The organism is Candidatus Chloroploca mongolica (genome assembly GCF_004762035.2).
GTDB classification, from domain to species: domain Bacteria; phylum Chloroflexota; class Chloroflexia; order Chloroflexales; family Chloroflexaceae; genus Chloroploca; species Chloroploca mongolica.
The window spans coordinates 1-84,147 of the sequence record NZ_SIJK02000011.1; the positions used below are offsets into that span (position 1 = coordinate 1).

An 84,147-nucleotide genomic window follows, 5' to 3' on the forward strand; every position below is an offset into this window, starting at 1 on the left:
CGATGATATCGGCGACGTGGGTGCCGTGGCCTTCAAAGTCAATCGGGTTGCTATCGGTGATAATGGTCGTATTGGTCGAACCATCAGGATTGAGAGAACCCCACTGCTCACCGAGCCAGTCAAAGCCACCCTTGATGCGCGGGGCCGCCGGGCCAAAGAGCGCCGGATCGGCGGGTTGCGCATAGGCACAATCAGGATCGTGGGCAGCTGCGCGATCACAATCAGGGCTATCGCCATAGTAGGCGGCTTCCCAGCCAGCCTCGGTTCCTGGGCCACCAAAAGCCAGGTGGCTAAAGTCAATCCCCGAGTCAATGACGGCAACTTTGACCCCAGCACCGGTGACATCCAGGCTTTGCAGCGTGCTGGCTCCGATGAAGGGCACCGTCTCGGTCAGGTCACGCGTGTAATTGCGCACATGCGAAAGCCGCTCGACGCCAGCAATCCGGCTCACGCGGCCAGCAAGGTTGGCCGGCATCTGCACGGCAAGGCCACTGCTGAGCGTGGTGAAACGATAGATCACCGTCCCGCCGAGGGCCTCGATCTCACTGCCGACCCGCGTCTGCACCTGGGCAATGCGGTTGGCATACGCAGCGCGCTGGGCACCGCTAATGCTCACCTGCTCGACCAAGGCGGGCATATCCAGATAGACCACGACATCGATCACCTCGTCGCCCATGGCTTCGAGGGTGGGAATGGTGGTGTCCTCGCCACGTTGGGCAGCCGGAATCACGGCACCACGAGGGGCGATCCGATCACGGGCAACCAGGCCAGCGATCAGCGCCGCGTCTTCAGGGGAGACGCGCTCATACAGGAATGCGTCGAGATCTGCCTCTGAGACGGGGACAATCCGTTCTGGCGCGGCGGTGAACGACCCGCTGCCCAGATTGCTTTGCGCAAACGTGAACGCAAAGCCCGACACTAGCATTGCCAAGGCCAGTGTGACCAACAACCAACGACCACGACCCAACATTCGTGCCTCCTTCAATATACCCAACGAGCCAGCATTGGCCGATGAGATCAGGGGATGGACCCTGTCAGGTGGTACAACTCTGCTGTTGCGACACTTGACCGGTCTGCGCGTTCACAATCCAGATGAATTCAGGCTGCAAGGAAAGGCTGATGAGCAGTACAATTCTACAACGTACTGACATCTGAAAATGTGGAGTATAGAAATGATTATGAGTGAGGAGGGTCGAAACCATATGTTTGATGCTTATGGGAAGCCGGTTGTCTATTGTACCATTACTTGGTTCATTTTGGAAGAGCTTTGTTTTTTCTGGGGGCCTGTGGCCCCCAGGTATTCTGCTTGTGTGTGCCAAAACAGCCAGCTTCGCTGGCTGTTTTGGCACACACAAGCAGTCTATATGTTCTGAGTGTCTGCTTCTGAACCCGCCGAGGCAAGCATGGCGCGTGCGAGTTCAAGTGCCTGGTCGCGGGTCGTGATTTCGCCCGCCGCTTGCGCTTCGGCGATAGCTTGGAGCAGTGTCCCGAGTTGTGGTCCCTGTTTTAGATTGCATGCAGCCATCAATTCATGGCCGTTGAGCAAAGGTTGGCGTTTTGTCATCGGGGGGGCATAGTAGTGTTGCAACAGCAGTTCAACCCAGGCCAGATGGGCCTGCCATCCTGCGGGATCGAGGTTTGGCCCTCGCGTTGCCAGGTGATCGGCGAGTTCATGGAGCAAGAGGTCAGGCCCGGCGTCGCCGAGGTCACGGAAGAGGCGGGCAACCGCACGCATGGTAAGAACCTCACTGGTGCGGAGTTGGCCGGGGCGCATGTGTTCGCGGATGATCAGCGTGACGTAGCGGCCATCCCGCCGACTCAGGCGCAAACGCCGCACGGCCAGTGCGGCGCGCTCGGCACCAAGACTCTGGTGTCCATAGAAGGTAACGGTGCCGTCGGGATGGGCGACACGGGTTAGTGGTTTGGCATTGTCGTGCAAGAGCGCGGCCAACTTGAGCAGCGCTGCACGGCGATAGTGACCTGCACCACAGGGGGTGCCAAGCAATGGGGCCAATGTTTCAGCAAAGGGCAAGTTGCGCGTTATGCCCGGGTGCGTCTGCACCGCAACGGGAAGCCAGGCAGGATCAGACTGATCATCGCTGGCAGCAGACCGGCGAACCGAGTCTTCACCAAACAAACCACTGAGCAACCAATCAAGGGCGGCGACTGTTTCCAGGCTATGGGCCAGGACAGGCAGAAAGTGGACAATCGGCTGACTACAGGTACGGGAGGCTTCGAGTTCGGGCAAAATGATGGTGAGCGCACCGCAGGCATCGAGGTAGTGCAACCAGGGTGCCGACACAGGGGCATCGAGCAATTTGAGCAACTCGTCGCTGATGCGTTCAGCGGCCACGGTTGCCAGCGCCGGGGCGGTGGCACGCATCAGTGGGAGCAAGGTTGCATGCGGTTGTACCCCGAGGCGCGCACAAAAGCGAGCGGCCCGGACAACACGCAATGGATCATCAGCAAGACTCGTCGGGCTACACGGACGGAGCAACCCGGCTTGTAGATCGGCGAGCCCCCCGGTTGGATCGAGCCAGGCCGCATCGGGTACGCCATCACCAAAAGTAGCAGTCGGCTGCTTCCAAAAGTCGAGGGGTAACGCCAATGCGTTGAGCGTAAAATCACGGAGTGCGAGATCTGCTTCGATGGTTGGCGCACGCAGACCTGCCAGATCGAGCGTGAGCGGCTGTGCCCCGGTGATGACGACCCGCCCAGTCGCCCGGGCTTCGTCAAGCCCGACAAACGAGGCCCCTCGCGCATCAGCATAGGCACGGGCAAGCTGATAGCCATCGGTTGCCACAGCAATATCCAGGTCAGTGGGAACCTCGCCGCGAGCGAGATCGCGGGCGGCCCCCCCGACGAGCCATGCCTCAACGCCTCGTGCGGCACAGAAATGGGCCAGTTCAGCAAGGTTTGTCTGTAGATCATGCATAGCGTTACCCGAGAGACGTCGTTCAGATGAAGCTTAGCCCCCTACGTGGTCATCTCGGCAGCATATCAGGAGTGCGCTTGCATCTTCTGCCGTCGTCGTCATGGTCTTCGAGAAATGAATCCGCTAGACAAGACCTCAGAGGTCTGTCAGACCTCTGAGGTCTAACGTTTGCAGGCATGATACACGATACGTGGCGCATCAGCCGGGGCTAGCTCCCAGCGAGGGGTGCGACGGGTGACGAGGGTCAGCCCAGCGGCAGCGAGGGCGGCCTCCACATCATTGTCTGACCAGGCGCGCTCGGTATGGGTTTCGCTCCCAGGCCACCAGCGCCCGGTATCGTCACGGACAAACCAGCCAATGTGGCCTGTCGCAAGGCGACGGTCTGGATCATAGTTGAGGCGATTATACACGAGGATACCCTGGTCATCATAGACGACCTGATCGCTTTCGGTCCAGGTCTTGAATTCGTGCTCGGTATTGAGGTCAAAAAAGAGATGACCGCCTGGCTTGAGTAGATAGCTAGCACTGGTCAAGACCTGAGCAAGCTCGTGATCAACTGTCAGATAGTTAAGACTATCATAGAGGCAGGTGATAAGTTCGAAGCTCGCAGGTTCCAGGGCTGCTTGATGCAGTAAAGGGCCTGCTGGTGGACTGGAAGGCAACGCACGCAGATCGGCCTCGATCAAGGTCACCGCAAAACCAGCTGCCCGGGCACGGGCGTGAGCGAAGGCAAGCATCTGGGGCGAGCGGTCAACGCCGACGGTTCTGAGCCCGGCGGCAGCAAAGACGAAGGCAGCCGCCCCCGTCCCACAGGCAAGATCAAGCACCCGTCTGGGCCTGTGGGGCAACGCTGCCAGAATGCGCTCGGCAAGGGTCGCAGCAAAAGCGGCCTGGCCGATCGCATCATAGATAGATGCGTAGTCATGGTAGATCACGGCTTAGGCGGCGAGTTGCTCCCACTGGGCATATTTGGCGGCAAGTAGCGTCTCAAGCTCGGCGTATTGCGTGCCAAGGTCGGTGATCTGCTTGATATTCTGGGCCGTACTAGCGGCTTCTAGCTCGATTTTGAGCCGCTCAAGCTCTTGTTCGAGCAGGGCAACTTCTTGTTCGAGCAGGGCAAGACGCCGCTTACGCTGACGTTCTTCGGGATTCTGGCGAAGGGGCTCGGGCCGGGACGCTTGCGCCGTCGGCGAAGCGCTGGGCAACTCGGCTTCCCGTGGTTCGGGTTCCCGAGGCGCCCGGGCCGCTTCAGCTTCACGGCTCGTGACAAAATCGGTATAACCACCGATATATTCCCGGGCACGGCCCTGGTCTACGAACCAGATCTTATCGGCGAGCGCATCAATGAAATAGCGGTCGTGTGAGACAAAGAGGATCGAACCGGGATATTCTTTGAGCACCCCCTCAAGCGCTTCACGGGCACCGATATCGAGGTGATTGGTTGGCTCGTCGAGGATCAGCAAATTGCCAGGCAGCAACGTCAATTGGGCCAGCGCCACCCGCGAGCGTTCGCCGCCGCTCAGGTCGCCGACCCGCTTGAAGACATCATCGCCACTGAAGAGGAAACGACCAAGAAGATTGCGGGCGGCAGGCTCCCCTAGGTTTGGCCGAACCCTGGTCAATTCTTCAATCACGGTCGCATTCCAATCGAGCACATCGTGGCCTTGCGCATAGTAGCCAGGGTGAACCTGGTGGCCGAGCCGTGGATGCCCCTGGAGGGGCTTGAGTTCATTGAGGATTGTGCGCAACAACGTCGTCTTGCCGCTGCCATTGGGACCAAGCAGCGCGACCCGGTCGCCACGATGTATCGCCAGATCATCGGCGCGGAGCAAGACGCGCGGATCAGAGACACTGGTGCGGTCGCCAGGGTACCCAATCACCAGGTTATCGAGGGCAAGCACAAGTTCACCGCTGCGCAACTGCGTATCGAGGAAGAGACGCAATTTGGCCTGATCCTTCGGGCGTTGCACCAGACTATCACGCTTGAGCCGATCGAGGCGTTTCTCACGGCCTTTCGCCTCGCGGGCACGCTGACCAGCCTTGTAGCGCCGGATAAAATCCTCGGTTTTGGCGATGTAATCCTGCTGCGCCTGAAACTCCTTGAGGCGTCGCTCCATCCGTTCAGCCTTGAGTTCCAGATATTTATTGTAGGCGGCAGGGTATTCTTCGAGACGACCGGCATCAATTTCGAGCGTGCGTTTCGTCACTCGATCAAGGAAATAGCGATCGTGCGAAATAACGATGAGCGTACCGTCCCAATTGCGAAGAAACTGCTCGAGCCACTCGAGCGCTTGCATATCGAGGTGATTGGTCGGCTCATCGAGGAGCAACAGATCAGGATCCGAAAGCAGCGTGGCCGCGAGGGCCGCACGGGTCTTCTGCCCACCAGAAAACTGACTGAGGCGCTGTTGGTGCTGAGCCTCGTGAAAGCCCAGGCCCTGGAGGGTTCGTTTGATGCGCGGCTCGATCTCATAGCCGCCGCCGTGCTCAAAGCGTGCGCTCAACTCACCATACGCTTCCATTGCCTCGGCCCAACCGGGGGCATCGGTCACGGCAATGACTGGCTCGAGCGCAAGCATCTCGGCCTGCAGATCGGCCAGATTGCTCAGCGCTGCCTCCATCTCTTCCCAGAGCGTTCGGTCACCTTGAAAGCGCACCTCTTGGGCCAGATAGGCCACACGCAAGCCACGTGCAGCGGCGACCTGGCCGCTATCGGGTGCCTCGAGACCAGCAATGATTTTGAGCAACGTACTCTTGCCGGCACCATTAACACCAACAAGGGCTACTTTATCACCACGGGCAACCTGAAAACTCAGATCCCGAAAGATCTGCTCGGCTCCATAATACTTGCCCAGATTGCCAACACTTAACAACGTCATAGCACGCCTAAAAACTTCCTCGTACGGATACAATCACCATCACTCATCATTATACCATTGCCCGTGCCAAACACCGGCCTTTGCCCCATGCCACTCGGCCTTCTGCGCTGGTTCGGCGAGCTTGCTCGCCGAACCAGCGCAGAAGGTCTACAAACCCTGTAACCTTTTTGTGCAACGCTGCATCATATCAGCAAAGAAGCGTGCAAAGCGCACAACTGGAAACAAAACGTCTCGATTCTAGGAGGATGGTCTGTATGTTGAATGTTGCACAACGTTGGTTTGGTCTGCGGCGGGATCTTGGTGAGCGCTATTCACCCCTCTATTTTCTGGCCTCGCTGGGGAACGGAGGCATGGCGGTTGCGTTTTTCATTTATCTGAACTTTATGGTACCGCATCCCCAGACGCCGATTGTCACCTTCGATAGCATTGCGGCGTTCTTGAGTGGTGCTGGTGGCGTACAGAGCTTCCTGGTCTTCTTGGGCATGGCAGCCATTCTCTTCTTTGCCTTCCGCCATTTGCGCCTGCTCTTCTGGAATTTGCGCGAGTACGCAGCGTTTCGCCGTACACCGGCCTACGAGCGGATGTTGAACAACAACAGCGCCGTCGCGACCATGGCCTTGCCGTTGACGTTGGGCATGACGGTGAACGTGCTCTTTGCGACCGGGGCCGTCTTTGTGCCGGGTCTCTGGAACATTGTCGAGTATCTCTTCCCCTTCTCCTTGACCGCTCTGCTCCTGGTTGGCATTCTGGCCCTGCGGATCTTCATGAACTACTTTGGCCGGATGCTGATGGCAGGCAACTTTGATTACGACAAGAACAACAGCTTTAGCCAGCTTCAGGCGGCGATGGCCTTCTCAATGGTAGCCGTTGGTCTGGCTGCACCTGCCGCAATGAGTGGCAACAAGATCACGATTACGGTCAGCATTCTTGCTGCGATGCTCTTCCTTGGTGCCGCCGTCTTGATTGGCCTGCCCAAGATGATCCTCGGCCTGCGTGGGATGCTGCTGAACGGTCTGAACCTCGAAGCCGGCGCAAGTCTCTGGATCCCCATTCCAATCCTGACACTGGCGGGGATCGCCCTGCTGCGCATCAGCCACGGTCTGCATCACGGCTTTGGCCTGCACACCACCGAGCCGGGGATGATGTTCTTGCTAACGGGCTCGATCCTGATGTTGCAGTTGAACTTTGCAGTGGGTGGTTTCATTGTCCTGCACAAAGTCGGCTACTTCCGCACCTACCTGATGGGCGAAGGCCGCAGCCCGGCGAGCTATGCGCTGATCTGCCCCGGTGTCGCCCTCTTCGTCTTCGGAATGTTCTTCTTGCACGTTGGTTTAGTACAGAACGGCGTTGTTGACAAGTTCTCGTTTGGCTACTATGCCGTGCTTGCACCGCTGGTTGCCATCCAGATCGTCACAATTGCCTCAATTTTCCAACTGGATAGCAAACTCATTCGGCCTGAGGCCGAGGTTGCCCCAGCGGTTGATCCGGTCGCAGCGCGATAATCGGTGAAGTACCATAGTTGCTTCGTGACGAACAAGCAAGCCAGTTTAGCTGGCTTGCTTGTTCGTCACGAAGCGAAATGATTCTTTGGTCATGTTACAATAGGTTCCATCTGAGGTCGTCGTGGGTACGAACCTGGTAAATATATAGATCACAACACCTATGGACGCTGTGCTTGTGCTTGAGGATGGACGAGTGTTTCCGGGGCGTTCGTTTGGGGCGACCGGTGAACGCATTGGTGAGGTTGTTTTTCATACGGGGATGACTGGCTATCAGGAGATCCTGACTGATCCGTCGTATAGCGGGCAGTTGGTGACGATGACGGCCCCCCATATTGGCAATACTGGGGTGAATGATTTTGATCCCGAGTCGTTCAAGCCTCAGGTGGCTGGTTTCATTGTCCGTGCCTATAGCGAGGATTATAGTTCGTGGCGTGCCCGCGGCAGCCTGGCGCAGTTGCTGCGTGACCACCAGATTGTGGCGATTGCCGAGATTGATACACGCGCCCTGACGCGCCATATCCGTACGGCAGGGGCCATGCGTGGCATTATTTCAACCACTGGTGAGGCGGTGGCAACCCTGCTCGCCAAGACCCGCCAGGCCCCCTCTATGGAAGGCCTCGATCTGACGAGGGTGGTGACCTGCGATGAGTCCTATGGTTGGAGTGAAGGGTCGGCCCCGTTTGGGCCAGATTATGGCACGACACTGCTGCCACCTCTGACTCGCCATGTGGTCGCGTATGATTTCGGGCTCAAGCGCACCATTCTGCGCCGCCTGGCCGATCACGGCTGTCGGGTTACGGTTGTTCCGGCGCAGACTCCGGCCAGCGAGGTGCTGGCGATGCTGCCTGATGGGGTCTTCTATTCCAATGGGCCGGGTGATCCTGCAGCGGCGGCCTATGCGGTCGAGACGCTGCGTGAATTGCTTGGCAAGGTGCCCGTCTTTGGTATTTGTCTGGGGCATCAGTTGATGGGCTTGGCGCTCGGCGGGCGTACCTACAAGCTTCCGTTTGGGCATCACGGGGCCAATCATCCCGTACGCTATCTGCCCACCGGGCGGGTCGAGATTACGTCGCAAAACCATGGGTTTGCCGTCGACCCCGACAGTCTGCCAGCCGAGGTGGAGATTACGCATATTAATTTGAATGATCAGACGGTCGAAGGGCTGCGCCATCCTGGCCTGCGCTGTTTCAGTGTGCAGTACCATCCCGAAGCCGGGCCCGGCCCGCACGATGCAACCTACCTCTTCCGCGACTTTGTCAACATGATGGAGGCCAAAGGTTGACCGAGCCGCCAGAGGGCGACGTTGATCCGCGGAACCGCCTGAATGAATTGACGGGCCGCGAGTGGGTCTATGCGTTGCGCTCGGTGATCAGTACGGCGTATCCAACCAGCGGACCCGAGAGCTATGCCCACGATCTGCGGCGGAAGCATCCGTCGCCCAAGCCACCGCAGTTGCTGGCCGAACTGGTGCGGTTTTTTACACGACGTGATGGGCGCGTGCTTGATCCATTTGCCGGTGTGGGGGGTACCTTGCTCGCCTGTTCCCTCGAAGGACGGCAGGCGGTAGGAGTCGACCTGGAACCACGGTATGGCGCGATCTACCAGGCGGTCTGTGAACGTCTCGGTCTTGCCCCACAACCCTACCTGATTGGGGATGCCCGGCATCTGACGAGCATCCCCGAGGTACAGGCCGCACCGTTTGATCTGATCCTGACTGATCCGCCATACGCCGCGATGCAGGCCCGTGCGAAGACCGGGGAGCGCAAAAAACGGGGGCAAGGTGCCGCAACACCCTTTACGCATTCACCGGACGATCTGGGCAACCTCGCGTACAACGCCTTCCTCGACGCCTTGCACGACATCGTGGCTGCGGCCCTTACCCTGCTCAAACCCCGAGGGCACCTCGTCCTCTTCACCAAAGATCTCCAACCAACCGCCGAACACCACAACATGCTGCATGCCGACATTGTTGCCAGGCTGCGCCAGCTCCCAGAGCTAGAATACCGTGGCTACCGCATCTGGCACGACCAGAGCATGAACCTCTACCCGTTTGGGTATCCCTTTGCTTTTGTTGCCAACCAGCAACATCAGTTTATTTTGATCTTTCGCTATCTCCCAGTGTAGCGGCGAAGCCCCTGCCTCAAAGAGTTTGACGCAAAGGCGCAGAGGCGCAAAGGTTTGATGCATTGATGGCGTGATGCGTTCCCAGCGTGGATGAAAGGTCTGTCATGCTGATATTGCAAGCGCTGCTTTTTAGTGCCGTGCAGTGCTGCCTTCTGATCTTCTGCGGTCTTGGCCTGGCGATGCTGGTGTTGCCAGCATCGTTGCGTGACCATGAAATGACCCTGGCGCCTGCGTTCGGGCTGGCGTTTCTGGCGATCATTGGGTTCTATGGGACAATCACTGGTTTTACGTTGCGCATGATCCTGCCGGTCGCGCTGCTCGTTAGTGGCGGTTTACTCGTTAGCGCAATGATGACCCGGAAGCACAAACGGCTTCCAGGAATCTTGCCAGCAGGTGAGCTACTGCCCTTGCTTGGGATCAGCGTGATGTGCTGGCTGCTCTGTGTTGCGCCTGCATTGGCTTTTGGCCGTTTGATGTCGTTTGGCTATGGGCTCGATGTTGAATTTTATATGTCGCTGGCGGCTTATCTCAAAGAGTATAGCTATCCGACGCTGGCCACCGCCCCGGCTGGCCCGCTCCGTTCATTGCTGCTGAATCAGCCCATTCATCTGATCGCGTTTGGCGCAACCTATGCCCAGGGTATGGCCGATCTTGCTGGGGGATGGGAGAGTTGGGATAGCTGGGTGCCGTTCCAGGCTACCCTGCGGAGCGTTGGGTTGCTGGCGCTCTATGCGTTGCTGCGAGGGGCACTCGGTGTGCAGCGAGCAGGTGCGTTGCTGGGGGTGGCCTTGACTGCCCTGAGTAGTCTATTGCTCTGGCTTACGTATAACAATTTTAGCGCGAGCCTCGCTGCGCTGGCTGTATTGCCCGCAGCGCTTGCCGTGACGCTGCTGGCCCTGCAAGAGGGGGGCAAGCGAACAATCGTTGGGGCTGGTTTGTTGATGGGCGGGCTCACCTGTCTCTATTGGCCGATCCTGACGGCTTTTGGTGCGCTGGGGCTAGGGCTGGGGCTTGCAGCGCTCATTGCCCGTCGCGATGCGCCTGGAGCAATCGTGATGCGCGGCGTTGCATTGCTGACGCTTGGCGGGATCATTGGGCTGGTGCCAAATCTGCGTGCACCCGAGGCTTTCCCTGGGATGTTTGAGGCGGAAGCCCCGTTTATGGGCATCGACTTTCTTGTGCCGCCCCCTGTGCTGGCTGGCTGGCTGCGTTTTACCCATCCCGAGCCAAGCGATCCGACGGGTACTGAGGTATGGCTAGGCTGGCTGGCCCTGGCCGCAGGCGCACTGCTGCTTGGGCGCGGTGTCTGGCGTGGGACAACGCAGCGTGGGGCAACGCTTGGACTCGCCCTATGCGCGCTGATCTATCTGCTGGGGTTGCGTTTTGTGGTCGCCTATCCGTATGGCTACTTTCGCGGGGCCAGCTATATGGCCCCACTGCTGCTTGGGTTGGCCGGGGCCGGCATTGGTGCAACTGGTGCCGCAGTCGGTCAGCGCCGGATCGTCCAGGTCGTCGGTGCGATGTTAGCGCTGGTTGTGCTTGTAGCAAGCATCACGGCTAGCCTGGGGACAACACGAACGTATGCGAGTGGGCCACGGGGCTATAGCCTTGCGACTGATGATCTGCGCCATCTTGCGACCGATCTCGTGCAACCTGGCCCGGTCTTCTTCTCACCCGCCGCAGCTACCGCACTCTGCGGCACGACGCAGGGTGCCTGGGCCTACTGGTTACGTGATCGTCCGCTGGAGGGATTCGTGCGGGGGACTTTTGCCTCAAGTGACAATCCACGCGGCGCGGCAATGCCCGCCTACGCGATTCTGCTGCATGACGAAAACCCGCTCGACCACGGCTTTGCGACCCAGGCCCTCTGGCGCGATGAGTTGGTCGCTGTCTATCCTGCCCCCGCTGAACGCATCGCCTGGTTAAGCGGACTGAGGCCTTATCACGTCGCACCCGCCTGCCCCGCAACCGTGACGAATCGCTTCCGCGCCAGCCACGGGCTGGGAGCGTATATAGCTGCGACACCTGAAGAGCCTCTAGCAATCTATGCAACTGCTGAGAGCTTGAGCCTTGCCCCGGTCTCTGATCTCACACCAGCCAAGAACAACCTCGAACTGGCGCTTGTCTCGTTGATCACCCAGACCATCGATCTCACGATAGGCAACGAAACGCAGCGTCTTAACCTCACGCCCGGGCTGAACATTTATCAGACCGGCACCATATCAGTGCCAGTGCGCGTTGTCTTGCAACCAGCCGCTGAACCCGTGCAGATGCACTGGGCCGCCCTCGAAAAGAGCACGCTCAAAAGCCCTAGCCTCGAACCCGCCCGCAACCGGCTCATCCTTGATGTCACGACCAGCACGAGCCCGCTTGAGACCGAGGCAGAGATTGATCTGCGCATACGTAATCAGAGCACGCAGCAGTTACGGCTTGCCATCGAGATCTACGAAGAAGTCACCGGCTACCGTGGCATCCCAGGACATTACGCCGGCACAACAATGACCCTGCCCGCTGATGGCGACTACCAGCTGCGCCTTGATCTCCAGACCCCGGCGGCGGATCTCGATGGCACAGATATCGATCTGCAAGCCATTGACCTGCGCGACGGGCAATACTTCGCCAGTCTCTGGGTGTACCAGGGCGAACAGATACGCCGGTTCATTCCGCTCGCTGCCTTTGCGCGGCGCAATGGCCTGGTCGAAGATATCGAACCACTGAGTGCCAATACGGTAGCGGTAACGATTGACCCACCCGCGCAGACGCTTGAAGCCACCTTTGGCGCGCTTGCCTCGCTGGAAGGCTACGAACTGAGTGCAGAACGGCTGCGTGGTGGCGACAACCTGCGGCTCAGCTTGCTCTGGCGGGCCGAGGCACCGGCAACGCAACCCTACCTCGTCTTTGTGCAACTGCTTGATGCCAACGAGCAAAAAATTGCCCAATGGGATGGGTTGGCAGGTGGCGACTGGCGACCAATCAGCGTATGGCAACCGGGCGAACGACTCTGGCAAGACATACCCCTGACAATCGCACCGGATGCACCACCGGGTCGTTATCGTGTTGGCATCGGATTGTATGATCCGGGAACGGGTGAACGGCTTGCGCTTGGCAACAACGGCGACATGCTAACCCTGACTGAGGTAGAGGTGATCGATGCATCTGCTCTGCCACAGTGATACGTTCATGCTCTGTTGCCAGAATTGTAAAGATGATGTATAGTGTATGCACAGGTATTGCACAATATCTTCGCAGATACGTTATCGTGAAAAATAGTGAATAGAGAGAAAGAAGAAACACCCATGCAGATTTACGATTTTGAAGCACCGTTGTTGGACAACACCCCACAGTCGCTCGCCGCGTATCGTGGCAAAGTGGTCTTAATTGTCAACGTCGCCAGCAAATGTGGTTTTGCGCCGCAATACGCTGGGCTCGAGGCGCTGTATGAGCGGTATAAAGATGATGGCCTGGTCATCCTCGGCTTTCCGTGCAACCAGTTTGGCTTTCAAGAGCCAGGCAACGCCGAAGATATCCAACAGTTCTGTTCAATGACCTATGGCGTCAACTTTCCGATTTTTGCCAAAGTTGACGTGAATGGCCCAACGACCCATCCGCTCTACGACTACCTCAAGCGTGCCCAACCTGGCTTTCTTGGGAGCGAGGCGATCAAATGGAACTTCACCAAATTCCTGATTGATCGTAACGGAACCGTCCGGCGGCGTTATGCCCCGACTGACACCCCCGAAGCGATTGAGCGCGATCTTATCGGCCTCCTCAAAGCCCAGGCCCCCGAAGCCGTGCTATAGATGCTAGAGGGCAACGCAAAACGGCCAGCATTGCTGGCCGTTTTGTGTTGCCCTCTCCAAAACTTACCCCTTGACGCGACGCATGATCGCATCAACATCAAGGCCAGCCTGTTTCGCAAGACGGATCTGCTCAAGCAGACGTGCTTCAGCTTCAGCTTTGCGCGTCTCGGCATCAGTGAGGCGCCGTCGGTCGTCATCAGCTATGAGCAGGCGATCTTCGCGTGCCTGCTCTTCAGTCCACTTCCACGCTTGCTCAAAAAAGAGGCCAGTTTCACGAAAGAGTAGCGTAAAGATCCCGGTATTATTCTCACCGACCGGACGATTGCTCATAAGACGCTCCTTGAAATCAAGCTCCGCTGCTCCTATTGTATGACGTGGGAGGCAAAAAGTCAACGCAAAGAACGCGACCGGTTGTGAAACCACACCACTCCTTTATATTGCATTTGGGTAGATGTAATGCTATAATCCAGCGAGCGAAGGTTTGCATATATGAAATGGGGGGCAGCAATGAGGGCATTGCACCAGTTTCGCTCACCGATGGCTCAGACGGGAGCGAGGCGCTATATCGATCTCGGTGGGCAAGCGGTTCACATCTTTCAATTTGCTGCACCTGTCGATCTGGCGTATGAATACTTCTGCGATGTCCCAGCCGTCTTCGAACTCTTGCCCGATGCCCTGAGCTGTTATCCCTATGCGCCAGACCGCTATCGTTTGATCGTCGGAGCAACTGACGGGCATGGGCACAATATGGCGGCGGTCTTTGATCTTTACGCGCATCACGAGCCTGGCAAAGCTATCCGGATCCATCCAGCTAAGGATGGTCCTCCCCTTTCCGCCGACGAGGGCCTGTTCCACGGCTCACTCTCGGCCGATGCGTTCTTTCGTCCGGGGCGTGATTGCACCCTCATTGAGTATGCCGTTGAGATTGACATGTCGATCCCGGTGCCCAATGTGCTGCGAATGATGCCAACGGCGTTGCTTCAGTCGATCGGCGAACGCACGATGTCCTTCAAGATGACCCAGATGATCAATGGGTTCACCCGTGGTATTAGCAATGATTTCCATCTCTGGGCCAATGGGGTAGTCTAAACGAACTCACGGCTCCTGGGATGAAGAAGCGGCGCGAGAACCAGGTTCTCGCGCCGCTTCTTCATCTCACGCATTCGTTACCAGCGCGAGTTGCCACCAACCTGACGCTCAGCAAGGCTTTCAAGCGAAGCTTTGAAGGTCACCGTGCCAATGGTGATCAGGCTTCCTTCTTCGATGCGTTGTTGGGACGTGACCGGTTCGCCATTGACAAAGACGGTTGCCCGAGGATCAAGCGGCACAATAAACCAGCGATCAAGGATCGTCCGTAACTCGGCATGAAGGGGCAAAATGAGGCGATCCAGCAAGATCATGTTACATCCCGGGGTAGAGCCGATAATAGTACTACGACCAGTTACAACGGTTGTTTCGCCAACACGTGAGCCTGAAACGCCAAGCAATGCGAGTGCGCGTGCCATGTGACTCTACCTTTTTCTACCAGATGGGGATTTTTGTTATGGATCTTTAACTACTATAGTACTGGCGTGTGCTGATGTCAAGATGGAACGAAGGAGCGAACTTTGTTGACGCTTATTGGTGCGCATGGTACAATGTCGAGCGCTGGTCGGGGTAGCTCAGCGGTAGAGCAAACGGCTCATAATCGTTAGGTCGCGGGTTCAAATCCCGCCCCCGACACCACCAAGACGATGGAACGTAGGTACGTTCCATCGTTTTCATCTTTAGCCTATGCACGAGGCGCTCCTTTATCATGTACGCACGGTGTTGCGTCGGTACCACCTCGACCATCCTGAGGTTCTGCTGCTCGTCGCTGTGTCGGGTGGCCCCGATTCGCTGGTCTTATTGCACCTGCTGACCAAGTTGCGTGCGCAGGGCGGCTCGCAGCTCCATGTTGCCCATCTTGATCACGGGATTCGCCCTGAGGCTGCCGCCGAGGCTCAGTATGTTGCGACGCTTGCCGCAACCTGGGGCGTGCCCGCAACCTTTGCCCGCCGCGATGTGCCAGCCCTCGCCAAGGCCCACGCCGAGGGTTTGCCTGCGGCTGCACGCCGTGCCCGCTATCACTTTCTGGCCTCAACAGCGATGGAGATCGGGGCAGGCGCGGTTGTTGTCGCCCATCAAGCCGACGATCAGGCCGAAACGGTCTTGCTCCACCTGCTCCGTGGGGCCGGTCTCGCCGGGTTGCGCGGAATGCGCGAAGCGGTTCCCTGGGATGAATGGGCCCCCTCTGAGCTCTCACGTTCCACGCAGGACGCTCCGGCGCTCCTCCGCCCTCTGCTTGCTATTCCTCGTGAACAACTCCTCGCCTACGCGACCCACCAGGGCCTCGAACCGGTTGATGATCCGAGTAACCGCGCTGAACGCTATGCCCGTACGCGGATCCGCCAGTTGTTGCCGATCCTTGCCAACGAGAATCCCCAACTTGTCGCCGCCCTCGGGCGTACCGCGCGGGTCGTCGCTGATGATTATGCCTTTATCCAGAGCCAGCTTGATCACGTCTGGCCTGATCTCGCCACGGTACGTGCAGGTTTCGTCGCCTTGCAACGCGAGCGCTTGCTTAACCTGCCTCTGGCCTTGCAACGCCAGGCCCTGCGTCGTGCCGCCGAACACCTTGGGGTCACTGATCTCAGCCTGACGCTGATCGAGACAGCGCGTGAGGCCATGTACCACGTCGGACGTCAGTTCCAACTTGGGCATGCGCTCGCGCTTGAGGTGGAATATGCCACCCTGCTGCTCTCTCAACCGGGATATCAACAACTTGCTGATGTTCCCCAATTGAGCAACGATGAAATCCACTTGCCGATCCCGGGTGTGGTCGAATTGGGCAACGGGTGGTGGTGCTTTGTCCAGGAAGAACCGCCCGCTGAACCAGATGCGTGGTGGGTAGCCCTGGATGCTGACCGGCTCGCTGGATCACTCATCCTGCGCCGTCGACGCGCCGGGGATCGGTTTCGTCCCGTCGGTGGGCCGGGCAGCCGGAAAGTGCAAGATTTTATGGTTGACCGCAAACTGCCGCGCCGTCTGCGGGATGGCTGGCCGCTCCTCGTTACTCCGACAGCAATTGTTTGGCTTGCCGGGATGCGTGCTGATGAACGCTTTCTTGCCAGCCCAACGACTCAGCGTACAATATGGGTAGGGCTTGTTTCATAACGGATACGCAGGTTTCCCGGCCAGGGAATGCCGGGGTGAGAAGAGGAGTTCAATGCGCGACGACATTGCTAGAGTCTTGATTCCATCCGATCAGATCCAGTCACGGGTTCATGAGTTGGCAAGGCAGATTACTCAGGATTATGCCGAGTGTGACACCCTCTTGCTGGTGGGGGTGCTCAAGGGATGTGCGACCTTTATGGTGGATCTGGCACGTTCCATTGACCTGCCCCTGGCGATAGACTATATTGCCATTGCGAGCTATGGTGCCAGCACCGAGTCGAGTGGCGTTGTTCGGATGATCAAGGATCTCGAGACGGATATTGCCGGTCGCCATATCTTGATTGTCGAAGATATTATTGATAGTGGTCTGACCCTTGCCTATTTGTGTGCCCAACTTCAGCGGCGGAACCCCGCCAGTCTGCGTATCTGTACCCTGCTCAATAAGCCTGAACGCCGCAAAGCCGAGGTCAAGGTTGATTATCTGGGCTTCGATATCCCCAATGAGTTTGTGGTTGGCTATGGCCTGGATTATGCTGAACGCTACCGCAATCTCCCTTATATCGGCATTCTTCGCCCCGAAATCTATGCCGAGTGATCTAGATTACAAATATGGTGTGATCTGGTTCCCTTGAAGCAGGGGCATCACTCTGTTATACTGCAATATACGTTCACAATGCCTCCGGTTAGGGTGTTGGGGCCTGCGGCTCCCAAAAATCGTGCTGTCGTTGGTCAAAAATGTCGGCTGTGCTGGCATTTTTGACCAACGACAACACGGGTTTTAAAGACTCCCGAGCTGGCACGGAGAGAGCACAGAGCTTTTGGAAGGGTAGAAGTAACATATGGGTGACAATCGCTGGCTGAAAAATAGTTTTGTCTATCTGATCATTCTGGTCGCGGCTCTCGCACTCTTCTTTCAGTATTTTGGTGGCTCAACAACCCAGAATAATGAAAAAGGTATCGCCGAAGTCATTACTGATATCGAGGCCGGGCGCGTTGCAACAATTCAAGCCCAGGCCGGTGATGAGCAGATCATTGTCCAATATCGTGATGGAAGTGAGTATCGCTCGCGCCTTGAGACGGGCGATAGTGTGATGTCGCTGTTGGCAAGCTATGGTATTCCTTTGAATAGCAATGATGGCGGGCCGGTGAGTGTTCAGGTTGCACCTGCACCAGCATGGGGTGGTCTGCTGAGCATATTTACAATCCTGTTGCCAACCTTGCTGCTGATTGGGTTCTTTGTCTTCTTTATGCGCCAGGCGCAGGGTTCGAATAATCAGGCGATGTCGTTTGGCAAGAGCCGCGCACGCATGTTTGCCGGTGATAAGCCAACGGTGACCTTTGCCGATGTCGCCGGACAGGAAGAGGCCAAACAGGATCTGACCGAGATTGTCGAGTTCCTGAAGTTCCCTGATAAGTTTGCCGCCCTCGGTGCCCGCATTCCGCGTGGCGTGCTGATGGTGGGTCCTCCCGGGACAGGCAAGACGCTCTTGTCGCGTGCGGTCGCCGGTGAGGCCGGGGTGCCTTTCTTTAGCATCTCTGGTTCTGAGTTTGTCGAGATGTTTGTTGGTGTTGGTGCGTCGCGTGTGCGCGATCTCTTCGATCAGGCCAAGCGCAATGCGCCGTGTATCGTCTTTATTGATGAAATTGATGCGGTTGGCCGTCAGCGTGGGGCCGGGCTCGGTGGTTCGCACGATGAGCGCGAACAGACGCTCAACCAGATCCTGGTCGAGATGGATGGCTTCGATACCAATACCAATGTGATTGTGGTCGCCGCCACCAACCGGCCCGACGTGCTCGATCCGGCGTTGATTCGGCCCGGTCGGTTTGACCGTCAGGTTGTGCTCGATGCGCCCGATGTCCGTGGCCGCATTGATATCCTCAAGGTGCATACCAAGGGCAAGCCCCTGGCTGATGATATCAACATGGAGATCATTGCCCGTCTGACGCCTGGCTTCTCGGGCGCTGACCTGATGAATGCGGTCAATGAGGCCGCGATTCTGGCCGCCCGGCGCTCGAAGAAGAAGATCGGGATGTCTGAACTTCAAGACTCGATCGAGCGTGTCGCCCTCGGTGGCCCCGAGCGTCGCTCACGGGTGATGACTGACCGCAAAAAACTGGTGGTTGCTTACCACGAGTCAGGGCACGCGATTACCGGTGGTGCTATGCCCCGCGCCAATCGCCTCCAGAAGGTGACGATTATCCCGCGTGGTCGCGCCGGTGGGTACGCCCTCTTCTTGCCCGATGAGGATAACCTTGGCCTGCAGAGCCTGGCCTACTTCAAGGCCGATATGGTTGTGGCCATGGGCGGTCGTGCCGCGGAAGAGATTATCTTTGGGCCAGAAGAGATTACGACGGGGGCGTCGGCTGACCTGGTCAGTGTGACCCGCACCGCTCGCTCGATGGTTACACGGTATGGCATGAGTAGTAAGCTCGGGCCAATCGTCTTTGGCGAGAAGGAAGAGTTGATCTTCCTCGGTCGCGAGATTAGCGAGCAGCGCAACTATGGTGATGAGGTTGCCCGTCAGATCGACTCGGAAGTACATCGCCTGGCGACCGAAGCCTACGAGACGGCCTATCAGGTTCTGATCAATAACCGTGATGTGCTCGACGATATGGCGAATGCCTTGCTCGAATTCGAGACGGTCGAAGGCGAACAACTCGCTGAGTTGATGAGCCGGGTCAAGCCAATGGTGATTGATATGACCCGTCAGAATGGCACCCGGCAGCAAAATACACCTTCGCTGCCACCACCTGCGTCAGGGACGTTGCCCGCGTAACGTCTCGCAGAAACACTAACGCAAAGGGGGCCACAAGGCCCCCTTTGCGTTGCTGCTTTTTAGTAGGCTGTGAACAACGTTTCCTGGTATGTTAGTCGGCATTATCAATCTGCGCCCGCTGCAGGCTACCACTGTAGTCGACATAGACGCTCTTCCACTCGCTAAACACATCAAGCATTGTTGGCCCCGCCTCGCGGTGGCCGTTGCCGGTCGCTTTCACTCCGCCAAAGGGCAGGTGGATCTCGGCGCCAATCGTTGGTGCATTGATATAGACAATGCCTGCTTCGAGTTCGTGCATTGCCCGGTAGGCTGCATTGATGTCGCGGGTATAGATTGACGAAGAGAGCCCATACGCAACATCGTTGGCGACGGCAAGGGCTTCATCAAGGCTCTCGACCTCGATGACACTCAAGACCGGCCCAAAGATCTCCTCGCGGGCAATGCGCATCGTCGGACGTACACCTGTAAAGATCGTCGGCTGCACAAACCAACCGTTGGCATACGATCCTTCGGTGAGCCGGTTCCCCCCACAGCACAGCGTCGCCCCCTCGGCCTTGCCCACCTCGATATAGCCAAGCACTCGCTCGAGTTGCGCCTCATTGACCAGCGGCCCCATCTCGGTCGCGGGGTGCAAGCCGTTGCCAACGCGCAACGCCTGCGCACGGGCTACCAGGCGCTCGATCAAGGTCGCGGCAACCTTGCGATGGACAATGACGCGGCTAGTCGCCGTACAGCGCTGCCCTGTCGTGCCAAAGGCCGCCCAGACGACGCCCTGCTCGACCAGATCAAGGTCGGCATCGTCCATGACGATCAGCGGATTCTTGCCACCCATTTCGAGGCTGACCCGCTTGATCTGCCTGGCGCCCAACTCGTAGACCAGACGCCCAACTTCGGTGCTGCCGGTAAAAGAGAGCACTGGCACATCGGGATGCTCGACCAGGGGCTGACCGGCACTCGGCCCGTGGCCGGTCACAATATTGACGACCCCCGGCGGCAAGCCTGCTTCAACGAGGCACTCGACCAGGTTAAAGGTACTGATTGATGCATCTTCACCGGGTTTGATCACCACCGTATTGCCACAGACGAGCGCAGGCAACATCTTCCACGACGCAATCGCCATCGGGAAGTTCCACGGCGTAATCATGCCAATCACGCCAATCGGCTGGCGCATACTCATCTGAAACTTGTTGGGTAACTCTGACGGCGTGGTGACCCCGTGCATCCGGCGTCCCTCACTGCCGGCGTATTGTGCCATACCGATGGCTTCAACAATATCGCCGCCCGCCTCAAAGAGCGGCTTGCCCATTTCACGGGTCAAATCGTGGCTATAGCGGTCTTTGCGGGCCAGGAGCAGATCGGCAGCCCTCAGCAAAATCTCGCCGCGGCGAGGTGCCGGCACCTTGCGCCAGGTTGCATAGGCCGCCTTGGCCGCAGTAACGGCGGCCTCAACATCATCGGCATTGCTATCCTGAAAGATGCCGACGACATCAGCGGTATCCGCCGGATTGCGCCGCTCAAACGTCTTGCCACCCAGACTCGGCACAAACTCCCCATTAATAAAATTCATGAACAGACGCGCCTCAGACATCCTTGTCTCCTTCTTCTTCAAACGAGCCTGGGTCTATGGTACCATATGGTCAAAGCTCAAAAATCAACCCTAACATGTGACTGCTGGCGACTATGCCGCGAGCAGCCACATGACCCTTGCCCCATTCTTTAGGCCTGCGATAGCAAGCATGGAACAAACGAGGCTTCCCGATGCGTGTTTCTCCACCTGAACAAGCGTTATTAGATCAATTGCTGCATTCACCACGTTTACCCGTTGTTGCCCAGCAGCTCGAGGCGATGCTTGCTGAGGAACGAGCGAAGCGACAACAGTTCATTGATGCGATTAGTGAAGCTGAAAAAGCCGAGTTTATTAATGGAGAGAAGATCGTGCATTCCCCAGTACGTTTACGTCATAATATTACTGCAAAGCGTCTGCTGATTTTGCTTGACACCTATGTCGGCAAGCACGATCTCGGGTATGTTGGCTATGAAAAGATGATGATCTCGCTGACACGCAATGACTATGAGCCGGATATCTGTTTCTTCAAGGCAGCGACTGCGAGCGGATTTGAGCCTGATCAGATGCGTTTTCCGGCTCCAGATCTGATTATCGAGGTTCTTTCGCCATCAACGGAAGCCAATGACCGAGGCGTGAAGTTTGATGACTATGCGGCTCACGGGGTTGATGAATACTGGCTGCTTGATCCGGTAGCCGAAATCATCGAGCAGTACTGGCTCGTTGATGGGCAGTACGAACTTGCCATCAAAGCACGCTCAGGGGAGATACGCAGCATTGTACTCAGTGAGTTTGTTCTTCCAGTGCGGGCGCTTTTTGATGATGCAATCAACCGTGAAACGCTGCGTAGACTCCTGCAAGGAGAAGGATAAGGATGCTTTACTTTGTCTCAAGCATCCTTGCGCACAAAAAGCCAGCGTCGCTGGCTTTTTGTGCGCAAGGCGGTGTTTGGTGTTCTAAAGCGGAATATTGCCATGCTTGCGCGTAGGCATACTCTGGCGTTTGGTGCGGGCGATCTTGAGGGCTTTGATCAGGGCGGGGCGCGTTTCGCGTGGTTCAATGACCGCATCAATGTACCCGCGCTCGGCGGCGACATAGGGGTTCGCAAAACGGCTCTGGTAATCATTGATGAGTTCGGCAAGGCGCTGCTGCGGATCGCGTGCTTCGGCAAGCTCTTTGCGGAAGATAATGCGGACAGCGGCATCCACGCCCATCACGGCGATCTCGGCAGTCGGCCAGGCAAAGTTGAAGTCGGCGCGGATATGCTTCGAGGCCATCACGTCATAGGCCCCGCCATAGGCTTTGCGGGTAATCACGGTCAGTTTGGGCACCGTCGCCTCACAATAGGCATAGAGCAACTTGGCACCGTGGCGAATAATGCCGCCATACTCTTGCTGCGTCCCCGGCATAAAACCCGGCACATCGACAAAGGTCAGCAGGGGAATATTGAAAGCGTCGCAGAAGCGCACAAAACGCGCCCCCTTGACTGAACTATCAATATCGAGGGTACCTGCCATCTGCATCGGCTGGTTGGCCACGACGCCGACGACATTGCCATCGAGGCGGGCAAAGCCAATCACAAGATTGCGTGCCCAGTAGGGCTGCACCTCAAAGAAGAAGCCATCGTCAACCACGGCTTCGATCACGCTGACCATATCGTAGGCTTTGCGCGGATTATCAGGAACAATCGTCTGCAACGCCTCGTCCATGCGCTCGGGATCATCTTCGGGGGCCTGGTAGGGCGGATCTTCCATATTGTTCGAGGGCAAGAACGAGAAGAGCAACCGCATCTGTTCGAAGCTATCTTCTTCGCTATCGGTGGCAAAATGAGCCACACCACTGCGCGAATTGTGCGTCATCGCGCCGCCAAGCTCCTCAAAGCCGACCTCCTCACCGGTGACCGTTTTGATGACATCGGGGCCAGTAATAAACATCTGGCTAGAACCTTTGACCATCATAATGAAGTCGGTCATAATCGGCGAATAGACCGCCCCACCGGCACACGGCCCGGCAATAATCGAGAGTTGCGGAATCACCCCACTACTCAAGACATTGCGGTAGAAGATCTCGGCATAACCCCCAAGACTCACCACACCCTCTTGAATACGTGCGCCGCCCGAGTCGTTGATGCCAATGCAAGGCACACCCATGCGGAGGGCAAGATCCATCACCTTGCAGATCTTCTCGGCAAACACCTCGCCGAGACTCCCGCCAAAAATCGTAAAATCCTGGGCAAAGACACAGACCGGGCGTCCATCAATGGTGCCATGGCCGGTCACAACGCCATCACCAAGCGGCTTGCGGCGTTCCATACCAAACGCAGCGGTGCGATGGACAGCAAACGCATCAAGCTCTACAAAAGAACCCGGGTCAAGCAAGAGATCGATGCGTTCACGGGCCGTCTTTTTGCCACGCTCATGCTGCTTCTCGATGGCCTGGGGATCACCGGTCTGGGCTTTTTCGCGTCGTCGGCGTAGCTCTTCGATCTTTTCTGCGGTCGTCTGTGACATCAGGATACTCCGTGAACATACGAGGGTTTGCACCCTCCAACCTAATAAGCAGTAGACACGACACGCCAGCAAAAATAGGGGACGGCATCAACGATACGTCGCCAGCGACGTGGCTGGGAAACAAGACGATAGAGCCATTCTAAACCAATCTGGCGTATCCATGCGGGCGCAAAAGGCACCCGTCCGGCAAGATAATCAAAGACACCACCGACCCCCACGGCGACGGGAACCTGGAGAATCGGTTGATTACGGGCAACCCAGAGATCCTGTTTGGGGTGACCATAGGCCACCAGCAAGATATCAGGGCGAGCGGATCGGATTACCTGTTGCAAGAAGGGCTCGTGGCGCGGGGCTGGCGAACCCGCCACACAGCCGACAATCGTCAGGCCAGCGTAGGTTGCCCGCAAGACCGCAGCGGCCTCTTCGGCAACCCCGGGCGCCGCGCCAAGCAAAAAGAGCCGATACCCTCGTTCAGCGGCGAGTTGGGCGAGGCGATGGGTGAGCCTGACGCCGGTCACGCGACCGCGCAGGGGCGTCCCAAGATAACGTGCGGCGAGCAACACCCCGATGCCGTCGGGGGTACAGAGATCGGCCTGAGCAAGCACCTCGGCAAAGCAAGGATTGCGTGCGGCCTCATTGATAAATTCAGGGTTGACCGTACAGATCTGGTGGGCACCTCCGCTTTCAAGCATCGCGGTAATCCGCGTGACGGCCTCTGATTCAAGCACATCGTCAATCGTTACGCCAAGGATCTGCACTCGTCGTGAATGAGTCAAGACGTTTCTACCTTCATCTTCATCAGCCCTCTAGCGTGTGTCTTAACTGGCGTTTTGACCAATTAGACAAGGTTCGTAGGCACTTGACAGGTTGCTCCCTACGTAGTGCCGACTTCAGTCGGTTGAGGCCGACTGAAGTCGGCACTCCAACGGTCATGCAAGCATACCCCATTCTGAAACATGCCTTAAGACACGACTCTTGAGGTTCGCAGGCCCCAACACCCTCGCCGGAGGGCGAGGCCCGGCTGGCATAATTATAGCGTATCCTTGCCCGTGTTATAATGAGGATTGTTTCGGTAAAAAGAGGAGAGTCTATGTTTCGCTCGCACACCTGCGGCGAGCTGCGCACTGAGCATATCGGCCACGAGGTAACTCTGGCGGGGTGGGTGCATCGCCGCCGCGATCATGGTGAGTTGATCTTTCTCGATTTGCGCGACCGCTATGGCATCACCCAGGTCGTTTTCGATAGCATTACGGCAATGGCCCATAAAGTGGCCGAAGAGTCGCGCTCTGAGTATGTCCTGCAGATTCGTGGACGTGTACGCGCCCGTCCGGCTGAGGCTGTGAACCCACACCTTGGGACTGGAACCATCGAAGTTGAGGCCCTCGAAGCCCAGGTTCTCAATCCTTCGCGCACCACGCCGATCTATATTGCGCAGGAGGGTGGCGAAGATGAGATGATTCGCCTCAAGTATCGTTATCTTGATCTGCGCCGCGAACGCATGCAGCGTAATCTGATCTTGCGCCATCGGGTCATCAAATTTATGCGTGATTTCCTCGACGAGGAGGGTTTTCTTGAGATCGAGACGCCGATCTTGATCAAGTCAACGCCCGAAGGTGCCCGTGATTATCTGGTGCCTTCACGGGTGCATCCCGGCAAGTTCTATGCCTTGCCTCAGAGCCCCCAGCAACTCAAGCAGTTGTTGATGGTCGCAGGCTATGATCGCTATTTCCAGGTCGCACGCTGCTTTCGCGATGAAGATCTGCGTGCCGATCGCCAGCCCGAGTTTACGCAGCTTGATATGGAGATGAGTTTTGTTGATCAGGAAGATGTGATCCAACTGATCGAACGCCTCTTTATTGAGCTCTGCCGCGCCGTCGTGCCCCACAAGCACGTGCCGACACCCTTTCCGCGCCTCACGTATGCCGAGGCACTGGCCCGCTATGGCAGCGACAAACCCGATCTACGCTATGGGCTTGAACTGATCAACCTGAGCGATCTGCTTATGGCAACACCGTTTCAAGTCTTTCAGCAGGCTCTCGCCAATGGCGGTGAGGTCAAGGGGCTCTGCATTCCCGGCTGTGGGAGCTACTCGCGCAAGCAGATTGATGAGTTGACCGAGTTTGCGAAGATCGGTGGGGCCAGAGGGCTCGCCTGGGCGATTGTCCCTGCTGATGGTGGCGAGGTACGCTCCTCGTTTGGGAAAAATCTGGGCGAAGGTGAAATGAGTGCCATCGTCGAACGGATGGCCGCCCAACCTGGCGATCTGCTGTTGATCGTCGCCGATCAACCGACTGTCGTGGCCGCAGCGCTTGACCGTCTGCGCCGCGAGTTTGCCCAGCGCCTCAAGCTCGCTGATCCCAATACGCTCAATTTTTCCTGGGTGCTCGACTTTCCGCTCGTCGAATGGAATGAGGACGAAGCACGTTGGGACGCTGTTCACCATCCCTTCACCGCGCCGCAAGATGCCGATATGCATCTGATGGCAACTGATCCCGGCAAGGTACGGGCCAAAGCCTATGACTTGGTGCTCAACGGGTATGAGGCAGGCGGTGGCAGCATCAGAATCCATCGCCGCGATGTGCAACAACAGCTCTTTGATCTGCTTGGCATTACCCCCGAACTGGCCCAGGCACAATTTGGGCATATGCTCGAAGCCTTTGAGTATGGCGCACCTCCTCACGGTGGCATTGCCCCTGGCATTGACCGCATCGTGATGATCCTGGCCGATGAAAGTACCATCCGTGAAGTGATGGCCTTCCCCAAGACCCAGCAGGCCGTGGATCTGATGACGGCAGCCCCGTCACCAGTCGACGAGCGGCAACTCAAAGAATTGCATATCAACCTGCGTTAGCATCGATGCTATGTAACGGCGGCTGTTGGGGCACGGCGCCGCCATGCCCCAAACCCCAGTTTTTGGTTCGTTTTGGCGGCTTCGCCGCCAAAACGAACCAAAAAAATCTCGTGGAGCGGCGAAGCCGTTCCGCACCCCACCGCCGGAGGCGGACGTTGCATCAGCCCTGGCACGGCACTGCCGTGCCCCGACACTCAGAGTGCGTTATACTACCATGACAAGATGCGGGCGTTGACCCGTTGTCTGACAGGGTTCGTTCGTGATCCCAGGGGTATGCCATATGTTGAAGCGCATTCTGATTGTTGATGACGATCCCCATATTCGCCGGATCGTTGCGATGGCGCTCACCGATGATTCACCGTATGAGGTTCATGCGGTCTCTTCAGGTGAGGCAGCGCTGCTGGCAATTGCACGCCAGCCTGTCGATCTGCTCTTCACCGATATTCGGATGCCAGGGATGAGTGGGCTCGAACTTGTTAAGCATGTGCATGAACTCGATCCCAAGACAGCGGTGATTGTCTTTACGGTAAGTCCCGAAGATCTGACGCCTGAACGAGCCGCTGAACTCCAGATTGATTGCTTGCTCGAAAAGCCGATTTCACCTGAACGGATGCGGCTTGCCGTCGATCTTTTGCTCGATCCAATCAAGCTCTTGCCTCGCCCGTCGCAGCGCCTTGGCACCGAGGGTACGCCCCCCCCGGCCCCTGCATCGACGCACCATTCTGCTGCGCCACCTCAACCACCAGCACCAAAAATGCCCCCACCTTCATCCACGCGACCACTGTCGCCTCTCCCCAAACGATCAGGCGATCAGGGTGCACCGGTGACGATGCAACTCCCGACCGGGCGCCCGAGTTGGCGGGGGCGTACGTATTCGAGTGCGCAGATCCACGCGATGCGGCTGGCCCTCAAAGAGATCGTGATGGAGCCAGATGTCCAGTGTGTGCTGCTGGCCGATATCAGTGGCATTGTGCTTACGCATTGGAGCCGACGACGCGATATTAATGTCACGGCTGTTGCGGCACTGGCCGCTGGCAATACGCAGGCGTTTGCCGAGATCGGGCGCAATCTTGGGCAGCGCCAACTGGGACATCTGGTGATTCACGAAGGCCCCGAGCAGAGTATCATTATGGTGACCGTTGCCAAGCTTTTGTTGCTGATTGCCATTGGTCCGACGGTCTCGCTGGGTTGGGCCCGCCTGGCGACCCTGCGTGCCTGTGACGAAATTCTACACGTTGTCCGTGATGGTTCAGATAAGGAGCATTGAGTATGACCAGTCCCGCTGATGAGCGACGCACCGTTCTGGCTGTTGTCGCCCATCCCGATGATGCCGAATTTAGTTGTGGGGCCACCCTCGCGGCCTGGGCGCAAGAAGGGTGGGAGGTGACCCTGGTGGTCTGTACGGATGGCAGCGGGGGCGGGCCTGATGATGCCATTGATGTGGGTTCAGCAGAGCGCCGTCGGATCAGTAACATTCGCAAAGCTGAACAATGCGCCGCAGGCGAGGTGATGGGCCTCAAGGAGGTTGTCTTTCTCGATTACCCCGATGGGATGCTCGAACCAAGTCTTGCGCTGCGCCGCGATATTGTGCGGCAGATCCGCCGTACCAGGGCCTATCGTTTTGTCTGTCAGTCACCTGACCGGGTTTGGACGCCGGGGTATGTGATTGGACGCTACCATCCCGACCATCTGGCCTCCGCCCAGGCGAGCCTGGCAGCGGTCTATCCGGCAGCTCAGAATGGCTGGGATTTCCCCGAGTTACTGGCCGAGGGCTTGCCCCCGAGTCGCGTCAAAGAACTCTTTGTCGTGGGGGCGCCGCATCTCAATTATGCGGTTGATATTTCAACGACCTTCGAGTTGAAACTCGCGGCTCTGCGCTGCCATGTGAGTCAGCTTGGCACCGATCAGGCGGAACTGGCTGAACTGATCCGCCAGTGGGCCATTGAACGCGGCGAGCCCTTCGGCCTGCCGATGGCCGAAACCTTTCACCGCGTCGAGAATTAGCTCGCGTCAACTACCCGCGTCACCAAGGCGTCGGTTTCGTCTTCACCAACGGTGCGCAGATCAAAGAGGATCTGCGCGTCGCTGATGCGCGCAATGACCGCAGGCTCGCCAAGGCGCAGACGTTGCATCACTACTTCGGCCCCGACCGGCCCTGGCAAGACGGCGACGCCAACGCTTGCCAGGGTCTCGCCGGGCAACGAGCCTCCGCCGATTGCGCTGCGACACGGCGTAACGCTGGCGGCGATGCCCGCCGCTTGCAGCGCTGCGGCGAGCGCCTCGGCACGCGCCTGGAGGCGGGGCAAGGGGGCGCTGATCATCTGCCACACGGGGATCTCGTTGAGCGCCTGCCCGCGGAGGTAGCTGCGCAAGGTGGCTTCGAGGCCTGCAATCGTCGTCTTGTCGAGCCGCAGCGCACGGGCGAGAGGATGCCGCCGCAGTTGGTCGATCAAGGCTGTGCGGCCTACCAGCAGCCCCGCCTGTGGCCCGCCAAGCAATTTATCACCGCTGAAGGTCACGAGATCAGCTCCGGCTGCGACACTCTCTTGCACCATCGGCTCGGGGGCAAGGCCAAAGGGAGCGGTCGGCAAAAGGGTACCACTCCCGAGATCGTCAACCAGAGGCACCCCGTGGGCCTGTGCGACGGTCGCCAGGTCAGCGAGGCTTGCCTCGTGAACAAAGCCAAGTAGGCGAAAATTGCTACTATGCACCCGCAACAGCATCGCGGTGCGCTCAGTGATGGCTGCGGCATAGTCACGCGCATAGGTGCGATTGGTTGTGCCAACCTCAACGAGCGTTGCCCCACTCTGGCGAAGGACATCGGGGATGCGAAAGCCGCCCCCGATCTCGACAGCCTGGCCGCGTGAGACAATCACCTCGCGCCCGGCAGCCAGCGCAATCAGCGCCAGATAGACGGCGGCTGCATTATTATTCACCGCCAGCGCCGCCTCGGCCCCGGTCAACCGGGTCAGTAGGGCTTCAAGGTGAACATTGCGGCTTCCACGTTTGCCAACAACGAGATCATACTCAAGATTGGTATAACCAGTCCCAACCTCGTGCATTGCAGCGCGGGCCGCCGCACTGAGCGGGGCACGTCCCAGGTTGGTCTGAATAATCACCCCGGTCGCATTGATCACCGGGCGCAGACTGGGGCGAAGTTCGGTTGTTATGCGTGCGATGACCTGTTCAGCCAGGGTACGCAACAATACCTCGGGAGGCGCGGCCTCACGTTCTTCCCCAGCCTGTAAGCGTCCACGCAGATCATCGAGTTCGGCGCGCACCGCCTCACGCAGCAACTCGCCAGGCCACGTCGGATCAGCCTTGGCCCGCACCACCTGGAGCAACCGATCAACACTGGGCAGATCACGTCTGGTCAGCATCAACGCCTCACTCTCAGCCAGCAATGGCATCATGCTCAGCCTGGGCCAGGGCACGGGGCGAAGCATATTCACGCCGTGAAACAGGGGCCTGAGCGACGGCGCCACGGCTCGCCCGGGTCAACTCAAAAGCCGCCCGCAGCAACGCTTCGTAATCAGAGGTCAACTCGCGCTTGCGCCGTCCCATCACCGTGCGTGTGACGCTAATCATGCCATCAATGCGATACTCGCGCAGCGTATCGCCACCCCAGGTGAAATGGGGAATATTTTTGGGAATGTTCTGCGATCCAAAAACATTGCTTCCTGTGCCGATCATCGTGCCGCCATTGAGCAAAAGGCCAATCCCGAGTTTCACATGATCGGCGAGGAACATCCCGAGCTTGATCACCCCACTATCAAATGGTCCAAGATCTTCGAGGTTGACCCGAATATTGCCATAATTATTTTTCAGATCGCTATTGGTGGTCATCGCCCCAATATTGACCCATTCACCGAGCCAGGAATGGCCAAGAAAGCCATCGTGATGTTTATTGCTATAGCCCTGGATAATGCTCGCTTCGACCTCGCCCCCGATGCGGCAAACCGGGCCAATCGCCGTTTCGCCGCGAATCCGAGCACTGGAAATCAGGCTCCCCCGGCCAATATAGGTTGGCCCCTGCAGAAAACTAAAGGGTTCGATATGGGCCTCGGCCTCGATAAAGATCGGGCCATCACGGGCATCCAACACCAGCGGCCCATCGAGGCGGGCGCGTGGATCAACATAGACCCGTTCGCCGCGCACCACCACATTTGGCATCTCGGTCGTGAGCAACGGCAACCGTTGGGCGAGGAGCGGCAGATCGCGCACCAGTTGCTCACCCGACTGATTGATCAGATCCCAGGGAAAGCCAAGCAGCAGGGGCGGCTTATCGGGGCCAAGATCATGCACCCGCGCAAAGCGCAGTAACTCATCACGCGCATCGCTCGTGTGCTGTGACTGGACAAAATAGAGCACAGCACTCGCCAGGGCCGGTGAGAGATAGGCTGCCAGGAGGGTATCGCCGGCGAGGTAGATCGTATTCAACGGCTCGTCCAGCAACCGGGGCAACCAGGCCAGATCGAGCGCACGGCCATTGATCAGGATGACCGGCTCACCAGCCTGAAGAAAGGCCGTCAACCCTGCGGAGGGACCGAAGCACTTCATCAAATGAGGCCGCGCCATACCCATGGCCGCTGTCTCATCGCGCCTCAACGAGCGTACGGTCGCCTCGATCCGCTCACGCACCGTATAGCCACCAATCCGCAATTCAAAGACAGGTCGGGCCTGCACAAGCGTTGCGAAGCGCTGCCACAACTCATCTTCAAAGACAATGAGGCTCATGTGTCACCCCCGGCGTAAGAGCGCAAGAATCGCCCGGCTCAACTTCTGATTATCGTGGCGCAACACACGCACCGCCCGTTGTTCGGCGGGATTATTGAGCGAAGCCGTATACTGGATCACCGACGAAGCGAGATCTGCCTCGATCACCAGGCTCCCCTCAATCATCACCCCACGGAGGCCTGCGGGACCTCCATTCGTCCCCGTCACAAGGGCCGTCTCTTCATACTCTTCAGGGGAAAGCACCACCGGCGACTGCAACGCAGCTGCATAGAGCCGATAGACTTCGGGGTCAATGCGCTGGGCATTGACCAGGACAACATCGGGGGTGAAATTCCCAAACGTCTTGATCGTCCGAATATGATCCGCCACACTGAACCCCGTAGTTCGTCCGGGCTCGGTCATCAGATTGCAGACATAGATCTTGCGCGCCTTGCTACGGACAATCGCTTCACGCAGATCATCGATCAACAGATTGGGGACAATACTCTCGAAAAGGCTTCCGGGGCCAAGGATAATCGCATCGGCCTCACGGATCGCCTCAAGGGCGAGGCGAGTGACCTGGATCGACTCAGACGTAGGGTTGCGTGCGAGGTGAAGATCCACGACGTGGCGTGGGGCAATCTGCTGATTCAAAGAGAGGTGACGCACATCAATTGAGGTACCATCGTCAAGCTGCGCCATCACCTGGATTGGCTCGGGGGTTGGCACCACATAATAGACATTCTGGGTCGCAAAGAGCCCCGAGGCACGATAGTAATACTCAACCGGATCTTGCACCGGAACAATGCAGGTCAACTGGCGCACCTGTTCGCCCATCGCGCTGAGAATCAGCATACCGGGGCCGCCCGAGAGGACGACCAACTTGGGGGGGGCATCACGGCGATACCCGAGCACCACATCATCGCTTCCATCGGTCTCACCCTGGCGGAGCGGGATAATCATCACCCCGCTCAATTGCCAGAGGCCAAAGGCGAGCACGGCAATCCCGGCCCCACTCAACAGCACCGCGCGCCAGGGGCGCGGCATAAATTGCAACGTCAGGATCGAAAAGAAGGTGGGCAGATCCTCGAGGGAACGGTAGAGATGAATGAACAGATAAGCGACACCCAGTGACAGCAGCACCACACCCACAAACGTCAGTGCCAGGGGCGCCGTCAGGTAACCGAGTGAAGCAAACCGACGAATAATATTACGCATAAAAATTGGCCTAAGCAAGCGACCTGGCTTGCTTATGGTTTGAGCAACTGTTCACGCTGGGCATCAATCAAACTACGCAGATTGCCACCACTGCGCGCAACCATCTCGATGCAGACCAGACCTGCCAGAATCGCATCAGCATACCCTGCATAGCGTCCGATAATAATTTCACCGTCGGGCGTAGCCCCAACAACTGGGCGTTGACGTGGAAGGGCAAGCAATTCAACGAGACGCTCGGCCGGATCACGCAGACCTTCGACCCGCAGACCAGTCTGTTCTTCCCAGGCCGTGACTCGCGGCAGACCAGCGAGCGGTGACGCCAGGTCGGGGGGCGGGATCACCACGGCCCCCCGTTGACGATACTGACGAGCCATATAGGTTGCGATCAAGAGCGCCGTCTCGGCAGGGTCAAGTTGCTCACCATTCTTATCAACGAGTGCCAGCGCGGTTCCATCAGCTGAAATCGCCAGACCGAGGTGCGAGTCACTTTCACGGACGAGCTTTTTCAACCGATTGAGCCCGGCCGTCAACGGTGCGGGTGTACTGCGCCCGAAGAGCGGGTCTGGTTCGCGGTTAATTTCAATCGCCCGCGTCTGCCCACTATCACTCAAGAGGGCGGGCACGACACCGGCTGCCGTCCCATTCATTGCATCAACAAAAATGGTCAGGGAGGTACGGCGGATCAGATCAAGATCAATCGCCTCACGGAGAGCAGCAAAATAGGGAAGCCGCAGATCAACCAACTGATCAGGGGGTAACGGATCAGCATGGGGAAAGAGCGGGGCAGTCACCTGGGCTGGATCTGGCTCAAGCGAAAGCTGCGCAGAACCATCGGCGAGTAGCGCAAGGCCATTGTAGTAATAGGGCCGATTGCATGCCGACACATAGAGCGCACAGTGAGCCAGATGCTCATCAAGCGCGTGATGCAGGGCGGGCAACGGCATATGCGAACTGGCGAGACTCGCCTCAACGCCGTGGGCTTGCAAGATCTCGAGGCAATCACGAGCAAAGAGCGGCCCCATAAACCGCGTATCATACGCCACGAGGCAACTCAGATTGCGGGCACCCAAGCCACGCGCCAGCGTCATTACTCGCTGACGCACCTGATCAAGGGTAAAATCCGCGCTATAGATAGCCTGCCAGGCCAATGCATACGGACGGTAACGCTGGGTCATAGGCGCCTTCGGAATTCGTCCACGACACCCATCATCAGATCGCGGATGGCCTGCGCTCGTTCCATCGTCTGGGCTTCAAAGCGATTGGTTAGCGCCGGTTCGGTATTCGAAGCACGGAGCAGGCCCCAGCCATCGCCAAAATCAACTCGTACGCCATCAACATCAATCACCGAGTTCGTGGCACGGAAATATTCGTACACATGCTCAATCACGCGAAACTTATCTTCCTCAGCACAAGGGATGCGCCCTTCGTCAATCGAAGGTAAGATCGGATACGGGGCGAGAACCTCGCGCAGGTTTGTTCCCAGTTGATGCAACGCATAAAGCAGATAGGCCCCGGCAAAAGCCCCATCATCAAAATAGTGGCCTGCTTCGGGGATAATCGTATGGCCGCTGAGCTCGCCCCCAAGAACCGCGTTCGTCTCACGCATTTTGGCCGAAAGGTTGGTATACCCTGTCTTCCACATCACTGGCGTCCCCCCCAGACTACGAATCGCCTGAGGCAAGATAGCACTGCATTTTACATCAAAAATCACTGACCCTTTGCGGCGACCAAGCAGATACGTGGCGAGGGCAATCAGGTAGCGATCGGCAAAAACGATGGTACCATCGCCATCAACAATACCGAGGCGATCACCATCACCATCGAGCCCGACCCCGAGATCAGCGTGATGGTCACGCACCGCCACGATCAACTGTTGCAGATTTTCGGCCTTGAGCGGATCGGGATGATGGTTCGGAAAGGTACCATCTGGTTCGATAAAGAGCGGGACAACCTCAAGGCCAAGTGCCTCATACATTGCCAGCGCAATGGGGCCAGCCACACCATTACCTGCATCAAGCACGACGCGGGGGCGTTTCCCGGCAAAACCGATCAAACTGGTCACATGTTGCAGATACGCCTCATCAACCGAAAGGCGGGTCACATTTCCTTTGCCCTGCACCACATCACCCGACAACGCAAGTTGCCCAACCTCCTGGATCATCTCAGAAGGGGCCGGTTCGCTCCCATATACTGGATGGGCAAGGCGCAACTTCAGGCCATTGAAGGCTGGGGGATTGTGGCTCGCCGTCACAATCGCCCCGCTATCGGCGCGCAAATGCTCGACGGCAAAATACATGACCGGCGTTGGTGCCTGCCCAATATCGAGCACATCACAGCCAGTCGCGCACAAACCATCAATCAGTGCGGCGGCAAAACGGGGCGAACTGAGCCGTGCATCGCGGGCGACCACGACACGCTGCCCGCCCCGCCGACGGATCAAGGTGCCGGTTGCCTGACCAAGCTGGGTATAGACCGCTTCGTCGAGATCCTCATCGACAATGCCACGAATGTCGTATGCGCGAAAAATCGTCTGATTCAGGCTCATGCTACTGCTCCCAAGGCAAAAGACGTGCGTTGAGATCCTAACGTAAAGGGGCGGTTCCGTCAAGGTTCTTTACAACTAGGCAGACACCCGCTATAATTGGCATATGTAACGGTTGCAAGAAGCCGGTGCTAGGCCGTGCGAGCCGTCAACACAACTGAGAGTACTGCTCTCAGTTTCTTCATTTTGCATCGCCCGGGAGCAGGGATCGCCCGAGGCGACCCTTCCATACTGTCGCTCCTATGGGCCAACGTGACAGGACTAAAGGCAGCGAAATTATGACAGACAAGCCGACATATTTGACGCGTGAGGGCCGCGTAAAGCTCGAAGCTGAGCTTGAAGAACTTTCAACGGTTGAGCGCAAGCAGGTTGCCGAGCGTATTGCCGCCGCCAAAGAACTTGGTGACATTTCGGAGAGTGGTGAATACGAGGATGCAAAAAAGTCGCAGGCCCTCCTGGAAGGCCGCATCCGCGAATTGCGCAGCCTTCTTTCACGAGCCGAGACAATTGATGAAGACCAGATCAGCAATGGCGAAGTACGCGTAGGCTCTTCTGTGACCGTACGTTTCGAAGAAGACGGTGAAGAAGAGACTTGGACGATTGTGGGCAGTGCCGAGGCAAGCCCGCGTCAAGGTCGTATCTCCAACGAGTCGCCGATCGGGGCTTCGTTGCTGGGGAAGCGCGCCCGCAATAAAGTGACAGTGCAAACACCTTCAGGTGTGATGAAACTCACCATTGTGAAGGTGCGGTAACGAACGAGATGCTGCGCGTCAGCGTTTGCTGCAGGGTAATCGTGAACTGATGGAATTAAACGATCTTCAGGCTCAGCGTGCGGCCAAACTTGAACGTCTCAAATCCGCCGGTGTCGAGCCTTATCCAACCCGCGCCCACCGTAGCCATACTCTTGCCGAGGTCATGGCTCATTTTGATACGTTGCAGGCTGAACAGGCCGAGCTTACGGTGACCGGACGCATTGTTGGTGCCCGTCGCATTATGGGCAAACTCGCGTTTGCCCATATCGAGGACGGCACGGCAACGCTCCAGCTCTGGCTGAGCCGCGCTGACCTTGGTGATCACTGGTTTGAACGTTTTCGCGACGATCTTGACACCTTCGATATTGTGCAGGCAACTGGTACGCTACGCCGGACGAAGACCGGTGAGGCGTCTCTCTTTGTGATGAGCCTGACGATGCTTGCCAAGGCACTCAACCCTCCTCCAGAAAAGTGGGCCGGGCTAGCTGATGTTGAAGAGCGCCATCGTCAGCGTTACCTTGACCTGATCGTCAATGCCGAGGTACGTGAGGTCTTTCGGGCACGGGCTGCAGCCGTGACGGCGATGCGCCGGGTGCTTGATGAGCGGGGGTTCCTCGAAGTCGAAACGCCGGTGCTTCAGCCACTCTATGGGGGAGCCGCCGCACGACCATTCAAGACCTTTCACAACACGCTTGGTCAGGAACTCTACCTGCGTATCGCGACCGAGCTCTACCTCAAGCGCTTGATCGTAGGCGGGTTCCCCGGGGTCTACGAGATCGGCAAAAACTTCCGTAACGAGGGGGTCGACCGTAGTCACAACCCCGAGTTCACCATGATGGAATGTTACCAGGCCTATGCCGATTATCATGATATGATGGATCTGGTCGAGGCGTTGATGCGAGCCATGGCAATTGCCGTGACTGGAAGCCCGCAGGCCACCTATCAGGGGCAGGTGATTGATTTCACGGGTACCTGGCCGCGACTGTCGATGACGGCTGCGCTTGTCGAACAGACCGGGATTGATATCAGTGAGGCTCATGATCTCGCAACGCTTCACCAGGCCATCACTGCCCGCACCCTCAAGGTCGAACGCAAAGAAACCTGGGCGAAACAGGTTGATGAGTTGTTCAGCGTCTATGTGCAACCCTTGCTGATCCAGCCAACCTTTATCATTGATTATCCAGTGGCTCTGTCGCCGCTGGCCAAGCGCAAGCCTGACGACCCTGCTTTCACTGAACGCTTCGAGGCTTTTGCTGTCGGTATGGAACTGGGCAATGCCTTTACCGAATTGAACGACCCCTTTGACCAGGAGCAACGTTTTCTCGATCAGGGGCGCGATTTTGCCGCCGGTGATGACGAAGCCCATCAGATGGATCGTGACTATCTGAATGCTCTGATGTATGGGATGCCGCCAACGGGTGGCCTCGGAATGGGGATTGACCGCATCCTCATGGTACTGACTGACCGTCCTAATATTCGTGAGGTCATTCTCTTTCCCCATATGCGTCGGCGCGAATCATAAGGGGAGGTGGCGTGAATGCCACGATCGTTTACGATTGAGCGTGAGAATTTGCCGGCCGTTGTGCAAGGCTGGCTTCGTGCCGCAGGGCTTGGTGAAGAGGAACTCGTTGAGTTGATCTTTACCGAGCAAGAAATTTTGCTCCGTCGCCCGATGAGCCCGCACTTGCGCGACTGGGCAAAAGGTGTGAGTGATAAGTACGACCAGGCGTTTCGACAAATTACTGGCTTGTAATGATGCACTATCTGACCAAAGATGATCTGCTTGATCTGCATGCGTATGCCGTTGAACGCTACGGTGGTCTTCTGGGCATCAAGAGCCAGGATCGTCTCCAGACCGTATTGAGTGCGCCGCAACAAGAGATGTTCGGGGCTGAACTTTATCCTGATCTGTGTAGCAAAACCGCCGTGCTTGTCTATATGCTGGTCAAGAGCCATCCCTTTGTAGGGGCAAATGATGCAACTGCATTGTTGGTTCTGTTGCGGTTTCTTGAGATCAATGGGGCCGCATTGCAGGCAGCGATCGGGGCGGCAGAACTGGCGTGGATCTTTCGGGCCTTGAATCACTCTGATCTTGATAAAGCGGGCCTCGAGCAGTGGCTGCGCGAAAGCGTCGTACAGCCTGAGGGGGCAGCATGACAAGGGTTTTGATCAATGGGATCGATAGTCACCTGGGGGCACAGGTGGCGCAGCGGCTCAGTGTTTTTCCTGAGGTGAGCATTATTGGGGTAGGACGCAAAACGCCGCCTGCACCAGTTGGCCGCGCTGACTGGCTTCTTGCCCATTTGAGCGGTTTGCAGATGGTCGAATTGCTTCGCGCCGAGGCGATTGATGTCGTTGTCCAGCTTGCCTTCGTTGAAAATGGGGCCAGTCGCGAAGAAGCTGTGCAGCAGAATGTGCTCGGCTCGATGGAGTTGCTGGGGGCCTGCGCCAAAGCTGACGTCCAGCGCGTGGTGTTGCGTAGCCATACGGCCCTCTATGGGGCGAGTCCGCTGAATCCAACGTATATCACCGAACATCGCCCGCTTGCCAAAATCAATAGCCCGGGCTGGCTTCGCGATGTCTCGGAGGTGGAACACTTTAGCGCAGAGTTTGCCGCCCGCCATCCGCAATTGTCGCTCGTGTCGGTGCGCTGTGCCCCGCTGATTGGTGATACCTCTCCTCTGGTTACCTATCTCCGGCAGCCCAACCCATCTATGCTGGCCGGATTCGATCCCTGTTTCCAGTTGTTGCATCTGGAAGATGCTGCTGCCGGGTTCGCTCTGGCAGCGTTATCACATGCACCGGGGCCATTCAATCTCGCCTCCAGCGATACCATCTGTCTTTCGCAGGCCATCAAGCTCGCCGGTGGAAGACCAAACATGGTTCTTGAGCCAGTGGTGTCGCTGGCGTTTGCGATGGGAAATCGAGCGATCCTTGGTCGCTGGCCGTTTGAGTTGAGTTTCTTACGCCATAGCTGCATCGTTGATACCTGCCGTGCCCATGGTGACCTCGGGTGGAACCCAGAGCATAGCGCAGTCGATGCGTTGATGGCCTTGCAAGCTGATGAGCCTGATCTGGCGCGTCGTGAACTGGCCGCCGAAGCCTTGCGTGCCTTTTTAGAGCGTCGGAGCGAAGGAGTGCATGATGAGTGATGACGTGCGTCAAAACCAGCGGCCTGAAGAGCAGCCTGGTGAGATCGAGGAGGAGATCCCGGTCATGAGTGCGCCTCCACCGCCTGCGCCCCGCAAGGCCGCAGCAATGGACAAACGGAATGCGCCATCTCCGCCATTGAAGCCTTCGGTATTCCTCGAAGAAGAAGAGGAAATTGTAGTGACGACACCACCTCCATCCCTTCAACGTGCGCGAACGCCGGCACCTCCTCCCTTCTGGAGTGATCGCCAGAACGATCACGCGCCTGACGATGATGTGCCGATTAGTGGGGCGAGCGCCAGCAGTCTCTATGAGAACGAGCTTGAATTGCGCAATCTTGCCGAGCAGACCAATACCAATGTGGATGCAATGGGCAAACTGGCCGCAGGCACACTCAAGTTGATTGCTGACAATATGCGCCAGATGACTGACCAGCAGATCGAGCGGGTCAACGAGATGCTGCGCGGCGTCGATCTGAAGGATTATCTCGATCCGGCCTTCTGGGAGGGCATCGGGATAATTTTACGTTATCAGGTTGATGAGCAGGTGGCCTTTATCAAACGGCGGATGAGTGGTCAGTATGTGACTGATGCGTACGGCATGGATCGCGAAATCATCGATCTTGTCCGCCCGTCACTGATGTTTCTCTACCGTACCTGGTGGCGTGTCTCGGTCGAAGGGCTTGAGCATGTGCCTGCTGAGGGTCGAGCGCTGCTGGTGGGCAACCATAGTGGTGTGCTGCCGTGGGATGGCGCGATGATTGCCACGGCGGTCGCAGAAGAGCATCCGGCCCAGAATCAGCGCCTCGTGCGTAGTATGCACCTGCACTGGTTTAGTACCTTGCCTTTTGTGTCCCCCGCCCTCGCCGCCCTCGGCCAGGTGCCCGGTCTCCCCGAAAATGCGATCCGGTTGCTCGAACAGGATGAACTGGTCAGCGTCTTTCCCGAGGGCTTGAAGGGGGTGGGCAAGCTCTTCAAAGACCGGTACAAACTGGCTCGCTTTGGGCGCGGTGGCTTTGTCCAGGCGGCGATTCGCGCTCAGGCCCCGATTGTGCCTGTGGCGGTCGTCGGTGCCGAAGAGATTTACCCGATGTTTGCCAATGCCGAGAATATAGCGAAATTGCTGGGGATGCCCTACTTCCCGTTGACCCCCTTCTTCCCGTGGCTCGGGCCGCTCGGCTTTATTCCCTTGCCAACCCGCTGGAGCATTACCTTCTGTGAGCCGCTGCGCACCGATATGTATGACCCTGCGGAAGCTGATGATCCGCTGACTGTGCTTGGCCTCTCAGAACTGGTGCGGACGACCATCCAAGAGACGATCGATCGTCGCCTCGAAGAACGCTCCTCGATCTTTTGAGTCCTCGTTCTCCCAAAACATCCACCAAACGCACCCAAAAAATGCCAGTTCATGCTGGTATTTTTTGGGTGCAAAACACGCCTTAGAGGCTGTCTGAAAAGGCGACGGTTTGCCTCGGAGTGCCGGCTTTAGCCGGCTAAAGCCGGCACTCCAAGGGTACACCATGTACCGTTGAAGAGGCCACATTGTCACCCTGAGGATCACATGGCCCGTGGGCCACTTGGTACTCAGCAAGACAGAGCGCTACCTTGCAGCGTCATTGGTATCACTCGAGGAGAGCAATGCGTAGCTGCGCCAGATCCTCCTCTTGCAAACCAAGCCCCTCACGGACATAGGCATCAAATGAGCCATAGATCCGGTCAATGGTGGTAAACGCCGTCTGCAAGTAGGCAACTTCAACCCCAAGAAGCTGGCGCACGAGGCTCGCTGCATGCTCGCCACGGGTCAGGCGAATCAACGCTAACTCACGCCGCCGTGCGCTGATGGTATACTCATTCGACCGCAAATAGTCGGCCAGAATCGTGTCGCCAGGTACACCGAGCAAGTGCAAGGTGAGTGCTGCCGCAAAACCCGTGCGGTCTTTGCCAGCAGTACAGTGAAAGAGCAACGGTGCGCCCTCAGTCGTCTGGACGGTCTGAATAAATTGGCGAAATGACGGTGTAAAGCAGGTAATAAACTGTTCGTTGGCTTCGCTGAGCAGCGCAGCGGGATCAATGCCATCGAGGTCGCCGCGCTCAAAACGTTCGCGGAGATCAGCCATCAGGCTGCTCGTTTCTTCGAGAATGGGAATTTCGACGACATTGATGCCATGATTGGCTGGCAAGCGGTTCGGTTGCCGTAAACGCTCGGCCTCGCTGCGCAGATCAATCAGGGTGACCAGGCCCAGTTGCATCAGTACTTGCTGATCCCGACGGCTCAGATGGTACAGGTGATCGGAACGATAGAGCGCCCCCCAGCGGACCCGACGCCCGTCGTGGGTATGATAGCCACCCAGATCGCGCAAATTAGCGGCACCGGCAAGCTTGATGCGTCGGTGAGCCTCGCGACGCTCAGGCGGCATAGCTGCCGGATGAGTGGCCAGACGCCTCCGCCCCCGGTTGAACTTGTGAAGGAGCAGACCCATAACTGCCAACCCCATGCTCAAAACAGTTGTAGAACGGAGCAATGTGTGCATGGTGATGTCCCGATTTGTTGTCTGATGTTGCTTCATTCTACCATTGTACCAGTTTACCGGTAGATAAGGCACAGGGCCGACTGTAGGGCGATTGCATCTTCCGTGTATGCACCCCGCCAGGGCACCCCTTGCGGGTGCCCTGGGCACCCGCAAGGGGTGCCCCTACAGGGCCGGGGGCTGGGCCCGGTGTACGGGCACCCGCAAGGGGTGCCCCGTTGTTGCCGGGGGCCGCCGTTTGCGACGCTCGTTGCATGCACATGCTGCCAAATAGAGCGTATTTTTGTATCCGATTTCGTATGATGCAATCGCCCTAGGGTAGATTGGGTGCATGTTTGGTAGCGAAACCGCCAAACATGCATTCAATCTGTGGTATGATTGACACTGTTGTCACTATGATATCTATGCCAATGATGGTGCCTCAATGGAGTGGTTACACCTCGACCGCCATGCTGACGAACCAATGTATCGGCAGATTGTGGCTCAGGTCAAAGCAGCGTGTGCGCGTGGTCAGTTACGGCCAGGTGATCGTTTGCCAACGATACGCGTCCTTGCCGAACGCCTCGGCCTGCATCGCAATACGGTGCTGCTCGCCTATCAAGAACTGAGCACCCAGGGCGTGATCGAAAGCCGCCCTGGGCGCGGGGCCTCTATTGCTGAACCCGTCCGCTCACCTGAGGCAGCCGTTCGTCTCCAGGCAACGGTTGAGACCCTGGTGCGCGATGGCCTGGCTGCTGGTATCAGCATCGAGGTTCTGACTGCGCTGGTACGCGAAGAGGGTGAGCGCTGGCGTCCTGCGCCGCTCGCCACACGGCAAGCGGTGACAGGACACGAGCGACATATCCGCTTCGAGGGGAGTCACGACTTCTCGCTTGATCTGCTCGGGCGCGAGTTGCACAAACTCGATCCTGGTCTTGACCTGAAATGGCAGGCGGTGGGGAGCATGGCTGGGCTGCGGGCACTCGTAAATGGCGAAGCCGATCTGGCGGGGATGCATCTGCTTGACCCCATCACGGGAATCTACAATCAAGCGGCGATCGCGGCGCTTGCGCCTGCTGGCACCATTCAACTGATCACCCTGGCCGAACGCGAGCAGGGCTTGATTGTCCGCCATGGCAACCCCTTTGGACTACGCAGTATCGCAGACCTAGCCCAGCCAGGGCTACGTTTTGTCGCACGTCAGCCAGGATCGGGAACCGCCGCACTCTATCACCACCTGCTCACCCAGGCTGGTCTCGCACCTGGCCTGCTTGAGCCTCCCGTTCGCACTGTGACAACCCACCTTGCGGCAGCCGCAGCGGTTGCCTCGCACCGTGCCGATGTCGCCCTGGGCCTGCATACTGCGGCAAAAGCTATGGATCTCGCTTTTATCCCCTTAACCATCGAACGTTATGACCTTGCTGTGCGCACGAGTGATATGGATACCCCGTGGTTTGCCTCATTGCTCGAAACGCTCGTAACACCTGCATTGCATTCTGCCATTCAGGCGCTGCCCGGATATGATGCGATGCATACGGCGTGGATGCCTCATATGCCGTAGGCCACCAACCGCCGATGGAAGATGCTTCGATTGAAAGTGAGAAGTCTCTTGAGAAACGTCATTCACACAGTAGTCGCAGTGATCATGCTGGGGGCGCTGGTAGCCTGTGGTACGGCACCGCAAGTTACCCCTGCAGAACCTGCAGCACCACAGGTGTTGCGTCTGGCGACAACAACCTCCACCGCCGACTCGGGTCTGCTCGAGGCGATCCTGCCGGATTTTGAAGCGCGCTTCAATGCACGCGTCGAAGTGATTGCGGTTGGCACAGGCCAGGCTCTAGCGCTTGGGCAGAGTGGGGATGTTGATGTGGTGCTGGTGCATGCTCGTGCCCGTGAAGATGCTTTTGTGGCTGAGGGCTATGGCGTTAATCGTCGCGATGTGATGTATAACGATTTTGTGGTGGTTGGCCCTGCGGCTGATCCAGCCGGGATTGCGGGCATTGCAACCGCGGCTGAGGCCTTCGCGATGATTGCCGAGACGGGGTCGCTGTTTGCCGCACGGGGCGATGACAGCGGGACATCAACCGCTGAACTGGGCATCTGGCGATCAATCGGAATTACACCGACCGCTGAATTGAACTGGTATCGTTCACTCGGGCAAGGCATGGGTGAAACATTGATTACCGCAAACGAGCAAGAAGCTTATACGCTCACTGATCGCGGCACGTTCCTTGCGATGCGTGACAGTGTGCCTGACCTCACGATCCTGGTTGGTGGAGCGACGGTCGCCGAGAATCAGGATCCGCGTTTGCGCAATCCGTATGGCGTTATCCCCGTCAACCCAGAACGACACGAAGGCATTCAGGCGACCCTGGCTGAAGAGTTTGCGGCCTGGCTCACCTCACCCGAAACGCAGGCGATGATTGGTGAGTATGGTACCGAGCGTTTTGGGCAACCGCTCTTTTATCCTGCAGCAACGCAATGAGTCTGTGAACGAGGTCTGGTTGCCCTCCTGAGCGTGCGAGCCAGAGGCCCGCACGCTCAGGAGGGCAACATCAGAAAAGATAGCATGAACTACTGGCAAGAAGCAATCGACCTGCTGGTTGGTGGCAACAGCGATGTCTGGGCGATCATCATCCTCTCTTTGCAAGTCTCTGGGCTTGCGTTGGTGGTCAGCGCAATTATTGGCGTTCCGCTTGGTTCATTGATCGGTTTACATACCTTTCCAGGGCGCCAACTGGTCATTGCCATAGTCTATACGGGGATGGGGTTTCCCCCGGTCGTGATCGGGCTAGCCGTCTTTCTGTTGCTTTCGCGTTCAGGACCGCTCGGTTTTCTTGGTTGGCTTTTCACCCCAAGCGCGATGGTGCTTGCCCAGGTCATCCTCGCGCTCCCCCTGGTGATTGGCTTTACGATGTCGGCAGTGCTCGCGGTGGATCCAGCGCTACGCACACAGATCCGCGCCCTGGGGGCGAGCCCAACCCAGACGACGCTCGCGGTGCTCTGGGAAGCGCGGGTCGGCGTGCTGGTGGCGCTGATCGCCGGTTTTGGTGGAATCATCTCGGAAGTAGGTGCGGTGATGCTGGTTGGGGGCAATATCCAGGGTTCAACGCGGGTGCTGACGACTGCGATTGTGCTCGAAACGCGCAAAGGCGCGTTTGATGTTGCGATCGCGCTTGCTCTTGTATTGCTCGGCATTACGTTCGTGATCAACCTGGCGCTACTGCAACTCCAGGGTACATTGCTCAAAGCGAAGTAATGAAGGCCGAGCCAATCTATCAACTTGAGGCCATCCAGCAGCGCTACGGTGAACGACTGGTGCTCGATATCCCATCGTTGCAGATCGAACGAGGCGAGTTACTGGCGCTCGTGGGGCCATCGGGGGCGGGTAAAAGCACCTTGCTGCGCCTGCTCAACTTTCTCGAGTCGCCGACGCAAGGTCAGCTACGTTTTGCCGGACACGCGCTTGGCTCACGGGTTCCGCTCGCGCTCCAACGGCGGGTGACTACGGTCTTTCAACGGCCTGCCCTGCTGAGTGGCAGTGTGCTCGACAACGTCGCCTATGGCCTGCGCCTGCGGCGGCATCCAGAGGCACGCGAGCGTGCGCGTGAAGCTCTCACGGAAGTGGGCCTGGCCCACCTAGCGCGGGCGGCAGCCCATACCCTCTCGGGAGGCGAAGCGCAACGGGTTGCCCTTGCGCGGGCGCTCGTGATTGCACCAGAGGTCTTGCTGCTCGATGAGCCAACGGCCAACCTGGATCCGGCGAACATCGCCGCCATCGAGCGCACGGTCGCTGAGGCACACCGCCGTGGCACGACGATCATCCTCGTCACGCACAACATCTTTCAGGCACGGCGCCTCGCTCAACGTGTCGCCTTGATGCTCGACGGGCGCATCATCGAACTCGCCCCCACCGAAACCTTTTTTGAAACCCCACGCGACCCCCGGACAACGGCCTTTATCAAAGGGGACATGCTGTATTAAGGGCCTGCGGCTTGCAATAATCTTGCCTATGCAGGTGAAAACGACCAGCGAAGCTGGTCGTTTTCACCTGCATAGGCAACGATTTCTCTACCCGCCAAGTTGCGACATGCCACGTACCGTGGGGCGGACACCCTCGGGCAAGCCGTGGCCCCAGGGTTTGATCTGCACGGCGTGGCGCACAATCTGCTCGATCTCGGCGAGCGTCGCACCATTGCGAATGGCCGAACGGAGATCAACCTCGTCGTCACGCAAGAGGCAGAGGTGCATCCGCCCGTCAGCCGTGAGGCGCATCCGATTGCACGTTGCACAAAAAGGATCGGTGACGGCACTGATAAAACCAAGCTTGCCGGGGGCACCGGGGATGCGATAGCGACGGGCAGGATCAGCGGGATCCTGCCCATACGGGGTCAGGGTGCCAAAATGGGCCTCGATGCGGGCAATCAATTCAGCCGTACTGATGACGCCCTCTTCGGCGAGACCGGCAACGCCCGTCAGCGGCATCACCTCGATAAAACGGAACTCCCAGGGATGCCGGGTTGTCAGGGCCGCGAGTTGCACGACTTCATCGTCATTCATGCCCCGCACAATAACGGCATTGAGCTTGATTGGGTGGAGGCCGGCCTCATCAGCGGCCTGAATACCCGCCCAGACCTCATCGAGATTGCCACCGCGGGTCATCTGCCGAAACTTGACGGGATCGAGGCTATCAATGCTCACATTGACCCGGTCGAGGCCGGCTTCTTTGAGCGGCCCGGCGAGGCGACGGAGGCGCAGCGCATTCGTCGTCATCGCCACATGCTCAATGCCTGGCACTGCTTTCATCGCAGCGATCAGTTCGACGATATCCTGACGCAGCGTCGGTTCGCCACCAGTCAAGCGGAGCTTGCGGAAACCGGCTGCGGCAGCCGCCTGGATCACCAGCAACAGCTCATCGTTGGTCAGCAACTCGGGGCGCGGGGCAAACTGCATCCCAACGGCGGGCATGCAATAGACACAGCGCATATTGCAGCGATCAGTCAGTGAAACCCGCAGATAATCAATGCGCCGCCCGAAGCTATCACGGGCCGGCTCATCGGTCGCATAGGTCGGGATCTCCCGTGGCTCAAAAAAGGTCAACGGGATGGTCGCCTTGATTGGATCACGTTCCATAGCTGCATGACCTCATTGTCACTTTTATCCAACAGGTACCTGGCGCTCAGCAGCGCCAGATACCCTCCAATGCTCAGGCTGAGACAAACTTCAAGACACTGATCCTAGCAGCGAGCTTGCGGGCAACATCGCGGAACCGATCGGCATAGGCATCATCGGCATCACTGATCACTGCTGGCGCACCAGTATCACCACCAGCGCGAACAGCCATACCCAGGGGGATCTGACCGAGCAACGGCACACCCAATTGCTCAGAGAGACGCGCCGCGCCACCGCTGCCAAAGATATCATAGCGCGTCCCGGTATCAGGTGCCTGGAAATAGGCCATATTCTCGACAATGCCGAGCAACGGCACATTCACCTTCTTGAACATCTCCATTGCCTTGACGACATCAACTGTCGCAACGGCCTGCGGCGTCGTGACAATGAGGCTCCCGGTGAGGGGCAGGCTCTGGGCGAGGGTCAGCGCAATATCACCGGTACCGGGGGGCATATCAATAATCAAATAATCGAGCGGTGCCCACTCCACATTGTAGAGAAACTGCCGCAACAACTGGCTGACCATCGGCCCACGCCAGATCACCGGCTGGGTCTCATCAATTAGAAACCCGACCGAGATCAACTTGATGCCGTGGCCGGTGAGCGGGATCATCATTGCTTCGCCCTGCTCATTCTGGAAGGCCTCGGGCTGACCTTTGACACCCAGCATCAGGGGCAAACTCGGGCCAAAGACATCCGCATCGAGCAAACCAACCTGTGCGCCCTCTTGCGCGAGGGCGACCGCCAGATTCACGGCAATGGTACTCTTGCCCACCCCACCTTTGCCAGCGGCGACTGCGATCACATTCGCCACGCCGGGAATAGGGGCCTGCTCGGGAATGCCCGCCGGACGACGGGTATTGGCCGTAAACTCGATCATCACCTGTTCAACACCAGGAACGGTCCGTACCGCCGCCTCGGCCTCGGCATGGATTTGATCTTTCAGCGGACAGGCCGGGGTCGTCAATTCAATGGTGAAATTGACGTTGCTACCATTGATCCGTACATCTTTGATCATCCGCCGCGAGACAAGGTCACCACCAAGCTCGGGCTCTTGAACAGTACTCAGCGCCGCCAGCACCTGTTGCTCGGTCAGCGGCGCACTTTGCTGTGAAAAAAGACCCATAATGGGAAACGCTCCACGTACGATTGCGAACTATCTCAAGGGGTTGGTTTCATTATACCAGATTGTGTGTTGAAACTCTTCAGAGGAGGCTCCGGTAGACGGCGAGCGTTGCCTGGGCGGCGCGTTGCCAGGTGAACCGGGCTGCGTGGGGTGGTCCCCGCCGAACTAAAGCGGTGCGTGCGGCTTCATCATGCCAGAGCGAGGCGATTGTATCGGCCCAGGCCATAGGATCTTGTGGCGGGAGACAGATCCCGGCCTTGCCAACAATTTCGGGCAGGCTGCTTGTATCAGCCACGATCGTTGGCGCTCCACAGGCAAGCGCTTCGAGCACAGGGAGGCCGAAGCCTTCGTAGAGCGACGGATTGACATAGAGGCGACAGGCATTGTAGAGCCAGATCAACTCGTCGTGCGCCACTTTGCCCGCAAACCAGACATGATCAGCCAGGTGCAACTCGCGCACAAGGCGATAGATTGGCTCATCGAGCCAACCCGGTGCGCCGGCGGCAACGAGTTGGTAGGGGACACGGGGATCGCGATCGAGCAGGAGGCGAAGCGCGTGGAGCAGTGTTTCCAGGTTCTTGCGGGGTTCGATCGTGCTCACAAAGAGCAGGAAGCTCGCTGCGGTCAGTTGACGCCCATTGATGGTGCGAGTGGCGTCAGGCCTCAGGCCAAGCGGTTGAAAGCTCGGATCGGCTGCTTCATAGATCACCGTGATCTGTTCGGCGGGCAGATCGAGCAGACTGACGATATCATTGCGTGTTGCTTCCGAGACCGTAATGACCCCATCGGCATCGTGGGCTGCAGCGCGGATCTGGGCATAGAAGCGGCGCGCATCAGCATCGAGAATGTCAGGATAATGAAGAAACGCCAGATCATGGATCGTGATCACCGCCGGGCAGCGCCGCCTGCGAGGGGCAATGAAATCGGGACAATGCAAGAGTGACAGCCGTTGCGGCCAGAGCTCAAGCGGCAGGCTCAGTTGCTCGTAGCGATGATGGGGCGGCGTGATCATCGTAGCACGGCGGAGATTGGGGCCAACGGCGAGCGGCTCGCGTTGACGATAGTGCTGGAGCGCGACAAACTCAAGGTCGGGCGCGAGCGTCGCCATTGCGCCGAGTAACTGGCGGGTATACTGGGCGATGCCACCTTGACGATACGCATTGAGGCGTGCATCAACACCGATCCGGGTCACAGCGCCACCTGAACTTCCAACCCATCATAGGCAAACGCCACCCCCTCGGGCAAGTCGAGGCTGGCAAGCGCGTGGTCAATGTTGTGGTTCATATGGACAAAGAAAGCGCGGCGCGGCTGCAGCGCGGCGACAACTTCGAGGGCCTGCGCAACCGAATAGTGCGTCGGATGGGGTTCGTAGCGTAACGCATTGAGCACGAGCACATCAAGGTCGCGCAGCAGTGCCCAGGCTGTCGGCGACAGCGCACTTGCGTCAGTGATATAACCAAGCCGCCCCACTCGATACCCCGTGATCGTCCAGCTTCCGTGCAGCACATCAAAGGGTTGAATCGTCAGTGAGCCGACCGTAAAGGGCTCCACGACTGGGCGCAGATCAAGACTCGGGCGCGTCGACCCGGCCGATGTGTCGGTAAACGCATAGGCAAAGCGCTCACGCACATCACCGAGCGTCTGGGGACTCCCATAGATCGGAATGGCGGTACCACTCCAGCAGAGTGGACGGAGATCGTCGATGCCTGCGGTATGATCAAAGTGAGAATGGGTAATCAAGACCGCATCAAGACGACAGAGATCTGCAATCAGGGCCTGTTCACGAAAATCGGGGCCCGCATCAATCAGAATAGTCTCGATACCAGTGGAAAGCAAGGCTGCCGTGCGGAGACGCCGATTGCGCGGATCAGACGATGTACAGACGGCGCACTTGCACCCAATGACCGGCACCCCCATCGAGGTGCCAGTTCCCAAAAAACGTAGCCACATATGGCGATCCTCAATGGCTAAGAGACCTGTGTAAAGTATAGCATGCTGTGTAATCTCTGGGGGCCTGCGGCCCCTTTCCCGCGATGGTGGGTTTCGTTGTGGTGGCTTCGCCACCACAACGAAACCGAAAAGAGGATCAGCTATAATGATGCCCAACTGTTGCCAATGGGAGTGGTTATGCTGGTGGTGACGCTCTTTGGTGTGCCGAGGCTTGTGCGCGATGGGGTTGCCGTTGAGTTACCTCGCCGCCGCGCCCGGGCACTTGTCTATTACCTGGCCGCCCAGACTGCGCCGGTGAGCCGCGAGCAGTTGCTGGGTCTCTTCTGGTCTGATCATGACCGTAGCGGGGCTCAGCAGTTGTTGCGCACCACGTTGCACGCGGTGCGGCGTGCGCTTGGCCCGGCCCTTGTGGCTGGTGAGTATCAACTTGGCCTGGAGGCTGACGTTGATTATCGCACGTTGCTGGCGACGATCCAGAAGCCCAGTGCTGATGAGGCTGCCCTTGCTTGGGCATTGCGTGGCTATCGTGATGATCTGCTAGCCGATTTCACTCTTACCGATGCTGAGCCGTTCGAGGATTGGCTGGCGGCCGAGCGTGAACGAGCGCGGATGCTGGCAATTCGCGGCTTTACGCGCCTGGCACGACTCGCCGAGGGGCGCGCTGCCTATGAGGTGGCGCTTGAGGCGTTACGTCAGGCCCTTGCGTTTGATCCGCTCCAGGAGGATCTGCAACGTGATGCGATGCGCCTCCACTATTATGCCGGTGACCGGGTAGGCGCGATCCGGCGCTACGAGCATCTGCAGGATCTGCTTGATGCCGAGGTGGGGGTGCCGCCGATGCAGGCAACCCGTGAACTCTATGATGCGATTATTACCGATGCGCTTGTGCGGCCTCCTGCTGAACATGGTGCCGTCGAGTTGTCGCGGGCAGGTGAAGCTTCCCTGGTCACGCGGACGTCTGCACCGGCACCGCTCCAATCTCCGTCGTTGCTTGCCTTGCCATTTATTGGGCGGCAGACAGAATTGGCGCTGATCGCCGAGGCGGTGACGCAAGGGCAATTGGTGTTGATCGAGGGTGAACCGGGGATTGGCAAAACGCGACTGGCGACCGAGTTCCTGGGGCAACATGTTGCCGAGCACGGTCTGGTGCTGGTTGGTGCTGCACGTGAACTCGAGCAGAGTCTGCCGTATCAACCGGTGATTGCAGCATTGCGCATGCTAGCAACTCACCCCAGGTGGCCTGCGCTCCGTGCTCAACTTGATCTGGCCCCTGTCTGGTTGCGTGAAGTTGCGCGTCTGGTGCCCGAACTGGCAGAAGCGCTTCCTGGGCAGTTGATGGCGCTGGGCAATGCTGAAGAGGCTCGTCTGTGGGAGAGTGTTGCGCAACTGGTGATGGCGCTGGTACGTCACGTTCCGGTCGGGTTGTTGTTTGACGACCTGCACTGGGCCGATGTCAGTACGCTCGGTTTGGTGAGCTACCTCCTTCGGCGTAGCCAGGGCACCCAGGTCAGCGTGCTGGCAACGACGCGCCCCGTTCGCCCTCGTCATGCGCTGGCAACCCTGATGGCCGGTCTGACGCGTGAGAACCATCTGAAGAGGCTGGCGCTGCAACGCCTTCACCCCACGGAAACGGCCTTCCTCGCCCAACAACTCTGCCCCCATGATGCGGAAGTAACGGCAGCCTGGATTCAACAAACGACCGAAGGCAATCCGTATATTCTGGTTGAAGTGATTAGCCACGCGCTCGCTACGGGGATGCTCGGCCCTGATGGGCATCTGCACCTCGATGGCGCAACGGCACCAATCGTCCCCCCTACCGTCTATAGTTTAATCGAAGCGCGGCTTACGCGGCTTGCCGAAGGTGCGCGGCGGGTGCTTGATGCGGCTGTGGTGGCCGGGCGCGAATTTGAGTTTGAAGTCGCCGCCCGCGCAGCCGCACTCTCTGAGCAGGCGGCCCTTGATGCCCTCGACGAATTGCAGGCCGCTCGTCTGGTCGAGCCGCTTGATGAGGGGCGGTATCGTTTTGACCATAGCCTGACCGTCGAAGTCGCAGGGCACGAGCTTGGGGTTCCTCGTCAGCGGAGCCTTCATCGCCGGATCGCTGAAGCGATGGAGGCGCTGCATCGCAACGAGCTCGATACTGTGGCAGGGATGATCGCGTGGCATTTTGCTCAGGGTGGCGTGCCCGATCGCGCCGCCGAGTATGCCTTGCGCGCTGCACGCAGGGCCACTGCGGTTGCGGCATGGAGTGAGGCAACGGGCCTGTTTGAGCAGGCACTGGCGGGGAGCCAGTCTGTCGAGCGGTTTGCCATTCTGCTTGACCTGGGCGAGGCGCTGGCGCAACAGGGCGAAGGCGCACGCGCAGCAGAACGTCTTCGTGAAGCGCTGGCGCTTGCCGCCAACGAGATGCAGGCCAATCACGCACGTCTCAAACTGGCCGGGGTTCTTGTCGTGCAGGCGCGTTATGCTGAGGTGATCGATCTGGTACGTGATCTGGCGACCCAAGGCACGCCCGGCGAACGTGCACAAGCGCTCTTCCGCTGGGGCACAGCGCTCTCGTTGGAAGGCGCCGATCTCGGCGAGGCGGCACTGCGTCTCGGCGAAGCCGAGCAGTTGGTGATCGAGCAGGCCAGCCTCGACCAGATGGCGCTGGCTCAGGTACGCTTTGAGCTTGGCAGCGTAGCGGCGCAGCAAGGCGATTTGCCCCGGGCGGTCGCCTACTATCACGAAGCAAAGCATGTTGCTGATGCGGTCTCAGAAGCACCAGACAGATTGAATCAGGCCATGATGTGGCGCATTCTTGCCCGTAACAATCTGGCGTACCATTTGCACCTGCTTGGTGACCTTGAACCAGCGGAAGCGCATCTTGGTGAAGCACTCAAGCTTGCTGAAGCTGCGGGCTTCCTTGGTCTGCAACCCTACCTGCTCTCGACCAAGGGTGAACTTGCGCTGGCCCAGGGGCATCTAGAGCACGCCGAGCAGGCCTTCAACGCGGGCCTGGCGCTGGCCGAACGCCTTGAAGTGCCCGAGCGCATTGCGGGCCTGGTTGCGAACCTCGGCCTGGTCGCGCTGCGACGGGGTGAAACGAGTCTCGCGATTCACCGGCTTTCAACAGCACAGGCGCAAGCCGATGCTCTTGGCACCCATCATCTGGCTGCACAGATCCGCATCTGGCTCGCGCCGCTCTTGCCGCCCCACGAAGCGCGTATCCTCTTTACTGAAGCCCGTGGTATCGCCGAAGCAGGCAAGCGCCAGCGTCTGCTTGATGAGCTTGCCCACATTGAAGCACTGTTGCCGCGCTAGGGCAGTTGCGCAAGCACCGAGCTTGCTTGCGCTGCATTTGAGGGCGCAGCCCCATCCGCCCCGGAGGCGCCCCGTCACCCGTAGGGGGGAAGCACTCCTTTTGGGGGTAGGTTTTTTTATCCAAGCGCCGAGGGAGCGACATGACGTTCGTTTTTTTCGCACGAAGGTGGCGGTGTCGTTGGCCAAGGTTCGGGGCACAAGCGTCGCGGCATGGGGATGGGTTGCTGGTTCAGTGCCCGCACGGCAGGGGTGCCAACGCCATCCATGTCATTCCGAACGGAGTGAGGAATCTTCACTGCGGCGCATGGAAGACCCCTCGCTCCGCTCGGAGTGCCAGGGCGAGCGCAGCGGGGTGCCAGAGCGGGCGCGGCGGGGTGCCAGGGCGGGCGCAGCGGGGTGCCACGGCGGGCGCAGCGGAGTGCCAGGGCGGGCGCAGCGGGGTGCCAACGCCAGCCATGTCATTCCGAACGGAGTGAGGAATCTCCGCTGCGGCGCATGGAAGACCCCTCGCTCCGCTCGGGGTGACACGGAGGATGCCTTGGGGTGGCAAGGGCGCGCAGCGGGGTGCCAGGGCGGGCGCGGCGGGGTGCCAGGGCGGGCGCGGCGGGGGTGCCAACGCCAGCCATGTCATTCCGAACGGAGTGAGGAATCTTCGCTGCGGCGCATGGAAGACCCCTCGCTCCGCTCGGGGTGCCAGGGCGGGCGCAGCGGAGTGACAGGGCGAGCGCAGCGGGGTGCCAGGGCGGGCGCAGCGGAGTGCCAGGGCGGGCGCGGCGGGGGTGCCAACGCCAGCCATGTCATTCCGAACGGAGTGAGGAATCTTCCCTGCGGCGCAGGGAAGACCCCTCGCTGCGCTCGGGGTGACAAGGAGGATGCCTTGGGGTGCTTCCCCCCTCCTAACGCCCCGCATCCCGCGGATCAAGCGCATCGCGCAACCCATCGCCAAGGAACGTGAAAGAGATCACAAGGGTCGAGAGCATCAAGACGGGGAAGAGCAGCATCCACGGTCCAGAACTGAGATTATTGAACCCATCAGTCATCATCTGACCAAGGCTGGTCGGCAACGGATTGGCTGGATCCACCGAAGGCCGCATCCCGACCCCGAGAAAGGTCAGAATCGCTTCGGCCAGGATCAGGCTGGGAATACTGAACGAAACCGCCACAATGATCGGGGCGAGGGTGTTGGGCAAAATATGGCGCACGAGAATGCGGCTCGTCGGTATGCCGAGCGCTTTGGCTGCCTCGACAAACTCCTTCTCCTTGAGCGAGAGCACCTGCCCACGCACAAGGCGGGCGAGGCTCGTCCAGCCAACCACAGCCAGGGCGGTAAAGATCAACAGCAGACCATTGAACGCCTTGCCAAATAAAGTCTCGCGGAAGGCCACCGTGAGCGTAATAATGAAGAGCAGATCGGGGAAGGATGCGACAATTTCAGTCAAGCGCATCAAGAGATTATCAACCCACCCGCCTCGAAACCCGGCCACGAGGCCAATGCCGACCCCGATCACCACAATAATAATCTGTGGCACCACCCCCACGATCAAGGAGACGCGTGTCGCAAAGATCAGGCGGCTCAGAATATCGCGGCCATTGGTATCGGTACCGAGAATATGTTCAGGATTCGGCTGGCGGTTTGGATTGTCGGTGACCCAGATCGGGGGGCGAAGGCTGTTATTGGAAGTCTGGGTGACCGGATTTTTGGGCGCAAGCCAGGGTGCCGCAAGTGCGACAAGCACATAAAGCAGCACCACCGTGATCCCAAGCATGGCCGCCTTATTGCGGCGGAGCCGTCGCCACGCATCCCCCCAAAGGCTTCGAGGTTTTGTTGCCGTGAGGTTGAGCTCTTCAAGCGCTGACGCTGGACGGGCCGTAGTTGCCATATGGTTGTACTCCGTTGGTGAGGGCTGTGCCCCGCGTAGTGGGGACAGAGGCTCGCCCTTATTTATAGCTGATTCGCGGATCAACCACACCGTAGGCAATGTCTACGATCAGATTGGCGAGGCCAAGAAAAAAGACAAAGACGAGTGCGCCGGCCATGATCATCGAATAATCACGTTTGCCGATGGCTTCGATCAAGAGCGAGCCCATGCCGGGAACCTGAAAAATAATTTCGGTGTAGAGCGTGCCGGTAATCAACGCAGCCGAGAGTGGCCCAAGGATTGTAATGACGGGCAGCACCGCATTTTTCAACATATGCCGCCAGACAACGACCTGATCATTGAGGCCCTTGGCTTGCGCGGTGCGCACATAATCTTGCCGTTTGACCTCAAGGACACTCGAGCGAGTCAGGCGGGTAATAAAGCCGAGCGAGGTTGAGCCGAGCGCAATCGTGGGCAGAATCCACGGGCGGATCGGGTCATTCCAATTGGGCAAGACGGTAAACCACTTCAACCAGCTTGCAAAGATCAAGACAAGCAGAAAACCAACAATCAAGGTTGAAAGCGACACAAAGAAGGTTGAGGTCAGGAGCACCAGATAATCAATCCAGGTATTCTGTTTAAGCGCGGCAAGCACGCCCATCGGAATGCCAAGCAGCACGGCAAAGAGCAGTGCCTGTACCCCCAAGCGTGCCGAATAATAAAAGCGGCTCGGCTTGCCTCCACGATCGCCAAATAGCTCTTGCTGCACCGTACGCGCCCCACGCGAGCTATAGGTTGGCCCGAAGTTTCCACCGATCGCGCCCCAGCGGATCGCTTGTTCACCAGTCTTTGGATCGGTGACGACATCGAGAAACATATACCGCGTAAATTGGCGCCAGAAGGGCAGATCCATGCCAAAGCGATCCCGTAACACCGCCTCTACCTGTGGTGACATCTGACGGCGCGTTGGATCGGTATCAAATGGTCCCCCAGGCGTCATTTTAGCGATACCAAAGGTCAGCAGACCAACAATAACCAGCACTGGGATCTGCCAGAGAATGCGACGAATAATATACGCCGTCATAACGTTATGCTCCGCTCAAGGGGTTTGGGGCCTGCGGCCCCATGCGCATCATGTTGAGGGCGGTCGCCCTAACAACCCGGTGCGTATGTTGGGGCAAACGGCCAACTTCGCTGGCCGTTTGCCCCAGCATACGTGAAAAGACTGGAGGCTGCGCCCCCAAAACCAACTGCTTCGCTTGGGAAAAGACTGGGGGTTGCCCCCCTAACCGGTTCCTTCGCTTGGAAAATGGCCTGGAGGCTGCGCCCCCAAAACCCGACTTCTTCGCTGGAGCAGCGCCAGCTATGCTGGCGCTGCTCCAGCGAAAAACCCCCCCTAAACCCTAATTAGGGCTGGACATCGACATTCGGCATGTTGAAGAAGCCGTACCAGTAATCAATCGGCGTAATCGTCTCGCCGGTGACACCCTGGACATAGGGCTTGACAAGTTCGTAGCCACCGTCGTTGCGGGTGAAGGCAACCGGTGCATCCGTCACCAGGATCTCTTGCGCCTGAGCATAGAGCTCGGCCCGTTTGACGGGATCCTGCTCGACATCAGCCTGGATGACCAGGGCATCAAACTCGGGGTTGGAATAGCCGACCCGGGTGCTCAGCAGACCATTGGTCTGGAAGAGTGAGATCCAGTTCTGGGGATCGGGATAATCGGCGCACCAACCGAGTGAGAACATCTGGGGTGGATTGTCCTTGGTCGCTGCCGAGAAAGCGGTGGGATCAATCGGGTCAAGGACAGCATCAATGCCCAGGTTGGTCTTCAACTGACCAGCCATCCACTCGAAGCGGGCATTATTGCGGGCACTGGCCGAGTAGGTCAACTTGATCTCGGGCAAGTTTTCGACGCCACCATACGAAGACTCGGCGATCAGCGCTTTGGCCGCTTCAGGATCAAATTCCCACAGGCGCAACTCGGGCTGGTAGCCAGGGAAGCCAGGGGGGATAAAGCTGTAGGCCACGCTGCCGAGGCCACCAAAGATATCACGGTTCCAGGCTTCGCGGTCAAACGCCTGGGCAAAGCCCTGCCGCACCTTGAGATCCTCGAAGGGTGCTTTGGTCGTATTGAAGCCAAAGTAGAACGTACAGGAACCACTGACCGGCAAGAGCTCCTGGCTCAGCGTCGGATCGCTTTGCACAGCTTGGAGATCTTCGGGGGCCACGGCGAGCATATCGAGTTCACCGTTTTGATAAGCCTGGAAGGCGACCTGGCTTTCGGTGATCATATAGTACTCGACACGCTGCAGCGCGACGGGGCCAAGTGGCCCGGCATAATTGGGATTGGCTTCCCAGACAGCCCGATTGCCGTGGTCCCACTCGGTCATAATAAAGGGGCCGTTGCCGATATAATTCTCGGGGTAGTACCACCAGTCGTCACCCTTGGCGATATCCTGCTCGCGTGCTGGGGCACCAATCCAGAGGGCGGCCATCGAGAGGAAATAGGGGGCCGGGGCGACGAGTTCAATTTCGAGGGTCAGGTCATCAATGGCCTTGACGCCGAAGTTCGCCAGCAACTCGTCCTGGTCACGCGCCAGGGCTTCCTCCATCTCCATGCCTTCACAGGCCGTGGCGGAATACTCGCTATAGCCCTTGATGATGCCACATGGCAATGACTGATACTCACCGGCCGTCTCGGGGTCAGCGAGGCGGCGCCAGGCATACTCAAAATTCTGGGCCGTCACGGGTGTACCATCGCTATACTGACCATCGGGGCGCAGCTTGAAGGTGTACTTCAAGCCATCAGCCGAGGTCTCGACGCTTTCAGCGGCAGCAGGGATGGGTTCCATATTGCCATCGAACGTCATCAAGGCCTGATAGGCCATCATGATGAACTGAATCTCAGACACGAAGCTTGACTTCTGTGGATCGACATTATCAGGTTCATTCCCGGTATTGATCCGCAGCACACCGGCTTGAGCCGTACCGGTACTGGGGGCCGGGGGCGTCGTGGGCGTATCAGGGGCCGGGGGCGTCGTGGGCGTATCAGGGGCCGGTGCAGTCGTAGCTGCCTCGGGTGCGGGTGGCGTGGTCGGGACAGTTGCCGTCCCACCACCACATGCGGCCAGGATGGGCAAGAGCAGCGCCAGCAGCATACCTACGGCCAGGCTGCTACGCCAGTTCAATTTGTTCATAAGAAGATACTCCTTCAGCAAGCAAAGCTATCACAAAAGCCAGCGCAAAGAACACCATAAATAGCGCGATAGGCATTCTCCTGGGTGCGTGAGAGCGCCCCCATTGCAAGGCGGCAAATTCAGCGGCCCGCAGCTTCATTGCGTTCAGCCGAGGAGTTTCTGTAGAGCAAATGGTCGTTACTCCGACACATCAGTGGGTCGGCACATGGGGAAGAAATACCCGTGTCTTGGGTGAGTTTATCCATTATTGAAGTGGCGGAATCGTACCATGTCCGTTTCGTGCTGTCAAGGTTCCATATTGGGCAGTGGCGTGGTATAATCAAGGTACGGAAGCTACAAACTGGAAATCAGGTTCTATTTCGAGGTAGCCCTATGCCAATGTATGAGTATGGCTGTGCCGTGTGTCATAGTCACTTTGATCTCTTGCGCCGGATGGATCAGGATGACAAGGGCATTGCCTGTCCCGCCTGTGGAAGCGAGCATGTTCACCGCCAGTTATCGGTCTTTGCTGCGCATAGCCGTGGGGGTTCATTGCCTTCAGAGGTGTCGGCAATGAGTGCGCCTGCTGGTGGGGGATGCGGATCAGGATGTTGCGGCGGTACGTGCGCATCAAGGAACTGAAGCTATGCGGGTTATGATCTTGACGGCGGGGTTGGGTACGCGTTTGCGGCCTCATACGTTTAGCAAGCCAAAACCGCTGGTGCAGGTTGCAGGCAAACCAGTACTCGCGCATATTATTGATGATCTCCTCCATTTGCAGATTGACGAACTTATTTGTGTGACAGGCTATTTAGGCAAGCAGATCGAAGAATTTGTCTGTCAAAATTACGGTCATATTCCGCTGCGCTTTCTTGTGCAAAAGGAAATGCGTGGTCAGGCCGATGCGATTTATCTTGCCAATGAAATTAGTGGCCCGTTGCTGGTGGTGTTTGGTGATGGCCTCGTTGGCATTGACAAAGAGCGCCTGGCTACCCATCCCAGCGAAGGCATTATCTACTGCAAAGAAGTTGATGACCCACGTCGTTTTGGCGTAGCCGTCGTTGAGCAGGGGCGCATTGTTCGTCTGGTGGAAAAACCAATCGAGCCGGTCTCGAACCTGGCGGTCGTGGGCTTCTATTATGTGCCTGAAGCGCAGCGTTTGATGGATGCGATCTGCTATATTATGGAGCACAACATCCAGACGAAAGGCGAGTACTATCTGGCCGATGCGTTGCAGGTGATGATTGAACGGGGTGAGATTTTGCATGCCGAAGCAGTGCCGATGTGGCGTGATTGCGGCACCGTCGAGGCGCTGTTGGATACCAATCGGTATCTGTTAGACCACGGGCATAGCCTCATGGTGGATGGGATGCGCTCGGTGATTATTCCCCCCGTGCATATCGCACCCAATGCGGTGATTGAAAATTCGGTGGTTGGTCCGTATGTTTCGGTCGCAGAGGGGGCGGTCATTCGTACATCTATTATCCAAAATACGATTGTGAACGCTGGTGCGCAAATCCAATCTGTGATTATGTCGGGGAGTCTGATAGGAGATAAGGCTTATGTCGATGGGATCAGTCACGAACTGAACATTGGTGATGCCTCAGATATTCGCCTTGGATAGGAGCCTATGATTGCTTATAACTTCCATACCATTGGCAAAGACGCCAGTGGTCAGGCCAGTGTAGGCCAGGGGAAGTTGACGCACCCTGTCAACACAATGACCTCGCCTGGTTCAGTCTATCGCGCTCGTTGTGCTGGCAGTGGTGAGCAACAACTCGTTGCCAGGCTGGTTGATGATCTCGGAAGCCTCTTTTCACGTTCCCTGCTTGTTGCCTACTATGTGTCATTGAAGACGAACCCGTTTGTGGTGCTGACTGGCCGCGAAGGCGCGGGCAAGGCAGCCCTGGCGGCTGGGGTGGCGGCTTCGCTCGTCGGCCAGGATAGTGGGCAGTTTGTGACAATCGGGTCGGATAGTTGGACAGGCCACGGTACGCAGAGTACCTACTACCGCGATATTCATGCGCGCTTTGGTATCAGTCAGTTGCTCGAAACGATGCACGAGGCGGCGGTGCCAGAAAACGCGGGCAAAGCCTATCTGGTGCTGCTCAAAGGGCTGACCCTCGAAGAACTCGATCTCTATCTGAGTCGGCTGTTGCGGGTAGAGCCACACGGCGAGCGGCGTCTCGTCTTGAGTGGGTTGCCACCAGCGCAACATCCGGTGGTACCGCGTAATTGCTTTCTGACGGCGACGATCAATGTGCCGCAGGTCAATTCCCCCCTGGCTGATCAGGTGTTACGCCACGCAGGACAGATCCAGTTTAGTCCTTCCCTCGCAACGGGTACCGTTGTTCCCAGGCTCCTCCCGCCACCGGTGGGGCTGCAGCGGGTGATGCTGGCAGCAACTACGCGCGATCCTGGTGAGGCCCGCGCACGTCTGCTCGCGATCCTCGGGCGGCGCGAACTCCGTAATCTCAGGCCGTCACCAGAATTGATGCGGCATCTCTATCGTCAACACCTGGCGCTTGAGCGCGAGGTGCGCGAAGAGGCGCTGGTGTATGTGGCGAATAGTTTTGACGCCGAAGGCCGTGGCCTCTTTGAGCCAACCGATCCGCAGCAGAATGCGCAGGTTGCGTTTGATGCGCAGGTGGTGCAGCGCATCCTCTGGCGGCTTGAAGGGCACGCGCAACAATTGCCACGCGACGCGTGAGATGCGCTGGAAAAAGCCAGCGTAGCTGGCTTTTTCCGGGAGTTATTGCGCATCACGCCAGCGCAAGGCTTCTTCCACCGGGCCAAAATCCCATGGCTCACCCATCCCATAGATGAAATGGGTTACACCTGCTTCAAGATAGGCTTCGAGGCTTTCACCTTTGCTCGGCGAGATACTGCGCTCAATCTCGGCAGGGTCGCGGCCAAGCTCGGCGCACCAGGCATCCAGGACAGCATGTTTGTGGCGTATAACATCGGGGGTGCCAAAGCCATGCCAGATCTGGGCATGCTGGGCGGTGAGCTTGAGGGTGACTTTTTCGCCACCTCCACCAATCAAAATGGGAATCGGGCGTACAGGGGGCGGAATTTCCACCTCCCAACGCTGCTTGATAATTGGTAGCGCCTCTTTGAGGGCTCGCAGCCGATCAGGTGCGGTGCCAAAAGGATAGCCATACTCCTCATAATCGCGCTCGAACCAGCCCGCCCCGATGCCAAAGATGAGGCGTCCGCCACTGATATGATCAATCGTCTTGGCCATGTTCGCGAGCAGCGCAGGATTGCGATAGCTATTGCACGAGACTAGACATCCGATTTCAGCACGGGTCGTCAGCGTTGCCATGGCGGTCAACACGGTCCACCCTTCAAAATGAGGACCCTGGGGATCACCATAGAGTGGAAAGAAATGATCCCAGTTCCAGATCGTATCACATCCCAGGGCCTCGGCGTGGCGCACGGCATCGGCAAACGAGGCCCATGTGGTATGCTGAGGATGGAGTTGCACCCCTACTTTGATCCGTTTCACTGTGTCTCCTTGGTCATGATCGTCATGACGAACAAAAGATACCTTGGTGAAGGGCCGTATACGTGCCCGCAGCGTCGCTGCGAGCACGTATACAAACACCTTTAGAAACTGGTAAACTACCACACAGATTGCATTTATCCTGTACACTATAGCATACTATGCGAAGGACTTCTGGATCGAGGGCATGAGAGTACGTATCTGGGGAACCCGTGGCTCGTACCCGGTAGCACATCGTTCAATGCTTCGTTATGGAGGCAATACAACGTGTGTCGAGGTGCGTACCACTAATCGGTGCATTGTGCTTGATGCGGGGACGGGACTGCGGCTGCTGGGGGAAGCGCTGGCGGCTGAGTCTGCGCCGCCACGGCAACTTGACCTGTTGATGACCCATACCCACTGGGATCATATTATTGGTTTTCCTTTTTTTCAGCCCATTTATCAACCAGAGTACCGCATTGATATCTTTGGTATGGCTCGTACCCAATCGACGCTGCGTACGACGATTGCCAATGCCTTGACTGATCCGTTGTTACCGATGAGTCTCGAGGATTTACGGGCCGAATTACACTTCCACGAAATTGATCAGGGATCTTGTTTCAACCTTGGTTCGGTGCAGGTAAGCACGGCACGGACAAATCACCCGTACCGGGCGCTCGCGTATCGTCTGGAGACCGAGGCAGCGAGCCTGGTTTTTATTCCTGATACGGGGCCATTTCACACCGTACTTTTTGGTGATGAACGGATCAACTGGCGAGGGCGGCCGACTGATTCGGATGTAGAGTTGCAAGAACTGGCCGCCATGCGTGAGGCGATTATTGAACTCGCCCGTGATGCGGATTGGATGCTCTATGATGCTCAGTTTACCGATGCTCAGTATGCGCAGTTTCCCCACTGGGGGCATAGCACCGCAAGTCAGGCGCGTGAGATCGCTGAAGCAGCAGGCGTACGCGAATTATTACTCTTTCATCATGATCCGCACCGATCGGATGATGAAGTTGACCAGATCCTCGCCGAGCAGTCAGCCCTAGCCAGGCCACCCCTTGTGATCCGCGCTGCCTTTGAGGGAATGGTACTAGACAAAGAGGAAGCGCTATGAAGCTTCAGTTCTGGGGGGTGCGTGGGTATGTGCCAACCCCGGGGGCGGCGTATCTGGAGTATGGGGGCAATACGTGTTGTGTCGTGATCTATGGTGCCCACGACGAATTGCTGGTACTTGATAGTGGAACCGGCTTTTGTCGCTTTGGCGATGAGTTGATGCAACGGGAATTTGGCGAAGGGCGGGGTGAGTTGACCCTGTTGATCAGCCATACGTACTGGGATCACCTGCTAGGCTTGCCGTTTCCGGGGTTGGTTCACACACCGGGCAATAAACTAAAAATTTATGGCCCCGACAGTACCCGCGGTTCCTTGCGCATGGTTTATGATGGCATTCTCTCGCCGGTCTATTCACCAGTCTATGGCCTGGCGCATATGGCGGCCACGCATAGCTTTGAGCCGATCTCAACGCATCCCCTTCAGATCGGAAGGCTGACGGTACGGGCGATGCCGCTGTCGCAGCACAAGCATTCGCCAATCTGGGCCTATCGGATCGAAGAGCACGGGCGAACGGTGGTCTATATGACCGATGTGCGCTACAGTGATGAGCAGATCTGGCGGAAGGCCGTGCATTTTGCCGAGGGGGCGACGGTGCTGATCCACAGTGCCCCGTATACGCGGGCCGAAGAGGTCGAAGATTATGGGCATAGTCGCGTCGAAGATGCGATCGAGGTGGCACAGCAAGCGCGGGTTGAACAACTCTTGCTCTATCACCATGCACCAACGCGTACCGATGCCCAACTCGATGCCCTGGTGGCGCAGTACCGGGCTGAACTCGTGGCGCTAGGGTCGTCGTTGCGACTTGAGGCGGCCCGCGAGGGGCCGATCCTTGAGGTCTAAGTGAGATGCTTGGGGGCCGTAGGCCCCCAAGCATCTCACCTATGCGCTTAGCGCGACTGTTTGCGTTCGCGCATGATGCGGTTGACTTCCTTGCCCCATTTGCGACCCTCTTGACGGCGTTGCAGGGCAACCGGGTTGATTGGCCGCTTTTCTTTTTCTTCACCGCCCCGCTCTTCACGTTCGAGCAGTTCGTCCGTCTCTTCGATCAGATCCAGAGCGTCCAGGTTATTCAGTTCACGCAGATTGATGCGAATTTTCGGCATGATCAGTTCTACTCCCGTTTAACTTTCGCCCTGGCGCAGCCTCACATAGCTGTCGTAGCGGGCGTGATCAATCTTGCCAGCGGTCACAGCGGTACGAACGGCGCAGTCTGGTTCGTGAATATGGCTACAGCCAGCAAAATAGCACTGGCCGAGGTAGGGACGTAGTTCGCGATAACACCAGTCGAGCTCTTCGGCAGGGACTTGCCAGAGGCCGATTTCGCGAATGCCGGGGGTGTCGGCAACATAGCCCTTGTCAGGTAGCTCGAGGGCGATCAACTCGGCAACGGTGGTGACATGGCGACCTTTGTTGAGCGCTGTGCTGATGGTTCCCGTGTCGAGGTGGAGGTCGGGTTGCAGCGCGTTGAGTAGGCTTGATTTGCCGACCCCGGATTTGCCGGTGACGACGCTGATGCGCCCGGCGAGGGTGTCGCGGACTGCCTGCAGGCCCTGCCCGGTCTGATTTGAGACATAGAGTACACGGTAGTTGATGTGTTCGTAGGGGGCAAAGAGTTGGGTCGCAACCGCCTGATCCACTAGGTCAATTTTGGTCGCGACGATAATGGCTTCAAGGCCGCTATGCTCGCAGATCACAAGGTAACGATCGAGCATACGAGGCGTAAAGGCGGGTTGGGCGCATGCGAATGTGAGCAGAACCTGGTCAACATTCGCCACGAGGACATCTTCTTTATAGGCACCTCGTGTCCCGGCGGCGCGGCGGGCGAGTTTGGAGCGACGCGGGTAGACGCTTTCGATCGCACCTTCGCCGTTGCCGACAAGCGTAATTTCAACCTGATCGCCGATGACGGCGATATCACTCGACTGGCGTTCGCGTTTCAAACGCCCGCGAAGCTTGCAGATCACCGTCTCGGTACTGGTCTGTACCCAGAAAAAGCCACTCTGGGCGCGCAAGACCGTACCGAGCAAGCGATCCGGGCGAGTTGGCGTCTGCTCTGTGCTGCTCATCATTGCCTCAAGCTTCTGGCTGTTCATGGATACGCAACTCCAGCTTGGTAACGCCAAGGATATCAAAGGCAAAGGTGAGTAGATGATCGATCAAACCCGGTTTTGCCTCTTCTGGATGGAGATTTATCATTGCCTGCGAGGGGGCAGAATGGCCCTGGGCAGGGGAATATTGATGCAGTGAGCCGTCACGCTCTAAAATAAGCAAGGCTGACCTCCCCATTGGGATGTTGTCGAGTTCCTCCGATGGCGTGCGCGTGGTCATTTCTGCAACATCAAGCTGTATCATAGGATGGCTCCTGCCTGTTTGTGGGTAGATTATTTGGCTGGTGGTTGTACCAGCTAAAACAAAGGTGCTTGCTGCGGACTCGTTGTCAAGACAAAAAGGCCGTGGGTGCTGGGCACACCACGGCCTTTTTTGATCAAAAAAGGCTGCGGGTGCTGATCAGCCACCCACAGCCTGTTGCTCATCGTATCAGGGGAGTTGTTAGCTCCTGAGCAGGCGGAATGGGATCTGGCTGACCCTCTCGGTGGCGCGGGCAACAACGACCCGAACCACAAGGCCCGTATCGGCAACGCCGACGTTCGCACTGTTGATTCCTATTGTCATGTTGCGTGCTCCTTCCGTTCCGTCTCTGCATTATTTCATCGTTACTATGCGCAAGGATAACATAGGCCAGAGGGCTTGTCAATGGGCTTTTGCTCGGTCTTCAGGCTGAACTATATATAGTTTGTTAGTCTCGTGTTAATGTGATTCTAACACTTCGTGATCTATAGTACATGCTGGTGGGCACCGTAGGTGCCCACCAGCATGACGTTGAAAAGTGAAGGATGGGGATGCGGTACAATAGGGAGAATTATTTTTGAAAAAGCAAGGAGTGCTGGTATATGACGACCGAGCCGACTGAGGTGCCTCAGGTCGAGGCGAAGACCTTCAAGGCCGAGGTGCAACAGGTGTTGCAAATTCTGGCCCATTCGCTCTATACCGATCGTGAGATTTTTCTGCGTGAGTTGATTTCGAATGCATCGGATACGCTTAATCGGATGCAGTTTGAGATGCTGACCAACCGTGATGTGCGCGATCCCGAAGCCGAACTGGCGATCTGGTTGAGTGCCGATAAAGACGCACGGACGGTGACGATCACTGATGCCGGGACGGGTATGACCCGTGAGGAACTGATTGATCACCTTGGCACGATTGCCCAGTCGAGTGCGCGTGCGTTTGTTGAAAAGACCAAGGACGCCAGCAAGGCGACGGCGAGCGAGATGATCGGCCAGTTTGGCGTTGGTTTCTACTCAGTCTTTATGGTCGCTGATAAGGTGACCGTTGTGTCGCGTTCGTACCGTCCCGAGGCCGAGGCCGCCATATGGGAAAGCACGGGTGACGATCGCTACACCATTGGTTCGGCTGAACGTGAAGAACGCGGCACCTCGATTACGCTCCATTTGAAGGAAGATGCTGCCGAGTTTGCCAATGATTGGCGTCTCGAACAGATCGTGAAACGACATTCAGATTTTGTTGCCTTTCCCATCTATAGTGGTGACCGGCAGATCAATCAGCGCAAGGCGCTCTGGCGGCGCGCTCCGCGTGAGGTCGAAGCCGAGGAGTATCAGAATCTCTATCGGCAATTGACGTTCGAGCCAGACGAGCCAATGCTGCATGTGCATCTTTCGACTGATGTGCCGGTTGATTTGCATAGTGTGCTCTTTATTCCTGGCAAACGCGAGCGTGGCTTGATCGAGCGCCGGATCGAAGGCAAGGTTCGACTCTATTCGCGCAAGGTCTTGATCCTCGAAGAGGCGAAGGATCTGTTGCCTGCCTACTTCCGTTTTATCGAGGGTGTGGTTGACAGTGAAGACTTGCCCCTGAATGTATCGCGTGAGAGTGTGCAGTCGTCACCGGTGATGCAGCGCATCCGGAAGACGTTGACGAGCCGGTTGCACCGCGAGTTGAATGATCTGGCTGATAAGGATGCGAACGCATTCAAGGCCTTCTGGCAAGAGTTCGGCGTCTTTATCAAAGAGGGTATTGCCACTGATTACGAAAGTCGGAACGAACTGCTCAAGCTATTGCGCGTTCAGACGACCCGGAGCGATGGCGAATTGGTAACCCTGGGTCAGTACAAGAGTCGGATTATTGATGGGCAGCAAGAGATCTACTATGTGCTGGCGGCGAGTCTCGAAGCTGCTGCGACGAGCCCACACCTTGATCCGTTCAAGGCACGGGGGATCGAGGTCGTGTTGTTGACCGACCTCATGGATGGCTTTATGCTTTCGGGGTTGCGTGAATACGAAGGCTTGAAGCTGCGCAATGTTGATGAGGCCGACCTGGAATTGCCGGGCGAGGTGGCAGCGCCAGAACCACAGATTAGCGAAGCGCAATTCACGCCGCTGGCCGAGCGCCTGGCTGCGATCCTGGGTGAAAAGGTCAAAACCGTGCGCGCGTCGAAGGTGTTGCGTGACAGCCCGGCGCGCCTGGTGAGTGACGACGATATGATGGGGCGCGAAATGCAGCGGATCCAGCAGATGCTGGGACGCGAAGCTGACGCGGCACCGCGCATTCTCGAGTTGAACCTGAGCCACAACCTGGTCGCAGCGCTGGCGCAGCGGGTCGAGGCTGATGTGAACGACCCGATTGTCACCGCCGCCGCCGAGCAGCTCTACGATAATGCCCTGTTGATCGAGGGCTTGCACCAGAACCCCGCGGCTATGGTACCGCGGATTTTGCAGCTACTCGAAGCAGCGGCGCGTACGCAGCCGGATCAGGCATAAAGCCCGCTCATCAACAGACAAAGCGAGACGCCGAGCATTTTGCTCGGCGTCTCGCTTTGTTGCTTGTGGTGGAGCCATGGGGGTTCGAACCCCAGACCTCAACACTGCCAGTGTTGCGCTCTCCCAACTGAGCTATGGCCCCGTTGTGTGTGTGGTGGAGGCGAGGAGGCTCGAACTCCTGACCTCGACAGTGCGATTGTCGCGCTCTCCCAACTGAGCTACGCCCCCGCACGCACTCAACGAGTATAGCATGGGGTAGGGAGGCTGTCAAATGATTGGACAGGGTTCGGGCATCCGTGCTACACTGGCTGTTATTATGTTGGATTTCGCGAGAAAGGAAATCGTCGTGGCGAAGCCTGGAACTGATCTACGTCGTCTAGGCGGTATGCTCCTGATCGGGGCAGTCGCTGGCGCCGCCGCACGTTATTATATGGAGACGCGCACACGCGCTGAGCGTCAGCAGACGAGTCTGATTGACTGGGATCAAGCGCGGGCCATGGCCTTGCGGGTGTCGCAATGGGAAGAGGCACCGTTGATCGAGCGATCGTTTCGCGAGGCGCAGTATCTGCGTTTGGTGAAGCAGAGTGAGCCACTGATTGCCGAATACCTCGGGGTAGAATTGCCCGAGCCAATCAACCGGGTGTATGTTCATGATCGGCGCGAGTGGCTTGAGGCGAACTTCACTTCGTTTGAGCATCTCTTTCGCCCGATCGAGGCGATCTACGAGCGCAACGCAACGCAGAACAGCATGGCGATGCTCTTCAGTGACGTGAACAGCAAACTGCTTGGCTTGCAAATGGGCGGGTTGCTCGGTTTTCTGGCCCGACGGGTGCTAGGACAATACGACCTGAGCCTGTTGTCGCCTGATCCGGCGACGGGCGGGGCGCTCTATTTTGTTGAACCAAACATCGCCCGGGTGCAGGGGCAACTGGGGTTGAACGACGAAGATTTTCGGCTCTGGATTGCGTTGCATGAAACGACGCACGCCTTTGAGTTTGAAGCGTACCCGTGGGTACGTCAGCATTTCCGTGACCTGTTGCAACAATACTTTGATCAGTTGAATGATCAACTCGAAGGATTGGGCCTCAACTTGCCGCAGCTCTTGATGCGCCTTATCCAGAATTGGGGTTCGAACGAGCACTGGATCGAGATGATGCTCACCCCGCAGCAACGGGTCATCTTTGAGCAACTCCAAGCGTTGATGTCGCTCGTTGAGGGATACGGCAACCACGTGATGAATGCGGTAGGCAAACGGCTCTTGCCGAGCTTTGAGCAGATCGAGCACCGGGTGGCCCAGCGGCAATCAACCCGGACGATCATCGAACAGGTCTTCAACCGGATCACCGGCATGGATCTCAAGCTTGCGCAGTATCAGCAGGGTGAAGCCTTTGTCAACGCGGTCACCCAGGCGCGTGGGCAGGCCTACTGTGCGCGGGTATGGGAGCGTGTCGAGCACCTGCCCACGATGGAGGAGATCAAGCAGCCTGCGCTCTGGATCGCACGCATGGATGCGACGGGATAAGGGCCAGGGCCTTACAAAGAATGCTTGGCCCCCAACAAGTCAGCGTAGCTGACTTGTTGGGGGCCAAGCATTCCCTCACAACCCCCACACGAAGGGCATCAGCCAGTAACCAAGCACGGTGATGAGGACAATGCTGGCGAGGTTCAGCCAGAGACCCGCGCGGGCCATCTGTGGAACCGTGACGGCACCGCTGCCAAAGACAATCGCATTGGGTGGCGTAGCAACGGGCAGCATAAAGGCACAGGACGCGGCAATTGCGGCCGGGGCCATCAGCAGCAGCGGATGCATCCCGGCGGCCATCCCCAGGGCTACCATCACTGGCATCAGCATGGTTGCGGTAGCGGTATTCGAGGTGATCTCGGTGAGGAAGATCACCATTGCGACCACCACAACGAGCAAGAAGAGATTGGGGAGCGAGCTAAACGCACTGAGCGACCCACCGAGCCAATCAACGAGGCCCGACTTCTTGAAGGCATCGGCGAGGGCCAGACCACCCCCAAAGAGCAGCACCACGCCCCACGGCAGCTTTTTCGCATCTTCCCAGGTGAGCAAGAAGGTTGGCGCTCCTTCTTGATTGCGTGCGGGAAGGGCGAAGAGGACCACCGCCCCGATCAGTGCGATCACGGCATCATTGACCATCGGAAAGAGCGGGGCAAGCAGAAAAGGCTGGACGATCCAGGCTAACGCCACCGCACCAAAAACGACCAACACCGCACGTTCGGCATAACTCATTGGCCCGAGTTGCGACAACTCACTGCGCACCACATCAAGCCCACCGGGGATCTCCTGATTGCTGGCTTTGTAGGCAATCCTGGTGAGGTAGAACCAGGTTGCCAGCAACCCAACGATGGCAAAGGGCACACCAACAAGCATCCACTCGGCAAACGTAATCTGATAGCCAAGCAACTCGCTGGCGGCGGCGGCAAGCACAATATTGGGCGGCGTGCCGACAAGGGTCGCAATGCCACCGATCGACGCTGAATAGGCGATCCCGAGCATAAGCGCGGTACCGAACCCGAGGCGACTGCCAGTATCCTGATCGACGGCTTTGCCATCACGTTTGAGCAGATCGGTGAACTGGAGGATCACGGCGGTGCCCATGGGCACCATCATCATTGCCGTTGCCGTATTCGAAATCCACATCGAAAGAAAGCCCGTCGCGATCATAAAACCGAGCACAATGCGGGTTGGGCTGCACCCGACCACGGTAATGATCCGAAGCGCGATCCGGCGATGGAGTGACCAGCGCTCGAGGGCGAGCGCAATCATAAAGCCACCAAGAAAGACAAAGATCAGCGGATTGGCATAGCCGGGCGAGAGTTCGGCTGGACTGAGGGCACCGGTAAGCGGAAGCAACACGAGTGGCAACAGCGAGGTAACGGGAATCGGGATGGCCTCGGTCATCCACCAGATGGCAATCCAGAAGGTTGTTGCGGCAACCTTCTGGCCTTCAGGCGACATACCGGCGGGTGCGGGCAAAAAGAGCACAAGGGCAAAGAGGAGAGGGCCAAGAATGAGGCCAATGAGCCGTACCGGGGTGTAAGCTGAGGTTGCCATTGGACCAACACGCATCGAAGCAGAGATCTGAGCCATGGTTACGCGCCTTCCACTGCGCTGAGCCGGAACGCATCCATCGCGTTCTGGTCTCATCGACGATCCTATTTTCGAGCAAGGGAACAATAGGTTTTACTATATGGTGTGATTAGGAAAGAAAAAAGCTTATAAACGGCCATTGAGCGTTAGTACTTGGCAACAATTCAAGAGATGAAAATATTTCTTTTGTAAAAAGTTCGTTAGTAAACCTTTGGCAACCGTGCCATTTCTGTAGTTTATTATACCGCTTTGTGGGGGGGCGTACTTCACAAAGGTGCTGCCTGTGGTATATGATAAGGGTGGGCGCTTTGCCCTGACCTCTCGATTCACGTTGTCTTGCACGAAACAAGGCTGGCCGCGATGCAGTTCGCCTCGGCGACAACCTTAAGAGGAGCAGTGACCACATTATGAGTGCAGTTATTATCGGGATCATGATGGGCTTCATCGGATGGTTCGTGGTGCGGTATATCATGTTGAGTTTCTATACCGTGAACCAGAATGAGCGTGCGGTCAAGACGATTTTTGGGCGTGCGGAACGTCTACCGGCGAGTCAGGCAGCAGAAGATCCATTCACGGAGTTTTTGCGGCCCGAGGAGCGTGAGCGCTATCGTTATCCGCAGGTGCGGGTGATTATGCCGGGGGGGCCGTACTTCAAATGGCCCTGGGAGCGTATTCACAAGGTGTCGATTGCGACCCAGACGATCAATATGGCTCTGGATCTTGAAGATCCCAAGGCCAATGGCGGTGGGACGTTTCTGGAAGCAGTGACGAAAGATCAGCTGAATGTCGGTTTGAAGGGCCAGATTCGGTATCGTGTCTCCGAGCGCCATCTGTATCCATATTTGTTTGGGGTCAAGAATCCGGTGGTGCATGTGATGGGCTATTTCATCTCGATCCTGCGTGAGCGCATTGCGAACTTCGAGGCACCTACGCCACTCGGTGTGTTACCGCCGATTACAACGGAACTCAGTGCATCTGCTGTTGACTCGAGCATTGTTAGCGGGGTGTCGATCAACGATTTGCGCAAGAATCTACGTGATCTGAACGAACATATGGATCGTGAGTGTCTCTCGTCGGCGGTGCGGTATGGCATTGTGCTTGATGCTTCACTTATCACCGAGATTGATGCGCCACGCGAGGTTGAGTCGGCGATGGCGGCAATCAATACCGCCCACAACCAGGTCTCTTCGGATATCAGCCTGGCCCAGGCGGGGGCTGACCAGACCATTGTGCAATCGAAGCGGGCGGTGGAAATCGAAACCCTCAAGGCCCAGGCTGAAGTCGAGCCGCTCAAAGCACTGGCCGATCAACTTCATCAACTTGATATCAGTGGCCCCGGCGCGTTGGATGCGTATCTCCGCAATGTGCGCCTGAACCTCTTCCGCAAAGCTGAGCGTGTCATTATGGAGGTGGAGCGATGATCTGGCTATCTCTCTCGGTGGCGGGGGTGACGTTTCTCCTCCTCTTTATCCTGGTGCCGCTCTTCCTCGGTTTTGTGCGGCTCTTTGGCATCTACACGGTTGTGCGCGAAGGGACGTGCCATGTCTACACGCTCTTTGGCAAAGTTGTCGGCGTGATCCGCGAGCCAGGCCTGCATATCCTATTGCTAGAAATGGGTCCCCAGGCGTTGATTATCAACTTCTTTGGGCGTTGCGATGTGCTCGATATGCGCCTTGATCAGCGGTATCTGCGCAGTCAGCCGGTCAACTCGGAAGAGGGCGCCCCAATGGGGATCGGGGTCTGGTACGAGATGGGGATCAGCGACCCGATTTCCTATCTCTTCAAGAACGCCGACCCGCAGGGTTCGCTGGCAGCGAATGTGAGCAACACGGTGGTGCGGACGTTGAGCAATATGCCCCTGGCCGATATGCTTGAGAACCGCCACCCGATGAGCCAGGTAGTGCGCAGCGAGGTCACACCCAAATCACAAGAATGGGGCTACCAGCTTGGTTCGGTCTATATCCGTAAAGTCCACTTTCGCGATGTGGGTATGATCCGCCAGATCGAGGCAAAAGTGGTGAATCGGTTGCGCCAGGTGACCTCGGCGATCAGCCAGGATGGCGTGAATCAGGTAAGCATTATCTCCAGCACAGCCGAGCGACGGGCGGCGATTGAGTTTGCGCGTGCGCAGGCGATTCGCCCGCAGATCCTCGGGCAGGCGCTACGGGAAATCAGCGCCGACCCGCAAATCGCCAATACACTCTTTACGATCCTGGAACTGCAAAATGTCACCGAGAGCGGGGCAGAGATTACGCTGATTCCGCCCAAGAGCCATCTGTTGCGTGAATTGCTGGTGACAGAGCCGCCGCCCGGGAAGGGCTAAGGTGAAAATGCTGGTGCAGGCGCACGAGGCTAGCAAAGCTAGTCTCGTGCGCCTGCACCACCATGGTTCTTGGGGTCTAGCTCTGGGCTAGTTCGAGGAGGCTTAAGGGTTTGCCCATCACCGGCAGCAGATCGCCGACGGTGATGAGGCAATCGGCGGTTGCGACGTTGGTTGCCAGCGGCACGTTATGCACGTTGCAGAGCCGCATGAGCATCTGAATATCGGGATCGTGTGGATGTTTGTCGAGCGGATCGACGAGAAAGATGACCGCATCAACTTCGCCGGTGACGACGAGCGCCCCAATTTGCGCATCGCCGCCATACGGTCCGCTCGCCATACAGCGGACTGGTAGGCCCACCTTTTCGCTGAGCAGCTTGCCAGTGCTGGCGGTGGCGACTAGGCTATAGGTTTTCAAGCGTTCGCGGTTGTAGGTTGCAAAGGCAACCATATCGGCCTTTTTGCCATCGTGGGCAATTAACGCAATAGTTGGCATAATGGATCCTCCAGATAAAAAAGAAGAGGAGCGCCCAGATCTGGGCGCTCCTCTTTGAGTTTTGCCAAACAATTGGCTCACATTGTCTGCTTGCCTTGCCATCAACACCGTGACGGCTTAGCGAGCATAACATGGGCGCTGGGCCTCGTCAATGACAGAAGTGTGATAAACAGGTTGCCTGGGTCGGCCACGCAACCTGTTTGCGTGTGGACGGAGGGCTGGCTTAGCTGCGCGCCAGGGTGATCACCGCAGGCACGCGGTCGAACATCAAGAACCCGATGGGCATACCGATAATGACCGTACAGAGCGCCCATGCCGCCGCAAGCCAGAGGGCACTGAACCACCAGCCAACGAGCAAGAACCAGATCGCCCGGATCAAGAAGGGGCGCTGCTTGACATCGGTATGGTAGATTGAGCCATTTTCAGCCACAACCAGACTGCTGCGTTGCGGGCGCAAGGTCGTTACCTGCGGCAGCCGGTTGAGCATCCAGAGACCAAGCGGCAAACCAATAATTGTAACACTCAAAACCCATGCGATTGAGGCCCAGATGGCACTAAACCAAAGACCAAAGAAAAAGAAATAGAGTATCCGTAGCACGAGGTGAACCCCGCGCTCGGTTTGATAGACCGTTTGCGCTGCCATTGTCAAGATCCTTTCAGCATCTGTGTTTTCGCTCCACGGTGTGTATGACGATGGATGGTGGGCAAAGGTTGCATGTTCCGATAAGATGCCAGCGAAGCTGGCATCTTATCGGAACCATATATTGGGAGCCTACTGCGGGTCCTATGCCGGCAGGCACAAGTTGGCTGAAGGCGAAAAGTCTGCTACAGTAAGGCAGGCTTGCTTCTGGGATGTATCAATGATGAAAGACCCCCTACACGCTTATGTCACTCATTCATAGTCATGTGCATACGCACAGTGCCGAGTTTCGCGAGAATGCCGAGTATCATCGTGGCCTGGCAGAGGAATTGCAGGCGCGACTGGCAGAGGCGGCGCAGGGCGGCAGCGATGAGGCGCGCCGTAAACACACCGAACGCGGCAAATTGCTGGCTCGTGAGCGCGTCGATCTTTTGCTTGACCCTGGTACTGCATGGCTCGAGATTGGCCCACTGGCCGCCTATGAGGTGTATCCCGATGCTGTCCCGGGTGCCGGGGTGGTGGCGGGGATCGGGCGTGTCGCTGGGCGCGAGGTGATGATTGTGGCGAATGATGCGACGGTTAAGGGGGGGACATATTACCCGTTAACGGTCAAGAAGCATCTGCGCGCACAGGAAATCGCGCTTGAAAATCATTTGCCGTGCATCTATCTGGTGGATAGCGGCGGGGCTTTTTTGCCGATGCAGGCGGATGTTTTCCCTGACCGTGACCATTTTGGGCGGATTTTTTATAATCAGGCGCAGCTTTCGGCGCGGGGCATTGCGCAGATCGCCTGTGTGATGGGATCGTGTACGGCGGGTGGGGCGTATGTGCCGGCGATGAGCGATGAGGTGGTGATCGTCAAAAATACGGGGACGATCTTTCTTGGGGGGCCGCCGCTGGTCAAGGCGGCGACGGGCGAAACAGTCACTGCCGAAGAACTGGGTGGGGCCGATGTGCATACCCGTCTTTCGGGGGTTGCGGATCATTTTGCCGCCGACGACCGCGAGGCGCTGGGCATTGTGCGCGATATCGTGGCGCACCTTGGCGTACGACGCAGCCCGCCGTGGGATCTGCGCAGCCCTGAGCCACCACGCTACGATCCCGAAGAACTCTATGGCATTCTGCCCCGCGATAGCCGTAAGAGCTACGATATCCGCGAGGTTATTGCGCGCCTAGTTGATGGCAGTCGCTTGCACGAATTCAAGACCCGTTATGGGACAACCCTGGTCTGTGGGTTTGCGCATATTGAGGGCATTCCGGTCGGGATTCTCGCCAATAACGGGATTCTCTTTAGCGAAAGCTCGTTGAAAGGGGCGCATTTCATCGAATTGTGTGCCTCACGCAACATCCCGCTCCTCTTTCTCCAGAACATCACCGGCTTTATGGTGGGACGGCAATATGAGAATGGTGGCATTGCTAAAGATGGTGCCAAGCTCGTTACTGCGGTAAGCTGTGCAAATGTTCCTAAATTCACCGTGGTTGTTGGGGGTTCATTTGGCGCGGGCAACTACGGCATGTGTGGGCGGGCCTACCAACCGCGGCAACTTTGGATGTGGCCGAACGCGCGCATCAGCGTGATGGGTGGGCAGCAGGCGGCGATGGTGCTGTTGACCGTGCGGCGTGAAGCGCTGCAGGCGCGAGGTCAGGATCTGACCCCGGAAGAGCAGGAGGCGTTTATGGCACCGATCCTGGCGCGCTACGACCATGAAGGCAGCCCCTACTATGCCACCGCACGGCTCTGGGACGACGGCATCCTGGTGCCACCCGACACCCGCAAGGTTCTGGCGCTGGGCCTCGCGGCGGCGGCAAACGCCCCGGTGGAGCCGACGAAGTTTGGGGTGTTTCGGATGTAGGGCGTGCGGACGAAGCAGCATCAGGCGTATACTGCAGGGCTGGCGCGAAGTCCCAGTAGGGTTAGAATAGTGTCCGCAGATTACGCAGATTACGCAGATGCGGACGCTCTAAATCTGCGTAATCTGCGTAATCTGCGGATGATCAGGAGGACTTTGCATTAGCCCTAGCGTATGCTGCCTCTCCCAGAGAACAACAAGATCCTTGTGGTATACTGAATCGCCACAATGCAGCAATGTGGCGAGGAGGTACGGGACATGAGTACAGGTCAGAGTGTGCTTGATCACCTCCGGAGGATCGAGATTTTTCAAGGACTCACTGATGTTGAGTTGCTTCATGTTGCTGCTGTGTGCAAAGTGCGTCGGTTGGCTGATGGTGCCGATGTTTTTCGCGAGGGTGATGCTGGCGATGAGATGATGATCATCCTCGCAGGTTGCGTCAGGGTGGCGCTGACGACGCGCCAGCCAGATGGGACTGTGACACCCAATACGATCAACATGCTCTATACGGGGCAGAGCTTTGGTGAGATGGTGTTGCTTGGTGGTGCGACTCGTTCGGCTACGGTGACCTGTGTTGAGGCAACGACCCTGCTGGTGCTGACCGAGCATGATTTTGCCCAGATCTGCGAGCGCAATCCACGCATTGGCTATCTCGTGATGCGCAATATTGCGGCTGATCTGGCCTACAAGCTCCGTTCGTCCAATCTGCTGCTGCGCGGCAATATCCGCTGGCAACACGGTGAGCTTGGCAAACATTGATTCTTTTATGCGTATGCAACAGATCATGCTGGTGGAAGATGAAGCCGCGATTGTCACCGCGATCCGTGAGCGCCTCGAGGCCGAGGGTTTCGCGGTGACGACGGCGGCTTCCGGTGAAGCGGCGTTGCATTTGCTCGACACGGTGACGCCCGAGCTTTTTGTGATTGATCTGGGCTTGCCCGGTATGGATGGGTTCGAGTTGTTGCGCCAGTTGCGTACCCGCCTGATTGATGCGTCCGTGATTATTCTGACGGCGCGTGGCGACGAGATCGACCGGGTCGTTGGCCTTGAACTTGGGGCTGATGACTATATGGTCAAGCCCTTTTCGTTGCGTGAACTGGTCGCCCGTGTGCGCGTGCTCTTTCGGCGGATGGCAGCGGTGGCAGCGCTGCGCGCCCAGGTCGCCGAGCAACCCGCTGCACCCGCCGCACGCACTGATCTCAGCCTCGATCCAGTGCGACGGAGCGTTGCGCTGCACGACCAGCACCTTGTCTTGCGCCCCCGCGAATTTGCGCTGTTTGAACTGCTCTTCCGGCATCCCGGCCAGGTCTTTACCCGCGAGGCCCTCTTGCGCCAGGTCTGGGGGCAGGGGGCTTTTTTTGATACGCGCACCGTTGATGTGCATATCCGGCGCCTCCGTAGCCGCCTTGCCACGCTTGACCCTGACCTCGCCGAACGCCTGCAGACCGAATGGGGGGTGGGGTATCGTTTTGTTTAGGGCTGGCGCCCTAAAAACCCAGGGTTGTGCTGGCATCGTTCGCCAGCATACCCCTTTTACGTGGGGGCCGCAGGCCCCCACTTACCCATCGTCGTCGGCGATGTAGCGTTCGGCGATCTGTTCGATGTCGGCGAGGCTTTTGCCACAGGCTGCTTCGACGCGATCAAGGCGTTTTTGGAATTGGCCCAGCGCGTAGGTGCTGAAGGTTTCCAGCTCTAGGCCAAACGGCATCGTTTCGTAGCTCGAAAAGATTTCGTCAATGACGCCCATGGCATACATCACCAGGTCGTTCATCCGCGTTTCGATGTAGGGCCAGATGTCGTTGTTGGCCGCAATCAGCCGTGAGAGCAGGTAGACGCCATAGGCGATGTGGCGCGATTCGTCCTGCTTCAACAGATAGATGCCCTGGCGCGTACCCGGCATCAGGTCGTTGGCTTCGAGCATGGTGAAGTAGGCGTGGTACCCTGTCTCGGCCAGCACGCCTTCGACAATCATGTTGTAGGTCAGTGAGGCGTCGGCCTGCGCAAAGGGCGAGGGATCGTCAATCAAGCGTCCCATCGCCGTAGGCAAGGCTTCGTAGACCAGGGCGCGGTAACTCGGTGAGTGATAGCGGCTCAGATCGTGGTCACTCTGCGCGACCTCGTCGAGGAAACGGGCAAAGAAGTCGGTATGTTTGGCCTCTTCAAACAGAAACGTGGTCAAAAAGAGCTCTTCTTCGACGCGGCCTTCGCGGGCGATGATCTGGATCAGCGGCAAGAGGTCGAGGGTCACCGCCTCTTCGCCCGCCTGGAAGAGCGCCGTCAGACGCAGCAAGAGATCCTGCTCGGGGGCGCTCAGCCTTTGCCAATCAGCGGCATCGCGGGTCAGATCAAGCGTACTCGGGTTCCAGATGCCCAGCCGTTTCGCCTTTTCAAAGAGGCGCATCGGTGGGCTGTCGCGGCGCAGGCCGCGGGTGGTAGTGACAAAGTTTTGATGGTTCATTAGGATCCTTTCGTAAAAGCGGTTGTATGCTTGCTCGCGGCTACGCCGCGAGCAAGCATACAACCGCTTTTACAAATGACGGCAAGCGAAGCTTGCCGTATGCGCGCTTCCTTACCAACGGACGGTGACGGGGGTGCCGGTGGGGGCCCATTCGTAGACCCAGGCGGCTGCGTTGAGCGGCAGATTGATGCAGCCGTGACTTCGCCGTACGCCGGTGCCAAACTGGTTGTGCCAGTAGGTGCCGTGCAGCGCCACGTCGCCGACGATGTACATGGCGTGAGGTACGTTGGGCACGTTCCAGCATTCGCCGCCAATGCAGCCAGACATTGTTTGTGACCGGACCTTCGCGTAGATCGCATAGCGTCCAACTGGCGTATTGAAGCCGTCGCGTCCGGTGGAGACCGGGGCATCGAAGACCATCCGGTCGCCTTCGTAGGCATAGAGCCACTGGTCACTCAGGTCAACAATGATGCCTTTGCCGCCACGCGGGGATGGCGCCGGCGACGCGGGGGCCGGGACTGCCGTAGGGGCCGGGGCGCTTGCGGGGGCCGGGGCTGCGGGTACGGCTGTCGGTGGTATGGCTGTCGGTGGAACCGCCGTCGGTGGCAGCGGCGTTGGGATCGGCAGAGGCTGGCCGTAGTGATCAACAACGCTTGCCCCCGCCGGATCGACCGCCGCTGTCGGAAGGCCACGCAAGAGGGCCAGGTCGCGCCCAAGGCTCCCGATCTGAACCAACGTCCCCGCTTCACTGGCTCCAGGGTAGGCTTCGAGGCGCGCTCGTTCGAAGTACTGCACCAGCGCCATCTGCGTGCCAATATATTCCCAGGCCGGGTTGCTTATCGGCAGGCCAAAAACATCCAGCCCGCCCATTGTCTCCCAGAAAGACAAAAAGGGCTCGCCAACGGCATACCCGGTCGCGGGAAACAGACGAGCCTCGGGCTGCCCAAGCACGACCGGGTCAGGGGGCGCAAACTCTTTCCACAAGGCTTCAGCATACTCGGCCCCGAGCCGACCGCGCAGGATGGCTCCATCGTAGGCGGGATGGTATTCGAGTCGTCCATATTCAAAGTATTGCACCATCAACCCATGCTGCTCGAAGGGCTCGGTCAACGGAGCACCGAGGGTCTGGGACCCATTGCTGCTGCGCCAGTGATTCAGAAACCCATTCGCATTGCTCAAGCGGTGCCCGGTAGCCGCAAAATAGAGCACGTCTTCCTGGGCGCGCCCTGCCGTGGGAAGGGCAAACATCCCGACGGCGACACCGGCACATATGCTAAGCAAACAGACAACAAAAAACGATCGGGTAAGCCGTGGGAACATAGGGTGACTCCTGAGAGGGGAAGATATGCGTCAGGCGTGCGGCGGGGGTATTCTAATACTTCGATTATAGCTTCTGGTGGAAGGTTGTCAAGGGTTTTGCCTGCGGCGCGTGGTTGGGCCTGCGGCCTGTGCTTGTGCAAGGCTGGCGCTTGCATCGCTTGACAAAACGCCCGCGTCGCGGGCGTTTTGTCGAGCGAAAGAAAGCTTCCTGAGTAGATCACAAAGTGGTAATAGAGATATGCTACAGTATAGCTAGGATACACAAAGATCTGGAGAGTGGAGCATGGCACAGCGCATCCTGGTGGTTGATGATAGTATGATGAACCTCAAGACCATTGAGTTGGCTCTGGTGTCGGGTGGTTTTGAGGTTATTCTGGCCCCGGATGGCCGTGAGGGTCTGCGTCTGGCTGAGTCAATTCGCCCTGATTTGATCATTCTCGATGTCGAAATGCCAGGGATGGACGGCTACGAAGTCTGTCGGCGTATCCGTCGCTCGTCTGCCCTCGCGACGCTTCCGGTGATGATGTTGACGGCGAATACGTCGTTGCACGAGAAAATCCAGGGTCTTGAGGCTGGTGCCGATGATTATATGGGCAAGCCGTTTGAGACCGAGGAGTTGCTTGCGCGGGCGCGGGCGCTTCTGCGCCGTTCTGTGATCAGCATTCAACCGCAAGAGCAGTCCAGTGGCAAGGTGATCGCGTTCTTTTCGCTCCGCGGTGGCGTGGGGGTTTCGACGCTCGCCGTGAATCTCTCGGCTGGCTTGGCGCAACTCTGGAATGGGGGCGTGGCCCTCGTTGATATGGTCTTTACGGGTGGGCATAGTGGCTTGATGTTGAACCTGCCGTTGCGTTATAGCTGGGGCGATCTTGCTACGAAGAATAGTGAGGAAATTGACGCCGATACGCTCGACCATATGATGCTGAGCCATGCGTGTGGTCTGCGGGTGCTGCCTTCGGCCCCCCGTCCCGAGGATAATGAGCCAATCAATGGCGAACTCGTCTCACGGGTGTTGAAGGTGCTGCGCTCTTGTTACAACTATGTCGTGCTCGATATACCCCATAGTTTTAGCGAACCTTCGCTTGCGGCGCTTGATGCGGCGGATGAGATTATCCTGCTCATTGCCCCCGAAATTGGTTCGGTCGTGGCCGCAACCTGCGCGATGGATGTCTTTGCCCAGCTGGGCTATGATCCCGAAAAGATTAAATTGCTGATCAATGTGACCTTTGAGCGCGGTGGTTTGCCACGCAAAGATATCGAAAAGGCACTCGGTCGTAGCCTTGATACGGCCATCCCGTTTGCCCACGATCTCTTTGTGAGTGCCCTCAACCGCGGTGCGCCTCCGGTTCTCGAAATGCCGACCAAGCCGCTCGGCATTCTGCTCGAAGACTGGGCTTTTTATTTGAGTACCGAAGCTGACCGTCATCGCCCGGCGGCGACTGGTTCGCCCGCCCATAAACGTGTTCATCAGCGCCAACTTCAGCGGCAGGGGGCAAAAGCCTGAGGTCTGGCTGTGCTACGGAGCCGTCTTATGTCAGAGTCTTCCCATGGTATCTTCCGTGTTCCCCGTGGGCGCGTTCACCGCCTTCATCGTAAGCTTGAGGTGCTTGAACAGCGCTATGAAGAACTAGACGCACGGGTCAGACGGAACAAAGAGGACCAGAATCGTCTAACTTGTGCACGTACGCGTATCGGTGCCGCTGATGGCCTTGATGCGATCCTTCAGACCTTTGCGACCACTGTCTTTGAGGTCGGAGGTTTTGATGGGGTGACGCTCTATGTGCATCAGGCCCAGACCCTTGCCGTCAAGCATCGTCTCGGTGCTGATGTTAGTTGCTGGGACGATAGCCTCGCCGAGAGTCCGATTGGTGCGGTGGTGCGGACTGGCGAGCCGTTGCTGATCCCTGATGCCTGTCAATGTCGTGCGGCGCCGTCCCCTGATCCGCTCTCGCTGGCAGTGCTGCCGATCAAGGGTATTGATCGGCTCGTTGGCGTCCTTGCGGTGGTGCGCCACGAGGCTGGTACGTTGACCGACGGTGATCTCCGCTTTCTGAACACGCTCTGCGATGATGTCGGCAAGGCGATTGAGCGCACGCGCTTCCGCGGCGATCAGCAGCGGGTGGTACGCGAAACCTTGTTGCTCAACCGGATGATGAGTGTGATCGCGACGGCCCCCGATATGCGGCAGGCACTCCAGCGCATCTGTGTCGATCTTGCCAATGCCTTCGATGTCCCCCAAGCGCTCTGCGCGCTGTTGAATGAAGATCGGACGGCGCAGATGGTTGTGGCCGAGTATCGTGATGAGACCGGGCCTTCGGTGATTGGTTCGGTGATCCCGATTCGGGGCAATCTCTTGACGCAGGATCTGATCGCTCGCCGTGAGACGGTTGCGATTGCTGACATCTATCTTAGTTCCCAACGTGAACCCAATGCCAATGGCGCAAAGTTGCGCCGCAAGGTTTCGTTGCTGATCGTGCCGGTCTTGATTAACGATACGGTCATTGGGACGATCGGGCTCTCTTCTCCCCAGACGCGGGTCTTCAATGCCGATGAGATTGCGCTGGCCGAGCGGGTCGCCACCGCCGTGGGCCAGGCCCTGACCAACCTGCAACTCAAAGAGGCCGCCGAGGCTGCGGCTCAGGCACGCAGCGAGTTCCTCACCAATATGAGCCACGAGATCCGGACGCCGCTGAATGCGGTTATCGGGATGGCTGGCATGCTCGCTTCGACCCCGCTCAACGAGGCGCAGCGTGAGTATGTTACGACGATCCGCAACGGCGGCGAGACGTTGCTCAGTTTGATCAACGATATCCTTGACTTTTCCAAGATCGAGTCGGGCAAGCTTGAACTCGAGCAGATGCCGTTTGATCTCGAAGAGTGTGTCGAAACGGTGCTCGATATGGTTGCGGCCACCGCTGCGACCAAGAAACTCGATCTTACCTGCCTGATCCAACCAGGTGTGCCACGGATGCTGTCGGGTGATATTGCCCGGATTCGCCAGATTCTTTTGAATCTGCTTGGCAATGCGGTCAAGTTTACGGCGCAAGGTCGTGTCACCCTGACGGTGCGCGCTGCCGAGCACCTGCCGAATACGATTGATTGGTCAAGTGATTGGTCTCAACCGACGCCAACCGAGATGCAGTTGACCTTTGAGATCCAGGATACCGGCATCGGCATTCCTCCCGAGACGATCGACCGGCTCTTCCAGGCGTTCATCCAGGCCGATGCCAGTACGACCAGGCGCTATGGCGGCACGGGCCTCGGGCTCGCGATCTCCAAGCGGCTCTGTGAATTGATGCACGGCCAGATTGGTGTGTCGAGCGAGGTTGGGGTCGGCAGTACCTTCTGGTTTACCCTTACGCTCCCGCTTGTTCGTGATGCGTGTCAGGCTGAACTTGACCAGGACGGGCCGAGTCTCTTTGGGCGTGAAGCGCTGATTGTCGAACGCAATCCCGCAGCACGTCAGATGCTGATGTACCACTGCGAGCACTGGGGTGTGGTGGCGCACCCTCTCGCTTCAGTGTCAGAAGTCCACGCCTGGCTGGTCGAGGGGCATCCCGTTGACGTTGCCTTGATTGGGACTATCTGTGAAGAACCCGAGCGAACCAGGGTGCTCCAAAAGCTCTGCCATCATCTGGAAGCAACCAGGACGGCTCTGATCCTGATGGTTGCCCCTGGCTCGCAGGCATTGCCAACGCAGCATACATACCTCTTCTTGCGTCGCCCAATCAAACGGGCCGCCCTCCATCGTACCTTACTTGAAGCCCTGGGTCTGGTGTCACCCCAGGCGCAGACGCACGAGCTTGATGCGCTTGAAATTCCCAGGCAGCAGGCACGAGCCCATGTTCGGCTGCTGCTGGTCGAAGATAATGCCGTCAACCAACTGGTGGCTGTGCGCATGCTTGACCGCCTCGGCTACCATGCCGACCTGGCGGCCAATGGCCTCGAGGCCCTCGATGCGCTAGAACGCCAGCCCTACGATGTGGTCTTGATGGATCTGCAAATGCCCGAGCTCGACGGGATCGAGACAACGAAACGCATTGTCAGCCGGATGGAACCCTCGCAGCGCCCGTATATCATTGCCATGACCGCGAATGCGATGAGTGGCGACCGCGAGCTTTGCCTATCGGCTGGCATGGACGACTACATTAGCAAGCCAGTACGGATCGAAGCACTTGATGCCGCCCTGATGCGGCATGAAGCGTTGCAGGCCCCCGAAGCTCAGCCTGACCCTGGCCCCGTTGCGGCACCAGAGAGCGACTGGCAACTCTTGCCTGATCCTGACAGTGACTCCTCGTATGCGTCACTGGGTGACTCCTCGTATGCGTCACTAGACGACCCCTCGTATGCGTCCCTGGCGGGCTCCTCGTATGAGCCAGTTGCCGAGCCGGTGGCCGAGCCAGCCCCTGTTATGCCATCGGCTTCGGCCTATATCAACCGCGCAACGCTCGAGCTCCTCGGGACTATTCAGGGGGGCAGTGACACCGCGATGATCGTCCAGTTCATCACGCTCTTCCTCTCGGAAGCGACCAGCCTGCTCGAACAGTTGCGCCAGGCGATTATCGATGACGACCTGGCCCGCATTCGCCGGGCGGCCCATACGCTGAAATCAACCAGCAAACTGGTGGGTGCCGAACCCCTGGCAGAAGCGTCGCGCATCCTGGAAGAAGAGGCCCGCGCCGACGCGATCAACGACATCCAGGGGCACCTCGCCAAGATCGAGCAATTGCATGCCCTGACAATCCCCGTATTAGAAGAGATCCGCGTTTCGCTGTAGGGGCACGGCTTGCCCGTGCCCTGCGTTGGTGGCACACGGGCGTGGTGGGGCACGGGGGCGCGTGGTCGGGGCACGGCTTGCCCGTGCCCTGCGTTGGTGGCACACGGGCGTGGTGGGGCACG

General features: G+C 58.0%; 70 protein-coding genes and 3 tRNA genes. 39 read left to right on the top strand and 34 right to left on the bottom strand.

The features are described from left to right. From EYB53_RS07965 to EYB53_RS07980, 4 genes are all read right to left on the bottom strand, one after another. Nucleotides 1-970, bottom strand: a 970-nt coding sequence (locus EYB53_RS07965) for a S8 family serine peptidase (RefSeq protein ID WP_503827059.1), incomplete at its 3' end; no start/stop codon positions are given. Nucleotides 971-1,360: 390 nt separating this feature from the next. Then, nucleotides 1,361-2,935, bottom strand: coding sequence for a tRNA nucleotidyltransferase/poly(A) polymerase-related protein (locus tag EYB53_RS07970; RefSeq protein ID WP_135477681.1), 1,575 nt, complete (start codon nucleotides 2,933-2,935; stop codon nucleotides 1,361-1,363). A 161-nt stretch (nucleotides 2,936-3,096) separates the two neighbouring features. Beyond that, nucleotides 3,097-3,870 (bottom strand): class I SAM-dependent DNA methyltransferase, encoded by a 774-nt coding sequence (locus EYB53_RS07975; RefSeq protein WP_135477682.1) that lies wholly within the window; start codon nucleotides 3,868-3,870, stop codon nucleotides 3,097-3,099. A gap of 3 nt (nucleotides 3,871-3,873) precedes the next feature. Beyond that, on the bottom strand, nucleotides 3,874-5,814 hold the full coding sequence (locus tag EYB53_RS07980) for an ABC-F family ATP-binding cassette domain-containing protein (protein ID WP_135477683.1): 1,941 nt from the start codon (nucleotides 5,812-5,814) through the stop codon (nucleotides 3,874-3,876). Nucleotides 5,815-6,068: 254 nt separating this feature from the next. On the opposite strand from EYB53_RS07980, the gene EYB53_RS07985 reads away from it, so the two are divergent. The 5 genes from EYB53_RS07985 to EYB53_RS08005 all read left to right on the top strand — a co-directional run bounded on the left by EYB53_RS07985 (nucleotide 6,069) and on the right by EYB53_RS08005 (nucleotide 13,240). Then, nucleotides 6,069-7,316, top strand: coding sequence for a TsoY family (seleno)protein (locus EYB53_RS07985; RefSeq protein WP_254150965.1), 1,248 nt, complete (start codon nucleotides 6,069-6,071; stop codon nucleotides 7,314-7,316). Nucleotides 7,317-7,476: 160 nt separating this feature from the next. Next, nucleotides 7,477-8,598 carry a glutamine-hydrolyzing carbamoyl-phosphate synthase small subunit gene (carA, locus tag EYB53_RS07990; protein ID WP_135477684.1) on the top strand — a complete coding sequence of 374 codons (1,122 nt, stop codon included), beginning with the start codon at nucleotides 7,477-7,479 and terminating at the stop codon, nucleotides 8,596-8,598. Next, nucleotides 8,595-9,440: a TRM11 family SAM-dependent methyltransferase gene (locus EYB53_RS07995; protein ID WP_135477685.1), complete on the top strand. Its 846-nt coding sequence runs from the start codon at nucleotides 8,595-8,597 to the stop codon at nucleotides 9,438-9,440. The genes carA and EYB53_RS07995 overlap by 4 nt, the downstream gene beginning before the upstream one ends. Before the next feature lie 104 nt (nucleotides 9,441-9,544). Continuing rightward, the gene (locus EYB53_RS08000) at nucleotides 9,545-12,613 is read left to right on the top strand and encodes a hypothetical protein (protein ID WP_135477686.1); all 3,069 of its coding nucleotides are present in this window, start codon (nucleotides 9,545-9,547) and stop codon (nucleotides 12,611-12,613) included. A 123-nt stretch (nucleotides 12,614-12,736) separates the two neighbouring features. After that, a complete protein-coding gene (locus tag EYB53_RS08005; protein ID WP_135477687.1) occupies nucleotides 12,737-13,240 on the top strand; it encodes a glutathione peroxidase in 504 nt (167 codons plus the stop codon). Between the two features lie 63 nt (nucleotides 13,241-13,303). Here EYB53_RS08005 and EYB53_RS08010 read toward each other — a convergent pair whose 3' ends face one another. Beyond that, on the bottom strand, nucleotides 13,304-13,570 hold the full coding sequence (locus tag EYB53_RS08010; protein WP_135477688.1) for a hypothetical protein: 267 nt from the start codon (nucleotides 13,568-13,570) through the stop codon (nucleotides 13,304-13,306). 177 nt (nucleotides 13,571-13,747) lie between these two features. Here EYB53_RS08010 and EYB53_RS08015 point away from each other — a divergent pair, with 177 nt between their 5' ends. Next, entirely contained in the window at nucleotides 13,748-14,329 is a 582-nt protein-coding gene (locus EYB53_RS08015; protein ID WP_254150966.1) for a DUF1997 domain-containing protein, read from the top strand. Between the two features lie 77 nt (nucleotides 14,330-14,406). Here the strand turns inward: EYB53_RS08015 and EYB53_RS08020 are convergent, their stop codons facing one another. Next, nucleotides 14,407-14,745 carry an FHA domain-containing protein gene (locus tag EYB53_RS08020; protein WP_135477689.1) on the bottom strand — a complete coding sequence of 113 codons (339 nt, stop codon included), beginning with the start codon at nucleotides 14,743-14,745 and terminating at the stop codon, nucleotides 14,407-14,409. Between the two features lie 145 nt (nucleotides 14,746-14,890). On the opposite strand from EYB53_RS08020, the gene EYB53_RS08025 reads away from it, so the two are divergent. From EYB53_RS08025 to ftsH, 4 genes are all read left to right on the top strand, one after another. Further along, a tRNA-Met gene (locus EYB53_RS08025) sits at nucleotides 14,891-14,965 on the top strand. A gap of 48 nt (nucleotides 14,966-15,013) precedes the next feature. Beyond that, on the top strand, nucleotides 15,014-16,435 hold the full coding sequence (gene tilS, locus EYB53_RS08030) for a tRNA lysidine(34) synthetase TilS (protein WP_135477690.1): 1,422 nt from the start codon (nucleotides 15,014-15,016) through the stop codon (nucleotides 16,433-16,435). A gap of 52 nt (nucleotides 16,436-16,487) precedes the next feature. Beyond that, a complete protein-coding gene (gene hpt / locus EYB53_RS08035) occupies nucleotides 16,488-17,030 on the top strand; it encodes a hypoxanthine phosphoribosyltransferase (protein ID WP_135477691.1) in 543 nt (180 codons plus the stop codon). 244 nt (nucleotides 17,031-17,274) lie between these two features. Continuing rightward, on the top strand, nucleotides 17,275-19,212 hold the full coding sequence (gene ftsH / locus EYB53_RS08040; protein ID WP_135477692.1) for an ATP-dependent zinc metalloprotease FtsH: 1,938 nt from the start codon (nucleotides 17,275-17,277) through the stop codon (nucleotides 19,210-19,212). 91 nt (nucleotides 19,213-19,303) lie between these two features. Here the strand turns inward: ftsH and EYB53_RS08045 are convergent, their stop codons facing one another. Beyond that, nucleotides 19,304-20,800: an aldehyde dehydrogenase family protein gene (locus EYB53_RS08045; protein ID WP_135477693.1), complete on the bottom strand. Its 1,497-nt coding sequence runs from the start codon at nucleotides 20,798-20,800 to the stop codon at nucleotides 19,304-19,306. A gap of 170 nt (nucleotides 20,801-20,970) precedes the next feature. Here EYB53_RS08045 and EYB53_RS08050 point away from each other — a divergent pair, with 170 nt between their 5' ends. Continuing rightward, nucleotides 20,971-21,648 carry a Uma2 family endonuclease gene (locus tag EYB53_RS08050; protein WP_135477694.1) on the top strand — a complete coding sequence of 226 codons (678 nt, stop codon included), beginning with the start codon at nucleotides 20,971-20,973 and terminating at the stop codon, nucleotides 21,646-21,648. A gap of 84 nt (nucleotides 21,649-21,732) precedes the next feature. Here EYB53_RS08050 and EYB53_RS08055 read toward each other — a convergent pair whose 3' ends face one another. Continuing rightward, a complete protein-coding gene (locus EYB53_RS08055; RefSeq protein ID WP_135477695.1) occupies nucleotides 21,733-23,286 on the bottom strand; it encodes an acyl-CoA carboxylase subunit beta in 1,554 nt (517 codons plus the stop codon). Between the two features lie 41 nt (nucleotides 23,287-23,327). Next, nucleotides 23,328-24,062: a WecB/TagA/CpsF family glycosyltransferase gene (locus EYB53_RS08060; protein ID WP_254150967.1), complete on the bottom strand. Its 735-nt coding sequence runs from the start codon at nucleotides 24,060-24,062 to the stop codon at nucleotides 23,328-23,330. 314 nt (nucleotides 24,063-24,376) lie between these two features. Between EYB53_RS08060 and aspS the strand changes: the two genes are divergently transcribed. The 3 genes from aspS (at nucleotide 24,377) to EYB53_RS08075 (ending at nucleotide 28,141) form a co-directional block, all read left to right on the top strand. Continuing rightward, nucleotides 24,377-26,137 carry an aspartate--tRNA ligase gene (gene aspS, locus EYB53_RS08065; protein ID WP_135477696.1) on the top strand — a complete coding sequence of 587 codons (1,761 nt, stop codon included), beginning with the start codon at nucleotides 24,377-24,379 and terminating at the stop codon, nucleotides 26,135-26,137. Between the two features lie 280 nt (nucleotides 26,138-26,417). Then, nucleotides 26,418-27,404 carry a roadblock/LC7 domain-containing protein gene (locus tag EYB53_RS08070; RefSeq protein ID WP_135477697.1) on the top strand — a complete coding sequence of 329 codons (987 nt, stop codon included), beginning with the start codon at nucleotides 26,418-26,420 and terminating at the stop codon, nucleotides 27,402-27,404. A 2-nt stretch (nucleotides 27,405-27,406) separates the two neighbouring features. Next, nucleotides 27,407-28,141: a PIG-L deacetylase family protein gene (locus EYB53_RS08075; protein WP_135477698.1), complete on the top strand. Its 735-nt coding sequence runs from the start codon at nucleotides 27,407-27,409 to the stop codon at nucleotides 28,139-28,141. Here the strand turns inward: EYB53_RS08075 and selA are convergent. The 5 genes from selA to EYB53_RS08100 are packed head-to-tail and all read right to left on the bottom strand — an operon-like array spanning nucleotide 28,138 to nucleotide 34,616. Then, entirely contained in the window at nucleotides 28,138-29,550 is a 1,413-nt protein-coding gene (gene selA, locus EYB53_RS08080; protein WP_254150968.1) for an L-seryl-tRNA(Sec) selenium transferase, read from the bottom strand. The two genes, EYB53_RS08075 and selA, sit on opposite strands and share 4 nt — an antisense overlap. Then, nucleotides 29,531-30,874, bottom strand: coding sequence for a putative sugar nucleotidyl transferase (locus EYB53_RS08085; RefSeq protein ID WP_135477699.1), 1,344 nt, complete (start codon nucleotides 30,872-30,874; stop codon nucleotides 29,531-29,533). The genes selA and EYB53_RS08085 overlap by 20 nt, the downstream gene beginning before the upstream one ends. 3 nt (nucleotides 30,875-30,877) lie before the next feature. After that, nucleotides 30,878-32,071 carry a gluconeogenesis factor YvcK family protein gene (locus EYB53_RS08090; RefSeq protein ID WP_135477700.1) on the bottom strand — a complete coding sequence of 398 codons (1,194 nt, stop codon included), beginning with the start codon at nucleotides 32,069-32,071 and terminating at the stop codon, nucleotides 30,878-30,880. Nucleotides 32,072-32,103: 32 nt separating this feature from the next. Further along, on the bottom strand, nucleotides 32,104-33,246 hold the full coding sequence (locus EYB53_RS08095; RefSeq protein ID WP_135477701.1) for a phosphohexomutase domain-containing protein: 1,143 nt from the start codon (nucleotides 33,244-33,246) through the stop codon (nucleotides 32,104-32,106). Then, nucleotides 33,243-34,616 carry a phosphomannomutase/phosphoglucomutase gene (locus EYB53_RS08100; protein WP_135477702.1) on the bottom strand — a complete coding sequence of 458 codons (1,374 nt, stop codon included), beginning with the start codon at nucleotides 34,614-34,616 and terminating at the stop codon, nucleotides 33,243-33,245. Before EYB53_RS08100 ends, EYB53_RS08095 begins: the two co-directional genes overlap by 4 nt. A gap of 275 nt (nucleotides 34,617-34,891) precedes the next feature. On the opposite strand from EYB53_RS08100, the gene greA reads away from it, so the two are divergent. Genes greA through EYB53_RS08130 form a run of 6 tightly spaced genes read left to right on the top strand, consistent with a single transcriptional unit; the run spans nucleotide 34,892 to nucleotide 39,871 of the window. Then, nucleotides 34,892-35,365 carry a transcription elongation factor GreA gene (gene greA / locus EYB53_RS08105; RefSeq protein WP_097654940.1) on the top strand — a complete coding sequence of 158 codons (474 nt, stop codon included), beginning with the start codon at nucleotides 34,892-34,894 and terminating at the stop codon, nucleotides 35,363-35,365. 49 nt (nucleotides 35,366-35,414) lie between these two features. Further along, nucleotides 35,415-36,887 carry a lysine--tRNA ligase gene (lysS, locus tag EYB53_RS08110; protein WP_135477703.1) on the top strand — a complete coding sequence of 491 codons (1,473 nt, stop codon included), beginning with the start codon at nucleotides 35,415-35,417 and terminating at the stop codon, nucleotides 36,885-36,887. A 15-nt stretch (nucleotides 36,888-36,902) separates the two neighbouring features. Beyond that, nucleotides 36,903-37,118 (top strand): hypothetical protein, encoded by a 216-nt coding sequence (locus EYB53_RS08115; protein ID WP_129670353.1) that lies wholly within the window; start codon nucleotides 36,903-36,905, stop codon nucleotides 37,116-37,118. Further along, nucleotides 37,118-37,522 carry a type II toxin-antitoxin system death-on-curing family toxin gene (locus EYB53_RS08120; protein WP_254150969.1) on the top strand — a complete coding sequence of 135 codons (405 nt, stop codon included), beginning with the start codon at nucleotides 37,118-37,120 and terminating at the stop codon, nucleotides 37,520-37,522. The genes EYB53_RS08115 and EYB53_RS08120 overlap by 1 nt, the downstream gene beginning before the upstream one ends. Next, nucleotides 37,519-38,517, top strand: coding sequence for an NAD-dependent epimerase/dehydratase family protein (locus tag EYB53_RS08125; protein ID WP_135477704.1), 999 nt, complete (start codon nucleotides 37,519-37,521; stop codon nucleotides 38,515-38,517). The genes EYB53_RS08120 and EYB53_RS08125 overlap by 4 nt, the downstream gene beginning before the upstream one ends. Beyond that, on the top strand, nucleotides 38,507-39,871 hold the full coding sequence (locus tag EYB53_RS08130; protein ID WP_254150970.1) for a lysophospholipid acyltransferase family protein: 1,365 nt from the start codon (nucleotides 38,507-38,509) through the stop codon (nucleotides 39,869-39,871). The genes EYB53_RS08125 and EYB53_RS08130 overlap by 11 nt, the downstream gene beginning before the upstream one ends. 265 nt (nucleotides 39,872-40,136) lie before the next feature. Here the strand turns inward: EYB53_RS08130 and EYB53_RS08135 are convergent, their stop codons facing one another. Beyond that, the gene (locus EYB53_RS08135; RefSeq protein WP_167857309.1) at nucleotides 40,137-40,994 is read right to left on the bottom strand and encodes a tyrosine-protein phosphatase; all 858 of its coding nucleotides are present in this window, start codon (nucleotides 40,992-40,994) and stop codon (nucleotides 40,137-40,139) included. Nucleotides 40,995-41,466: 472 nt separating this feature from the next. Between EYB53_RS08135 and EYB53_RS08140 the strand changes: the two genes are divergently transcribed. The 4 genes from EYB53_RS08140 (at nucleotide 41,467) to EYB53_RS08155 (ending at nucleotide 45,005) form a co-directional block, all read left to right on the top strand. Further along, nucleotides 41,467-42,582 carry a substrate-binding domain-containing protein gene (locus EYB53_RS08140; RefSeq protein WP_135477706.1) on the top strand — a complete coding sequence of 372 codons (1,116 nt, stop codon included), beginning with the start codon at nucleotides 41,467-41,469 and terminating at the stop codon, nucleotides 42,580-42,582. 48 nt (nucleotides 42,583-42,630) lie between these two features. Continuing rightward, nucleotides 42,631-43,506: an ABC transporter substrate-binding protein gene (locus tag EYB53_RS08145; protein ID WP_205712609.1), complete on the top strand. Its 876-nt coding sequence runs from the start codon at nucleotides 42,631-42,633 to the stop codon at nucleotides 43,504-43,506. Between the two features lie 84 nt (nucleotides 43,507-43,590). Next, complete coding sequence (locus tag EYB53_RS08150; RefSeq protein WP_135477708.1) at nucleotides 43,591-44,280, top strand: ABC transporter permease; 690 nt, start codon at nucleotides 43,591-43,593, stop codon at nucleotides 44,278-44,280. Then, entirely contained in the window at nucleotides 44,280-45,005 is a 726-nt protein-coding gene (locus EYB53_RS08155; RefSeq protein WP_135477709.1) for an ABC transporter ATP-binding protein, read from the top strand. Before EYB53_RS08150 ends, EYB53_RS08155 begins: the two co-directional genes overlap by 1 nt. Before the next feature lie 87 nt (nucleotides 45,006-45,092). Here EYB53_RS08155 and moaA read toward each other — a convergent pair whose 3' ends face one another. The 4 genes from moaA to EYB53_RS08175 form a co-directional block, all read right to left on the bottom strand. Beyond that, nucleotides 45,093-46,154, bottom strand: coding sequence for a GTP 3',8-cyclase MoaA (gene moaA, locus EYB53_RS08160; protein WP_135477710.1), 1,062 nt, complete (start codon nucleotides 46,152-46,154; stop codon nucleotides 45,093-45,095). 73 nt (nucleotides 46,155-46,227) lie between these two features. Then, nucleotides 46,228-47,319 carry an Mrp/NBP35 family ATP-binding protein gene (locus tag EYB53_RS08165; RefSeq protein ID WP_135477711.1) on the bottom strand — a complete coding sequence of 364 codons (1,092 nt, stop codon included), beginning with the start codon at nucleotides 47,317-47,319 and terminating at the stop codon, nucleotides 46,228-46,230. Nucleotides 47,320-47,398: 79 nt separating this feature from the next. After that, the gene (locus tag EYB53_RS26580) at nucleotides 47,399-48,511 is read right to left on the bottom strand and encodes a glycosyltransferase family 4 protein (RefSeq protein WP_135477712.1); all 1,113 of its coding nucleotides are present in this window, start codon (nucleotides 48,509-48,511) and stop codon (nucleotides 47,399-47,401) included. Continuing rightward, nucleotides 48,508-49,269 (bottom strand): MBL fold metallo-hydrolase, encoded by a 762-nt coding sequence (locus EYB53_RS08175; protein WP_135477713.1) that lies wholly within the window; start codon nucleotides 49,267-49,269, stop codon nucleotides 48,508-48,510. The genes EYB53_RS26580 and EYB53_RS08175 overlap by 4 nt, the downstream gene beginning before the upstream one ends. Before the next feature lie 96 nt (nucleotides 49,270-49,365). Here EYB53_RS08175 and EYB53_RS08180 point away from each other — a divergent pair, with 96 nt between their 5' ends. Continuing rightward, on the top strand, nucleotides 49,366-52,572 hold the full coding sequence (locus EYB53_RS08180) for an ATP-binding protein (RefSeq protein WP_254150971.1): 3,207 nt from the start codon (nucleotides 49,366-49,368) through the stop codon (nucleotides 52,570-52,572). 896 nt (nucleotides 52,573-53,468) lie between these two features. On the opposite strand, the gene EYB53_RS08185 is transcribed toward EYB53_RS08180, so the two are convergent. The 3 genes from EYB53_RS08185 to EYB53_RS08195 all read right to left on the bottom strand — a co-directional run bounded on the left by EYB53_RS08185 (nucleotide 53,469) and on the right by EYB53_RS08195 (nucleotide 57,632). After that, nucleotides 53,469-54,452, bottom strand: a complete 984-nt coding sequence (locus EYB53_RS08185; protein ID WP_135477714.1) for an ABC transporter permease — start codon at nucleotides 54,450-54,452, stop codon at nucleotides 53,469-53,471. 58 nt (nucleotides 54,453-54,510) lie between these two features. Beyond that, nucleotides 54,511-55,515: an ABC transporter permease gene (locus EYB53_RS08190; protein WP_135477715.1), complete on the bottom strand. Its 1,005-nt coding sequence runs from the start codon at nucleotides 55,513-55,515 to the stop codon at nucleotides 54,511-54,513. A gap of 323 nt (nucleotides 55,516-55,838) precedes the next feature. Beyond that, on the bottom strand, nucleotides 55,839-57,632 hold the full coding sequence (locus EYB53_RS08195) for a peptide ABC transporter substrate-binding protein (RefSeq protein WP_135477716.1): 1,794 nt from the start codon (nucleotides 57,630-57,632) through the stop codon (nucleotides 55,839-55,841). Nucleotides 57,633-58,010: 378 nt separating this feature from the next. Between EYB53_RS08195 and EYB53_RS08200 the strand changes: the two genes are divergently transcribed. From EYB53_RS08200 to EYB53_RS08210, 3 genes are read left to right on the top strand one after another with little or no spacing between them, the layout of a single operon-like run. Next, on the top strand, nucleotides 58,011-58,253 hold the full coding sequence (locus EYB53_RS08200) for an FmdB family zinc ribbon protein (RefSeq protein ID WP_254150977.1): 243 nt from the start codon (nucleotides 58,011-58,013) through the stop codon (nucleotides 58,251-58,253). Nucleotides 58,254-58,257: 4 nt separating this feature from the next. Then, nucleotides 58,258-59,235, top strand: coding sequence for a sugar phosphate nucleotidyltransferase (locus EYB53_RS08205; protein ID WP_135477718.1), 978 nt, complete (start codon nucleotides 58,258-58,260; stop codon nucleotides 59,233-59,235). A 6-nt stretch (nucleotides 59,236-59,241) separates the two neighbouring features. After that, nucleotides 59,242-60,321, top strand: coding sequence for a hypothetical protein (locus tag EYB53_RS08210; protein WP_135477719.1), 1,080 nt, complete (start codon nucleotides 59,242-59,244; stop codon nucleotides 60,319-60,321). 42 nt (nucleotides 60,322-60,363) lie between these two features. Here EYB53_RS08210 and EYB53_RS08215 read toward each other — a convergent pair whose 3' ends face one another. Further along, nucleotides 60,364-61,122 (bottom strand): LLM class F420-dependent oxidoreductase, encoded by a 759-nt coding sequence (locus EYB53_RS08215; protein ID WP_135477720.1) that lies wholly within the window; start codon nucleotides 61,120-61,122, stop codon nucleotides 60,364-60,366. Nucleotides 61,123-61,306: 184 nt separating this feature from the next. Between EYB53_RS08215 and EYB53_RS08220 the strand changes: the two genes are divergently transcribed. Together EYB53_RS08220 and EYB53_RS08225 are read left to right on the top strand one after the other, a co-directional pair. Beyond that, a complete protein-coding gene (locus tag EYB53_RS08220) occupies nucleotides 61,307-62,218 on the top strand; it encodes an MBL fold metallo-hydrolase (RefSeq protein ID WP_135477721.1) in 912 nt (303 codons plus the stop codon). Continuing rightward, entirely contained in the window at nucleotides 62,215-63,057 is an 843-nt protein-coding gene (locus EYB53_RS08225; protein WP_135477722.1) for an MBL fold metallo-hydrolase, read from the top strand. Before EYB53_RS08220 ends, EYB53_RS08225 begins: the two co-directional genes overlap by 4 nt. 47 nt (nucleotides 63,058-63,104) lie before the next feature. On the opposite strand, the gene EYB53_RS08230 is transcribed toward EYB53_RS08225, so the two are convergent. From EYB53_RS08230 to EYB53_RS26030, 4 genes are all read right to left on the bottom strand, one after another. Continuing rightward, the gene (locus tag EYB53_RS08230; RefSeq protein WP_135477723.1) at nucleotides 63,105-63,320 is read right to left on the bottom strand and encodes a hypothetical protein; all 216 of its coding nucleotides are present in this window, start codon (nucleotides 63,318-63,320) and stop codon (nucleotides 63,105-63,107) included. A gap of 18 nt (nucleotides 63,321-63,338) precedes the next feature. Continuing rightward, the gene (gene rsgA, locus EYB53_RS08235; protein WP_254150972.1) at nucleotides 63,339-64,310 is read right to left on the bottom strand and encodes a ribosome small subunit-dependent GTPase A; all 972 of its coding nucleotides are present in this window, start codon (nucleotides 64,308-64,310) and stop codon (nucleotides 63,339-63,341) included. Next, nucleotides 64,291-64,569, bottom strand: a complete 279-nt coding sequence (locus EYB53_RS08240) for a hypothetical protein (RefSeq protein ID WP_135477724.1) — start codon at nucleotides 64,567-64,569, stop codon at nucleotides 64,291-64,293. Before EYB53_RS08240 ends, rsgA begins: the two co-directional genes overlap by 20 nt. A gap of 198 nt (nucleotides 64,570-64,767) precedes the next feature. Continuing rightward, entirely contained in the window at nucleotides 64,768-64,890 is a 123-nt protein-coding gene (locus tag EYB53_RS26030; protein ID WP_256439679.1) for a hypothetical protein, read from the bottom strand. A gap of 278 nt (nucleotides 64,891-65,168) precedes the next feature. Here EYB53_RS26030 and htpG point away from each other — a divergent pair, with 278 nt between their 5' ends. Further along, the gene (htpG, locus tag EYB53_RS08245; RefSeq protein ID WP_135477725.1) at nucleotides 65,169-67,052 is read left to right on the top strand and encodes a molecular chaperone HtpG; all 1,884 of its coding nucleotides are present in this window, start codon (nucleotides 65,169-65,171) and stop codon (nucleotides 67,050-67,052) included. Nucleotides 67,053-67,118: 66 nt separating this feature from the next. On the opposite strand, the gene EYB53_RS08250 is transcribed toward htpG, so the two are convergent. Together EYB53_RS08250 and EYB53_RS08255 are read right to left on the bottom strand one after the other, a co-directional pair. Then, nucleotides 67,119-67,194: transfer RNA gene (locus EYB53_RS08250), tRNA-Ala, on the bottom strand. 10 nt (nucleotides 67,195-67,204) lie between these two features. After that, nucleotides 67,205-67,280 (bottom strand) — tRNA-Ala (locus tag EYB53_RS08255). 118 nt (nucleotides 67,281-67,398) lie between these two features. On the opposite strand from EYB53_RS08255, the gene EYB53_RS08260 reads away from it, so the two are divergent. Further along, nucleotides 67,399-68,574, top strand: coding sequence for an Rv3626c family coenzyme F420 biosynthesis-associated protein (locus tag EYB53_RS08260; protein ID WP_371879085.1), 1,176 nt, complete (start codon nucleotides 67,399-67,401; stop codon nucleotides 68,572-68,574). 75 nt (nucleotides 68,575-68,649) lie between these two features. Here EYB53_RS08260 and EYB53_RS08265 read toward each other — a convergent pair whose 3' ends face one another. Next, entirely contained in the window at nucleotides 68,650-70,167 is a 1,518-nt protein-coding gene (locus tag EYB53_RS08265; protein ID WP_167857310.1) for an SLC13 family permease, read from the bottom strand. 407 nt (nucleotides 70,168-70,574) lie between these two features. Between EYB53_RS08265 and EYB53_RS08270 the strand changes: the two genes are divergently transcribed. Both EYB53_RS08270 and EYB53_RS08275 read left to right on the top strand, forming a co-directional pair. Then, complete coding sequence (locus tag EYB53_RS08270; RefSeq protein WP_135477727.1) at nucleotides 70,575-71,588, top strand: SPFH domain-containing protein; 1,014 nt, start codon at nucleotides 70,575-70,577, stop codon at nucleotides 71,586-71,588. Further along, a complete protein-coding gene (locus EYB53_RS08275; RefSeq protein ID WP_135477728.1) occupies nucleotides 71,585-72,490 on the top strand; it encodes an SPFH domain-containing protein in 906 nt (301 codons plus the stop codon). Before EYB53_RS08270 ends, EYB53_RS08275 begins: the two co-directional genes overlap by 4 nt. Before the next feature lie 76 nt (nucleotides 72,491-72,566). Here the strand turns inward: EYB53_RS08275 and EYB53_RS08280 are convergent, their stop codons facing one another. Together EYB53_RS08280 and EYB53_RS08285 are read right to left on the bottom strand one after the other, a co-directional pair. Continuing rightward, complete coding sequence (locus EYB53_RS08280; RefSeq protein WP_135477729.1) at nucleotides 72,567-72,983, bottom strand: methylglyoxal synthase; 417 nt, start codon at nucleotides 72,981-72,983, stop codon at nucleotides 72,567-72,569. 223 nt (nucleotides 72,984-73,206) lie between these two features. Next, on the bottom strand, nucleotides 73,207-73,626 hold the full coding sequence (locus EYB53_RS08285; RefSeq protein ID WP_135477730.1) for a YccF domain-containing protein: 420 nt from the start codon (nucleotides 73,624-73,626) through the stop codon (nucleotides 73,207-73,209). A gap of 242 nt (nucleotides 73,627-73,868) precedes the next feature. Here EYB53_RS08285 and EYB53_RS08290 point away from each other — a divergent pair, with 242 nt between their 5' ends. From EYB53_RS08290 to EYB53_RS08300, 3 genes are all read left to right on the top strand, one after another. Further along, nucleotides 73,869-75,476, top strand: coding sequence for a carboxyl transferase domain-containing protein (locus EYB53_RS08290; RefSeq protein WP_135477731.1), 1,608 nt, complete (start codon nucleotides 73,869-73,871; stop codon nucleotides 75,474-75,476). A 255-nt stretch (nucleotides 75,477-75,731) separates the two neighbouring features. Next, entirely contained in the window at nucleotides 75,732-76,232 is a 501-nt protein-coding gene (locus tag EYB53_RS08295) for a Crp/Fnr family transcriptional regulator (RefSeq protein ID WP_135477732.1), read from the top strand. Between the two features lie 7 nt (nucleotides 76,233-76,239). Next, nucleotides 76,240-76,950, top strand: a complete 711-nt coding sequence (locus EYB53_RS08300) for a response regulator transcription factor (protein WP_254150973.1) — start codon at nucleotides 76,240-76,242, stop codon at nucleotides 76,948-76,950. 81 nt (nucleotides 76,951-77,031) lie between these two features. On the opposite strand, the gene EYB53_RS08305 is transcribed toward EYB53_RS08300, so the two are convergent. Then, the gene (locus EYB53_RS08305; protein ID WP_135477733.1) at nucleotides 77,032-77,931 is read right to left on the bottom strand and encodes a R2-like ligand-binding oxidase; all 900 of its coding nucleotides are present in this window, start codon (nucleotides 77,929-77,931) and stop codon (nucleotides 77,032-77,034) included. A gap of 111 nt (nucleotides 77,932-78,042) precedes the next feature. Continuing rightward, nucleotides 78,043-79,251 carry a L,D-transpeptidase gene (locus tag EYB53_RS08310; RefSeq protein WP_254150974.1) on the bottom strand — a complete coding sequence of 403 codons (1,209 nt, stop codon included), beginning with the start codon at nucleotides 79,249-79,251 and terminating at the stop codon, nucleotides 78,043-78,045. A gap of 283 nt (nucleotides 79,252-79,534) precedes the next feature. Between EYB53_RS08310 and EYB53_RS08315 the strand changes: the two genes are divergently transcribed. Continuing rightward, nucleotides 79,535-80,752 (top strand): CpaE/TadZ family protein, encoded by a 1,218-nt coding sequence (locus tag EYB53_RS08315; RefSeq protein ID WP_135477734.1) that lies wholly within the window; start codon nucleotides 79,535-79,537, stop codon nucleotides 80,750-80,752. A gap of 27 nt (nucleotides 80,753-80,779) precedes the next feature. Continuing rightward, nucleotides 80,780-84,025: an ATP-binding protein gene (locus EYB53_RS08320; protein ID WP_135477735.1), complete on the top strand. Its 3,246-nt coding sequence runs from the start codon at nucleotides 80,780-80,782 to the stop codon at nucleotides 84,023-84,025. Nucleotides 84,026-84,147: the final 122 nt, after the last annotated feature.

What these genes read in the sequence shown, in the direction of transcription:
- EYB53_RS07970 (WP_135477681.1), bottom strand. Translation starts at nt 2,935, where the DNA reads ATGCATGATCTACAGACAAACCTTGCTGAACTGGCCCATTTCTGTGCC.
- EYB53_RS07980 (WP_135477683.1), bottom strand. Translation starts at nt 5,814, where the DNA reads ATGACGTTGTTAAGTGTTGGCAATCTGGGCAAGTATTATGGAGCCGAG.
- EYB53_RS07985 (WP_254150965.1), top strand. Translation starts at nt 6,069, where the DNA reads ATGTTGAATGTTGCACAACGTTGGTTTGGTCTGCGGCGGGATCTTGGT.
- carA (WP_135477684.1), top strand. Translation starts at nt 7,477, where the DNA reads ATGGACGCTGTGCTTGTGCTTGAGGATGGACGAGTGTTTCCGGGGCGT.
- EYB53_RS08000 (WP_135477686.1), top strand. Translation starts at nt 9,545, where the DNA reads ATGCTGATATTGCAAGCGCTGCTTTTTAGTGCCGTGCAGTGCTGCCTT.
- EYB53_RS08005 (WP_135477687.1), top strand. Translation starts at nt 12,737, where the DNA reads ATGCAGATTTACGATTTTGAAGCACCGTTGTTGGACAACACCCCACAG.
- EYB53_RS08010 (WP_135477688.1), bottom strand. Translation starts at nt 13,570, where the DNA reads ATGAGCAATCGTCCGGTCGGTGAGAATAATACCGGGATCTTTACGCTA.
- EYB53_RS08015 (WP_254150966.1), top strand. Translation starts at nt 13,748, where the DNA reads ATGAGGGCATTGCACCAGTTTCGCTCACCGATGGCTCAGACGGGAGCG.
- EYB53_RS08020 (WP_135477689.1), bottom strand. Translation starts at nt 14,745, where the DNA reads ATGGCACGCGCACTCGCATTGCTTGGCGTTTCAGGCTCACGTGTTGGC.
- tilS (WP_135477690.1), top strand. Translation starts at nt 15,014, where the DNA reads ATGCACGAGGCGCTCCTTTATCATGTACGCACGGTGTTGCGTCGGTAC.
- hpt (WP_135477691.1), top strand. Translation starts at nt 16,488, where the DNA reads ATGCGCGACGACATTGCTAGAGTCTTGATTCCATCCGATCAGATCCAG.
- ftsH (WP_135477692.1), top strand. Translation starts at nt 17,275, where the DNA reads ATGGGTGACAATCGCTGGCTGAAAAATAGTTTTGTCTATCTGATCATT.
- EYB53_RS08045 (WP_135477693.1), bottom strand. Translation starts at nt 20,800, where the DNA reads ATGTCTGAGGCGCGTCTGTTCATGAATTTTATTAATGGGGAGTTTGTG.
- EYB53_RS08050 (WP_135477694.1), top strand. Translation starts at nt 20,971, where the DNA reads ATGCGTGTTTCTCCACCTGAACAAGCGTTATTAGATCAATTGCTGCAT.
- EYB53_RS08055 (WP_135477695.1), bottom strand. Translation starts at nt 23,286, where the DNA reads ATGTCACAGACGACCGCAGAAAAGATCGAAGAGCTACGCCGACGACGC.
- aspS (WP_135477696.1), top strand. Translation starts at nt 24,377, where the DNA reads ATGTTTCGCTCGCACACCTGCGGCGAGCTGCGCACTGAGCATATCGGC.
- EYB53_RS08070 (WP_135477697.1), top strand. Translation starts at nt 26,418, where the DNA reads ATGTTGAAGCGCATTCTGATTGTTGATGACGATCCCCATATTCGCCGG.
- EYB53_RS08075 (WP_135477698.1), top strand. Translation starts at nt 27,407, where the DNA reads ATGACCAGTCCCGCTGATGAGCGACGCACCGTTCTGGCTGTTGTCGCC.
- selA (WP_254150968.1), bottom strand. Translation starts at nt 29,550, where the DNA reads ATGATGCCATTGCTGGCTGAGAGTGAGGCGTTGATGCTGACCAGACGT.
- EYB53_RS08085 (WP_135477699.1), bottom strand. Translation starts at nt 30,874, where the DNA reads ATGAGCCTCATTGTCTTTGAAGATGAGTTGTGGCAGCGCTTCGCAACG.
- EYB53_RS08090 (WP_135477700.1), bottom strand. Translation starts at nt 32,071, where the DNA reads ATGCGTAATATTATTCGTCGGTTTGCTTCACTCGGTTACCTGACGGCG.
- EYB53_RS08095 (WP_135477701.1), bottom strand. Translation starts at nt 33,246, where the DNA reads ATGACCCAGCGTTACCGTCCGTATGCATTGGCCTGGCAGGCTATCTAT.
- EYB53_RS08100 (WP_135477702.1), bottom strand. Translation starts at nt 34,616, where the DNA reads ATGAGCCTGAATCAGACGATTTTTCGCGCATACGACATTCGTGGCATT.
- greA (WP_097654940.1), top strand. Translation starts at nt 34,892, where the DNA reads ATGACAGACAAGCCGACATATTTGACGCGTGAGGGCCGCGTAAAGCTC.
- lysS (WP_135477703.1), top strand. Translation starts at nt 35,415, where the DNA reads ATGGAATTAAACGATCTTCAGGCTCAGCGTGCGGCCAAACTTGAACGT.
- EYB53_RS08115 (WP_129670353.1), top strand. Translation starts at nt 36,903, where the DNA reads ATGCCACGATCGTTTACGATTGAGCGTGAGAATTTGCCGGCCGTTGTG.
- EYB53_RS08120 (WP_254150969.1), top strand. Translation starts at nt 37,118, where the DNA reads ATGATGCACTATCTGACCAAAGATGATCTGCTTGATCTGCATGCGTAT.
- EYB53_RS08125 (WP_135477704.1), top strand. Translation starts at nt 37,519, where the DNA reads ATGACAAGGGTTTTGATCAATGGGATCGATAGTCACCTGGGGGCACAG.
- EYB53_RS08130 (WP_254150970.1), top strand. Translation starts at nt 38,507, where the DNA reads ATGATGAGTGATGACGTGCGTCAAAACCAGCGGCCTGAAGAGCAGCCT.
- EYB53_RS08135 (WP_167857309.1), bottom strand. Translation starts at nt 40,994, where the DNA reads ATGGGTCTGCTCCTTCACAAGTTCAACCGGGGGCGGAGGCGTCTGGCC.
- EYB53_RS08140 (WP_135477706.1), top strand. Translation starts at nt 41,467, where the DNA reads ATGGAGTGGTTACACCTCGACCGCCATGCTGACGAACCAATGTATCGG.
- EYB53_RS08150 (WP_135477708.1), top strand. Translation starts at nt 43,591, where the DNA reads ATGAACTACTGGCAAGAAGCAATCGACCTGCTGGTTGGTGGCAACAGC.
- EYB53_RS08155 (WP_135477709.1), top strand. Translation starts at nt 44,280, where the DNA reads ATGAAGGCCGAGCCAATCTATCAACTTGAGGCCATCCAGCAGCGCTAC.
- moaA (WP_135477710.1), bottom strand. Translation starts at nt 46,154, where the DNA reads ATGGAACGTGATCCAATCAAGGCGACCATCCCGTTGACCTTTTTTGAG.
- EYB53_RS08165 (WP_135477711.1), bottom strand. Translation starts at nt 47,319, where the DNA reads ATGGGTCTTTTTTCACAGCAAAGTGCGCCGCTGACCGAGCAACAGGTG.
- EYB53_RS08175 (WP_135477713.1), bottom strand. Translation starts at nt 49,269, where the DNA reads ATGTGGCTACGTTTTTTGGGAACTGGCACCTCGATGGGGGTGCCGGTC.
- EYB53_RS08185 (WP_135477714.1), bottom strand. Translation starts at nt 54,452, where the DNA reads ATGGCAACTACGGCCCGTCCAGCGTCAGCGCTTGAAGAGCTCAACCTC.
- EYB53_RS08190 (WP_135477715.1), bottom strand. Translation starts at nt 55,515, where the DNA reads ATGACGGCGTATATTATTCGTCGCATTCTCTGGCAGATCCCAGTGCTG.
- EYB53_RS08195 (WP_135477716.1), bottom strand. Translation starts at nt 57,632, where the DNA reads ATGAACAAATTGAACTGGCGTAGCAGCCTGGCCGTAGGTATGCTGCTG.
- EYB53_RS08200 (WP_254150977.1), top strand. Translation starts at nt 58,011, where the DNA reads ATGTATGAGTATGGCTGTGCCGTGTGTCATAGTCACTTTGATCTCTTG.
- EYB53_RS08205 (WP_135477718.1), top strand. Translation starts at nt 58,258, where the DNA reads ATGCGGGTTATGATCTTGACGGCGGGGTTGGGTACGCGTTTGCGGCCT.
- EYB53_RS08210 (WP_135477719.1), top strand. Translation starts at nt 59,242, where the DNA reads ATGATTGCTTATAACTTCCATACCATTGGCAAAGACGCCAGTGGTCAG.
- EYB53_RS08220 (WP_135477721.1), top strand. Translation starts at nt 61,307, where the DNA reads ATGAGAGTACGTATCTGGGGAACCCGTGGCTCGTACCCGGTAGCACAT.
- EYB53_RS08225 (WP_135477722.1), top strand. Translation starts at nt 62,215, where the DNA reads ATGAAGCTTCAGTTCTGGGGGGTGCGTGGGTATGTGCCAACCCCGGGG.
- EYB53_RS08230 (WP_135477723.1), bottom strand. Translation starts at nt 63,320, where the DNA reads ATGCCGAAAATTCGCATCAATCTGCGTGAACTGAATAACCTGGACGCT.
- rsgA (WP_254150972.1), bottom strand. Translation starts at nt 64,310, where the DNA reads ATGAACAGCCAGAAGCTTGAGGCAATGATGAGCAGCACAGAGCAGACG.
- EYB53_RS08240 (WP_135477724.1), bottom strand. Translation starts at nt 64,569, where the DNA reads ATGATACAGCTTGATGTTGCAGAAATGACCACGCGCACGCCATCGGAG.
- EYB53_RS26030 (WP_256439679.1), bottom strand. Translation starts at nt 64,890, where the DNA reads ATGACAATAGGAATCAACAGTGCGAACGTCGGCGTTGCCGATACGGGC.
- htpG (WP_135477725.1), top strand. Translation starts at nt 65,169, where the DNA reads ATGACGACCGAGCCGACTGAGGTGCCTCAGGTCGAGGCGAAGACCTTC.
- EYB53_RS08265 (WP_167857310.1), bottom strand. Translation starts at nt 70,167, where the DNA reads ATGGCTCAGATCTCTGCTTCGATGCGTGTTGGTCCAATGGCAACCTCA.
- EYB53_RS08270 (WP_135477727.1), top strand. Translation starts at nt 70,575, where the DNA reads ATGAGTGCAGTTATTATCGGGATCATGATGGGCTTCATCGGATGGTTC.
- EYB53_RS08275 (WP_135477728.1), top strand. Translation starts at nt 71,585, where the DNA reads ATGATCTGGCTATCTCTCTCGGTGGCGGGGGTGACGTTTCTCCTCCTC.
- EYB53_RS08280 (WP_135477729.1), bottom strand. Translation starts at nt 72,983, where the DNA reads ATGCCAACTATTGCGTTAATTGCCCACGATGGCAAAAAGGCCGATATG.
- EYB53_RS08285 (WP_135477730.1), bottom strand. Translation starts at nt 73,626, where the DNA reads ATGGCAGCGCAAACGGTCTATCAAACCGAGCGCGGGGTTCACCTCGTG.
- EYB53_RS08290 (WP_135477731.1), top strand. Translation starts at nt 73,869, where the DNA reads ATGTCACTCATTCATAGTCATGTGCATACGCACAGTGCCGAGTTTCGC.
- EYB53_RS08295 (WP_135477732.1), top strand. Translation starts at nt 75,732, where the DNA reads ATGAGTACAGGTCAGAGTGTGCTTGATCACCTCCGGAGGATCGAGATT.
- EYB53_RS08300 (WP_254150973.1), top strand. Translation starts at nt 76,240, where the DNA reads ATGCGTATGCAACAGATCATGCTGGTGGAAGATGAAGCCGCGATTGTC.
- EYB53_RS08305 (WP_135477733.1), bottom strand. Translation starts at nt 77,931, where the DNA reads ATGAACCATCAAAACTTTGTCACTACCACCCGCGGCCTGCGCCGCGAC.
- EYB53_RS08310 (WP_254150974.1), bottom strand. Translation starts at nt 79,251, where the DNA reads ATGTTCCCACGGCTTACCCGATCGTTTTTTGTTGTCTGTTTGCTTAGC.
- EYB53_RS08315 (WP_135477734.1), top strand. Translation starts at nt 79,535, where the DNA reads ATGGCACAGCGCATCCTGGTGGTTGATGATAGTATGATGAACCTCAAG.
- EYB53_RS08320 (WP_135477735.1), top strand. Translation starts at nt 80,780, where the DNA reads ATGTCAGAGTCTTCCCATGGTATCTTCCGTGTTCCCCGTGGGCGCGTT.